Origin of the sequence: Amycolatopsis sp. 505, from assembly GCF_031625235.1 — a bacterium.
Taxonomy (GTDB): Bacteria; Actinomycetota; Actinomycetes; order Mycobacteriales; family Pseudonocardiaceae; genus Amycolatopsis.
This window is the reverse complement of record NZ_JACKQP010000003.1, coordinates 1-115,343: the sequence shown is the minus strand read 5'-3', so window position 1 is coordinate 115,343 and position 115,343 is coordinate 1. Positions and strand designations below refer to the sequence as shown.

92 protein-coding genes (1 of these 92 running past the window's edge) are annotated in these 115,343 nt (G+C 73.4%); 48 read left to right on the top strand and 44 right to left on the bottom strand.

What is annotated here, in order from left to right:
* From H5965_RS12345 to H5965_RS12315, 7 genes are all read left to right on the top strand, one after another.
* Positions 1-6,312 carry the 3' portion of an SDR family NAD(P)-dependent oxidoreductase gene (locus tag H5965_RS12345; protein WP_310969788.1) on the top strand. Its footprint begins 2,574 nt before the window's first position, so the window shows 6,312 of its 8,886 coding nt (coding positions 2,575-8,886); its start codon lies beyond the left edge, outside the window; the stop codon is at positions 6,310-6,312.
* A gap of 34 nt (positions 6,313-6,346) precedes the next feature.
* Positions 6,347-7,189 carry a 3-hydroxyacyl-CoA dehydrogenase NAD-binding domain-containing protein gene (locus H5965_RS12340; protein WP_310969787.1) on the top strand — a complete coding sequence of 281 codons (843 nt, stop codon included), beginning with the start codon at positions 6,347-6,349 and terminating at the stop codon, positions 7,187-7,189.
* A 29-nt stretch (positions 7,190-7,218) separates the two neighbouring features.
* Positions 7,219-7,470 carry an acyl carrier protein gene (locus H5965_RS12335; protein WP_003066161.1) on the top strand — a complete coding sequence of 84 codons (252 nt, stop codon included), beginning with the start codon at positions 7,219-7,221 and terminating at the stop codon, positions 7,468-7,470.
* Positions 7,471-7,473: 3 nt separating this feature from the next.
* Positions 7,474-8,613, top strand: a complete 1,140-nt coding sequence (locus H5965_RS12330) for an acyl-CoA dehydrogenase family protein (protein ID WP_310969786.1) — start codon at positions 7,474-7,476, stop codon at positions 8,611-8,613.
* Positions 8,610-9,674: an HAD-IIIC family phosphatase gene (locus tag H5965_RS12325; protein ID WP_310969785.1), complete on the top strand. Its 1,065-nt coding sequence runs from the start codon at positions 8,610-8,612 to the stop codon at positions 9,672-9,674. The genes H5965_RS12330 and H5965_RS12325 overlap by 4 nt, the downstream gene beginning before the upstream one ends.
* The gene (locus H5965_RS12320; RefSeq protein WP_310969784.1) at positions 9,671-10,417 is read left to right on the top strand and encodes an alpha/beta fold hydrolase; all 747 of its coding nucleotides are present in this window, start codon (positions 9,671-9,673) and stop codon (positions 10,415-10,417) included. Before H5965_RS12325 ends, H5965_RS12320 begins: the two co-directional genes overlap by 4 nt.
* Positions 10,418-10,565: 148 nt before the next feature.
* Positions 10,566-11,648, top strand: coding sequence for a hypothetical protein (locus H5965_RS12315; protein ID WP_310969783.1), 1,083 nt, complete (start codon positions 10,566-10,568; stop codon positions 11,646-11,648).
* Between the two features lie 14 nt (positions 11,649-11,662).
* Here the strand turns inward: H5965_RS12315 and H5965_RS12310 are convergent, their stop codons facing one another.
* From H5965_RS12310 to H5965_RS12290, 5 genes are all read right to left on the bottom strand, one after another.
* Positions 11,663-14,659 (bottom strand): beta-ketoacyl synthase N-terminal-like domain-containing protein, encoded by a 2,997-nt coding sequence (locus H5965_RS12310; RefSeq protein WP_310969782.1) that lies wholly within the window; start codon positions 14,657-14,659, stop codon positions 11,663-11,665.
* Between the two features lie 18 nt (positions 14,660-14,677).
* A complete protein-coding gene (locus tag H5965_RS12305; protein ID WP_310969781.1) occupies positions 14,678-15,439 on the bottom strand; it encodes an ABC transporter permease in 762 nt (253 codons plus the stop codon).
* Entirely contained in the window at positions 15,423-16,262 is an 840-nt protein-coding gene (locus H5965_RS12300) for an ABC transporter ATP-binding protein (protein ID WP_086848261.1), read from the bottom strand. The genes H5965_RS12305 and H5965_RS12300 overlap by 17 nt, the downstream gene beginning before the upstream one ends.
* Before the next feature lie 88 nt (positions 16,263-16,350).
* Positions 16,351-17,883, bottom strand: coding sequence for an acyl-CoA ligase (AMP-forming), exosortase A system-associated (locus H5965_RS12295; RefSeq protein ID WP_310969780.1), 1,533 nt, complete (start codon positions 17,881-17,883; stop codon positions 16,351-16,353).
* A complete protein-coding gene (locus H5965_RS12290; RefSeq protein ID WP_310969779.1) occupies positions 17,876-18,145 on the bottom strand; it encodes a phosphopantetheine-binding protein in 270 nt (89 codons plus the stop codon). Before H5965_RS12290 ends, H5965_RS12295 begins: the two co-directional genes overlap by 8 nt.
* A gap of 182 nt (positions 18,146-18,327) precedes the next feature.
* On the opposite strand from H5965_RS12290, the gene H5965_RS12285 reads away from it, so the two are divergent.
* On the top strand, positions 18,328-19,311 hold the full coding sequence (locus H5965_RS12285) for a LuxR C-terminal-related transcriptional regulator (protein WP_310969778.1): 984 nt from the start codon (positions 18,328-18,330) through the stop codon (positions 19,309-19,311).
* A gap of 305 nt (positions 19,312-19,616) precedes the next feature.
* Here the strand turns inward: H5965_RS12285 and acpS are convergent, their stop codons facing one another.
* The 11 genes from acpS to H5965_RS12230 form a co-directional block, all read right to left on the bottom strand.
* On the bottom strand, positions 19,617-20,279 hold the full coding sequence (acpS, locus tag H5965_RS12280; RefSeq protein ID WP_310969777.1) for a holo-ACP synthase: 663 nt from the start codon (positions 20,277-20,279) through the stop codon (positions 19,617-19,619).
* Entirely contained in the window at positions 20,276-21,040 is a 765-nt protein-coding gene (locus H5965_RS12275) for a hypothetical protein (protein ID WP_310969776.1), read from the bottom strand. The genes acpS and H5965_RS12275 overlap by 4 nt, the downstream gene beginning before the upstream one ends.
* Positions 21,033-22,172, bottom strand: a complete 1,140-nt coding sequence (locus tag H5965_RS12270) for an acyl-CoA dehydrogenase (protein WP_310969775.1) — start codon at positions 22,170-22,172, stop codon at positions 21,033-21,035. Before H5965_RS12270 ends, H5965_RS12275 begins: the two co-directional genes overlap by 8 nt.
* Complete coding sequence (locus H5965_RS12265; protein ID WP_310969774.1) at positions 22,169-22,777, bottom strand: acyl-CoA dehydrogenase family protein; 609 nt, start codon at positions 22,775-22,777, stop codon at positions 22,169-22,171. Before H5965_RS12265 ends, H5965_RS12270 begins: the two co-directional genes overlap by 4 nt.
* Complete coding sequence (locus H5965_RS12260; RefSeq protein WP_310969773.1) at positions 22,774-23,721, bottom strand: 3-oxoacyl-[acyl-carrier-protein] synthase III C-terminal domain-containing protein; 948 nt, start codon at positions 23,719-23,721, stop codon at positions 22,774-22,776. Before H5965_RS12260 ends, H5965_RS12265 begins: the two co-directional genes overlap by 4 nt.
* A gap of 205 nt (positions 23,722-23,926) precedes the next feature.
* Entirely contained in the window at positions 23,927-24,790 is an 864-nt protein-coding gene (locus H5965_RS12255; RefSeq protein WP_310969772.1) for a hypothetical protein, read from the bottom strand.
* A gap of 3 nt (positions 24,791-24,793) precedes the next feature.
* On the bottom strand, positions 24,794-25,060 hold the full coding sequence (locus H5965_RS12250; protein ID WP_310969771.1) for an acyl carrier protein: 267 nt from the start codon (positions 25,058-25,060) through the stop codon (positions 24,794-24,796).
* Positions 25,057-26,355: a type III PLP-dependent enzyme gene (locus tag H5965_RS12245; RefSeq protein WP_310969770.1), complete on the bottom strand. Its 1,299-nt coding sequence runs from the start codon at positions 26,353-26,355 to the stop codon at positions 25,057-25,059. The genes H5965_RS12250 and H5965_RS12245 overlap by 4 nt, the downstream gene beginning before the upstream one ends.
* Entirely contained in the window at positions 26,352-27,695 is a 1,344-nt protein-coding gene (locus H5965_RS12240) for an ATP-grasp domain-containing protein (protein WP_310969769.1), read from the bottom strand. The genes H5965_RS12245 and H5965_RS12240 overlap by 4 nt, the downstream gene beginning before the upstream one ends.
* The gene (locus H5965_RS12235) at positions 27,692-28,651 is read right to left on the bottom strand and encodes a ketoacyl-ACP synthase III family protein (protein WP_310969768.1); all 960 of its coding nucleotides are present in this window, start codon (positions 28,649-28,651) and stop codon (positions 27,692-27,694) included. Before H5965_RS12235 ends, H5965_RS12240 begins: the two co-directional genes overlap by 4 nt.
* A gap of 22 nt (positions 28,652-28,673) precedes the next feature.
* Positions 28,674-30,251 carry a condensation domain-containing protein gene (locus tag H5965_RS12230; protein ID WP_310969767.1) on the bottom strand — a complete coding sequence of 526 codons (1,578 nt, stop codon included), beginning with the start codon at positions 30,249-30,251 and terminating at the stop codon, positions 28,674-28,676.
* A gap of 228 nt (positions 30,252-30,479) precedes the next feature.
* Between H5965_RS12230 and H5965_RS12225 the strand changes: the two genes are divergently transcribed.
* The 11 genes from H5965_RS12225 (at position 30,480) to H5965_RS12175 (ending at position 43,128) form a co-directional block, all read left to right on the top strand.
* A complete protein-coding gene (locus tag H5965_RS12225) occupies positions 30,480-30,605 on the top strand; it encodes a hypothetical protein (protein WP_310969766.1) in 126 nt (41 codons plus the stop codon).
* 242 nt (positions 30,606-30,847) lie between these two features.
* Positions 30,848-31,366, top strand: a complete 519-nt coding sequence (locus H5965_RS12220) for a hypothetical protein (protein ID WP_310969765.1) — start codon at positions 30,848-30,850, stop codon at positions 31,364-31,366.
* Positions 31,366-31,821 (top strand): hypothetical protein, encoded by a 456-nt coding sequence (locus H5965_RS12215; RefSeq protein ID WP_310969764.1) that lies wholly within the window; start codon positions 31,366-31,368, stop codon positions 31,819-31,821. Before H5965_RS12220 ends, H5965_RS12215 begins: the two co-directional genes overlap by 1 nt.
* Positions 31,814-32,251 carry a hypothetical protein gene (locus H5965_RS12210; RefSeq protein WP_310969763.1) on the top strand — a complete coding sequence of 146 codons (438 nt, stop codon included), beginning with the start codon at positions 31,814-31,816 and terminating at the stop codon, positions 32,249-32,251. The genes H5965_RS12215 and H5965_RS12210 overlap by 8 nt, the downstream gene beginning before the upstream one ends.
* Positions 32,239-32,820: a GNAT family N-acetyltransferase gene (locus tag H5965_RS12205; protein WP_310969762.1), complete on the top strand. Its 582-nt coding sequence runs from the start codon at positions 32,239-32,241 to the stop codon at positions 32,818-32,820. Before H5965_RS12210 ends, H5965_RS12205 begins: the two co-directional genes overlap by 13 nt.
* Positions 32,817-35,984, top strand: coding sequence for a S41 family peptidase (locus H5965_RS12200; RefSeq protein WP_310969761.1), 3,168 nt, complete (start codon positions 32,817-32,819; stop codon positions 35,982-35,984). The genes H5965_RS12205 and H5965_RS12200 overlap by 4 nt, the downstream gene beginning before the upstream one ends.
* Complete coding sequence (locus H5965_RS12195) at positions 35,981-36,685, top strand: 4'-phosphopantetheinyl transferase superfamily protein (RefSeq protein ID WP_310969760.1); 705 nt, start codon at positions 35,981-35,983, stop codon at positions 36,683-36,685. The genes H5965_RS12200 and H5965_RS12195 overlap by 4 nt, the downstream gene beginning before the upstream one ends.
* Entirely contained in the window at positions 36,682-36,912 is a 231-nt protein-coding gene (locus H5965_RS12190; protein ID WP_310969759.1) for a hypothetical protein, read from the top strand. Before H5965_RS12195 ends, H5965_RS12190 begins: the two co-directional genes overlap by 4 nt.
* 96 nt (positions 36,913-37,008) lie before the next feature.
* Positions 37,009-39,843: a type 2 lanthipeptide synthetase LanM family protein gene (locus H5965_RS12185; RefSeq protein ID WP_310969758.1), complete on the top strand. Its 2,835-nt coding sequence runs from the start codon at positions 37,009-37,011 to the stop codon at positions 39,841-39,843.
* 30 nt (positions 39,844-39,873) lie between these two features.
* Positions 39,874-40,080 carry a hypothetical protein gene (locus tag H5965_RS12180; RefSeq protein ID WP_310969757.1) on the top strand — a complete coding sequence of 69 codons (207 nt, stop codon included), beginning with the start codon at positions 39,874-39,876 and terminating at the stop codon, positions 40,078-40,080.
* A gap of 111 nt (positions 40,081-40,191) precedes the next feature.
* Positions 40,192-43,128 carry an AAA family ATPase gene (locus tag H5965_RS12175; protein ID WP_310969756.1) on the top strand — a complete coding sequence of 979 codons (2,937 nt, stop codon included), beginning with the start codon at positions 40,192-40,194 and terminating at the stop codon, positions 43,126-43,128.
* A 368-nt stretch (positions 43,129-43,496) separates the two neighbouring features.
* On the opposite strand, the gene H5965_RS12170 is transcribed toward H5965_RS12175, so the two are convergent.
* The 12 genes from H5965_RS12170 to H5965_RS12115 all read right to left on the bottom strand — a co-directional run bounded on the left by H5965_RS12170 (position 43,497) and on the right by H5965_RS12115 (position 60,024).
* Complete coding sequence (locus tag H5965_RS12170; protein WP_310969755.1) at positions 43,497-43,856, bottom strand: hypothetical protein; 360 nt, start codon at positions 43,854-43,856, stop codon at positions 43,497-43,499.
* A gap of 15 nt (positions 43,857-43,871) precedes the next feature.
* Complete coding sequence (locus H5965_RS12165; protein WP_310969754.1) at positions 43,872-45,698, bottom strand: OmpL47-type beta-barrel domain-containing protein; 1,827 nt, start codon at positions 45,696-45,698, stop codon at positions 43,872-43,874.
* 85 nt (positions 45,699-45,783) lie between these two features.
* Positions 45,784-49,743: a ThuA domain-containing protein gene (locus H5965_RS12160; protein WP_310969753.1), complete on the bottom strand. Its 3,960-nt coding sequence runs from the start codon at positions 49,741-49,743 to the stop codon at positions 45,784-45,786.
* A complete protein-coding gene (locus H5965_RS12155) occupies positions 49,743-50,720 on the bottom strand; it encodes a multicopper oxidase domain-containing protein (RefSeq protein ID WP_310969752.1) in 978 nt (325 codons plus the stop codon). The genes H5965_RS12160 and H5965_RS12155 overlap by 1 nt, the downstream gene beginning before the upstream one ends.
* 20 nt (positions 50,721-50,740) lie before the next feature.
* The gene (locus H5965_RS12150) at positions 50,741-51,595 is read right to left on the bottom strand and encodes a sugar phosphate isomerase/epimerase (protein ID WP_310969751.1); all 855 of its coding nucleotides are present in this window, start codon (positions 51,593-51,595) and stop codon (positions 50,741-50,743) included.
* A gap of 9 nt (positions 51,596-51,604) precedes the next feature.
* Positions 51,605-52,609, bottom strand: a complete 1,005-nt coding sequence (locus H5965_RS12145; protein WP_310969750.1) for a sugar phosphate isomerase/epimerase family protein — start codon at positions 52,607-52,609, stop codon at positions 51,605-51,607.
* On the bottom strand, positions 52,606-53,751 hold the full coding sequence (locus tag H5965_RS12140) for a Gfo/Idh/MocA family oxidoreductase (RefSeq protein WP_310969749.1): 1,146 nt from the start codon (positions 53,749-53,751) through the stop codon (positions 52,606-52,608). The genes H5965_RS12145 and H5965_RS12140 overlap by 4 nt, the downstream gene beginning before the upstream one ends.
* A gap of 31 nt (positions 53,752-53,782) precedes the next feature.
* Positions 53,783-54,838 (bottom strand): substrate-binding domain-containing protein, encoded by a 1,056-nt coding sequence (locus tag H5965_RS12135; protein ID WP_310969748.1) that lies wholly within the window; start codon positions 54,836-54,838, stop codon positions 53,783-53,785.
* 21 nt (positions 54,839-54,859) lie between these two features.
* On the bottom strand, positions 54,860-55,858 hold the full coding sequence (locus tag H5965_RS12130) for an ABC transporter permease (RefSeq protein ID WP_310969747.1): 999 nt from the start codon (positions 55,856-55,858) through the stop codon (positions 54,860-54,862).
* A complete protein-coding gene (locus tag H5965_RS12125; protein ID WP_310969746.1) occupies positions 55,855-57,351 on the bottom strand; it encodes a sugar ABC transporter ATP-binding protein in 1,497 nt (498 codons plus the stop codon). The genes H5965_RS12130 and H5965_RS12125 overlap by 4 nt, the downstream gene beginning before the upstream one ends.
* Positions 57,348-58,535, bottom strand: coding sequence for an ROK family protein (locus H5965_RS12120; RefSeq protein ID WP_310969745.1), 1,188 nt, complete (start codon positions 58,533-58,535; stop codon positions 57,348-57,350). The genes H5965_RS12125 and H5965_RS12120 overlap by 4 nt, the downstream gene beginning before the upstream one ends.
* A gap of 316 nt (positions 58,536-58,851) precedes the next feature.
* Entirely contained in the window at positions 58,852-60,024 is a 1,173-nt protein-coding gene (locus tag H5965_RS12115; protein ID WP_396136904.1) for an ROK family protein, read from the bottom strand.
* Between the two features lie 201 nt (positions 60,025-60,225).
* On the opposite strand from H5965_RS12115, the gene H5965_RS12110 reads away from it, so the two are divergent.
* The gene (locus H5965_RS12110; RefSeq protein ID WP_310969743.1) at positions 60,226-60,465 is read left to right on the top strand and encodes a hypothetical protein; all 240 of its coding nucleotides are present in this window, start codon (positions 60,226-60,228) and stop codon (positions 60,463-60,465) included.
* A gap of 316 nt (positions 60,466-60,781) precedes the next feature.
* Here H5965_RS12110 and H5965_RS12105 read toward each other — a convergent pair whose 3' ends face one another.
* Positions 60,782-61,957 carry an FAD-dependent monooxygenase gene (locus H5965_RS12105; RefSeq protein WP_310969742.1) on the bottom strand — a complete coding sequence of 392 codons (1,176 nt, stop codon included), beginning with the start codon at positions 61,955-61,957 and terminating at the stop codon, positions 60,782-60,784.
* Between the two features lie 109 nt (positions 61,958-62,066).
* On the opposite strand from H5965_RS12105, the gene H5965_RS12100 reads away from it, so the two are divergent.
* Positions 62,067-62,546: a MarR family transcriptional regulator gene (locus tag H5965_RS12100; protein ID WP_310969741.1), complete on the top strand. Its 480-nt coding sequence runs from the start codon at positions 62,067-62,069 to the stop codon at positions 62,544-62,546.
* 4 nt (positions 62,547-62,550) lie between these two features.
* Here the strand turns inward: H5965_RS12100 and H5965_RS12095 are convergent, their stop codons facing one another.
* The 5 genes from H5965_RS12095 to H5965_RS12075 form a co-directional block, all read right to left on the bottom strand.
* Positions 62,551-63,417, bottom strand: a complete 867-nt coding sequence (locus tag H5965_RS12095; RefSeq protein WP_310969740.1) for an expansin EXLX1 family cellulose-binding protein — start codon at positions 63,415-63,417, stop codon at positions 62,551-62,553.
* 88 nt (positions 63,418-63,505) lie between these two features.
* Entirely contained in the window at positions 63,506-64,840 is a 1,335-nt protein-coding gene (locus H5965_RS12090) for an RICIN domain-containing protein (RefSeq protein ID WP_310969739.1), read from the bottom strand.
* Positions 64,841-64,973: 133 nt separating this feature from the next.
* The gene (locus tag H5965_RS12085; RefSeq protein WP_310969738.1) at positions 64,974-65,564 is read right to left on the bottom strand and encodes a tetratricopeptide repeat-containing protein; all 591 of its coding nucleotides are present in this window, start codon (positions 65,562-65,564) and stop codon (positions 64,974-64,976) included.
* A 22-nt stretch (positions 65,565-65,586) separates the two neighbouring features.
* Positions 65,587-66,393, bottom strand: coding sequence for a hypothetical protein (locus H5965_RS12080; RefSeq protein WP_310969737.1), 807 nt, complete (start codon positions 66,391-66,393; stop codon positions 65,587-65,589).
* Positions 66,390-66,752 (bottom strand): hypothetical protein, encoded by a 363-nt coding sequence (locus H5965_RS12075; RefSeq protein WP_310969736.1) that lies wholly within the window; start codon positions 66,750-66,752, stop codon positions 66,390-66,392. The genes H5965_RS12080 and H5965_RS12075 overlap by 4 nt, the downstream gene beginning before the upstream one ends.
* Positions 66,753-66,836: 84 nt before the next feature.
* Between H5965_RS12075 and H5965_RS12070 the strand changes: the two genes are divergently transcribed.
* The 14 genes from H5965_RS12070 to H5965_RS12005 all read left to right on the top strand — a co-directional run bounded on the left by H5965_RS12070 (position 66,837) and on the right by H5965_RS12005 (position 93,144).
* Positions 66,837-70,292, top strand: a complete 3,456-nt coding sequence (locus H5965_RS12070) for a CHAT domain-containing tetratricopeptide repeat protein (protein WP_310969735.1) — start codon at positions 66,837-66,839, stop codon at positions 70,290-70,292.
* Between the two features lie 256 nt (positions 70,293-70,548).
* Positions 70,549-71,865, top strand: coding sequence for an ATP-binding protein (locus tag H5965_RS12065; RefSeq protein ID WP_310969734.1), 1,317 nt, complete (start codon positions 70,549-70,551; stop codon positions 71,863-71,865).
* Complete coding sequence (locus tag H5965_RS12060) at positions 71,862-72,278, top strand: roadblock/LC7 domain-containing protein (protein ID WP_310969733.1); 417 nt, start codon at positions 71,862-71,864, stop codon at positions 72,276-72,278. The genes H5965_RS12065 and H5965_RS12060 overlap by 4 nt, the downstream gene beginning before the upstream one ends.
* A gap of 1 nt (position 72,279) precedes the next feature.
* Positions 72,280-72,639, top strand: coding sequence for a DUF742 domain-containing protein (locus H5965_RS12055; protein ID WP_310969732.1), 360 nt, complete (start codon positions 72,280-72,282; stop codon positions 72,637-72,639).
* A gap of 52 nt (positions 72,640-72,691) precedes the next feature.
* Positions 72,692-73,225, top strand: a complete 534-nt coding sequence (locus H5965_RS12050; RefSeq protein ID WP_310970577.1) for an ATP/GTP-binding protein — start codon at positions 72,692-72,694, stop codon at positions 73,223-73,225.
* Complete coding sequence (locus tag H5965_RS12045) at positions 73,222-74,430, top strand: cytochrome P450 (protein WP_310969731.1); 1,209 nt, start codon at positions 73,222-73,224, stop codon at positions 74,428-74,430. Before H5965_RS12050 ends, H5965_RS12045 begins: the two co-directional genes overlap by 4 nt.
* 662 nt (positions 74,431-75,092) lie before the next feature.
* Positions 75,093-78,836: an amino acid adenylation domain-containing protein gene (locus H5965_RS12040; RefSeq protein ID WP_310969730.1), complete on the top strand. Its 3,744-nt coding sequence runs from the start codon at positions 75,093-75,095 to the stop codon at positions 78,834-78,836.
* Positions 78,833-87,247, top strand: coding sequence for an AMP-binding protein (locus tag H5965_RS12035; protein ID WP_310969729.1), 8,415 nt, complete (start codon positions 78,833-78,835; stop codon positions 87,245-87,247). The genes H5965_RS12040 and H5965_RS12035 overlap by 4 nt, the downstream gene beginning before the upstream one ends.
* A gap of 23 nt (positions 87,248-87,270) precedes the next feature.
* A complete protein-coding gene (locus H5965_RS12030; RefSeq protein ID WP_310969728.1) occupies positions 87,271-88,143 on the top strand; it encodes a TauD/TfdA family dioxygenase in 873 nt (290 codons plus the stop codon).
* 13 nt (positions 88,144-88,156) lie between these two features.
* Positions 88,157-89,365, top strand: a complete 1,209-nt coding sequence (locus H5965_RS12025; RefSeq protein WP_310969727.1) for a cytochrome P450 — start codon at positions 88,157-88,159, stop codon at positions 89,363-89,365.
* The gene (locus H5965_RS12020) at positions 89,362-90,042 is read left to right on the top strand and encodes a hypothetical protein (RefSeq protein WP_310969726.1); all 681 of its coding nucleotides are present in this window, start codon (positions 89,362-89,364) and stop codon (positions 90,040-90,042) included. Before H5965_RS12025 ends, H5965_RS12020 begins: the two co-directional genes overlap by 4 nt.
* 2 nt (positions 90,043-90,044) lie before the next feature.
* Positions 90,045-91,502, top strand: coding sequence for a serine hydrolase domain-containing protein (locus H5965_RS12015; protein WP_310970575.1), 1,458 nt, complete (start codon positions 90,045-90,047; stop codon positions 91,500-91,502).
* On the top strand, positions 91,499-92,689 hold the full coding sequence (locus H5965_RS12010) for a glycosyltransferase (protein ID WP_310969725.1): 1,191 nt from the start codon (positions 91,499-91,501) through the stop codon (positions 92,687-92,689). The genes H5965_RS12015 and H5965_RS12010 overlap by 4 nt, the downstream gene beginning before the upstream one ends.
* Positions 92,690-92,766: 77 nt before the next feature.
* Complete coding sequence (locus tag H5965_RS12005) at positions 92,767-93,144, top strand: hypothetical protein (RefSeq protein ID WP_310969724.1); 378 nt, start codon at positions 92,767-92,769, stop codon at positions 93,142-93,144.
* A gap of 43 nt (positions 93,145-93,187) precedes the next feature.
* Here H5965_RS12005 and H5965_RS12000 read toward each other — a convergent pair whose 3' ends face one another.
* Positions 93,188-93,946, bottom strand: a complete 759-nt coding sequence (locus H5965_RS12000; protein ID WP_310969723.1) for a FadR/GntR family transcriptional regulator — start codon at positions 93,944-93,946, stop codon at positions 93,188-93,190.
* A gap of 151 nt (positions 93,947-94,097) precedes the next feature.
* Between H5965_RS12000 and H5965_RS11995 the strand changes: the two genes are divergently transcribed.
* The 5 genes from H5965_RS11995 to H5965_RS11975 all read left to right on the top strand — a co-directional run bounded on the left by H5965_RS11995 (position 94,098) and on the right by H5965_RS11975 (position 99,759).
* Positions 94,098-95,366 (top strand): extracellular solute-binding protein, encoded by a 1,269-nt coding sequence (locus H5965_RS11995; RefSeq protein WP_310969722.1) that lies wholly within the window; start codon positions 94,098-94,100, stop codon positions 95,364-95,366.
* Positions 95,367-95,431: 65 nt separating this feature from the next.
* Positions 95,432-96,319, top strand: a complete 888-nt coding sequence (locus H5965_RS11990) for a sugar ABC transporter permease (protein ID WP_310969721.1) — start codon at positions 95,432-95,434, stop codon at positions 96,317-96,319.
* Positions 96,319-97,146, top strand: a complete 828-nt coding sequence (locus H5965_RS11985) for a carbohydrate ABC transporter permease (protein ID WP_310969720.1) — start codon at positions 96,319-96,321, stop codon at positions 97,144-97,146. The genes H5965_RS11990 and H5965_RS11985 overlap by 1 nt, the downstream gene beginning before the upstream one ends.
* A 1-nt stretch (position 97,147) precedes the next feature.
* Positions 97,148-98,323, top strand: a complete 1,176-nt coding sequence (locus H5965_RS11980; RefSeq protein WP_310969719.1) for a mandelate racemase/muconate lactonizing enzyme family protein — start codon at positions 97,148-97,150, stop codon at positions 98,321-98,323.
* A 299-nt stretch (positions 98,324-98,622) separates the two neighbouring features.
* On the top strand, positions 98,623-99,759 hold the full coding sequence (locus H5965_RS11975; RefSeq protein ID WP_310969718.1) for a hypothetical protein: 1,137 nt from the start codon (positions 98,623-98,625) through the stop codon (positions 99,757-99,759).
* Positions 99,760-99,771: 12 nt separating this feature from the next.
* Here H5965_RS11975 and H5965_RS11970 read toward each other — a convergent pair whose 3' ends face one another.
* The gene (locus H5965_RS11970; protein ID WP_310969717.1) at positions 99,772-100,680 is read right to left on the bottom strand and encodes an SDR family NAD(P)-dependent oxidoreductase; all 909 of its coding nucleotides are present in this window, start codon (positions 100,678-100,680) and stop codon (positions 99,772-99,774) included.
* Positions 100,681-100,809: 129 nt separating this feature from the next.
* On the opposite strand from H5965_RS11970, the gene H5965_RS11965 reads away from it, so the two are divergent.
* The 3 genes from H5965_RS11965 to H5965_RS11955 all read left to right on the top strand — a co-directional run bounded on the left by H5965_RS11965 (position 100,810) and on the right by H5965_RS11955 (position 102,178).
* A complete protein-coding gene (locus H5965_RS11965; RefSeq protein WP_310969716.1) occupies positions 100,810-101,478 on the top strand; it encodes a TetR family transcriptional regulator in 669 nt (222 codons plus the stop codon).
* Between the two features lie 128 nt (positions 101,479-101,606).
* Positions 101,607-101,861, top strand: coding sequence for a hypothetical protein (locus H5965_RS11960; RefSeq protein ID WP_310969715.1), 255 nt, complete (start codon positions 101,607-101,609; stop codon positions 101,859-101,861).
* On the top strand, positions 101,834-102,178 hold the full coding sequence (locus H5965_RS11955) for a hypothetical protein (protein WP_310969714.1): 345 nt from the start codon (positions 101,834-101,836) through the stop codon (positions 102,176-102,178). The genes H5965_RS11960 and H5965_RS11955 overlap by 28 nt, the downstream gene beginning before the upstream one ends.
* 4 nt (positions 102,179-102,182) lie before the next feature.
* Here H5965_RS11955 and H5965_RS11950 read toward each other — a convergent pair whose 3' ends face one another.
* The gene (locus H5965_RS11950) at positions 102,183-103,076 is read right to left on the bottom strand and encodes a LysR family transcriptional regulator (RefSeq protein ID WP_310969713.1); all 894 of its coding nucleotides are present in this window, start codon (positions 103,074-103,076) and stop codon (positions 102,183-102,185) included.
* Between the two features lie 83 nt (positions 103,077-103,159).
* On the opposite strand from H5965_RS11950, the gene H5965_RS11945 reads away from it, so the two are divergent.
* Both H5965_RS11945 and H5965_RS11940 read left to right on the top strand, forming a co-directional pair.
* Positions 103,160-104,335 carry an MFS transporter gene (locus H5965_RS11945; protein ID WP_310969712.1) on the top strand — a complete coding sequence of 392 codons (1,176 nt, stop codon included), beginning with the start codon at positions 103,160-103,162 and terminating at the stop codon, positions 104,333-104,335.
* Positions 104,336-104,346: 11 nt separating this feature from the next.
* A complete protein-coding gene (locus H5965_RS11940; protein WP_310969711.1) occupies positions 104,347-105,057 on the top strand; it encodes an alpha/beta hydrolase in 711 nt (236 codons plus the stop codon).
* Here the strand turns inward: H5965_RS11940 and H5965_RS11935 are convergent.
* Positions 105,017-105,790: a maleylpyruvate isomerase family mycothiol-dependent enzyme gene (locus H5965_RS11935; protein WP_310969710.1), complete on the bottom strand. Its 774-nt coding sequence runs from the start codon at positions 105,788-105,790 to the stop codon at positions 105,017-105,019. The genes H5965_RS11940 and H5965_RS11935 overlap by 41 nt on opposite strands.
* 175 nt (positions 105,791-105,965) lie before the next feature.
* Between H5965_RS11935 and H5965_RS11930 the strand changes: the two genes are divergently transcribed.
* Positions 105,966-107,540 (top strand): long-chain-fatty-acid--CoA ligase, encoded by a 1,575-nt coding sequence (locus H5965_RS11930; protein WP_310969709.1) that lies wholly within the window; start codon positions 105,966-105,968, stop codon positions 107,538-107,540.
* Between the two features lie 12 nt (positions 107,541-107,552).
* Here the strand turns inward: H5965_RS11930 and H5965_RS11925 are convergent, their stop codons facing one another.
* From H5965_RS11925 to H5965_RS11910, 4 genes are all read right to left on the bottom strand, one after another.
* On the bottom strand, positions 107,553-108,797 hold the full coding sequence (locus H5965_RS11925) for a cellulose binding domain-containing protein (protein WP_310969708.1): 1,245 nt from the start codon (positions 108,795-108,797) through the stop codon (positions 107,553-107,555).
* Positions 108,798-108,919: 122 nt separating this feature from the next.
* Positions 108,920-110,455, bottom strand: a complete 1,536-nt coding sequence (locus tag H5965_RS11920; RefSeq protein ID WP_310969707.1) for a carboxyl transferase domain-containing protein — start codon at positions 110,453-110,455, stop codon at positions 108,920-108,922.
* A complete protein-coding gene (locus H5965_RS11915) occupies positions 110,452-111,222 on the bottom strand; it encodes an SDR family oxidoreductase (protein ID WP_310969706.1) in 771 nt (256 codons plus the stop codon). The genes H5965_RS11920 and H5965_RS11915 overlap by 4 nt, the downstream gene beginning before the upstream one ends.
* A complete protein-coding gene (locus H5965_RS11910; RefSeq protein WP_310969705.1) occupies positions 111,219-111,971 on the bottom strand; it encodes an SDR family oxidoreductase in 753 nt (250 codons plus the stop codon). The genes H5965_RS11915 and H5965_RS11910 overlap by 4 nt, the downstream gene beginning before the upstream one ends.
* Before the next feature lie 208 nt (positions 111,972-112,179).
* Between H5965_RS11910 and H5965_RS11905 the strand changes: the two genes are divergently transcribed.
* Entirely contained in the window at positions 112,180-112,440 is a 261-nt protein-coding gene (locus H5965_RS11905; protein WP_310969704.1) for a hypothetical protein, read from the top strand.
* Here H5965_RS11905 and H5965_RS11900 read toward each other — a convergent pair.
* Positions 112,421-113,395, bottom strand: a complete 975-nt coding sequence (locus H5965_RS11900; protein ID WP_310969703.1) for a zinc-binding dehydrogenase — start codon at positions 113,393-113,395, stop codon at positions 112,421-112,423. The two genes, H5965_RS11905 and H5965_RS11900, sit on opposite strands and share 20 nt — an antisense overlap.
* Before the next feature lie 69 nt (positions 113,396-113,464).
* Entirely contained in the window at positions 113,465-114,244 is a 780-nt protein-coding gene (locus H5965_RS11895) for an alpha/beta fold hydrolase (RefSeq protein ID WP_310969702.1), read from the bottom strand.
* A gap of 38 nt (positions 114,245-114,282) precedes the next feature.
* On the opposite strand from H5965_RS11895, the gene H5965_RS11890 reads away from it, so the two are divergent.
* A complete protein-coding gene (locus H5965_RS11890) occupies positions 114,283-114,891 on the top strand; it encodes an SGNH/GDSL hydrolase family protein (protein ID WP_310969701.1) in 609 nt (202 codons plus the stop codon).
* The last annotated feature ends 452 nt before the right edge of the window (positions 114,892-115,343 follow it).

The following is a 115,343-nucleotide window of genomic DNA, read 5'->3' as shown; positions in this document are numbered from 1 at the left end:
GGCCGCGAGGCCCGGCGGGTCGGGTTGCCGGGGTACCCGTTCCAGCGGTCGCGGTACTGGATCGACGCGCCGGGGACGGTCACGCCCACGGTGCCGCAGCTCACCGCGGAGCCGGACGAGCACGTGCAGCTGCTGACGCCGTCGTGGCGGCCGCAGCCCGCCGCCGACGCCGGGACCACCGGCCGGGTGGCGATCCGGCCGGACACCGGCGGGGTGGCCGCGGCGCTGAGCGCGCTGCTCGGGACCGTCGTCGAGCCCGCCGAGGCGGACACGATCGTCGACCTGTCGGTGCTCGACCTCGACGACGACGTGGCCGCGGTGCACGCGGTGTCCCGCACCCTCGCGGCAGTGGCGGGTGACGGGTCACGCGCGGTCCGGGTCCTCGTCGCCACCCGTGCGGGCCAGGCGACGGGATCCGGCCGGGTGCGGCCCGCCCAGGCGGCCGTGGCCGTCCTCCCGGTCGTCGCCAACCAGGAACACCTCAACCTCGACGCCGGGACCGTCGACCTCGACGCGGCCCACACCGCCGCCGAAGCCGCCGCCGTGCTCGCCGCCGAACTGCGGGCGCCCGGCGCACCCCTGGTCGCCTACCGGGGCGACCAGCGGCTCGTTCCCGGCTACCGGCCCGCCGAACCCGCCGCGGCGCCCGCCGTCCGGGACGGCGGCAGCTACCTCATCACCGGAGGCCTCGGCGGGGTCGGGCTCACCGTCGCCGAGCACCTCGCCACCCGTGGCGCGCGCCGGCTGGTCCTCGCCAGCCGCAGCGGGGGTACCGACGCCGCGGTGGCCCGGCTGCGGGCCCTCGGTGCCGACGTGCACACCCCTCGCGTGGACGTCAGCGACCCGGCCGCGCTCACGGCTCTGCTCACCGAGAAGTTCGACGGCATCGTCCACGCCGCCGCGGACTCCGATCCCGCCGGGTTCCGCCCTCTGTCCGAACTGGACGAACCGGTGATCGCCCTGCACTTCGCCGCCAAGGTCGGCGGGGCCCGGGTGCTCGCCGCGGCCCTCGACGCGCTGCCGGAGGCAGACCGTCCCGAGTGGACACTCCTCTTCTCCTCCACCTCGGCCCTGCTCGGCGGGGTCACCTTCGGCAGCTACGCCGCCGCCAACGCCGCGCTGCTCGCCGAAGCCCACGGCCGTACGGGCTGGGTCGCCGCCGCCTGGGACACCTGGCCCGGCACCCTGGAACGGCTCGACGCCCGGCTCGGCGCGTCCATGGCCAAGCACGCCATGACCCGCGCCCAGGCGCTGACCGCGTTCGACCGGCTCACCGCGCACGCCGGGCCGGCCGTGATCGTCGCCGCCGGCGGGCTCGACGAGCGGCTCCCCGGCGCGGTGAAGCCGGCCCGGGCCATCACCGCCGACCGGTTCCCGCGGCCCGACCTGCCCCAGCCCTACACCCCGCCGATGACCGCCACCGAACGCGCGCTCGCCGAAGTCTGGTCGGCCGTGCTCGGCGTCGAGCCGGTCGGCACCCGGGACAACTTCTTCGACCTCAACGGCAACTCCCTGCTCGCCCTGCAGATGCTCGCCCTGGTCAAGGACCGCTTCGGCGTCGCCATCCCCACCGTCACGCTCTTCGAACTGCCCACCGTCCAGGCCCTCGCCGCCACCCTCGACGACCAGGCACCGGCACCGGTCACCACCTCGCCGGTCCGGGAGGCCGATCCCGACGACGACGAGCTCGACCGGCACATCGCCATCGTCGGCATGGCCGGCCGGTTCCCCGGCGCGGGCACGATCGACGAGTTCTGGCGCAACCTCTGCGACGGCGTCGAGTCGATCACCTTCTTCACCCCCGACGAGCTCATCGCCGCCGGGGTCGACCCGGCGCAGGTCCGCGACCCGGCCTACGTGCCGGCGCGGCCGGTGCTCGACGACGTCACCGGGTTCGACGCCGCCTTCTTCGGCCTCAGCCCGCGCATGGCCGCCCTCACCGACCCCCAGCAGCGCCTCTTCCTCGAGGTCTGCTGGGAAGCCCTGGAGGGGGCCGGGTACGCGAAGCCCGGCGAACGCGGCCGGGTCGGCGTCTTCGGCGGCTGCAACCTCTCGACGTACCTGCTCGGCATCGCCGGCCAGTTCACCTCCGACGCCGACGCCAGCATCTACGAGCTGGTGATGGGCAACGACAAGGACGCGCTCACCACCACCGTGTCCTACCTGTTCGACCTGCGCGGCCCGAGCATGGCGGTCCAGACGTTCTGCTCGACGTCGCTGGTCGCGGTGCACACCGCGATGCGCAGCCTGCGGGCCGGCGACTGCGAGATGGCCCTCGCGGGCGGCGTCTCGGTCCGCGTGCCGGACCGGATCGGGCACCTGCACTCCCCCGGCGGCCAGGAGTCGCCGGACGGGCACGTCCGCACCTTCGACGCCCAGGCGCACGGGAGCATGTTCGGCGACGGCGCCACCGTCGTCGTCCTCAAGAAGCTCGGCGCGGCCCTGCGCGACGGCGACCACATCTGGTCGGTGATCCGCGGCTCGGCGATGAACAACGACGGCGCCCTCAAGGTCGGCTACACCGCTCCCAGCGTCGGCGGGCAGTCGCGGGTGATCGCCGACGCCATGGCCGACGCACGGGTCGCCGCCGAGGACGTCGGGTACGTCGAGGCGCACGGCACCGCGACCGAGCTGGGCGACCCGATCGAGGTCGCCGCGTTGACCCGGGCGTTCGGGGACACCGCCGAGAAGCAGTACTGCGCCCTCGGCTCGGTGAAGCCGAACGTCGGGCACCTCGACCGCGCCGCGGGCACGGCCGGGCTGATCAAGGCGTCGCTGGTGGTCCGCGAGGGCCTGATCCCGCCGACGCTGCACTACACCGCGCCGAACCCGGAGATCGACTTCGCGCACAGCCCGTTCCGGGTGGCGGCCGAGCTCGCGCCGTGGAACACCGGCGGCGGCCGTCCCCGGATCGCCGGGCTCAACTCGCTGGGCATGGGAGGCACCAACGTGCACGTCGTCGTCGAACAGCCGCCCGACCGGCCCGCGCTCCCGCCGGGTGACCCGGACACCGAGCGCCGCTACCAGGTGCTGCCGGTCTCGGCCCGCACCGCCGACGCGGCCGACACGGCGGCCCGCCGGCTCGGCGAGCACCTCGCCGGCACGCCGGACGCGCGGCTCGCCGACGTGGCCTTCACGCTCCAGGAGGGCCGCAAGACGTTCGAGCACCGGCGGGCCGCGGTCGCGTCCGATGTGGACAGTGCGGTCACCGCGCTGGGCACGCCCGCGACCCGCGTCGAGCCGGTCCAGGACCGGCCGGTGGCGTTCCTCTTCGCCGGCGTCGGCGAGCAGTACCCCGGCCTGGTGGGCGAGCTGTACCGCCGCGAGCCGGTGTTCCGCGCCCACCTCGACGAGTGCCTGGCCCACCTCGACGCCGACGGCGACCTCGTCACCGGCGCCCGCGGCGGCGGCCCGAGCCTGGCCGCGCTGCTGGGCCGTGGCGGCGACGAAGACCCGCGCGCCGACCGGCTCCAGCAGACCGAACTGGCCCAGCCCCTCATGTTCGCCGTCGACTACGCCCTGGCGCGGACGCTCATGGAGTGGGGCCTGAAGCCCGCCGCGATGCTCGGCTACAGCCTCGGCGAGTACGTCGCCGCCTGCCTGGCCGGAGTGCTCTCGCTCGAGGACGCCCTGGCGCTGGTCGCCAAGCGCGCGGAGCTGATCGCCACGCTCCCCGGCGGGTCGATGGCCGCCGTGCCGCTGTCGGTCACCGAGCTGGAAGCACGGTTCGACCTCACGGGCCTCGACCTCGCCGCGGTGAACGGCCCCGAACTGGTCGTGGTGGCCGGGGAGAGCGCGGCGGTCGAGCGGCTCGCGCAGGACCTGCGGGCCGCGGACGTCCCGTGCCGGCCGCTGCGCACCAGCCACGCGTTCCACTCGCGGATGCTGACGCCGGCCGCGGCCGAGCTGACCGCGTGGATCGCCGGGAACGTCACGCTCAACGCACCCGAGCTGCCCTACCTGTCCAACGTCACCGGGGAGCGCGCCACCGCCGAGCTGGTCACCGACCCCGGGTACTGGGCGCGGCACATGTGCGAGACCGTGCGGTTCGCCGCCGCGGCCACCGAGCTGCTGGCCGACGAGCACGTGGCCGTCGTCGAGATCGGCCCCGGGCCGTCCCTCGGTGCCCTGCTGCGCGGACTCAGCCCGGCGACGCGCTGGCCGCTGATCACCGCCACGCTGCCCGCCGCGGACGACCCGCGCCCGGCCGACGAGGTGCTCACCGACGGCCTGGCCCGGCTCTGGCTGCTCGGCGCGAACCTCGACTGGTCCGCCTACCACGGCCGGGGCACGGCGACACCGGTCTACCGCGGCACCGCCCCCGGTCGCGTGCCGCTGCCGACCTACCCCTTCCAGCGCCAGCGCTACTGGATCGAGGCGAAGCCGGCCACCGGGACGGCCCGGGTCGAGACGCCCGCGGAGGGCCCCCTGGAGGAGTTCGACCGGATCCCGCTGCTGCCGGAGGAGCAGTGGATCAACCTGCCCACCTGGCGCCAGACCTCGGCCGCGCCCGTCGCGCCGCAGCCCGCGTCCTGGCTGGTGTTCGCCCGTCCCGGCCTCGCCGAGGACGTCCTCGACGGGATCCGCCGCACCGGCGACCCGGTGACCGTGGTCCGGCCGGGCGCGGGGTACCGGCCGGGCCCGGACGCCACCGTCCGCCCCGGCGACGTCGACGACCTGCTGAGCCTGCTGCGCGACCTCAAGCGCGGCGGCACCCGCCTGGACCGGGTCGTCCACCTGTGGAACCTCGACGACGACTCCCTGCTGCTCGGCCTGCACACCCTCGTGGCGCTGGCCCGCGCGGCCGGCGAGCTGGGCCTCGGCGGCTGGACCCTGGACCTGGCCGCCACCGGCACCCAGCGCGTCCTGCACGACGGCGAGCTGCGGCCCGACGCGGCCACGCTCACCGGGCCGAACCTGGTGATCCCGATGGAGTACCCGGGTGTGCAGACGCGGCTGATCGACGTCGACGCGGCCGCCGGTGCCGCCGCCGTGGTCGCCGAGCTGCACCGCCCGGCGCCGGGCCGCACGGTCGCGCTGCGCGGCTCGCGGCGCTGGCTGCCCGGCTACGAGGTCCTGGCGCCGCAGCCGATCGAGCAGGCGGCGGACGTCCTGCGCGAGCACGGCGTCTACCTGATCACCGGCGGCCTCGGCGGGATCGGGCTGGCCATGGCCGAGCGGCTGGCCCGCGACAGCGACGCCAAACTCGTCCTGTTCGGCCGCCGGGGCCTGCCGCCGCGCGAACGCTGGGCCGGGATCGCCGACGGCACCGACGAGGTGCCCGGCACGATCCGCGACCGCGTCGACCGCGTCCGCGAAATCGAGGCGCTCGGCGGTGAAGTGGTGGTCGTCGAAGGCGACGTCGCCGAAGAGACCGACGTCCGGCGCGCGGTCGCCGTGGCCATCGAGCGGTTCGGGGCGCTGCACGGCATCCTGCACACCGCGGGCGTGCCCGGCACCGGCCTGATGCAGTTCAAGCAGCCGGGTGACGCCGACCAGGTCCTCGCCCCGAAGCTGCCCGGCTCCCGGGCCCTCAGCGCGGCCACCGACGGCCTGGACCTCGACTTCGTCGCGCTGTTCTCCTCCATCACCTCGGTCACCGGCGGTGGCCCCGGCCAGGTCGACTACTGCGCCGGCAACGCCTGGCTCGACGCCTACGCCGCCTCGCACGGCGGCCGCACGGTGTCGATCTCGTGGGGCGAGTGGACCTGGAACGCCTGGGACGAAGGGCTTTCCGGGTACGAGGAGGACATCCAGACCTACTTCCGCGAGCACCGCGCCAAGTTCGGCATCGACTTCGAACAGGGCTGGCGCACGCTGCTGCGGGCACTGGCCTCGGGCGAACCGCACGTCGTCGTGTCCACCCAGGACCTCGACGCGGTGACCGCCGTGGCGGCGCGGTTCAGCGTCGACGCCGTCACCTCGGCCGCCCACGGCGGCTCGACGGCCGACCGCCACCCGCGGCCGGAGCTGGTCACCCCGTTCCAGGAACCCGAGGGCGACGCCGAGCGCGCGGTGGCCGAGGCGTGGTGCGAGGCACTGCGCCTGGACCGGGTCGGCGCGGCCGACAACTTCTTCGAGCTCGGCGGCACGTCCCTGCTCGGCATCTCGCTGCTGGCGGGGCTGCGCACCGCGTTCCCGGACGCGGAACTGCCGCCGCACATCATCCACGAGGCCCCGACCGTCGCCGCACTCGCGAAGATCGCCGCCGGCGGCCCGGAGACCCCCGAACCCGCACCCGACACCCAGGCGCAGGGACAGCTGCGCCGCTCCGGCATCAAAGCCGCGGCCGCCCGACGGCGCCGGGCCTGAACGACAACCTCCGCACAGCAGAAAGGGAACAGTCATGGCAGTCACGGGAGTGGTGGGCGCCGGCGTCATGGGCATCGGCGTCGCCCAGGACTTCGCCGCCGCCGGCCACGAGGTCGTGCTGGTCGACAAGGACGAGCGGATCCTCGAGGAGGCCCGCGCCGCGATCACGCGCAACTGCCGGCTCAGCCGGCTCATGGGCGGACCCGCGCTCGACGCGGACGAGATCCTCGCCCGGATCACCACCGCGGTCGGCCTGGCCGCGCTGGACAAGACCGAAATCCTGGTCGAGAACGTCACCGAGGACTGGGACATCAAGGCCGCCGTGCACGCCGAGCTCGACGAGGTCTGCGGCCCGGGCACGGTGATCATCGCCAACACCTCGGCGGTCCCGATCACCCGGATCGCCTCGGTCGGCAAGAACCCGGGCCGCGTCATCGGCGTCCACTTCATGAACCCGGTGCCGCAGAAGCCGGTCGTCGAGCTGATCCCCGGCTTCCACACCTCGCCGGAGACCATCCTGCGCACCCGCGAGCTGCTCACCAGCATCGGCAAGCGCTGGGTCGACGTGAAGGACGCGTCGGGCTTCGTGTCCAACCGCGTGCTCATGCTCACCGTCAACGAGGCCGCCTACCTGGTGCACGAGGGCGTCGCCACCGCCGAGTCGGTCGACGAGGTGTTCCGCGGCTGCTTCGGCCACCCGATGGGCCCGCTGGAAACGGCCGACCTGATCGGCGTCGACACGATCCTCTACAGCGTCGAGGTGCTCTACGAGCACTACGCCGACTCGAAGTACCGCCCCTGCCCGCTGCTCAAGCAGATGACCGACGCCGGCCTGCACGGCCGCAAGTCCGGCCGCGGCTTCTACACCTACAGCTGAATCCCGTCACTCAGAAGGAGAACAGAGCCATGTCCGAGACCACCGGCGACATCCTCGCCTTCATCACCGGCCGCTTCCCCCAGGCCGAGATCACCGCGACCGAGGACATCTTCTCCCTCGGCTACATCAACTCCCTGTTCGCCATGGAGCTGGTGATGCACCTGGAGAAGACCTTCGCCGTCACCATCCCCAACGAGGAACTGCGGATCGACAACTTCCGCACCGCGGCGGCGATGACCGAGCTGGTCGGCCGCCTCCGCCCGGCCGCGACGGTGGGCTGACCCGTGCCGGAGGTACTCACCGCGGTCCGCGCGCCCGGCCGCGAGGCCGCGCGGGCCTTCGTGGACGAGCACGTCGTCCCCTTCGCCGACGTGTGGGACAAGGCCGGGCGGATCCCCGAGGACGTCCTGGACAAGATCGCCGAGGCCGGGTTGTGGGCGCCGTTCCTGCCGCCCGAGCTCGGCGGCTGCGGCCTCGACATGGTCACCCTCGGGGAGATCCACGAAGAGGTCGGCCGCGGCTGCTCGTCGGTCCGCAGCCTGCTGACCGTGCACACCATGCTCTCCTGGGCGTTGCTGCGCTTCGGCACCGAGGCGCAGCAGCACCGGTGGGGGCCGGAGCTGGCGAGCGGGCGCGTCCTCGGCGCGTTCTGCCTGTCCGAGCCCGGCGCGGGCAGCGACACGGCCGCGATCACCACGACCGCCACCCCCGACGGCGACGGCTGGCGGCTCGACGGCCTCAAGAAGTGGACCACCAACGGCCGGCGCGCGGACCTGTTCCTCGTCTTCGCGAAGGGCCCGGCCAGCACGATCGCGCTGCTCGTGCCGCGCGACGCGCCCGGTGTCACGGTCACCCCGATCGACGACATCCTCGGGACGCGCTCGTCGATGCTGGCGTCCATTTCCTTCGACGGCGTCCGGCTGGGTGCCGACGCGCTGCTCGGGCCGAGCGGGTTCGCCTCCGGCATGGTCCTCACCGGCACGCTCGACCTCGGCCGCTACAGCGTCGCGGCCGGGTCGGTGGGCATCATCCAGGCGTGCGCCGACGCGTGCGCGGACTACACGAGCAAGCGGACGGTCGGCGGCACGCCGTTGAAGGACCTGCCGCTGATCCAGGCGAAGCTGTCGGACATGGTCACCGACGTCCGCGCGGCCCGGCTGCTGCTGGCCGAGGCCGGCCGGCTCAAGGACCGCGGCGACTCGGCGACGATCATGGCCACCTGGGTGGCGAAGTACTTCGCGTCGGTCGCGGCCGCGAAACACGCGTCGGAGGCCGTGCAGGTGCACGGCGCCAACGGCTGCAGCACGGACTACCCCGTCGCCCGGTTCTACCGGGACTCGAAGGTCATGGAGATCATCGAGGGCAGCACCGAGATCCAGCGGATGACCATCGCCGCCGAGGCCTACCGGAAGCAGGTACCGTGACCAGTCTCCTCTCCCCGGCACCCGCCAAGCCGGTGCAGGGCAAGATCAAGTGCGTGGTGTGGGACCTCGACAACACCGTCTGGGACGGGGTTCTGCTCGAGGACGGCGACGTCCGGCTGCGCCCGTGGGTGGTCGAGCACGTCAAGCGCCTCGACGCGATGGGCGTGCTGCACTCGGTCGCCAGCAAGAACGACCACGAAGCCGCGATGGCGAAGCTGCGCGAGTTCGGCCTCGACGAGTACTTCCTGTTCCCGCGCATCTCGTGGAACGCGAAGTCGGTGTCGATCGGCCAGATCGCGCAGAAGCTCAACCTCGGCCTCGACGCGTTCGCGTTCGTCGACGACCAGGAGTTCGAGCGCGCCGAGGTCGCCTTCGCGCTGCCGCAGGTGACCACAGTGGACATCCTGGAGGCCGACGAGGTGTTGCGGCGGCCGGAGTTCGCGCCGCGGTTCGTCACCGACGAGTCGGCGCAGCGGCGCGGGATGTACTTCAGCCAGCTCGCCCGCGACGACGTCGAGGCCGACTTCGCCGGCACCGGCGAGGACTTCCTGGCGAGCCTGGACCTGCGGTTCACCATCGCGCCGGCCAAGCGGGAGGACCTGCAGCGGGCGGAGGAGCTGACCGTCCGCACCAACCAGCTCAACTCGACCGGGCGGACGTACTCCTACGACGAGCTGGACGCGCTGCGCTCGTCGGACGACCACGTGCTGCTCGTCGCGTCGCTGACCGACAAGTTCGGCTCCTACGGCAAGATCGGCCTGGCGCTGCTGGAGAAGGGATCGCCGGACTGGCGGCTCAACATGATGCTGATGTCGTGCCGCGTGATGTCGCGCGGCGTCGGCACGGTGCTGCTGGGCCACGTGATGGGCCTGGCCCGGGCGGCGGGTGCCGGGCTGCGCGCGGACTTCGTCGAGACCGGCCGCAACCGGATGATGCAGATCACCTACGCGTTCAGCGGGTTCCGCGAGGTCTCGCGGGAAGGCTCGCACGTGGTGCTGGCGGCGGATCTGGACGCGATCCAGGAGCCGCCCGGGTACGTGACGCTCGAGGTGGAGTCGTGACGACGGCGGTGGCGAGCCGCTGGCTGCCGTTCCCCGTGACCGCGGGGAACGTGCGGCTGTACTGCCTGCCGCACGCGGGCGGCTCGGCGTCGGCGTTCCGCGCGTGGATCGGCCGGCTGCCCGGGGTGACGGTGTGCCCGGTCCAGCCGCCGGGCCGTGAGACGCGCCAGCGGGACACACCGCACACGTCGATGTCCTCGTACGTCGCCGATCTGGCGGACTTCGTGCTCTCGGACGACTCCCCTTACGCGGTCTACGGCCACAGCCTGGGCGCGCTGGTCGGGTTCGAGCTGGTGCGGGAGATTTCCCGCCGCGGCGCGGCCCTCCCGGTGCACCTGGTGGTGTCGGGCTGCCCGGCCCCGCAGTGGCTGACCCCGGACGACCCGATCGTGGCGGGCATGGGCGACGCGGAGATCGTGTCGCTATTGCGCACGCTGGGCGGGACGCCGGAGGTGTTCCTGAACGACCCGCGCGTGCTGCGGCTCATCCTGCCGCCGATCCGCGCGGACCTGACGGTGAAGAACACGTACGGCTACGTGTCCGGACCGCCGCTGGAGGTCCCGGTGACGGCCCTGGCGAGCACGGCCGACGTCCGCGCGAGCGTGGAGTCGGTGCTGGCGTGGCGGGAGCAGACGGTCCGCCCGTTCCGCGGCCACGTCCTGGAGGGCGGCCACTTCGCGGTGCTGGAGCAGGAAGAGGTCACCTTGGCCCACCTGGCCGCCGCCCTGCGCCCCTACGCCTAACTGCCACATCATTGGTGCACTTGGACGTAGGGTCTCCGAACGTGGTGGGCCCGCCGCCAATACCCCTGGCGGCGGGCCCATCACCCATGCCCGAAACCGCACCTTCGCGAGGCTGGACCGTGACCTTTCGCTGGCAAGGTCCACGATCGTGAAGAAGGTCGGGGGAATTCTCGCGGTGTCCTTGGTCGCGCTGGTGGCTTGCGACCCAGCGCCCATGATGCCCGATGAGCCGCTCGACGCGCTCGGTTTCGTCGCGCGCACCGACGCCATCCAGCTCCCGGTAGTGGACCGCGCCGTCTACGACGGACCGATGACGCTGGTGCCGGACGGCGCCTGCGTGCTCGGCTTCACCGCCTATTCGTGGGCCAACAGCAGCCGCGTGGCGTCGACCTGGGTGGGCAAGGAGGACTGCACCCGGCTCGTGCTCGACCGGACGCCGGAACAGGCAGCCACCGGCTTCACCGCCACCGCCGCCGTAGCCGGGCCGGACGGCTCCGTGATCGGGCTCGGCCCGGCGTTCTCACGGCGGGACCGCTCCGGCGCCGTCGTTCCGCTTTTCCAGCCGGAGTCCGACCGGCGGGCGGTGGCGCTGGCCCGCGCGGGCCGGAACCTGGTCGGCGTCGGTACGGGGCAACCTTCCGGCAGGCCCCAACCGGTCGCGTGGGTGTCCGGTGACGAGGGCCGCACCGCGCACGAGATCACGCTGCCGACGGACCTGCCGGGCTACTGGGAGCCGAGGGCAATCGCGGCCGAGGGCGACCGGGTCCTCGTGGCCGGCTCCGCCGGTACGGCCGCACGGGTGTGGTCCTCCGGGGACGCGGGGGAAACGTGGACGGTGTCGGACGTCCCGGTGCGAGGGAGCGAACTCGTCGTCACCACGGTACTGCGTACCGGCGGGAAGTGGCTGCTGGCCGGGATTTCCGCGGCCGGCCCGCTGGTCGTGACCGGCGAACCCGGCGACTGGCAGCTCGAAGCTCCCACGGCGCTGGGTGACGGCCGGATCAGCGGCGGGACCGTCGACGCAGCAGGCAAGCCGGTGCTGATCGGAGAACGCTCCGAAAAGAGCTGGGCCGGGTCGAGCCGATCCTGCTCGATCGTCTGGACGCTCGATGCCGGTGGCTGGCAGCGGGGCGAACTCGGGTGCCCACCGGATCCGGTCAGCGCCGTCGCGCGCCTCGCGGACGGCCGGGTACTCCTGGCGGGCAGCCGCACCCTCTGGATCCGGCCCTGACACCCGTGCCCGGGTCAGCCACGGGTTTCGGCGATCCGGGCGGCGAGCAACCGGACCGTCGGCAGCTCGACGACCGCCGTCGCGGGGAGGCTCCAGTGGGCCGCGATGCGGACCGCCCCGGCCGAGCGGCCGCCCAGCTCGAAGAAATTGTCGTCCGCGCCGATCTCGGTGTACCCGAGGGCCTTCGCCCACCGGGCGGCCACCTCCTGCTCGAGGCCCGGCTCCGGCTCCACGAACGGCGTCCCCAGGTCCGGCCGCGGCCGGGCCGCACCCGGGAGGCGAACGGACTCGGCGGGGGCGACCGGGCGGGCGAGCGGCACCCCGGAGAGCACGACCTCGGTCAGGTGGTCGGCGGCCGCCACCGCCGCCAGGGCCGCCGAGCCGGGGTCCGAAGTGGACACCACCGTCGTCCACCGCCCGCGGCCGGCGAGCCGGGCCACCCGCGCTTCCGCGGCCAGGACGCGGCCGGCCGGATCCGGCCGGACCAGCAGGATTCCCCGCCGTCCGCCCAGGTCCGGCACGTCGTGGTGCACCTCGGCTTCGGCGTGCCCGGCCGGCTCCCACGGCTCGTGGTGCGGCCGCCACGATTGGTCACCGCGCACCGCCAGCGGGGAATCCGCGTGCAGCACCGCCGCCAGCACCTGGTCCAGGTCGGCGTCCGGCCCCACGTCGATGTGCCGCGGCGTCAACGCCGTGAGACCCGCCTGCGAAGGCGTGGTCAAGTCGGCCCCCAGGACACCCACGGCGCCGGAGGTGAGCGTCACCATCCCCGGCCACAACCCGGCCGCCACCTCGATCTCCCCCGGTGAGCCGCCCAGGGCGAAGCCGTGCACGACCGTCCGCGGGACGACGACCAGCGACCGCAGCAGCGCCGGCAGGTCGCCCGGGCCCACGACGAAGTCACCGGTGTCCAGGAACGCGAACCCGGAACCGGGCCGCACGGTGGTCACCTCGGACCCCGCCAGGGTGATGCGGGCGGCCAGGGCCTCGCCGACCGGATCACCGGCGAACACCAGCCACGGCCCCGCCGCCCGCACCCGGCTCTCCAAGCCGGCCAGGGGCTGCGGGTCGAGCCGCCACGACGGCACGTACGCCCCCGGACGCGGTCCCTCGGCCGCCTCGACCCAGAAACGCTTGCGCTGGAACGGGTACGGCGGCAGCTCCACCCGCCGCCCCTCGCCGCGGTGCAGGGCCGCCCAATCGACCGTGCAGCCCGCGAGCCACAGCCGGGCCACCACCGCGAGCAGCTCCGCGGCCGACCACCCGCTCTCGACGGCGACCGTCTCCGAGGCGCCCTCGTCCAGCCGGATGCCCAGCCGGGTCAGGCCGGCGGTCAACACCGACAGCGCGCCCTCGCGCGTGGCCGGCGGCGCGGGGACCTCGGCCCCGGCCAGCAGGCGGTGGGCCGCGTCGGCCGTCGGCGCCCAGCCGGAGCCGGTGCCCGCGACCAGCCGGAACCGCGGGTCACGGCGACGCGTCTCGCCGTCGATCCACCGTTCGGGATCGGCCAGCGCCGCCACCGCGTCCGGCAGGTCCTGGACCACCACCGCCCGCCGCAGCGCGAAGTGGCCGCGCGACACCTGCAGCGTGAAAGCGACGTCGGCGAGGTCCGAGTCCGGGTGCGCGGCCAGGTGGGCGCGCAGCCGCGAAGTCACCTCGTCGAGCGCACCGGCGTCCCCGGCGGAGAACGTGAGCAAGTGCGGCCCGCGAGAACGCCGGGGCTCCCGGACCGGCGGCTGTTCGAGGACGACGTGCGCGTTCGTTCCGCCGACACCGAACGAGCTGACGCCCGCCCGCCGCGGCGCGCCGTCCGCGGGCCAGGGGACGTCGGCGGGCAGCACGGTGAACCGGTCACCGAGCGCGGGGTTGGGCGTGCGGAACCCGGCCGTGCCCGGCAGGACGCCGTCACGCAGGTTCAGCGCCGCCCGGATCAACGACGTGACGCCGGACGCGCGATCGAGGTGCCCGATGCTGGGCTTGACCGAGCTGAGCACGCACGGTGCCGCGCGTCCCGGCCCGAAGACCCGGTTCAGCGCGGCCAGTTCGATCGAGTCGCCCAGCGGCGTGCCGACGGCGTGGCACTCGACGTACCCGACCGTCTCGGGCTTCACCCCGGCCACGGCCAGCGCGGTGTCGACCACCGCGGCCTGCCCGGCGACCCCGGGCGCGGGGTAGCCGGCGCGGTCACGGCCGTCGTTGTTGACCGCCGAGCCGAGGAGCACCGCGTGCACGACGTCGCCGTCGGCGAGGGCGTCCTCCAGGCGTTTCAGCGCGACGATCGCCGCGCCGGAGCCCATCACCGTGCCGTTCGCCTCCGCGTCGAGGGCGCGCACCCGGCCGTCGGGCGACAGGATGCTGCCCTCTTCGAAAACGTGGCCGCCGGTCTGCGGCAGCGGCAGCGCGGCGCCCCCGGCCAGGGCCAGGTCGCACTCGTAGGTCAGCAGGCTCTGGCACGCCAGGTGCACCGCGACCAGCGACGTCGAGCAGTACGTCTGCACGGTGATCGCCGGGCCGCGCAGGCCCAGCTTGTACGACACGAGCGACGTCAGCGAGTCGCGCTCCACCCCCGCGGACAGCAGGGGCTTGCCGCCCGGTTCCCCGGCCAGGTGGGCCAAGTTGCGGGTCAGGTAGTCGGGGAAGGCGCAGCCGGCGAACAGCCCGACGGGCACCCCGGGATCCGTCGGCCGGTAACCGGCCCGTTCCAGGGCTTCCCACGAGCACTCCAGCAGGAGCCGGTGGTGCGGTTCCAGGGTTTCCGCCTCGCGCGCGGACAGCCCGAAGGCGGCGGCGTCGAACGTCTCGACGCCGCCGGCGACGGGCCCGCCGACGCGGACGTGGCCCGGGGTGGCCGGGTCCACGCCCGCGGCGGCGAGTTCGGCGTCGGTCAGCTCGCGCAGGCCGGGGAGCCCGGCCGCGAGGTTGCGGCGCAGCTGCTCGACGTCGGCGGCGCCCGGGAAGCGCCCCGCCATCCCGACGAGCGCCACGGCCGATTCGTGTGCCGGTTCCGTCATGGCCGTCCTTCCAGGAGATCAGAGCAGGTGGCTGCGGCCCCAGCCGTGGGCGAGCCGGTAGGTGGCGAAGGCGCCGGTGGCCAGGCCGATCGCGAGCACGATCAACGCCGGGCGCAGCATCGCTTCGGCGTTGCCCGCCATGGCCGCGCGGATGAGCGACAGCCCCCAGTAACCCGGGGAGAACGGCGCGGCCGCCTGCGCCCACGGCGGCATCAGCGACACCGGCAGCAGCGAGCCGCCCAGCGAGCTGATGGTGATCGCGCCGAGGTCGACCGCGACGATCAGGTCGCCACGGCTGCGGACCACAGTGGACAGTGCGGCGCCCATCGCCAGCAGCATGAAGCCCCACAGGCACATCGCGCCGAACACCAGCCCGGGCGACACCGGGAACGGCATGCCGACGACGAGCCAGCCGTAGACGATGAGCACGCCCTGCTGGATCAGCAGCACGACGAACACCGGGACGGCCTTGCCGATCAGCAGCTCCGCGCGGGCCGCGCGGCTGGCGCGCAGCCGGTCCCAGGTGCGCCACTCGCGTTCGACGAAGATCGCGTTGCCCACGATCGCCATCGCGAACACCGAGAACATCACCAGCTGCCCGGTCACCGCCTCGACCGCGCCGGTGCCCAGCGCCTTCACGTACAGCGGCTGGAACAGCACCATGAAGATCATCGGCGTGATCAGGTAGCTGATCAGCTGCGACGGGTCGCGCAGGCGCAGGATCGCGTTGTAGCGGACGAGGGCGCCGGCCCGGGAGAGGGAGTCAGTGCGCGTCGACATCGGTCACCGCCAGGGAGTGGTAGAGGTCGTCCAGGCTGGGGTTGCGCAGCTCGACGGACTCGACCGGCCGCGTCACCGTGGGCAGCAGCTCCAGCAGCGTGCCGGTCGGGTCGGTGGTCGAGACGGTCAGCTGCTCGTCGGCGGTGCGCACGCGGACCTCGCCGGGCAGGCCCGACAGCAGCTCGTCGGCGCCGCCGCGCGCGATCACCCGGCCTTCGGCGGCCACCGCGATCGTGGCCTGCAGGTCGGTCAGTTCGGTCAGGTAGTGGGTGGTGTAGACCACTGCGGCTCCCTCGCCTGCTCGTTGCTTGACCACGTCGAGCAGCGCCTGACGGGTCTCGGGGTCGGCACCGGCGGTCGGCTCGTCGAGCAGCAGCAGCGCCGGCCGGTGCACCAGCGCCGTCGCGGCCTGCGCCCGCCGCTGCTGGCCACCCGAGAGCAGACCGCAGGTGCGGTTCAGGAAGCCCTCCAGCCGCAGCGCGGCGGTGAGGTCGTCGATGGCCGAGCGCAGCGCGGCCCGGCGCAGGCCGGCCAGGCGGCCGTACAGCTCCAGGTGCTCGCGCACGGTCAGGGGGCGGTAGAGCGCGATGTGCTGCGGGGAGATGCCGATGCGGTCGCGGGCGCGCGTCGGCGATTCGCCGTCGACGAGCACGGTTCCGCTGTCCGGGCGCAGCAGCCCGGACACCATTTCGACGAAGGTGGTCTTGCCGGCGCCGTTGTGGCCGACCAGCCCGACGATCTCACCCGCGGCGACCTCGAGGCTGAAGCCGTCGAGGGCCTGCACTTCGTCATAGCGTTTCCGGAGGTCGATTGCTTGCAACATAGGGATCGCTCCTTGCGATTCACGGCTCTTGGACTGTCGCACGAGGACGGCCGGGGCGGCGCTCCCCCGCGGTGGCAGGAAACTGCCGTCATTCGGTGCCGGCGGGCACCGCGTCGAGCGCCGCGCGCAACGCGACGCGGTCGAACTTGCCGTTGACCGACCGGGGCAGCTTCGACAGCACCTCGACCCGCCGCGGCAGCATGTACGCGGGCAGTTCCTTCGCCAGCGCCCGGGAAATCGCCTCCGGGTCGGCCTCGGGCGCGACCGCCAGCACGATCCGGTGGCCCAGCACCGGGTCCGGCACGCCGAACGCGGCCGCCTCCCCCACCAGGCCCGTCGCGTAGGCGGCCTCCTCGACCTCGGCGGGGCTGACGCGGTAGCCCGAGGTCTTGATCATCTCGTCGGTCCGGCCGACGAAGTAGAGGAACCCGTCCTCGTCGCGGTAGACGGTGTCGCCCGACCACACGGCGATCTCCGGGCGCACCAGACCGTCCGGCCCCGGCACCGGGCGGAAGCGCTCCGCCGTGCGCCCGGGGTCGTTCCAGTAGCCGAGCGCCACGAGCGCGCCGCGGTGCACCAGCTCGCCGTGCTCGCCGGGCAGGCAGGGCGTGCCGTCGGCGCGCAGCACGAGGACTTCGGCGTTGGGGATGGCCTTGCCGATCGAGCCGGGCCGGCGGTCGGCCTCGGCCGGGTCGAGGTAGGTGGAGCGGAAGGCCTCGGTGAGGCCGTACATCAGGAAGGGTTGCGCCGCCGGGAAAATCCGGCGCAGCTTGGCCAGCGTGGCGCGCGGCATGCGGCCGCCGGTGTTGGCGAAGTACCGCAGCCGCGCGGTCGCCTCGGCGGGCCACTCCTGCGTCACCAGCTGCAGCCACAGCGGCGGCACGCAGGTCAGCGCGGTGACGCCGTGGCGGGCGCAGAGCCGCACGATTTCCTTGGGCAGCAGGTAGTTCACGAGCACGACGTGCGCCCCGGCGGCGAACGCCGTGGTGAGCTGGCTGAACCCGGCGTCGAAGCTCAGCGGCAGGGCGGCGAGCACGACGTCGTCGCGGGTGTGGCCGAGGTACTCCGCCACGCTCGCGGCGCCGGCGAGCAGGTTGCGGTGGGACAGCACGACCCCCTTGGGGCCGCCGGTGCTGCCGGAGGTGTACATGATGGCGGCCGGGTCCTGGTCGATCACCGCGCCGGGCACCGTGTCCGGCTCGGCCGCGGTCAGCGCGTCCCACTCGGGCTGCCCGAACACCACGACCGGGGTGCTCCCGGGCACGGCCCCCCGGACCGTCGTCAGCCGCTCGGCGGTCGTGAGCACGACCTTCGGGGTGCAGTCGGTGGCGACGTGGGCGATGTGCCGGCCCTTGAACAGCGGGTTCAGCGGCACCAGCACCGCGCCGGCGGCCGACGCGGCGAACAGCGCGACGACGGTCTCCAGGCGCTTCTCCGCGTACACCGCCACCCGGTCGCCGCGCCGGACGCCGAGCCGGCGCAGCCCGTGGGCGACGCGCGCGACCTGGTCGGCGAGCTCGGCGTAGGTCAGCGTCCGGTCCTTGTAGGTCAGGGCCGGGTCGCCGGGCGCGCCGCGGGTGAGGAGCTGGTCGAGCCGCACCGGGGCGGCCGCCTCAGACATCGGCGGGCTCCGGGGCGACGAACTCCGCGACGGCGGCCCACAGGCTGCCCGCGGTGGCGAAGGTGTCCTCGGTGAGCAGTTCGTCGGGCAGCTCGAAGTCGAAGGTCTCCTCGAGGTCGGTGACGAGCTGCACCACGCCCATCGAGTCGAGCCCGAGCGCGGCGAGGTCGTCGTCCTCGGCGATCCGGTCCCCGAGCGCGTACGGCAGGTGCGCGATCAGGATCTCGAGGAACCCCGGCGGGATGGGGAGTGTGTCAGGCATTTCGTCACCCTGTTTCGCTTTCGGCGGTCAACCGTGTCCCCCCGAGGACACCACCGGCCGGAATCACCCGGCCATCACCGCGCTCTCATCGCGCCACCACCGGGCGAGAGCGGCGTGAGAGCACCCCGAGAAGACCGGCTGCGACGGTGGGAAGTGCCAGAAGCGAGACCTTTGGAGGCACGATGTCGACGGCCACCCTTCCGCCGCTCGGGGCGTTCTCCGTGCCCGAGCCCGACCCCGAAGCCGAGCTGTACCGCTACGCGGCGCGCTGCGGCCGGATCTCGTCCGTGGACACCGCCGCGGCGCACCTCGGCCTGCCCGCCGACACGGTCCACGCGGCCGCGGCCAGGCTCGTCGAGCTGCACCTGCTGCGCGCGGTCGCCGACGGCTTCGTCCCCCGGGAACCCTCGGCGGCCGCGGAGCTCGTCGTGACGCCGCTGGAGCGCGCGATGTACGAGCGCCGCGAAATGGCCGACCGCCTGCGCGAGCGCATCGACGGCATCACCCGCGCCCCGGCCGGCGCCGCGGGCACGCTCGACCGCCTGGAAGGCGTCGCCGAGATCCGCGGCCTGATCAAGCTGGCGGCCGAGGTCTGCCGCGACGAGCTGGTGGTCCTCCACCCCGGCGAGGCGGCCGACGACCTGGTCGACGAGCTGCTGGACGCGTGCTATTCGGTGCTGGGCGACGGCGTCGGCGTCCGGCTGGTCTGTCCGCACCGCAGCCGCGCCGGGTACGCGGCCCGCGCCCGGTTGACGCAGCTCGCGGGCCGCGGCGCGCAGATCCGCACGCTGAGCCGCGTCCCGGAGGCGGCGGTGGTCTTCGACCGGTCCCTGGCGGTGACCCTGGACGTCGCCGACCTGTCCGCCCGCCGCGTCCGCGACCAGGGCATGGTGCGCTTCCTGCTGGGCCTGTTCGACCAGCTGTGGGACGGCGCAACCCCGTTCGCGGCCGAGGACCAGGGCTACAGCGGCGAGATCGCCCACGACATGCAGCAGACGATCGCCCGGCTGATGGCCCAGGGCCTGACGGACGAGGTCGTGGCGCGGCGGCTGGGGATGTCGGTGCGGACCTGCCGGCGGCACATCGCCGCGATGCTGCAGAACCTCGACGCGGTGTCCCGGTTCCAGGCCGGGGTGCAGGCGGCTTCGCGCTTCACACTCGCCTGATGCGCCCACTCCGCCCGTTCCGGTTCCGCTCGCTCCGGCCGCTCCGGCCGCTCCGCCCGCTCCGGTTCCGCGGAGGTCGCGAATGACTCATTCGGGACCTCCCACGTCCCGAATGAGTCATTCGCGACCTTTCGCCGAGCCGAGCCGAGCCGGGCCGAGCCGAGCCGGGCCGAGCCGAGCCGGGTCGAGCCGAGCCGGGCCGGGCCGGGCCGGGCCGGGCCGCCTGAGTCCGGCACCGCCGCCCCGGCCGACGGCACACGAGAAGGGGCCTTCCGCTCACGGAAGGCCCCTTCTCCTTGCCCGCCCTACCATCCGGCCGCCTCGGCGACGACGCCGTAGGTGCGCCGCAGGTCGGTCATCCGGTAGATGCCGGCCTCCGGGATGCGGACGCCGTACCGGTGCTCGATCCGGGCGAGCAGCTCGATCACCACCACCGACGTGACCCCCAGATCGCCCGCGAACGATGCCGCGGCGGCCACTTCGGTCGGGGGGACCGAGAACAGGTCGGCGGCCAGCGCCGCCAGTTCGTCGAAGCGCGCCGGGACCGGAGCGGCCGGAGCGGGCGCCGCCGCGCGGCGGAACGGGCGGGGCGGGCGGGCACACCCCGCCGCCGCGACCGCGACCACCAGGTCGGCCTGGTGGCTCAGCGTCACCACGATCTCCTCCAGGCCGGCTTCTTCCGCGATCTCCGCCGCTCCGCCGCCCAGCGTCACCAACGGCGCTCCCCAGTCGTCGTTGGTGACCTCGATGTCACGCCAGCGCAAGCCCTGGCCGAAGCCACGGCCCAGCATCTTGCACGTGGCCTCCTTGACGGAAAACCGCCCGGCCAGCCGTTCCAGGGACCGTTCGGCACCCATCCGGGCGGCCTGCTCCAGCTCCACCGGGGTGAAGACCAGCGTCCGGTACCGCTGGTGCGCCGCGACCTCCGCGAACCGCGGGATCGACATCAGGTCCACGCCGATTCTCATCCACTCCGCCCCCCGAGCAGGCTCCCTCCGAGCAGATCCACAGTGGCCGCGGGCACCAGCCGCAACGCGGTGACGTCCACCGCGACCAGGGACAACCAGCCCTCGCGCAGCGGCCCGCGCGTGTGCAGCAGGACGCGCTCGCCGTCGGCGACCACCCCCTCGGCCACCGCTGCGCAGAACGCCAGCCACGCGTCGCACGGGCCGCGGCCGGTGAACCGGTGGTCACCGGTCAACGCCGGTTTTCCCTCGCCACAGCCGGAAACAGCCAGCGGGGAGACCCCGCGGCGCACCCGGACGCCGACCGCGGCGAACCGCGGCTGGCCGCAGTCCGCGTCGGCGAACAGCGGCTCGTCGCAGATGACCGCCGTCGCCTCGCTGCCGACCGCCCACTCCAGGAGCCCGAAGACGGCCGTGCCGCCGAGCTCGTCGAGGTGCGAGAGGCCGATGTCCTCGCCCTCCCAGCCGCTGCGGTGCACCAGCCCGGCCAGGGCGGCGACGTTCGGATCGCGCAGCGGCCCGGAACGCACGAAGAACAGCGGCTGCGGCACCGCGGGCGGCCCGAGGGCGGCCAGCACCTGCGCGGTGACGTCGACGTCGTCGTCCTCCGGGATCCGGACCATCAAGCGCGACACCGGAATCCCGGCCGCGGCCAGCCGTTCCGGCGGCACCAGGTCGGCGGCTCCGGGCAACGTCGACAGCGGCACGTACTCCTCGCGCCGGGCGGAGGCGAACGCGATCGTGTCGATCCCGAGGTCAGGCATCGGCGTCTCCCGCCTGGTACCCGCGCGCCACGTGGAGGCGGTGGATGTTGCTGGTGCCCTCCATGAACTCGAACGCGTGCACGTCCCGCGTCCACTTCTCCAGCAGCGGGTGCTCGATCAGGCCGGCCGGGCCCAGTGCGGCGGACGCCCAGTGCGCGGTGCCCACCGCCAGCCCGATCGCGCCGAGCTTCGCGGCGCTGGAGAGGTAGCCGCGCTCGGGGTCGCGGTCGATCCGCGCCGCCGCCTCGTACACCAGCTCGCGGCCCGCTTCGGCGCGGGCGAGGGCGAGCTGGCCGCCGGGGGCGTTCTTGCGGTGCTCCAGCACGTACTCGACCATGGCGAGGGCCGTTCCCACGGCGGACGCGGCGATCCGCACCCGCATGTGGTTGAACGTCGTGATGGCGGCGAAGATCCCCCGCCGCGTCGCCGGCAGGTGGTCGCCGAGCATGCGGCCGGCGGGGATGGCGACGTCCGAAAAGGACAGTCTGCTGATGTAGGCGCCGCGCAGGCCGATCATCTCGAGCTTCTCGCCGTGCCAACCCGGCGCCGGGAGCTCGACCAGCGCCGCGCGGATCGACAGCGCGCCGCGGCCGGTGCGGCCGAACACCACGCCGACGCTGCCGCGGGCGGCGTTGCCGACGTAGCACTTGCCGCCGTGAAGCCGCCAGCCGTCGCCGTCACGCTCGAAGCGGGTCTCCATCGCCGTCGCGTCGTTGCCGCGGCCCTCTTCGGTCATCGCGAAGAACGACCAGCGGCGGCCGCCGTGCATCCGGGTGAAGAACCACTCCTGCTGCTCGGGCGTGCCGAGCAGTTCGACGAACACCCCGGCCAGGCCGGGTGACGGGCAGGCGAGGATCGCGCCGACGTCGCCGCGGGCCAGTTCGATCAGCCCGGCCACGTTCTCCAGGCACGACCCGCGTTCCATCGCGCGCAGCAACGGCGTCGACGGCAGCGACTCGCGGTATTGCGGCGGCGTGTCGGCCTGCCGGACCATCTCGAACACGGGCGAGTTGTAGTGCTCGTCCATCGCGTCCGGGTCGACGTCGATGGCCAGGGCGCGGGACCGCAGGTCGGCGGCCGCCTCCCGGCTCAGGTCGCGGACCGCGCGGACGCGGTCGCTCAGCTCGATCATGCCGGTTCTCCTTCCGGTTCCCGGTCCACCCAGGTGCCGGCCACCAGGGCCGAGACGTAGAGCGACCGCGCGGGTGAGGTGGCGAGGAAGCCGGAGGCGCCGAGGTGCTGGGCCACCCGCCAGCCCAGTTCGTCCAGCTCGCGGTGGACGTCGGCGACGGCGACCGGGTGCCGCTGCGAGCGCACCTGCGCGCGCAGCCGTTCCACCGCGGCCATCACGTCCCCGATCGCGCCGACGATCAGCTGCTTGCGGATCAGCGGTTCGTCGCCGCTGGTGCGGTTCGACAGGTGCTCGACGACGTGGTCGAGCACCGAGCGCAGCACCCCCAGCCGGACCGCGGCCAGGTGCCGGCCGAAGTCGGCCAGCTCGTAGGCGTCGCGCTCTTCGCGGGGACGGCCGGGACAGGCGAGAAAGACGATGTCCTCGCGGTCGGCCAGGCTGTGCGTGCGCACTTCGGCGCCCTCGGGGACGGCGCCGGCGGGCACGGCCGCGTACCGGCCGGGGGCCAGCCGGTCGGCCGGGGTGGCGGGCAGGGCCCGCGCGAGGCCGGCGGCGAGGCCGTCGCTGCGTGCGGTTCGCTCGCATTCGAGCAGGCTGGTGGTCACTTCTCCTCCACGACCTCGACGATCACCGACTGGAAGTAGGCGCCCTGGCCCACGGAGACCAGGGCGCAGCGCTGCCCGGGACGCAGCCGTCCGGCCGCGTCGGCGTGCTGCAGGGCGAGCAGGGAGTCGACCCCGAAGTTGTGGCCGCGCTCGGCGACCAGGTCCAGGGGGATCTTCTCGAACGGGAACCCGGACAGCCCGCTGAACGTGCGCCAGAACATCCGGTTGGACAGGTCCGGCAGCACCCAGTCCACATCGGACAGGGCGAGGCCGGCGTCCCGCGCCGCGGCGCCCACCACGGCCACGGCCTGCTCGCAGCAGACCTTGCCGAAGAGCGTGAACTCCTCCTTGGTCATCCGCAGGCTGCGGTGGAACCGCGTGTCGCGGGTGCTCGCGCCGCCGAGGTAGCGGTAACGGGCGGGCCCGTTCGCCACCACGAGGGCCGCCGCGGTGTCGCCCGCGACGGTGGTGCCCGGGATGTAGCGGCCGCGGTCGCTGGCGCTGCCCTGGTCGCCGCCGAGCACGAGCACCCGGTCGTCCGGGGCCGCGCCGGGCCGGGCCAGGTAACGCCGGGCGAGTTCGACCGAGCGCAGCACCGACGTGCAGTTCACGTGCGACACCCCGAAGAACGGGACGCCGGGCAGGCCGAGCGCGTCGCGCAGCCGGTCCGGGAACTCGCCGCACAGGTCGAGCTCGGCGATGAGCAGGGTGTGGCCGTAGAGCACCAGGCTCGCCGGCCCGCCGCCGAGCGCGGCCCGCCCGGCCTCGGCCAGGTGGTCCGCCATCCGCTCGCCCGGCGCGAGCACCGGGCTGTCGCGCAGGCCGTAGATGCGGCCGAACATGCGCCGCTCCAGCGGTTTGGCGCCCGACCGCACGAGCACGTCGTCGACGGCCTCGACCCGGCCGGGCAGCCGCACGGCGACCCGGGACAGCCCCGTGTCCATCAGTGCCCCCTCCCCAGGTCGCGCGTGTCGACCGCCGAATCACGCGTGTCGACTTCCCAATCACGCGTGTCGGCGTTCTGATCACGCGTGTCGACTCTTCGCTCACGCGCGGAGAGCGGCGGGGAGGCCACGCGACAGCCGCGGAACGGGCCAACCACCGGCGCGAAGTCCGCCGGCCGCACCGGCTCGCGCAACCGCGGGCCCATCAGTGCTCCCTCCCCGGCACGAGCAGGCAGCTGCAGAACGTGCCGCTCGCCGGCTCGAAGTCGGCCAGCAGCACCGGCTCCTCCAGTGGCCACCGACGCGCGAGACCCGCCCACACGCCCGTGCACCACAGGTCCGGCACCGCCTCGACGCGCCCGGCGTACGGCGTGCCCGCGAGCCGCTTGGCGAGGCCCGCTCCGGCCAGCACCGCCACGCCCGGGTGCCGGTACAGCACGTCCGCCAGCGCCAGGGTGGCGCTGTGCGGCCCGGTCCCGCCGAGGCGGACCTCCTCCAGCTCCGTCACCGCGACGTCGCCGGTCGCGCCGGCCTGCAGCAGCACCGCCGCGTCCGGGCGGTGGGTGGCCGGGTGGCCGCTGTCCCACAGGACGGCGTTCTGGTCGTACACCAGCAGTGCCGCCGAGGTCGCCTCGCCGAGCCGGCACAGGCCGTCCAACAGGCGCAGGGCCGTGAACGCCGCACCTGGTCCCGGTCCCGCGACCGAGCACGGTTCCGGGTTCCCGGGCAGGCGTCCGGCGAGGTAGCAGCCGGCGACCTCGGAGTGGTACAGGTCGGGCGAGTGGTAGGCGAGCACCACCGCGTCCAGCGGCGGCAGCGGGCCGCCCGCGTCGGCCAGGAGGGCCTCGGTCATCTCGATGAACCCGTTGCCGGTGCGGGCCAGGAAGTCCTCCTGGTCCGCCGCGGCGCCGAAGGTCTCGACCATGAGCCGCGCCAGCTCGGGGCGCATCCCGAACACCGGCTTGGCGCGCTCGGTGAACACCCGGTGCGTCACGCCGCTCAGGTGCACCCCGGCCGGGCGCGGGGGGACCGCGGCCCGGCCCGGCGGCGCGAGCGTTTGGAGGGACATGGCTCAGACCGCCGCGGCGGCCCTGGCGAAGGCCGACTCGATGTAGTCGGTCAGGCTGCCGACCGTGCGGAAGACCTCCGGGCCGAGTTCGTCCGGGTCGATCTCGAGGCCGATCGTGTCCTCGAGGCTCATCAGCAGCTCGATGACGCTGGTGGAGTCGAGCGCCAGGTCCTCGAACAGGCGCAGCTCCGGGGTGACGCCGCCGATCTCCTTGTTGAGCACGGCGGACAGGGCGATCTCCAGGTGGCTGACGATCTCGGTGCGGTTCATCTCGGCTCACTTCCCATGCTGTCGGTAAGGGGCTGGTGCAGGTGCTGCTTGCGCAGCAGGTCCGCGGGCTCGTCGCGGTCGCGGACCAGGTAGGCCGCACCCCCGCGGACGAGCACCTCGGCGGGGAACCCGCGGCTGAGGAACAGCCCGGGCGAGGCCGACGGCCCGTAGGCGCCGGAGTTCAGGACGCCGACCAGGTCGCCGGCGCGCAGGTCGGGCAGCTTCACCTGCTTGAGCAGGGTGTCGTTGGGCGTGCACAGCGGGCCGGTGACGGTCCACGGGCCCGGCTCGACGGTGTCGTCGGTGTCGTCCCCGGCGTCGCGCGGGGTGAGCAGCACGGCCGGGAAGTTGCGCTTGACGAACGAGCCGATGCCGACGGCCGCCATGTGGTGGTGGGTGCCGCCGTCCGCGATCGCGAACCGCTCCCCCATCGACTCCTTGACGTACCGGACGCCGAGCACGTAGACCCCGGCGCGGCCGGCCAGGAACCGGCCGGACTCCATGATCAGCCGGGTCGCCGGGTGCGCCCGGTGGAACGCCTCCAGCATCGGGTTGATCTCGGCGGCCACGTCGGCGGCTTCGAGGTCGTCCTCGCCTTCGAAGTAGGCGACACCGAGGCCGCCGCCGATGTCGACGGCTTCCAGCCGGATCCCGGTCTCCGCGGCCACCCGCTCGGCCAGGTCGAGGGCGTAGCGCGTGTTCTTGCCGATGACCTCGGCGTCGAGGATGCGCGTGCCCATGTAGACCTGGATGCCGGCGACGTCGGCGTGCCGGTACCCGGCCAGCCGCGGCCCGGCGGCGAGGACCTGGGCCTCGTCGATGCCGAACTGGCGGGGCTTGCCGCCCATGGTGAGCCGGGACCCGCTGATCGCGCAGGTCGGGTTGATCCGCAGCAGCACCCGCTGCTGCCGGCCGAGTTCGGCGCCGAGCCGTTCGATGTCGTCCAGCTCGTCGAAGGACTCGCAAACGATTGCGTACACGCCGGTGTCCAGGCACGCGCGCAGTTCCTCCTGGCTCTTGCCGGGGCCGAGGAAGATGATGTCGTCCGGCCGCGCGCCGGCCTTCAGCACGGTCTGCAGTTCCACGATGGACGAAACCTCGGCCCGCGCGCCGCCGCCGTGCAGGGCGGCGAAGACGCTGATGTTCGGGTTCGCCTTCAGCGAGTAGAACACCTCGATCGCCGGGTGCAGCACCGCGCGCAGGCCGGTGATGGTCGCGTGCAGGACGTCGCCGTCGTAGACGTACAGCGGCGTGCCGAAGCGCGCGGCGAGGTCCGGGTAGTCGATGTCGGTCATGCGTTTTCCCCTGCCATGACGCCGAGACGGCGCTCGGCCTCGGTCCGGACGGCGAGGGCTTCCTCCGGCGAGTCCCCGACGCAGATCGCGTAGAGACGGCCGTGGAAGGAGCCCTCGCCGGTGGCCGCGGCGTTGAGCGTCGCGAAGTTGTTGACCAGCACGCCGGTGTCGCCGGCGCCGGTGAAGAACAGGTCGCCGAGCGCGGTCTCGACCTCGGCGAAAGTGTGCTCGCGCTGCAGCTTGAGCGAGAAGGTGGCCGCGATGGCGTGCCGGCCCTCGGGGATGAACTTCTCGGCGATCCGGCTCTGGTAGGTCGACATGTTGAACCGGGCGTTGATCTCCAGGCACGGGTAGAGCGTGCCGTCCGCGGAGAGCATCGCGTCGACGCCGACCATGCCGAAGAAGCCTTCGTCGTGCAGCGCCCGCCCGATCTTCTCGACGGCTTCGGCCAGTTCCCGGGCCGCGACCGGCGGCAGCTCCACCGGGAAGCGGTGGCCCTGGTGGACGCCGTTCTTCAGCACGGCGGCCTTGACCGTCTCGAACCGGACGCCGCCGGTGCGGGAGACGACGAACTGGTAGTTGAGGTCCTGGGCGTGCTCGATCCAGGACTCGACGACCAGGTTCGCGGGCGCGTCGGCCCCGCGGCGCTCGATCAGGCGCAGCAGGCGGTTCGCGCCCCGCTCGTCCTCGACGACGACCATGCCGCGGCCGGAGACGCCGAGTGACTCCTTGACCACGACCCGGCCGCCGAGCGCCAGCTGTGCGGTGAGGGCCTCGCGCAGCTCGCCGACCGTGTGCACCACCCGGCCGGGCACCTGGCGCAGGCCGAGGGAGTCGACCAGGCCGCGGCTGAACACCTTGCCGTTGACCGCCTTGCAGATCTGGGCGGTCGAGCCGGCCAGCGGCAAGCCACTTTCCTTGGCCAGGGCCTCTTCCGACGCCGAGATGCCCAGCGGCATCAGGTAGGTGTTGCCGTCGGCCAGCTCGCGCAGCCGGGACAGCAGCTCCGGCGAGTCGAGGGCGTCCTCGGTCACCATCGCGTCCGGGTCGTTGTGCTCGGCGATCAGCGTCGAGCCGTCGGCCGCGCCGATCCGGGCGAGGTAGCCCGCGAACGCGGCGTCCATGGGTGCCTTGAGCACCACCAGGTCGCCCTCGCCGGCGAGCAGCGCGCCCATCTCCTCCATGCGGTTGACCGTGGCCCCCGCGAACGAGATGCCGGCGCCGGGCAGTTTCGGCTCGCCCACCGCCCAGCTGCGCTCCACCTCGAAGTTGTTGACGAAGACGAACCGCGCACCGGCGTCGCCGGTGAGGTCCTTCTTCAGCCGTGCCACGAAATTCATCCCTGGTTCCCTTCTCCGATCTCGACGACGGCCGCCGCGAAGGTCGCCCCGAGGCCGGCCGAAGCCAGCAGCACGAGGTCCCCCGGATCGACCCGCCCGTCCGCGCGCGCCGCCGCCAGGTTGATGAACGGGTCGGAGCTGTAGCAGTGGGCGTACTTCCCGACGTTGTCGAGGAACACGCGGTCCCGCGGCACGCCGAGCGCGCCGGTGATCCGTTTCCACGACAGCTTGTTGACGTTGTGCGGCAGGATGGCGGCGATGTCCGCGGGGGCGACCCGGGCGTCGTCGAGGGCGTCCTGCATGACCTGGGCGAGCGCGTCCGGGTAGACGTGCTTGTACTGCAGCTGCAGGGCTTCGTCGCAGTCGATGCCCCGGTAGAACTCGCCGAGCACGGTGAGCGCGCGCCCGAGGACGCGGTCGCCGCGCGGGTCCGGGCCGAGCAGCACCGCGGCGGCGCCGTCGCCCTGGATCGTGGTGTCGCGGATGAGGCGGGCCTCGTGCATCAGCACCTTGTCGCCGGTCAGCACGAGCACGCGGTCGCCGGGGGCCGCGGTGGCCAGGAGCGAGCGGGCGACGTGCAGGGCGTGGATGCCGACCACGCAGTTGAGGTGCGACAGGCTGAACGCGGTCGCGCGGTGCAGCTCCAGCCGCGTCCGCACGTCCTCGAGGAGGCCGGGCGTGGCGACGGCGACGTGCTGCATGGTGTGCGCGTGGACCAGGAACCGGACCGAGTCGCGGTCGGTGCCGGCCAGCACGCGCTCCCCCGCGCCGGCCAGCAGGTCGGCCAGTTCGAGGCCGTCGGCGACGGCGACCCGGTCGAGGCCCAGGAAGCGGGTGAAGAAGCGCAGCTGGGTCGCGTCGAGGCCGAGCGGGCCGGCCAGGTCGGCGACCGGCAGGCTCGTCTCCGGCACGAACGACGCCACCCGCTCCAGGCGGGGTGCTTCGAGCAGGGACATGATTTCCTCCTCTTCGTCCGGCTCAGCCGCGGGCCGGCACGAGCTCGTGCGCGAGCGCGGACAGGGGGCGGGCGGTGGTGAACGGGACGAGCCCGGCCGACCAGCCGCGTTCGTGCAGGGCTTCCACCACGCGGGGCAGGCGCAGCACGCGCCCGCCCGCGCCGGTGTAGCTGCGGGCCGGGTCGACGTCGGCGAGGCCGTTGACCTCGGCGACGACGTCGACGAGCACGCGTTCGGCGGGCGCGGTTCCGGTTCGCCCGGCGTCGGCCGCGGGCCGGGTCCGCCGCGGCGGCGGCGGGGTGAAGCCGATGAGCGCGGCGGCTTCGCTGACGCGCAGGTCGGTGCCGGGGTCGCGGTGGGCCTCGACGAGCCGCGCGTAGCCGCGCAGGAAGTGTTCGACGGCCTCGGCGTCCATCACCGCGTCCAGGGCCTGCAGGGCGAGGGTGATGCCGTCGGCCCATTCGTAGACGCGCAGGTAGCTGTCGGAGCCGGCGAGCGCCCAGTCGGCGGGGGCGGCGTTGACCGCGTACCGGTCGCGTTTGGTGCGGCAGGACCGCGGGGCGTTGTCGAGGAAGTTCAGCTCGGCGACCACACGCCTCCCGTTCCGCGCGCTCTCCTCGTACACGCGGTCGTAAGGCACGTGCGCGTTCGCCATCGCCTCACTCACGCGGACGGCGGACTCCTTGACGACGACCGAGAACCGCGGGTCGCCGCCGAGGTCGGCGAGCACGGGGGTCGGGTAGGACAGGCAGGTGACGGTGCCACCGAAGCCGCTGGCGTCGCGCTGGCTGGTGTACATCCGGTGCGCGACCAGGGTTTCGCCGGTGTAGGCGGCGAGCGTGACGGCATAGGCGGCGAGGTGCACGGCCGAGGGCCACACGTGCTCGCGCGCCGCGATCGCCCGGGCGGCCGACAGCAGCGTCGGGACGGTGTAGGAGGCGCTGTGTGCGGCCTCGGATGCCTTGCGATGCTTGGCGAAGACGTCTTCGGGGAGCTTCCGGATGGTTTCGCGCCAGTGGCTCAGCGCGGGTTCGAGGTCGGCGTCGGTGCGGCTTTCCTCGAAGCGCGCGAGGTCCACCGGCTGGTGCTCCACCGGGTCCAGCACGGCGGGCCGGCCTTCGGTGCGCGCGGCGAGGAGCTCGTCGAGCTCGGCGGCCAGCCGGTCGAGGGCGACGTCGTCGAAGGCGAGGTGGTTGAAGACCAGGTGCAGCCGGACGAGCCGGCCGCCGCCGGTGACGACGCAGGCCCGCATCGGCCACTCGCGGGCCAGGTCGAACGGGGTGCGCGTGAGCCGCGCGATGACGTCCACGGCGTCCTCCGCGGTCGCCTCGACGACCGGCTGCGGCGCCGTCGGCTGCACGAGCTGGCGCGGCCAGGCGTACCCGTCGCCGGCGGTGCCGGTCAGGTCGTAGACGGTGCGCAGGATCTCGTGCCGGCGCACCAGGTGCGTCAGCGCGGCACGGACGGCCGCGACCGTGCAGCCCGCGGGCAGCGGGTAGCTGGTGCCGATGTGCGCCTCGTGCCGCGACCGCGCCGGCACCCGCAAGTACCGCAGCAGGTGGTGGTGCTGTCCCCAGCAGAGGTTCGCGCTCTTCGCCACGTGTCCTCCAACCGTGAATCGTCGTACGCCGATGGTGGGCGGTGCGGGCGGAAATGGTTAGCCCCTCGCGGTGGCACGTTCTCCGTGGCACGAAGATGACACCGGGTGGGTCGGAGTTTTCCTTGACCGGCAACGGTTCGTCGGTGAATCTGGGTGAGCCCCGCCGGAACGCAGGAATTGCGGACCGGATCTGCGGGGGAAATACCGTCAACGGAATGAGGAGAACTCATGTCGAAGGAAGCTTCGAAGGTCGCCAGCAAGGTCGCGTCGAAGGTCGCTTCGAAGGTCGCCAGCAAGGAGGCCTCCAAGGAGGCGTCCAAGGAAGCCTCGAAGGTCGCGTCCAAGGAGGCGTGACGACCCGGCGGGACGGCGACGCGGGTGCGCCGCCGTCCCGCCGATCACGCGGAGCCACCGCGGGCGCGGCACCGTCACCGGCACTGGCCGGACGGGCGGTGCCGTTCCCGCGGCTGCCTCGCCACCGAACACCCACCTCACCGTCGCGAATGACTCATTCGGGACGTCGGAGGTCCCGAATGAGTCATTCGCGACCATCGGGCCACCGCCACCACCGCCAGCCCATCAGCCCGGGAGGGGCCATGACCTCGATCGCGCCCGTCAAGACGCCGGCCGAGCGTGCGTTGCCGCGTTGGTCGGCCCGCTCCTGCGCGGACGCCGACCGGGCGGCCGTGCTCGCCCTCTTCACCGATCCCGGCTTCTTCTTCCGCACCGACCGGCCCGAGACGCGGCCCGAGTGGGAGATCCTCCGGCTCCTCGGCGACGACACCCGCGTGCTCTGCGCCGACGGCCGGCCCGCCGGCCTCTACGCCCTGGAGCACGAGGGCAGCGAGCACGGCTGTCACTACGTCCTGCACCTGCGCCTGCGCTCGGACACCCCCACCTCCTGGTGGTGCGACGCCTACCGCGAGATCGTGCGGGCGCTGCGGTGGCGCCACGAGCTGGTGCGGCTGTCGGTCCGGTTCCCCGAATTCGACCCGGCCGGCCTCGCCTTCGCGCGGGCGGCCGGGCTCACCGAAGAGGGCACGCTCGCCGGCGTGACCACGCGCGAGGGCCGTCGCCGCGGCACGGTCTTCTTCTCCCAGGTCGAGGCGGCGTGATGAAACTGCGCGGATACCGCGGCACCGACCGCGGGCTGCTGAGCGGGCCGTGGCTCGCCGGCGAGCTGCTCGGCCTGCCGATCGGCGACTGGCCCGCGCTCGCCGAACCCACCGCGGTCCCCCCGCCCACCGGCGACGACGAGGAGCTGTGCGTCACCGACGACGCCTTCGTCCGCTACACGGCCATCGACTGGGTGCACCGGCGGGCCCGCGTCGAGATCGGCGTCCACAGTCCACTGTCCGATGTGGACACACTACTGGCGCGGGCCGTCGAGCACGGGTTCACCGGCCTGAACCTGCGCCGGCTGCACGGCTGGGTCACCCCGGTCACCCGGCCGGACACCGAAGCGCTGACCGCGGCCGGGTTCCGGCGGGAAGCGGTCGTCCCGGCCGCCACCTGGTTCGACGGCGCACCCGCCGCACGGGAGATCTGGGGGACGATCCGCCATGACTGACCTGAGACCGCTTTCGCCCGCCGAAGCCGCGCAGGGCCTGCGCCGCGCGGGGGACGCCGCGCGCGGGTTCCTCGGCACCGACCCGGTCACCCAGAACGACGCCCTGCTCGCGCGGGAGCTCACCCGGCGCGAAGCCCAGGTGTACGCCGCGGGCGGCGCGCTGGTCGGCTGCGTGCCGAACCGGGCGCAGCCGCGCCAGGCGTACGTCTCGAGCACGTCCGCCGGCCCGGAGCCGGTGCGCGCGCTGCTCGGCCACCTCACCACCTACCAGCGGCGGACGTCGTTCGTCGCCCTGGTCCCCGAGGAGGGTGCCGCGGCCTTCCTCGGGGCCGGGTTCGCCCACAGCGGCGTGCTGCCCGGCCACCACTACGCCGGCCACGCCTTCCACGACCTGCTGGTCCTGGTGAAGGAGGAGCCATGCCGATCGTGACCGTCCGGCACTTCACCGAAGAGGACGTCCCGCTGCGCACGGAACTGCTGCGCGAGGCCCGGTTCGCGGCCAACCTCACCGATTTCGCCGTCGGGTCCGACGACGACGGCCTGCAGGCCCGGCAGCTGCGCACCATCACCGAGGAGCACCGGACCAAGCGGATCTTCACCGTCTGCGGCGCGCACGGCCGCGTGCTGGGCTTCGCCTGGATCACCTCGATCGACTGGCGCGCGCAGTGCTGCGAGCTGTCCTTCGGCGTGCTGCCGCGCGACCGCGGGCTCGGCGCGTTCGCCGTCTACGCGGTGCACAAGCACCTGCGCGACGAGCTCAACATGCGCGTGATCGTCAACCAGGTCTACACGCACAACACCATGTTCCTGTCCGCCGAGGCGCTCGAAGCCCAGCACCAGGTCCGTTGCGAACGGGATTCCCACACCGTCGGGCAGTGGCGGACGGCCTGTTACTGGACCCTGTCCGATGAGGACATCCGGCAGCACGAGGCGTCCGCGGAGGAACGACGGCGCGAGCTGGCCGAGCGGATCCGCGAGCGGATCGAGGCCCGGTCGTGACCGGGCGGGCCGGGTACCTGCGGACGCCCGCGGTCTCCGGCGGCACCCTGTACTTCGCGTGCGAGGACGACCTGTGGTCGGTGCCCGCCGAAGGCGGCCGGGCGCACCGCCTGACCGCGGGGCCCGGCGAGGCCCGGCGGCCGCGGATTTCCCCGGACGGCAAGGAAATCGCGTTCGTCGGCACCTACGACGGCCCGGCCGAGGTGTACGTCATGCCCGCCGAGGGCGGCCGGCCGCGGCGGCTGACCCACCAGGCCGGCCGGTGCGTCACCGTCGGCTGGCACCCGCACACCGGCGAGGTGCTCTACGCGACCGACGCCGAGCAGCCGTCCGGCTTCGGCGCGCGCCTGTTCTCGGTGTCCTCGGCCGGCGGTCCCGCGCGGCCGCTGCGGCTCGGGCCGGCCGACACGATCGCCTTCGGTGACGGCGGTGTCGTCGTCGGCCGCAACACCGCGGATCCCGCGCGGTGGAAGCGGTACCGCGGTGGCGGCACCGGCGAGCTGTGGTACGCCGAGGACGAAGCCGGACCGTTCACCCGGCTCGTCGCGCTGCCCGGGAACGTCGCCGACCCCTGCTGGGCCGGCGGGCGCGTCCACTTCATCAGCGACCACGAAGGCATCGGCAACGTCTACTCGTGCCTGCCCGACGGCACCGACCTGCGCTGCCACACCGACCACCACGACCACTACGCGCGCGGGCTCACCACCGACGGCACCCGCCTGGTCTACACCGCGGGCGCCCGGCTGCACCTGCTCGACGAGCGCGGCGCGCGGCCGGTCGAGGTGGACCTCGGCGGCGCGGCCCCGCAGCGCGGCCGCCGGTTCGCCCCCGCGGGCGAGTACCTCGACGGTGCGCGCCTGTCCCCCGACGGCACCCGGCTCGCGGTGACCGCCCGCGGCAAGGCGTTCACCTTCGAGCACTGGTCGGGGCCGGTCCGCGGCCACGGCAGCGCCGACGGCGTCCGCTACCGGCTGCTGCGCTGGCTGGCCGGCGGGCGGCAGCTCGTCGCCGTGGCCGCCGACGAGAGCCCGGACGAGCGGATCGTGCTGATGGACGCCGAGGGCGGCGAGGACGCCCCGGTGCTGGTCGCCGGCGGCGTCGGGCACATCACCGAGCTGACCGCCTCCCCCGCGTCCGGGCTCGTCGCCTTCGCGACCAGCCGCCAGCGCGTGTGGATCGTGGACACCGCCGACGTGCTCCCCCGGCCCCGGCTGCTCGACGCGAGCCGGCACGAGCGCATCGAGGACCTCGCGTGGTCGCCCGACGGCCGGTGGCTGGCCTACACATTCCCGGAGTCGCCGCGCACGTCGTCGATCAAGCTCGCCGACACCGCGTCCGGGCGCACCCACCGGGTCACCGAGCCGGTGGTGCGGGACGCGCGCCCGGCGTTCGACCCGTCCGGGCGCTACCTGTACTTCCTCGGCCAGCGCGATCTCACGCCGGAGCTGGACCAGGTGCAGTTCGACGTCGGGTTCCCGTTCGGCTCGCGCCCGTACCTGATCACGCTGCGGGCCGGCGACCCCTCGCCGTTCGAGACCCGGACCGCGGTGCCCGGGCAGGCGCTGCCCGTCCCGCGCGGCGACGGCCGGGTGACGATCGACCTCGACGGCATTTCCCGCCGGGTGGCGGCGTTCCCGGTGCCCGAAGGCCGCTACAGCGACATCGCGGCGCTGCCCGGCCGGGTCCTGCTGCTGTCGGTGCCCCTTTCCGCGCCCGACCCGGCGCACCCGGGATCCGGCGGCGAGGGCACGGTGTCGCTGGTGGACCTGGGCACCGGCCGCGTCACCGAGGGCTGCCTCGGCGCGGTCGACGAGCTCGACGTCCGGGGCGACGTGGTGCTGCACCGCACCGACAGCCGGTTGCGGGTGCTGCGCGCCGACGCCGCCGGCGACCCGCCCGACGGCGAGGACCCGGGCCCGGCGACCGGCTGGGTCGACCTCGGGCGCGTCAAGGTCCCGTTCGACCCGTCGGCGGAGTGGCGGCAGATGTTCCGCGAGGCGTGGCGGCTGCAGCGCGAAGGCTATTGGGACGCCCGGATGTCCGGGCTCGACTGGGACGCGGTGTACGACCGGTACGCGCCGCTCGCGGAACTCGTGTCGTGCCGCGCGGAGCTGTCGGACCTGATCTGGGAGCTGCACGGCGAGCTCGGCACGTCCCACGCGTTCGAGCGCGGCGGCGAGTACCGCGCCGGGCCGGACGAGGCGCAGGGCTTCCTCGGCGTCGACTGGGACACCCCGCCCGACGGCGCCACCTGGCGGATCGCCCGGATCCTGCGCGGCGACCCGTGGAACCCGAAGGCCGGTTCGCCGTGCGCCCGGCTCGGCGCGGACATCCGCGCGGGCGACGCCGTGGTCGCGGTCAACGGCCGCCGCGTCGGCCCGCCGGGCCCCGGCGAGCTGCTGGTCGGGCAGGCCGACCGGGAGGTGGAGCTGACCGTGCGGCGGGGCGGCGCCGAGCACCGCGTGGTCGTGCGGGCGTGCGCCGGGGAAGCGCGGGCGCGGTACCTGGACTGGACCGAGGGCAACCGCGCGTACGTGCGCACGGTGTCCGGCGGGCGGCTGGGCTACCTGCACGTGCCGGACATGACGCGCAGCGGGTACGCGGACTTCGTCCGCGGGTTCCTGACCGAGCTCGACCGCGACGGCCTGATCGTGGACGTCCGGTTCAACACCGGCGGGCACGTGTCGCCGCTGCTGCTCGACCGGCTGGCCCGCCGCCGCACCGGCACCGAGCACGGGCGGTGGAGCGGGATGGCGCCGTACCCGACGGAGTCCCCGCGCGGCCCGATGGCGACGCTGCTCAACGAGCACACGGGCTCCGACGGCGAGATCTTCGCGCACGTCTTCCGCGCGCTCGGGCTCGGCCCGCTGATCGGCAGGCGCAGCTGGGGCGGGGTGATCGCGACCTGGCCGCGGCACCGGCTGGTGGACGGCACGGTCACGACCCAGCCGGAGTTCCGCTACCGCTTCGGCGACGCGGGCGGGTCGCTGGAGAACCACGGCGTGGAGCCGGACCTGGCGGTGGTCCCCGCCCCGGACCGGCTGCTCCCGGGCGAGGACGACCAGCTCGCGGCGGCGGTCGCGCACCTGCTGGCGGAGCTGGGTTCGCCGTCGGACGAGCTGCCCGTGCCCCGGGCGGCCCTGCTGCTGCCGCAAGCGCCATGACCGGCCGGGTCGACGTCTGGGTGGTGCCGGTCCGTCCCCGGCCGGAGTGGGTGGCGCTGCTCGCCGGCGCCGAGCGCGCGCGCTGGGCCCGGCTGGCGGCGACGCCGGCGGGGGACGTGTTCGTGGCTTCCCGTGCGCTGCAACGCCTTTGGGGTGCTTCGGTGCTCGGTGTGCCGCCGTCGGAGGTGGTGATCGACCGCTCCTGCGAGCACTGCGGCGACCCCGCGCACGGCCGGCCGCGGGTGGCCGGCGCCCCGGCGTTCTCGGTGTCCCACACCGGGCGGTGGCTGCTGCTCGCGGTGGCTTCGGCGGGTCTGATCGGGGCGGACATCGAAGACCCGGCCGCGGCGGCCGACCCGGCGGGATTGGCCGGGGTGGTCTTGTCGGCTCCGGAGCACCGGGAGTTCTCGGCGGCACCCCCGGCGGAGCAGGCCGGGCGGCTGCTGAGGGCGTGGACCCGCAAGGAGGCGGCGATGAAGCTGGCCGGGCTGGGGCTGGCGGCCGCTCCCGCGCGGGTGGACGTGCGGGAACGGCTGGCGCGCGCGGAGGTGACGGGGTGGCCGCGCGAGCCGGTGCACCTGCGGTCGCTGACGGTGCCGGGCGACCACGTGGCGGCGCTGGCGACGACGGTGCCGGTGCGGACGGTGCGCCGTCGAGAGCCGGCGGAGCTCGGCGCGGCGATGGTTGCCGGGGTGCCGTGACCGCGAGCGAGGTGACGGCGATGAAGTCGGCCGGGCTGCGACTGGCCGCCGCTCCCGCGCGGGTGGATGTGCGCGGGTCCATCGCCCGTTCGGGGGTGCCCGGTCGGCCGCGCGAGCCGGTGCCCCCGCGGCCGCTGACGGCCCCCGGCGGCCTGGGCCATGACCGGCCCCGTGCGGGCCGTGACCTGGCCGAACTCACCGCGCCGCTCCTCGCCGGACGGCCGTGAACCCCCACGATCGGAGGCAGACCACGAAGACGGATACCCAATCTGGGTAGCGGCTACCCATGTGCCCGCATCTCCCGTAGTGCGAATCTTCTCGGCGTGAGCCAGACAGTAGAGCGCCCCGAGCAGGCCCCCCACGAGGCACCGGCCTGGTGGACCGCCGCTCGCCTTCCCGGCGAGGGCGGCAACCACCCGCCGGCCTGGGCGCTGCTCGCCGATCGCGTCCTGGCTTCGCTGCCCGCCGATGGTGACTGGCCCGCTCCTGTCGAGGCCGAGGGCGATCGCGTCTTCCGGCACGCCGTCCTCCCCTTCGCCGACGCCGCCCGGGACCTCCTGCTCGGCCGCGAGCCCGCCGCCGAGCGGGTGTGGTCCGGCGTGGAAACCTGGCTCTGCGGGCAGCTCACCGCGCTCGCGGCGCGGACCTTCGTCCTCGAGCTGCACTCCGCCCGGAAAGCCGGCCTGCTGCGCGGCGCGACCGGGCGGGACCGCTTCGTCGACTTCCTCCGCCTGCTCGGCAGCCGCGGCCACCTCACCGACGTGCTGGGCCGCCACCCGGTGCTGGCGCGGCTGCTCGCCCAGACCTGCCTGCGCACCGTCGACGCCGTCGCCGAGCTGCTCGCCCGGTTCACCGCCGATCGCGAGGCGCTGCGGGCCGGGTTGCTCGCCGGCAGTGCCGCCGAGCTGAGCGAGCTGACCCTCGGTGCCGGCGATGTGCACTCCGGCGGCCGCGCGGTGGCCGTGCTCGGGTTCGCCGACGGCCGGCAGGTCGTCTACAAGCCGCGGCCGCTCGGGCTGCTCGCCCGGTGGGGTGAGCTGCTGCGGTGGTTCGCCGAGGAACGGCCCGGGCTCGCGCCGCGGCCGGTGGGCGTCCTCGCCCGCGACGGCTACGGCTGGGCCGAGTACGTGCCCGCGCGGCCCTGCGCCGACCAGGCCGGCGTCGAGCTCTTCTACCGCCGCCAAGGCGCGCTGCTGGCCCTGCTCTACGCGCTCGACGCCACCGACATGCACTGCGAGAACCTCATCGCCTGCGGCGACCAGCCGATGCTGGTGGACGTCGAGACGCTGTTCCACCCCGCCTTCACCTCGCTCACCCGCAACGGCCCCGACCCGGCCGCCGCCGCGCTGCACCGCTCGGTGGCGCGCACCGCCCTGCTGCCCACGCTGATGCTCGGCGAGCACGGCGCGCTCGACGTCTCGGCCTTCGGCGGCGGCAACGGCGAACAGAGCCCGGGCGAAGTACCGCACTGGACCGGCGCCGGGACCGACGACATGCGCCTGGCGCGCGGGCCCCGCCCCTACGCCGGCGGTGCGAACCGCCCGGTGCTCGCCGGGGCCGAGGTCGACGCCGGGATGTACCGGCAGAGCCTGCTGAGCGGCTTCCGCGCCGCCTACGAATCGCTGGTGGACCGCCGCGGCGAGCTGCTCGGCGGCGCGCTGGACGGGTTCGCGGGCGAGGAGATCCGCCTGGTCATGCGGCCGACGCAGGTGTACGCGACGCTGCTGACCGACTCGACCCACCCGGCGCACCTCGCCGCGGGCGCCGCCCGGCCGGAGGCGTTCGCCTCGCTCGCCGAGGATCACGGGAAGGCCCACCTGCCCGCGCTCGTGCCGCACGAGATCACCGAACTGTGCGACGGCGACGTGCCGGTGTTCACCGCCGCCGCGGGGTCGGTCGACGTCACCACCGGCACCGGTGTGGTGCTGCCCCGCCTGCTGGCCGCGAGCGGCCTCGACCAGGCCCGCGCGAAGATCGCGCAGCTGTGCGCGGAAGACCTGCGCGAGCAGGAGTGGTTCGTCGAGGCCACGCTCGCGACCCGCCGCCCGGAGGTCCGCCACGGCGCGGGGGCACCGCTGCCCGGTGCGGTCGCCGCCGTCGTGCCCGACAGCCAGCACCTGCTCGCGCTGGCGTCGGCGATCGGCGACGACCTCGTCGCCCGCGCCGCGCACGACGACGTCCGGGCCAACTGGGTCGGCCTCGAACTCCTGGACGGCCGCCACTGGCTGGTGCTGCCGATGGGCGCCGGGCTCGCCGAGGGCTACTGCGGCACGGCGCTCTTCCTGGCCCAGCTGGGCGAGCTGACCGGCACCGCCCGGTACTCCGAGCTGGCCGCGAAGGCCGTGCGCACGCTGCCGGTGCTCGTCGAGGTCCTCGCCGAGCACCCCGACCTCGCGCGCGAAGTCGGCTCCGGCGGGTTCTTCGGCCTGGGCGGGATCTGCTACGCCCTGGCCCGCCTGGCCTCCCTGCTCGGCGACAGCACGCTCGCCGCCTGCCTGCCCGCCGCGATCGCCGCGACCGCCGCCGCCGACGCGGCCGCGCCCGTGGGCGTCGGCGAAGGCACCGCGGGCGCCCTCGCCGCCATGCACGCCGTGCACGCGGAAAGCGGGCTGCCCGAAGCGGCCGCGCTGGCCGCCACGCTCTCCCGGCGGCTCGCCGGTGCCGCGCGCCCCACCGCCCCCGGCTTCCTCTGGGGCGCGGCGGGGGTCGAGTGGGCCCTCGGCCGGGGCGGCCGGATCCCGGCGGACTCCGTGGCCGGCGACCTGGGCTGGTGCTCGGGCCTGGCCGGGCGGGTGCTCGCCGCGGCGGCCGGTCCGGGGTTCGCCGCACCGGCGGCGGACGCGTTCTCGGCCGCGGTGGCCGCCCGGCCGCCGTCGTCGGACCAATCCCTCTGCCACGGCGAACTCGGCACCCTCGAAGCACTCGTGGTGCTCGCCGGGCAGGGTCACGAACCGTCGGTCTCCGCCTTGCGGAGGGCGACTTCGCGCCTCGTCGGCGCCATCGAAGGACACGGGCTCCAGTGCGGTACTCCGCACGGCGTAGCGAGCCCAGGCCTGTTGACCGGAACCGGGGGTATCGGTTTCGGGTTGTTGCGGGCCGGTTTTGCCGAACAGGTTCCGTCGGTTCTCCTGCTCGAACCTTCGGGACACCGGAAATAACCGCGAAACACATACAACACGGGAGTGCAGATGCGCAACGACACCAATGCCGGCGAATTCGACGCGACCCCCGCCGGCCCGGCGGCGGACAACCCGCTCGGCGACGCCACGCCTGGTGCCAGAACGAAGATCGGTGTCCGGGCGGGGATTCTCGCCGGGCTGACCCTCGGCGTCGCCAGCGCGGCGGTCGTCACGATGGACATCAGCACCGTCGTCAGCAACCACACGCACGCGTGACGTGCTCGCGACGGCACAAAGCGTGACAACAACCCCAATCTTGCCGTCCGAACAGTGGAATCTCCACCGGAAGACCACCGAATTCGTGAGTCCGGTCTCTAAGGTTGGCGCATGCGCACCCGTGCCCCCGCTCTCGTCGGCCGAGGAACGGAGATCGAGGAGATCGGTCGGGTGTTGCACGACGCTCGCCGCTCTTCGGGATCGGCCGTGTTCGTCACGGGGGAACCCGGCATAGGCAAGACCCGGCTCGCCGCCGAAGCGGTCGGCCACGCTCTGGACGCGGGATTGGTGGTGCTGCGGGGCCGCGGCAGCACCACCGGGCCCGCCGTGCCGTTCCGGGCGCTCACCGAAGCACTGCTGTCGCTGGCCCGCACCGGCGGCCGCGAGCTGGTCGAACAGCTCGGGCCGTACCGGTCGGTGCTGGGCAGGCTGATCCCGGACTGGGCCGCCGGGGCCGACGCGGCCGGCGACTCCTCGCTGGTGGTGCTCGCCGAGGCGACGCTGCGGCTCACCGGGCTGGCCGGGGCGGGCCGCGGCTGCCTGTTCGTCGTCGACGACCTCCAGGACGCCGACGTGGAAACCCTGGCCGTGGTGGAGTACCTGGCCGCCAACATCCGCACGCAGCCGGTGGTCGTGCTGGCCACCCTGCGCGCCGAACCCTCGCCCGCGCTGGAGGCGGCCCACGCCGTCGCCCGGCGCGGTGAAGGTTTCCTCATGCCGCTCGACAGCCTCGGGCCCGCCGAGGTGCGGGACGTGGTGGCGTCGTCGCTCGGCGCCGAACCGGACCAGGTGTCCGCCGACGTGGCCGAGCGCCTGTTCGCCGACAGCGCGGGCAACCCGCTGGTCGTCGAGGAACTGCTGCACAGCATGGTGGCGGCGGGCGAGCTGGTGAACGGCGCCGCGGGCTGGCGGTTCACCGGCCACGGCCGCAGCGCCGTGCCCTCGACGCTCGTCACGATCATCACCCGCCGCGCCGACCGCCTCGGTGAACGCGGCAAGCAGCTGCTCGCCATCGCGGCGGTGCTCGGGCGCCGGTTCCCGCTGTCGGTGGTGCAGCGGGTGAGCGAACTGGACGACCACAGCCTGTTCGGCCACCTGCAGTCCGCCGTCGCCGCCCAGCTGCTCATCGCCGACGAGCGCGGCGAAGACTGGTACGCCTTCCGCCACCCGCTCACCGCCGAAGCGCTGCTGACCCTGCTCAACCCGGCCGAGCGCGTGGCGCTGTCGGCCAAGGCGGCCGACGCCGTCGTGGAGCTGCACCCCGACCTGCCCGGCGAGCTGTGCAGCCTGGCCGCGTCGCTGCGGCTGGGCGCCGGCGACCGCTGGGCCGCCGCCGACCTCTACCGCGAGGCCGCCCAGCGCGCCCTCGCCGAGGGCGCGCCGGGGTCGGCCATCGCCGTGCTGGAACACGCCGTGAACCTGCTCGGCGAGGACGCCGGCCGCGGCGGCGACCACTCCGGCCGCTACCGGGACCTGCTCGAACTGCTGCTGTTCGCGCTGGCGGAGGCGGGGCAGTTCGACCGGGCGGCGAAGGTGGCGCGTTCGCTGCGGCCCACCGACGGCCGCGATTCGGCACGCCAGATCCGCGTCCACGTCCGGCTGGCGTGGGCGGCCCAGGTCGCCGGCCGCTGGGCGGAGGGCTTCGAGCAGGTCGCCGCGGCCCGCGCGCTGCTGCCGGCGGAGGGACTGGACGAGGAAGCTGTCGCGGTCGACGCCGTGGACGCGTACCTGTCGATGTCCGGCCCGGCCCCCGACCGGGTGCGCCGCAGCGAGGAGCTGGGCCGCCGGGCGGTGGCCGGGGCCGAGCGGATCGGCTCGCCCTCGACGGCGTGCCAGGCGCTCTACGCGGTCGGGTTCGTGGTGCGCGAGCGGGACATGGCCGAGTCCGACGAGTGCTTCCGGCGGATGCTCGACAGCGCCGCCGAGCACCGGCTGACGAACTGGCGCAACTACGCGCTGGTCGGCCTGGGCGGCAACGCCTGGCTGGCCGAGGCCGACCCCTCGGGGCTGGAGACCGCGCGGGCCGAGGCGCTGCGCACCGGCGGGATCAGCCTGGCCTACAACGCGGACGCCGTGCTGGGCCTGCATTCGGTGCTGTGCGGCCGGTTCGCCGAGGCCGGGCGGCGGCTCGACGCGTGCTACGCGGAGTCGTCGCGGATCAAGCTGTACGCGGTCAGCCGGTACGTGCAGATGGCGCAGGCGGTGCTGGCGGGCCACCGCGGCGACCGCCGGGCGATGGAGACCGCTCTCGGCGACTTCCGGCGCGGCGGCGGTGACGCCGGCCCGGAGGCCCCCCTGGCCCGCGGCCTGGCCCAGGTCTTCTGCTCGCTGCTGGAGGAGGACCGCGAGACCGCGCGCGCCCAGCTGGACACCCTGGCCGCCGACCAGGCGCGGCAGCAGAGCACGTTCCACCTGGCCGGCACCCACGGCCTCAAGCTGCTGCTCGACGTCATCGCGGGCGACGCGACCTGGGACGACCACCGGCGCATCGCCGCCGGAGCCACCGGCGGGATGCGCTGGAACCGCCAGTTCGTGCTCCTGGCCGAGGCGGTGCTGCACGGCCGCGACCACGCGCACGAGGCCGCGGCCACGGCCATGCGGCGCGCGGCCCAGGCGGCGGCCCCGTTCGGCGTCGCCCGCCCGCTGGGCCTGCGCCTGACCGCCGAGCCCGCGGTCGACGACGGCTGGGGCGAGCCGGCGGAATGGCTCCGCGAAGCCGAAAGCCACTTCCACGGCGCGGACGTGATCCCGGTGGCCAGCGCCTGCCGCGCCCTGCTCCGGCGCGCCGGGGCGTCGGTGCAGCAGCGCCGCACGGGCACCGAGCGGGTCCCGGAGAGCTTGAGGGCGATCGGCGTCACGCTGCGCGAGTACGAGGTCTTCGAGCTGCTGGCGTTCCGGCTCAGCAACAAGGCACTGGCGGCCCGGCTGCACATTTCCCCGCGCACGGTGGAGAAACACGTGGCGGCCCTGCTGATGAAGACGTCGGTCCGCGACCGCGCCGAACTGGCCCGCTTCGCGGCGGAAAACTCGTCGGCCTCGGAGGTCTGACGGCGACGTTCCGGGGGCGCGGTCGTCCGGCACTCACGGCGGCGGGCCCCGCGGGCCCGCTCAGCACCGGGGTCCCCTTGAGCAGGACGCGGATTTCGCCGAGGGGCTGCGGCCGGCCGAGTGCCTGGTCGCCGGGTGGGAGCCGCACCGACGTTGTCCAGCAGCTGCTGCCGGTCGGCGTCCGGCAGCTGCCGACATCGGAACCCTCTCCCGGCTGAACCCGCCCTCCAGGCTCCGAGCCGAGGCGCGGCCGGTCCACGTCCGAACGGTCACCCGATCGGGCAAGCGCACCTGCTCGATCGGGCCGTCACCCGGCGTCGTGCGACCGGCAACCGATCACGTCCGCGGCGGCGCGAGCGCCCGCCAGGTCAGCGGACCACCGCCGACAACGCGCACAACGCCGCCCACCCGGCCGCGAAACCCGCCACCTTCGCCCGCGCCGAACGATCCGGCAAACCGGTCCCGAACACCACCGCGTCCGCCGCATCGGAAGCCACCCTCGCCGCCAACGCCACCTGAAGCGGCTTGCCCTCCGGTGCCAGCAACATCGCCAAACCGATCGCCGCGTCGCGGGCGCCGATTCCGGCGATCAAGGTGCGGACGCCCGCGGTGACGTCGCCGGCCGGGGTCGTCAAGCCGCATGGTTTGGCCAATACGCGCGGCGCGGCGATGATCGTGGCGCTGTACGCGGCCGTCACCGCTCCGAGGACGCGGGTCAACGCGGGCATCCGTCACTCTTTTCCCTAGGCGCGAGCTGAGGCTTTCCGCTTACCCCCGTCCGCCGGTGCCAAACCGCCGCCGACGCCGGAGTCGATCGCCGCCGTCACGATGCGGTTGCGGTCGCCGGACGACAGGACGCCGTCGGCCACGAGTTCCTGCGTCACCGCCTTCACGTGTTTCACGAACCGGTCATGCGATGCGTACTCCGCGTTCTCGTCGATGACGTCGTTGATCGTGCAGCCGTCGCCGATGTCGACGTTCGCCACCTGGCTGTCGATCCCGCCGATCACCACCGTCTCGCGGGTGTCCGACACCGGGCAGGCGTCCGGCGGCGGCGCGGCCGCGACCACCGTGAACGCTCCCGAGACCTCGGCCGAGACGTTCCCGGCGACGTCCGTGGCCCGGGCCCGCACGGTGTGCGCCCCCAGCGCCGACACGACCACCGGCGCCGCGTACCTGGTCCACGCCGCGGCGTCCACTTTGTACTCGACGAAGCCCACTCCGGACTCGGTGTCCGAAGCCGCCACCGTCACGGTCGCCGCACCCACGTAGTTCCAGCCGCCGTCCTGCTTGCCGGTGACCTGGAGCGCGACCGAAGGCGCCGTCGTGTCCCCGCCGGGGACCACGGTGAACGACACCGAACCCTCCGCGGACGCGTTGCCGGCGACGTCACGAGCGCGGTAGCCCACCGTGTGCGCCCCGGCCGCGGACACCGGAACCGGTGCCGCGTAGGCAGTCCACGCCCCACCGTCCACTTTGTATTCGACGGCGGCGACCCCGGAACCCGCGTCCGCAGCCGTCACCGTGACCGTCGCCTTGCCGACGTAGCTGCCGTCGGCGTCCTGCGTGCCGGCCACCGAGGCCGACACGGTCGGCGGTGTCGTGTCGCTGCGGACCACCGTGAAGTGGGCCATGCCCTCCGGCGACACGTTCCCGGCGACGTCGGTGGCCCGGTAGTGCAGCATGTGCGTGCCGGCAGCGGAAACCACCACCGGCGCCGAGTAAGCCGTCCAGGTGCCGCCGTCCAGCTGGTACTCCACCGAAGCCACGCCGGAATCCGCGTCCGTGGCCGTGATCCGCGCCGTCGCGACGTCGAGGTAGTTGCCCGCCGCGTCCTGGGTGCCGGTGATCGCCGCGCTCACCGCGGGCGCGGTCGTGTCCCCCGGCCGCGCGACGACCGTGAAGTGCGCCATCCCTTCTTCCGACGTGTTCCCGGCGACGTCGCGCGCGCGGTAGTGCAGCATGTGCGCGCCCGCGGCGGAAACCACCACCGGCGCCGAGTAAGCCGTCCAGGTGCCGCCGTCGAGCTGGTATTCGACCGCGGCGACGCCGGAGCCCGCGTCGGTCGCCGAAAGCGCCACCGTGGCGGACCCGACGTAGTTGCCCGACGGGTCACGATCCCCCGTCACGGCAGCGGTCACGGCCGGCGGGGTCGTGTCGCCGGTGCCGTCGGAGACGACGAACTCCCCCACCATCGCCGTGTGCCCGGGGATCGTGCAGTAGTACCGGTACTTGCCCGGCGTCAGCGTCACGACGGCTTCGTGCCGGCCGTCCTGCGGGTCGAACGGGTTGGCCAGGATGTTGAGCGAGACGTCGTGGTTGTAGCCCGGGGTCGTCGTGTCGAAGGTCAGGGTGTGCGACATCCCGGTCGTGTTGCCGGTGGCTTCGCTGTTCTCGAAGACGATGGTGGTCTCGCCGGGCAGGGCGCCGGTCGGCGCGGAGGCGTACTCGGTGGTGCTGTTGTTCCCGGTCCAGGTCAGCGTCTGGACCGGAGCCGCCGCCGCGGGCGTCGCCAGCCCGAGCAGCGCCAGGAACGCGGTCAGCAGCAGGGCGATCAGTCGTGGGGACATCGCGGGGAACCCTTCCTGAAGTGGGCCTCGTGAGTGGTAAGGCGGGTTGGAACCCGCCTTACCACTCACGACGGCCGCGGCAGACCTACAGCTGCCGCACCCGGATGTTGCGGAACTCGATCAGGTCGTTGTCGCTGTGGTTCTGCAGCCCGATGAACCCGCCGACGAACTGCCGCAGGTCGGTCGGCGGGTCACCCGCCCGCGACGACTGCAGGCCCGGCGTGTTGTCGAACTCGTTGATCACCACACCGTTGCGGGTCATCGTGTAGTGCTGCCCGACGACCTTGATCTCGTACTCGTTCCACGTCCCCTTCGGCCGCGCCCCCGCCTGGTCGAGCGGGCGCGGGTCGAAGTTGTAGACCGACCCAGTCTTCTGCGGTTCACCGGTGTCGCCGTCGTAGATCTGGATCTCGTGGCCGCAGTAGATCGCGACCCACGCCTGCGAGTCCCGCGCCGACCCGACCGTGCCGCAGCTGCCCGGCGGCCGCTGGGCCAGCGGGGTCCGCGGATCCGGGAACCGGACGAACACGCCGCTGTTGGCCCGGAAGCCGTCCGGCGCGATGTCCTTGAACTGCACCTTCACCGAGAAGTCGCCGAACTGCCGCTGGGCGTACCAGAGCATGCCCAGCCCCCCGCCGGCCCGGATGGACCCGTCGGGTTGCAGCGTGAACTGTCCCGAAGGTGCCTGTTCCCAGGCCCGCAGCGACGCGGCTGTGCCGTCGAAGAGCGCCTCGTAGCCGGTGGTCCCCGGTTTCCCGATGGGTGACGCCTCGGCGGCTGCGTTCAGCTCCGCCACCTCGGCGTCGTTCAGCACCCCGAGGTCCGACAGCGTCTCGGTGGCCTGCTCGACGTGGTTGACGAACGCCGCGTGCGTGCTCCACGTGCCTTCGTCGTCGAGGAAGTCGTCCACCGTGCAGCCGCCGCCCGCGTTGCGGTTGACCACCTTCGTGACGGTGTCGCCCAAGGTCACCACCGGACTCGGATCGGCCACCGCGCAGCCGACGTTCACCGACGCCCGGGTCGTCACCGTCTCGCCGTCCGCGTAGGTCACGGTGAGCTTGGCGGTGAAGATCCCGGTCCGCGGGTAGGTGTGCCGCGGGTCGGCCTGGGTGGACACCGAGCCGTCGCCGAACTCCCACCGGTAGGACACGCCCCCGGACTTCGACCCGGTGAACGCCGCCGTCAGCGCCTTGTTCTGCACCATGGTCGACGACGCCGCGGGTGCGGGCGTCGGCGCGCCGCCGGTGTAGCTGATCTTCAGCAGCTTCTGGTTGGCGTCCAGGGAGAAGAAGCCGTTGCCGTAGTCGAGCACGTACAGCGCGCCGTCCGGCCCGAACTTGGCGTCCATCCAGCTCTGCACCCGGGTGTCACCCGAGCCGCCCGGGATGATCTGCCGGAACGTCTCGGCGAACACCGGCGGCTGGTGCGTCGGCACGCCCGCCGGGTCGACCGCCACCGCGACGCGGTTCTGCGAGTTGGCCTCGTCGGCGATGAACCACTTGTTGTCCCAGTACTCCGGCCACGCGACGCCGCTGCCGGTGTTGACCAGCGAGCGGTGGTAGGTCGGCCCGGACATGACGGCCTGGCCGCCGCCCCGCAGGTACGGCTGGGTGTAGGTGGCGTCCGCCGCGTTGTACGTCGGGATCGACGAACCCGGCCGCTTCGGGAAGACCGGGCCGCCGCCGTCCGGCGAGTACCAGATCATGTTGTCCTTGATCGGCGGCAGCGTCACCAGGCCGGTGTTGCGCGGCGAGGTGTTCACCGGGTGGTCGCAGTCGTACCAGCCGGTGAGTTCCGCGGCGTTGGTGCTGCTGCGGTCGCGGTAGGGCTGCCGGTTGCCCATGCAGTACGGCCAGCCGTGGTTGCCCGCTTCGGTGATGATCGTGGCCGTCTCGTACTTCGCCGGCCCGAGCTCGGGGCTCGGCGACGGCGCGTCCGGGCCGACCCAGCCCGCGGTCAGCCAGTTGTGCACCGGGTCGATCTGCAGCCGCGAGATGTTGCGGACGCCCATCACGTAGATCTCCGGGCGGGTCTTGTCCGCCGGCCCGCTCGGGAACAGGTTGCCCTGCGGGATGGTGTACGTCCCGTTCGGCTCCGGGTGGATCCGCAGGATCTTGCCGCCGAGGTCGTTCGTGTTGCCCGCCGTGCGGCGCGCGTCCTGGAACGACAGGCCCTTGTAGTCGAGGGTCCAGTTGTTGCCCGAGTACCCGTTCGACCCGCCCGAGGAGTTGTTGTCCCCGGACCCGACGTAGAGGTTGCCGTCCTTGTCGAAGGCCATGCCGCCGCCGGCGTGGCAGCAGCTGTGGATCTGGACGTCCCAGGACAGCAGGTCCTTGCGGGTGGCCTGGTCGATCGTCTGCGCGGCCGCGTCGTAGGTGAACCGCGAGATCGTGCGCTTGCCGATCCGCTTGTCGCGGTCGATCGACTCGTGCGGCATCCAGTAGGCGTAGAACCAGCCGTTCTCGGTGAACTTCGGGTCCAGCACCATCCCGAGCAGGCCTTCTTCGTTCTTGACCAGCTCGTCGCCGCTGCCGCGGTTGCCCATCACCCGCAACGTCGTGAGCAGTTTGACCTTCTTGGTAGCCGGGTCCCACTGGTGGATCGTGCCGCAGCCGAGGCCGACGTTCGGGTCGTCCCAGCTGACCACCGGCCCGGTCGGGCAGGCCGCCTTGCCGATGTAGAACACCTTGCCGTCCGGGGCGATGGTCAGCCCGTGCGGCTCGCCGATCTGGTCGAGCTGCCCGGCCGCGTTCTTGCCGGTCAGCTTCTCCACCTTGTAGTTCGCCGCGATCCCGGCCTGGCAGTCGCCGCGGACCATGCCGGTGGTCCAGCGCAGGGCGCCGAGCAGGTGGTCACGGAACGGCCCTTCGCCGTAGGAGCCCTCGGTGCGGCCCATGCCGGTGTAGAAGGAGCGGCCGCCGTCGTAGTCGCGGCACCAGGAGATCGGGTGGAACGGGCCGTTCGCGCCGATGCCCGGCTGGTAGCCCTTCTCCTCGACCTGCGCGACGGTGTGGACGGTGCCGACCGGGTTGGTTTCCCAGTTGAGCCAGCGGTCGGTGCGCGTCCAGTTCTGCGGCAGCCCGGCGGTGGCCGGGTGCTTCGCGTCGAGGACGTCGACGACGGCCTGCTGCGGTGCCGGCTCCGGCGGCGGCGGGGTGGTCGAGGTGTCCTTGAACAGCTTGAGGTCCGCCAGCTGGATGATGGGCTCACCGGCGTTCGCGGTGATGTTCAGCCGGTAGTTCGGGTAGACCGTGGTGTTGGCGAAGGTGAACGTCCGGGTCTGGAACGGCTCGGTGAACGTCTCGTTCGCCCGCGTGTCCAGGTCGGTCCAGGTGCTGCCGTCCGCGGAACCCTGCAGCGTCCAGTTCTTCGGGTTCCGGCCCGGGAAGTCGTTCGCCGACGTCAGCGAGTAGCTGCTGATCGCGACCGGGGTGGCCATCTTGAAGGCGGCCCAGCCGGTCGTCGCGAACGTCAGCCACTTCGTGTTCTCGTTGTTGTCGGCCAGTTTCTCCTTGGTTTCGTTGGGCGGGTTCTCCCCGCTCGCCGTCACCGACGCGACCGCTTCGGGGGTGAGCCGCGCCCCGACCGGGCGCGCCCCGATCAGGCCGGTGAACCACTGCGACGAGTCCTGCGCGCGGGCGGCGTCGGAGATGCCGAGGAAGCCGCCACCCGCCTTCATGTACGCCTGCAGCGCGCCTTCCTGGTCCCGGCTGAGCGTGACGCCCTGCGCGGACAGGAACACGACACCGCGGTAGCGGGCCAGGTTGGCGGTGCTGAAGACGGCGGGATCCTGCGACGCCGTCACCGTGATGCCGTTGTCCCCGCCCAGCCGCGCGAGCGCGTCCGCCGCGCGGAGCACCGGGTCCTTCTGACCGGCCGCGGCGCCGTGGAAGACCAGCACGTTCACCGGCACGTTCACCGCGGGGGCCGCCGCGGCCACGGGCATCGCCAGCAGCGGTGCCCCGGCCGCGAGGACCGAGCCGATGGCGAGCACGACCGCGCCGCGCCTGCCGAACCATCGTCGTTTCATGACTCCCCTCCTCATCACGAGTGCGTCCCGGCGTCCGGGCTCAGGCCGTGCCCGGTGTGGCCGTGCTCCTTGAACCGGTCGATCGCGTCCTGCGCGCCGTCGGGCAGGCTGCCGTCGGGGTTGCGGACCAGGAAGAGCCCCACCATGCCGCCGTCGGAATGGGTCTGGACGTGGCAGTGGTACATCCACGCCCCGGGCCCGGAACCTTCGCCGGCGATCACCTGGAACCCGAACGAGCTGCCCGGGTCGAGGTTCTTGTTGTCGACGATGGCAACGTTGTCAGCGGCACTGCTGAGCATCCCGGTCCGGGTATCGGCCCAGCGGTGCCCGTGCAGGTGGAACGTGTGCGGCAGGCTGCCGTACCCGATGCAGACCCACTCGACGCGTTCGCCGAGGCGAGCCTCGAACATCGGCGTGTCGGGCGCCATCGCGTGGTTGATCAGCATTTCGTTGAACACGACCGTGTACTGCTTGCTGGGCAGCAAGTCGCCGCGCTTGCGGACGATCAGCCCGCCGTACAGCCCGCGGGCGAGGCCGGCGGTGCCGTGGTCGGTGCCCATGGCGTGGTCGTGGTAGTGCCAGTAGCCGGCGCTGCCGGGCATCCAGAACCCGCCGCCGGCGTCGTACCGGGCTCGCGTGCGCCAGGTGTACTTGCGGGTCTCGCCGGGGTTGTTGAACGACGCGTTGAGCGGGGCGCCGTCCGACGCGGTGTCGTAGATGACGCCGTGCGGGTGGATCGACAGCCGTTTGTCGGTCCGGTTGACCAGCTCGATCTCGAGGGTGTCGCCCTCGTAGACCTCCAGCAGCGGCCCCGGGATGGTGGCCTTGCCCGGCTCGAGGCCGTAGCCGTAGAGGCCGCCGGGCAGGGCTTCGGCGTAGATGGTGATCTGGCGGGTCAGCCCCGCGGCGAAGGCCGCATCGGCCGCCCCGACCGCGGGCGCGAGCACACCCGCGGCGGTTCCGGCCAGCATCGACCGACGTGATACTCGCATGTCGAGTCCCCCCGGGGCTCTCAGAACCGGACGGTGCGGAGGTATTCGAACCCGACCTTCGCCGTGTTGAGCGGATCGGTCGGCTGGTCGTGCTCGACGATGAACTCGCGGATGTGGTGACAGGACGCGGCGAAGATGCGCCGGAAGTCGATGACGCCGGTGCCGGGGTCGGTCATCTGCCCGTCCGCGGTCCGATCCTTGACGTGGTACTGCGTCACGCGCGGGTAGTGCTGCCGGAACAGCTGGACCGGGTCGGCGCCGCCGGTCACCGCCCAGAACAGGTCGATCTCGAGGTGGACGGTCCGCTTGTCGGTCTTCGCGGTCAGGGCGTCGTAGGGCCGGACGCCGCCGATCGGGGCGAACTCGTGGTTGTGATTGTGGTAGCCGAGCGCGATCCCGGCCTTCTTGAACGCCGTCGCGGCGGTGTTCAGGCGGCCCGCGAAGGCCTCCCACTCGGCGATGGTGGCGAAGTTCGCGTACGGCACGTTGGCGAGGGTGTTGCCGAGGATCTTCGCGTCGGCGATGGTCTGGTTCAGGTCGCCGTCGATGCCGACGTGCGTCGAGGACGCCTTGAGGTGGCAGCGGTCGAGGATGGCGCGGAACTCGGCGGCGCTGCGGCCGTAGGTCCCGGCCAGCTCGACCTTCCGGTAGCCGATGTCGGCCAGCGCGGAGAGCGTGCCTTCCGGGTCGTCCTGCAGCAGCGACCGCAGGGAGTAGAGCTGGATGCTGATCTTGTCGAGCGGCACGCGGCGGCGAGCCGGGGAAGCGTCCGCGGTACCGGGCAAGGCGATGGTCGCCGCACCCACCGTGAGAGCCGCTGTCGCCACGTTCAGGAATGATCGTCGGGAGTAGTGATCTGGCTGGTCACCGCACATGGAACTCCCTCATTTCTGGTTGCTGAAAGCCGCGTCGAAGGCCGCCGACGGCTTGTCGAACAGGTGCGCGCGCACGTACTTCACCGCCTCCGCCGCGCCGCGGAGCCGGTCCATCCCGGCGTCTTCCCACTCCACCGAAATCGGGCCGGTGTAGCCGATCGAGTTCAGCGCCCGGAAGCAGTCCTCCCACGGGACGTCGCCGTGGCCGACGGACACGAAGTCCCAGCCCCGCCGCGCGTCCGCCCAGGCCAGGTGCGACCCGAGCCGTCCGTTGCGGCCGTCGAAGCGCTTGCGGGTGTCCTTGCAGTCGACGTGGTAGATCCGGTCGGCGAAGTCGAGGATGAACCCGACCGGGTCGAGGTCCTGCCAGACGAAGTGCGACGGGTCCCAGTTCAGCCCGAACGCCGGCCGGTGGTCGACGGCTTCCAGCGCCCGCTTCGTCGTCCAGTAGTCGTAGGCGATCTCCGAGGGGTGGACCTCGTGCGCGAACCGGACGCCGACCTCGTCGAAGACGTCGAGGATCGGGTTCCACCGGCGGGCGAAGTCCGCGTAGCCGTCATCGATGTCATCGCGCGAGACCGGCGGGAACATCGCGACGTACTTCCAGATCTTGGAGCCGGTGAAGCCGATGACGGTGTCCACGCCGAGCTTCGCCGCCGCCCGCGCGGTGTCGGCCATTTCGGCCGCCGCCCGCTGCCGGACACCCTCGGCTTCGCCGTCGCCCCAGATGCGGGACGGCAGGATCGCCTGGTGCCGCTGGTCGATCGGGTCGTCGCAGACGGCCTGCCCGACGAGGTGGTTCGAGATCGCCCACACCTTGAGGCCGTGCTCGGCGAGCAGGCGCAGCCGCCCCGGCACGTAGTCCTCTTCGGACAGTGCCCGGTCGACCTCGAAGTGGTCGCCCGAGCAGGCGATCTCCAGCCCGTCGTAGCCCCATTCCGAGGCGAGCTTGCAGACCTCGGTGAACGGCAGGTCGGCCCACTGGCCGGTGAACAACGTGACGGGACGGCTCATTTCTCCTCCACCGGTGTCCAAGTCGCTTCCGCGGCCGCGCTTTTCTCGACAGCGTCCAGCACCCGCTGGACGCGCAGGCCGTCGTCGAAGCCCGGCGCGGGGTCGGTGCCCGCGCCGATGGCGTCCAGGAGGTCGGCGACCTCGTGGGTGAACGTGTGCTCGTAGCCGAGGAGGTGCCCCGGCGGCCACCACGCGCCGACGTACGGGTGCTGCGGCTCGGTGACGAGGATGCGCCGGAACCCGGCTTCGGTTCCGGTGCCCTCGTACCACTGGAGTTCGTTCATCGACTCGAAGTCGAACGCCAGGCTCGCCTTCGAGCCGTTGATCTCCAGCCGCATCGCGTTCTTGCGGCCCAGCGCGAACCGGGTCGCCTCGAAGGTCGCCACCGCGCCCCCGGACAGCCGGGCCAGGAACACCGCGGTGTCGTCGACCGTGACGTCGTCGGTGCCGCCGGTCTCGGCCGGCCGCTGCTTGACGAAGGTGTTCGTCAGCGCCGAGACGCCGGTGATCACCTCCCCGGTGACGAACTGGGCGGCGTCGACAATGTGCGCCCCCAGGTCGCCCAGCGCCCCCGAACCCGCACTCTCGCGCCGCAGCCGCCAGGTCATCGGGGCCTGCGGATCGGACAGCCAGTCCTGCAGGTACACCGACCGCACGTGCCGGATCTCGCCGAGTGCCCCGCTCACGACCAGGTTCCGGGCGTGGGCGAGTGCGGGCACCCGGCGGTAGTTGAACGCGACCATGGCCCGTACCCCGCGTTCACGGGCCCGCCGCGCCGCCTCGGCCATCGCCTCGGCTTCGGCGACCGAGTTGGCCAGGGGTTTCTCGCACAGCACGTGCTTCCCGGCCTCCAGCGCGGCGATGGCGATCTCCGCGTGGCTGTCCCCCGGGGTGCAGACGTCGACCAGGCCGACGTCGTCCCGGGCGACGAGCTTCCGCCAGTCGGTCTCGACGTCGTCCCAGCCGAACTTCTCCGCGGCGGCCTTGGTCCGGGCCTCGTCCCGGCCGCCGAGGACGGCGAGTCGCGGCACCAGCGGCGGATCGAAGAACCGGTGGACGCTGCGCCACGCGTGCGAATGCACCGCACCCATGAACGCGTGGCCCACCATCCCGATCCCGATCGTTTCCCGTGCCGGGCTCATACCCCTCCTTTGTGTACTGTGGACAGACGGGTCAGGAGTCGAAGCCGACGTCGAGGTACTGGTCGACGTTCTCCTTGGTCACGACCGCCGAGTACGTGGTGATCTCGGCCGGGATGTCGTGCTCGGCCAGGTCGCCGATCCCCTTGCCCTGCCCGAGCAGCCGCGCCAGCGCAACCGCGGTCGAGGCCATCGACGGGCTGTAGAGCACGGTCGCCTTGATCGGCGAGGAATCGGCCTTGATCAGGTTCATCATGTTCTTCGAGCCGGCGCCGCCGACCATGATGAACTCCTTGCGGCCCGCGGTGTCGATCGCCGCGTTGACGCCGATGCCCTGGTCGTCGTCGTGGTTCCACAGGGCGTCCAGCTTGGGCGCGCCCTGCAGCAGGTTCGCCGTCTGCTGCTCGCCCGACTCCGACGTGAACTGCGCCGACACGCGCGGGCCGACACTGAACCCGGCGCGCCCCAGCGCGTCCTTGAAACCCTTGCTGCGTTCCTGGGTCAGCGGCAGCGAGTCGATCCCGGCGACCTCGCCGATGACCGGGTTCGCGACGTTCTTCTTCTTGAGCTCCGCGGCGATGTAGTTGCCCGCGTTGACGCCCATCCGGTAGTTGTCGCCGCCGATCCAGGTTCTATAGGCCAGCGGGGTGTCGAAGACGCGGTCGAGGTTGATCACCGGGATGCCGGCGTCCATCGCCTGCTGGCCGACGGCGGTGAGTGCCTTGCCGTCGAAGGGCAGGATGACCAGGACGTCGACCTTCGCGTTGATCAGCGTCTCCACCTGGGAGATCTGCTGGTTGACGTCGTTGGTGCCCTCGGTCGCGTTGAACTTCACCTCGCTGAACTTCTGCGCCTGGGCCTTGGCGTTCTTGGTGATCGCCGCGATCCAGCCGTGGTCGGCGGCCGGTGCGGAGAAGCCGATGGTGATCGGCTTGCCCGGCTGGGCGTTGTTGCCCGCGTTGGCGACCGGCGCGTTCGACTCCGAGTTCGCGGGCGTGTTCGACGTGCAGCCGGCCAGCAGCGCGCCGGCGCCGACGGCGGCCCCGCCCAGCAGGAATCCCCGGCGGCCGAGGAAGGGTTGTTCGGCCATGTTGACCTCCATCGGTGATTTCTACGGACCGGTCCTGGCTTTCCTGGCCCGGAACTGCAAGAGCACGGCGAGCACGATGATCACGCCCTTGGCGATGTTCTGGATGTCGGTGTCCAGGTTGTTCAGCGTGAAGATGTTCGACAGCACCGTGAAGATCAGCACGCCGACGAGGGTGCCGATGAGCGAGCCGCGGCCGCCGGTCAGGAGCGTGCCGCCGATGACCACCGCCGCGATCGCGTCGAGCTCGTAGAACATGCCGTTGGTCGACGCGCCCGCGGTCGTCCGCGCGACGACCATCAGCGCGGCGATCCCGCAGCACAGCCCCGCCACGCCGTAGACGAGCGCGAGGTGGCGCTTGACGTTGATCCCGGCCAGCCGGGACGCCTCGGCGTTGCCGCCGACCGCGTACGTCCGGCGGCCGAAGGTGGTGCGGTTGAGCACCACCCAGCCGACCGCGAAGACCAGCGCGAACAGCCAGATCAGCGTCGGGATGCCGAGGAAGCCGCCGCGGAAGAAGGCCAGGAAGTCCTGGTCGGTGACGACCTGGGTGCGGCGGCCGCTGATCCGCTCGGCGAGCCCGCGGGCGGAGACGTACATCGCCAGGGTGGCGATGAACGGCACGACCTTGCCGTAGGCGACGAGGACGCCGTTGATCAGCCCGCAGCCGAGCCCGACCGCGAGTCCGCAGAGGACCATCACGAACGGCCCGTACGACTGCGTGGCCAGCGTGGTCAGCCAGACGCCGGCCAGGCCGACCATCGAGCCGACCGACAGGTCGATGCCGCCGCTGATGATCACGAACGTCATCCCGACGCTGACCACGCCGATCGCCGCGGCCAGCCGCAGGATCGTCGAGATGTTGCTTTCGGTGAAGAACAGCTCGGGCCGGGTGAGCTGGCCGACCAGGCACAGGATGACGAGCACCCCGGCCAGGCCGAGCAGCCGCGGGTCGGCGGAGAAGGTGAACCGCTTCCGTTCGGCGGGCAGCGCTTCCTGGGGCGGTGCCTGGGTTTCGGTCATGCCGCGCTCCCCTCGAGAATCACGTCGAGCACCTCGGCCTCGGTCAGCCCGGCCGAGCGCCGGTCGGCGAGGACCCGGCCCTCGCGCAGCACCAGCACCCGGTCGGACAGCCCGAGCACCTCGGGGATTTCACTGGACACCAGCACGATCGCCACGCCGGTCGCGGCCAGCTCGTCGATCAGCCGGTACAGCTCGGCGCGGGCGCCGACGTCGACGCCGCGCGTCGGCTCGTCGAGCAGCAGCACCCGGCACCCGCGGACCAGCCACCGCGCGAGCACGGCCTTCTGCTGGTTGCCGCCCGACAGCGTGCGGACGATCCGCCGCGGGTCGGCGGGCCGCAGGTCGAGCCGGCGCAGGCTGGCGCCGGCGTCGTCCAGTTCCTTGGCGCGCTCGGTGAAACCGAGCTTCGCGTACCGGCCGAGGCTGGCCAGGGTCACGTTGTGCACCACCGGCAGGTCGAGCAGCAGGCCCTGGCTCTTGCGCTCCTCGGGCGCCAGGCCGATGCCCGCCCTGACCGCCGCCCGGACGCCGGGGCCGAGCGGTTTGCCTTGGACCGAAACGGTTCCGCGGTCGGCCTTGCGGGCACCGAAGATCGTTTCCAGCAGCTCGCTGCGTCCGGAGCCGACCAGGCCGGCGATGCCGACGACCTCGCCGGCGTGGACGGTGAAGCTCACGTCCTCGAACTCGCCGTGCCGGGTCAGGTTCTCGACGGCGAGCGCGGTCTCCGGCTTCGCGTGCCCGTCGTGGCGTGGCCCGAAGACCGTCTCGACCTTGCGGCCGGCCATCAGCGCGACCAGGTCGGCGGTCGGCGTCGCGCGGGCGTCGAGGCTGGTGCCGACGGTCCGGCCGTCCTTGAGCACGGTGACCCGGTGGCCGATCCGGCGCAGCTCCTCCAGGCGGTGGGAGATGTAGACGACCGCGACGCCGTCGGCGGTCAGCTCGCCGACGATCCGGAAGAGGTTGTCGACCTCCTCGCCGGCCAGCGCGGCGGTGGGTTCGTCCATCACGAGCAGCCGGGCGTCGTGGGCCAGCGCGCGGGCCATCGAGACCAGCTGCTGGCCGGCGGCCGAAAGCTTGCCGACCTCGGTCGACGGCCGGATGTCCGGGTGGCCGAGCCGGGCCATCAGGCGGGCGGCTTCGTCGCGGGCCTGGGAGATGCGCGTGAAGCCGAAGCGGGCGCGTTCGTGGCCGAGGAAGATGTTGTCCGCCACCGAAAGCCCGGGCACGAGATCGAGTTCCTGGTACATGGTGGCGATGCCCAGGCGCAGGGCGTCGACCGGCGAGCCGAGCGTCACCGCTTCGCCCTGCCAGGTGAGCTCGCCGGTGTCGGGCTGGTGCGCGCCGGAGAGGACCTTGATCAGCGTCGACTTCCCGGCGCCGTTCTGGCCGAGCAGGCAGTGCACCTCGCCGGCTTCGACGTCGAGGTCGACGCCGTCGAGGGCGCGGACGCCGGGGAAGGTCTTCACGATCCCGCGGACGGACAGCAGGGTCATACCGTGGCCTCCTCGGCGAGCGTCGGGTTCGCGAACAGCCGCTCGGCCGCCACGTGCGCGGCACCCCGCAGCGGCGCCTGCAGGCCGAGCCCGGACGCCACGACCCGCGCCTGGCCGAGCGGCCGGGCGGCGAGCTCGACGCGGACCGGCTCGACCAGCCACTCCCCGAGTTCCGCGAAGTAGCCGCCGAGCACGACGACGTCCGGGTCGAGCACGTCGACCACCGTGGACAGGGCGATGCCGAGCGCGACGCCGAGTTCGTGGACCGCCGTCACCGCCCGCTGGTCACCCAGCCGGATGCGGTCGGTGAGCCGGGCGACGCGGCCTTCGACGCCGGGGGCGGGATCGTGCAGCGGGTCGCCGGGGGCCGCGGCCGCGCGCAGGACCGCGGCGAGGCTCGCTTTGGTTTCCAGGCAGCCGGTCCGGCCGCAGGAGCAGCGTTCGCCGGAGGGGTCGACGGCGATGTGCCCGACCTCGCCCGCGAAGCCGCGCGCGCCGCGCAGGATCGTGCCGCCGGAGACGAACCCGCCGCCGACGGCCGTGCCACCGCCGAGGTAGAAGACCTCGGTGCCGGTGCCCGCGACCGATTCGGCGAGGGCACCGAGGTTGGCGTCGTTGTCCACGGCGATGGCGGCGGCCGGGACGCCCAGCCGGGCCGCCATGAGGCCGGCGATTTCGGCGTCCCGCCAGCGCAGCGCGGGCGCGAACCGCAGCACGGCGGCGGCCGAATCGACCAGGCCGGGCACCGAGATCGCGACGCCGACCGGTGGCCCGGGCAGGACCGCGTGAGCCAGCCGGCCGAGCTCGTCCATGGTTCTCTGGAGCCCGAGCGCGGCGACGTCGACGGCCTCGGCGCGTTCGGCCAGCACCCGGCCGGACAGGTCGGTGACCCGCGCCGAGAGCCGGTCGGCCTCGATGCCCATCGCCAGCGCGTACGCGTCTTCGCCGTGCAGTTCGACCAGCCGGCTCGGCCGCCCGTTGCCGGGGCGGACCCCGGCGGGCCGGACCAGGCCGCGCTCGGCGAGTTCGATGAGCAGGCCGGGCACCGCGGACTTGGGGAGGCCGCAGCGGGCCGCCAGCTGCGTGCGCGAGAGCGGGCCGGTGCGCAGCGCCCGCAGGACCGCGGCCAGGTTCGCCGTACGCGGGCTCGCCGAGCCGGCTTGCCTCGTTCCGGTGACGGCCACGGTGCCCCCATCTTGCGCTGGCTACTGAACGCACTTTGTCGCTCAGGCAGCGAAAGTAGGGTGACTGGCATCACTCGTCAAGGTGATGTGGGTGCGTTTAGTCGGGTTTTCACCCGGATAGACGTGCGAAACCAGACAGACTTTCGCTCGATGCGTACGAAAGTCTGTCCGATCTTGACGTTACACTTTGGACGCGTTCAGCAACGCTCTGTCACCCAGGCCCGGCCCGCCACGAGCGTCGCGAATGACTCATTCGGGACGTCGGAGGTCGCGAATGAGTCATTCGCGACCTTGGGAGGCGTCCCGCCCGGGCCGCTCAGCTGCTGAGCGTGAACGCCCGGTCGGTGGCCGACCAGGCGGCCCCGATCACGCCCGCCGTCTCGCCCAGCTCGGACAGCACGATCGGCAGGTTTCCGGTGGCCAGCGGCAGCGAACGCCGGTACACCGCGCTGCGGACCTCGGCGAGCAGCTGGTGCCCGAGCTGGGCCACCCCGCCGCCGATCACCACCATGCCCGGGTTGATGAAGCAGACCAGCGAGGCGATGACCTGGCCGAGCCGCCGGCCGCCGTCGCGGATGAGGTTGACCGCGCCGGAGTCGCCGGCCGCGGCGGCGCGGCCGACGTCACGCGCCGTCACCGCCCCGCGCTCGGCGGCCGCCTCGGCCAGGTGCGCCGACCGGCCGCTGCGGGCCAGGGCCAGCCCGTCGCGGGCGAGCGCGGCCCCGCCGAAGTAGGCCTCCAGGCAGCCGACCTCGCCGCACGCGCAGGTCGGGCCGAAGTCGTCGAGCCGGATGTGCCCGATGTCGCCCGCCGTGCCCGCGACCCCGCGGTAGACCTTGCCGCCGAGCACGATCCCGCAGCCGATCCCGGTGCCGATCTTGACGAACATCAGGTCGTCGGTCGAGCGCGCGACCCCGGCGTGCCGCTCGCCGAGCGCCATCGCGTTGACGTCGTTGTCCACCGCGACCGGGCAGCCCCACAGCCCGCCGAGGTGGTCGCGGACGTTGAACCGGTCCCAGCCGGGCATGATCGGTGGCGCGACGGCCATGCCTTCGGCGAAGCTGACCGGCCCCGGCAACCCGATGCCGGCCGCGATCAGCCGGCCGGGCGCCTCGTCCCGGACCTTCGCGGCGAGCTCGGCGACCCGCCGCAGCACCGGGTGCGGGCCTTGCCGCACATCGCAGTCCTCGACGGCGTGCGCGAGCACCTCGCACGAAGCATCGGTGACGGCCACGCCGACCGACGTCGCCCCGACGTCGACCGCGAGCACCCGCAGTTCCCCCGCGAGCCGGACGAGCGTGGACCGCCGCCCGCCCCGGCTGGCCGACGGCCCGGCGGCTTCGACGAGCCCGACCTCGGCCAGGCGGGCGACCTCGGCGCCCACCCGGGCGCGCGGCAGTTCCAGGCGCTCGCCGAGTTCGACCCGCGACATCGGGCCGTCGTCGCGGAGCAGGGTGAGCAGCCGGGTCTGGTGCCGGGTTTCGACCATCGACTGCTCCGGGGTGGATACCGTGCTCATTCGCTTCAGCGTACTGGTGCGCGGCGGCCCGCCGATCCGCCCGGCCGTGGCTGGTGGGGTGCGGGTGGGGGTCACCCGGACCGGTGCGATCGGCGGCGATCCCGTTCATCGGCCGGGCTTCGGGGGCAGCCTCCCGCCATCGCAAACCGGCTCTACGACAGGAGGATCACCATGCGACGGATCACGGCCGCGCTGGGTGCGTTGGCGTTGACGACCGGAGTCCTCATCGGCGCTTCGGCGGCCGCATCGGTATCGGCATCGGCAACGACATCGGCATCGGCATCGGCATCGGCTCAGGCGGAAAGCGTCCCGGCGGAGAGGTGCATCGGCAGCTCGCTCGCGATGTTCGCCACGACCGCGTTGTGCGTGGTCCCCCGGACCTACCCGATCCTGCTCATCCCGGCGACCTGAGGCGGCCGGCGGGCGGGTGCTGAGCAAAGTGGACCCGGCACCCGGCCCGCCTCCGCGGGTCGGCGAGTGCCGGTCGAAAGCGCCAGGCCCAGCCCCCGCTCGGCGCGGGCGCTGGCCGCCGGTCGCAGCGGGCCGGCCACTCGATACGCGGCAGGCCAGCCGGGGCCCCTCGCCGCGAACCGGCCACCCGAGCGCAACAGGGCAACCAGCACCGGCCAATCACCCGAGGCACCGCAGGCCACCGGCGCCACCCACCGCGAACCAGCCACCCCGTGCGCGGCGAGCCGGCCAGGCCGATCCAGTACCGGCAGCCGCCTCATCGCACCGGCAGCGGGAAGTCCGGCAGCACCAGCGCCGAGTGCTCCGGCCGAGCCGTGGCCGGCGGTGCCGTGGTCAGCCCCCGGAGCGCGGCGTTGCGGGCCTCCAACGCTTCCGCCGTCGCCGGGAACAACGTCGCCTGGCCCGCACTCACCAGCGCCTGGTTGGCTTCCACGAAGCCGCGCAACCGGTTCTCGTACGCAGCGAACGCCGCCATGTGGTCCGGGAACACCGCCAGCGCGTGCGCGAGGACGTACGCACCCACCAGAGCGAGGCTCGTGCCCTGGCCCGTCAGGAACGATGGTGCGTGGGCCGCGTCGCCGGCCAGGACGACCCGGCCCGATGACCAGCGGGGCATGTGGATCTGGCTGATCACGTCGAAGAACAGGTCGTCGGCCTCGCGCATCGCCGCCACCATGCGCGGGATCTCCCAGCCGTCGCCGGCGAAGGTGCGGGCGATCAGTTCTCGCTGGGCCTCCGGGTTGCGGAACGCCTCGAGCGGCGGCTCCGGCCGGGCCGAGACCAGGAACCCGTGCACCTCTTCACTGTCGAGGACCGCGTACAGCGCCGCGCCCTTCCCCGGCTTGCTCCACGCGAGCCCCTCCCGGAACAGCCCGAAGTCGTTGGGCATGGTGAAGCCCGCGAAGCAGTAGCCGAGGTAGTGGTGGAACGGTGCCTCGTCGCCGAAGACGAGCTCGCGGGTGCGGGAATGCAGGCCGTCGGCGCCGACCACCACGTCGTAGGTGTCCCGGTGGCCGCTGCGGAACGTCACCTCGCCGTTGTCGGTGAGGGTCTCGATCGTGTCGCCGAAGCGGACCTCGACGTCGTCGCGCACCAGGTCGAACAGCGTGCGGATGAGGTCGCCGCGGCGGATCTCGAGGTCTTCGCCGTCCGCACCTCCGATGATCGCGTCCGGGGCCAGCGACACGATTTCCGCACCGTCGGCGTCGAGGAACGTCAGCCGCCGCGTGGAGATGTGCAGGTCCTGCAGGCGCGGGAGGATCCCCATCCGCTCGACGACGTCCAGCGCCGTGCCGCGGACGTCGATGGGATAGCCGCCGGTCCGGAGTCCGGCCGCCTTTTCCACGATGGTGACGGCGAACCCGGCCCGCCGCAGCCAGAAGGCCAGCGCCGGACCGGCGATGCTGGCACCCGAAATCAACACTCGCTTCATGACGCCTCCGATAGCTAAGTTAGGTATCCAAATCCGGGGTGCGACAATGCTCGTGATCAACCCCCGACCAGACCGACTATATACCTAAGTTAGCTATCTAAGAGGTGTGATGGCCGACACAGAAGCCGGCGACCTGCGTGCCGTGCTGCCCCGGCTCATGCAGCTGGGCAACCTGATGAACCGCAGCGGCCTCGGCGAACGCGCGATGCGGCGGATCGGGGCCGACCTCGACCGGCCCGGGTTGTCGATCATCCTCGCCCTGCACATGACCGGGAAAGCGCTGCGCGTCGGCGAGATCGCGGACCGGATGCAGGTCGCCGGGCCGCACGTCACCCGGCACCTGCACGTGCTCGAACGGCGGCAGCTCGTGCGCGGCCTGGCCGATCCCGACGACCGGCGGGCCCGGCTGGTCGAGCTCACCCCCGACGGCGCCGAGATCGCCGACCGCTACATCTCCACCCTGCTCGGCTGGTTCGACGACGCCCTGTCCGGCTGGGCACCGGAGGACCGCCGCACCTTCTACGACCTGCTCCTGCGGTTCACCGACGACCTCGCGGCCTTCCTGTCGGCGACCGCCGAAGAGGAGTGAGCGATCAGTGCCGGGCGAACTGCCGTGACGTCGGCTGGCCGACCCCGGGCTTGACCGGCAGGGGGTCGAGGACCAGCCGTTCACCGTAGACGTCGGTGATCGCGACCGGCCCGCCGCACCCGGCGCCGTTCTCCGACAGGAAGTAGTTGTAGTCGGTGCGCTGCAGGCGTTTCCAGCTGCCGCCGACGCCGACTTCCAGCCGGGCCACCGGATTGCGGTGGTCGAGCACCTGGATCCCGCACCAGTACCGGGACGAGCCGTCCTTGTAGCGCAGGGAAATCTGCTTCGGCGACGGCGAGCTCACCAGCTTCCAGGTGACCGGGATTTCGCCGAGGTTGCGCGCCCCGAGGCGGTCGAACGCCTCCGGGTTCAGGTCCACCTGCCCCACCCGGCACGGCGCCGGGCACAGGTTGGTGATCCGCACCGTCACGCTCGCGCCACCCGCCGCCTGGACCTGGACGTAGGCCCCGCACGCCTGGGCGCCCTCGAAGTCGGCGACGTTCATCGCCGCGTTCAACGGATCCGGGCTCGCGTCGAACCCGCACGCGCCGGTGCCGTCGGTGTCGTAGAAGGTGGCCACGCCGGAGTGGGACACGCCCGGCTTGATCCGCCCGGCGAGCGGCGCGGCCGCCGACGTCGGAGCCGCGGCACCGGACGACGTCGAAGTCGTCGCGGGCGGGGTCGTGGTGGTGGCCGGGGTCGAAGCCCGCGGCGTGGTGGTGACGGCCGTGCTCATCGCGGGGGCGGCGTCCGCCCGGTTCGCCGCTTCGGCCGGTGCGCTGCCGCCGGTCCGGGTCGCGACCAGGACGACGACCGTCGCGGCCACCACGAGCAACGCCACGATCGCCCCGAGCACCGCGCGTCCGCGCACCGCACCTCCCGCACCGCCGGACAGTCCACAACAGACCGCACCCGAGGGTCAGCCGGGCGGTGTGCACGCTAACACAACCGCGGCCGGTTCAGGAGACCGTCCACACCTGGCTCGCGGCGCCCGTCCCGCCGAGCTGGGCGACCGGCGCCCCGTTCGCCGTGGAAGACCCGGACACCCCGATCGTCAGGCCGCTGCCGGCGTTCACCAGGACGTACTGGCTGCCGGTGAGGCTGCCCACCAGATCCGCGGCCCACTGCTGGCCGGCGCCGCCGGTGCAGGTCCACTGCTGCAGCTGGACTCCGCTCGCGCTGGACCCGTCCGGCACGTCGAGGCACAGCCCGCTGTTGACGTTGACCAGCGTGAAGACGTTGTCGGCGACCTTCGTCAACCGCCACTGCTGGTTGGTGCCGCCGTGCGCGGGCCACTGGATGACCTTGCCGCCGGTCGCGGTCGACGCGCCCGAGGCGTCCAGCACCTGCGAGCTGCCGGCGTTCTTCAGCACGTGCGTCCCGTCGCCGGGCAGCCCCGCGTTCGCCGACCACGTTCCCGCGTCGGCGTCGAGGTTCCAGCTCGGGTACTGGCCGAGGTTGACCGTCGTGCCGCGGATCGTGAGCGGCAGCCAGATCAGCGGCGAGTTGCCCATGGCGTTGCCCGTCCAGCGGTCGCCCGCGTAGAGGTACGTGGTCGCCGCGCTGCCCTGGACGGTGATGATGTTCGCGGTCTGGCTGTTGTAGGTGTTCGTGCCGGTCACGGCCGGGGATTCGTGGTTCGGCAGCGTCGCCACCGCGCTCGCCACCGACGTGTAGTCCGCGGACAGCCGGTAGATGCGGAGGCTGCGGCCGGCGTTCTCGCTCAGCAGGTAGCCGGTTCCGTCGGTGTCCTGGAACATGCCGATGTCGCGGCTCTGGTTGCCCAGCGGCTGGAAGCTCCCGCGGTAGCTGTAGGGGCCGCAGGGCGCCGGGCTGGTGGCCACCCCGACCCGCTGGTCGGAGTAGCTCGTGCTGTCGATGTGCAGGTACATCACGTACGTCCGGGTCGCGGCGTTGTAGAGGACCTTGGGCCGCTCGACGATCCGGTTCGGGCCGAGGTCGCCACTGCTCTGCTTCGCCAGCGCGATCCCCTGGTGGGTCCAGTTCGCCAGATCGGTCGAGGTGTAGCAGGGGATGTCCTGGAAGGCGGTGTTCGCCGTGGTCTGGCCGGTCTTGTCCTCGCCGAAGCCGTACCAGGTGTTCCCGGCCTTGACGATGCCGAGGCCGTGCAGCTGCAGCGGGCGGCCGGCGGTGTCGGTGCGCGTGACGCCGAGGGTGAACGTGTTCGCCGCCGCGTGCGCCCGGTCCGCGGGCACCAGCACGCCGGCCAGGACGGCGAGCAGGACGACGAACAGAGCGAACGGCTTCGGGACCTGGTGCGCTGAGCCGGACATCGGTGTCCTCTCCACGGGTGGTCGAACCGGTTCGCCGGATCGACTCGCCCAGAATGGTAGCCGGGCCAAGGCAGGAGAGGGGAAAATTACACCGGCACCGCAGCCGCCGTCGAATCGGTTCGAGGGCGCGTGGTCACCGGTTGCGCAGCACGATCTGCAGGTTGTGCGCCACTTCCTGCGTCAGCGGGTCATCGGCTCCGAACGCCTTCAGCGCCGCGTGGTACGCCGCCTGGAGGGTGACCGCGGCGGCCTGCTTGTCACCGGTCATGTAGAGCGCGGCCCCCAGCGTCTTGGCGGTGTCGATCGTGTCGGGGTGCCGCTCCCCCAGTTTCCGGGTCCGGCGGCTCACCACGTCCCGCAGGACCGGCAGGCCCTCGTCCCACGCCCGCAGCACGGACAGGGTGCAGCCGAGGTTGTGGCCGTACTTCAGGGTTTCCGGGTGGTCGGGCCCCAGCGCCGACACCGCCCGGCGGCGCGCCTCCCGGTGGCTGACGGCGGACTCGGGCAGCCGCTCCCGCCGGAACTGGGTGGAGCCGAGCAGGTCGAGCACGGCCAGGGTGCCCGGGTGCTCCGGACCGGCCGCGGTCTCGCAGTCGGCGAAGAGGGAAGTCAGGCTGAGCTCCGCCGCGGCGAACTGGCCGGCGTCGAACATCGCGCCCGCGGCCCGGGCCCGGCGTTCGAGGTCGGCGGGCAAGGCCCGGGGGCGCTTGGAGAACAGTCCCATCCGTATGTCCTTTGCAGACGTCTCAGCCGGCTTTGCCGAGGAGGTCGTCGAGGGACCGGCCCTCCGCCGGCCCCAGTTCGGCACCCAGCGGGACACCGAGCTTCTCGGCCAGGTCCCGCAGCCGCAGATCGATCGCCGCCTCGGCCAGGTCGGCGAACTCCGCCATGGTTTCCCGCAGCCGGCTCCACGCCGTGAGCAGCACCCCCGCGGCGACCACCAGCGCCGGCCACCACAGGACACCCGGAACGAGGTACAGCAGTCCCCAGCCGGCCAGCGTCGCGGCCTCGGCGTAGCGGGTGCGGACGTCGGTGATCGGGCGTCTCGCGTCTTCGTCCAGCAGGAGCCACAGCCTGGGCCACACCAGGGCCGCGCTGACGTAGTACTGCGCCCGGACCCGGACTTCGAGCAGCCGGGCCCGGTCGCCCAGCCAGGTCGGCCGCTGCGGCAGGTAGGCCGGTACGACCGGGGTGCCGGCCCGGTCCGCGGCGGCCAGCGCCCGGCTCCGCCGCGACCACCGGGTCCGCTGGAGCAGCCCGCCGGTCAGGAACCGTTCGCGCAGGCACCAGCGTTGGACCAGCCTGCCCAGGCCACCGGCGGCGGTGCCGGCCAGTCCGGCGGCGGCGAGCACCACGGCCGCGAGAACGACCAGCCGCGCGGGCCGGGCGGAGAACTCGGCCCGGGCGGACAGCCGGGAGAAGGCGAACGGATGCCCGTGCCCCAGTGTGGACGCGGCGACGACCACGGCGACGAGGAGCAGGCCGGGCAGCAGGATCGCGGTGACCCAGCGGTTGCCGAGCCGCTTGCCCACCTCGGTCAGGAAGCCGGTCACTTCGGCCGCATCGAGGCGTTGAAGGCCGCGCAGCGCGGCGGGTGGCCGTTCTCGTCCCGGGTGGCCACCCGGGCGCACCGGTCGAGCGGGCAGCCGTACTCCCCCGCGCCGACGCCGGGCGCCCGGCCCCCGCCCGGCAGCGCCGCGATCCCGAGCGCCGGCCGGTCCGCCCAGCTGCGCGGCGCGCCGTCGGGCCCGACCGGGCCCCACTTCTTGAGCGCGGTCTTCGCCGGACCGCCCTGTTTCACCCGATCGGCGTCGCGGTCGAGCCGGTCGAGCACCCCGCTCCGGCGCGCCGCCGTCCGCAGCTCGGGCAGCAGCAGGCACCACAAGGCCAGGTGATCGGCTTCGGAGTCCACCGCGCCCCCTTCCGACGTCGGACGATCACGGAGTCTAGCCATCCGCACTACCATCGGTGGCCAACCGGTCGCGAGGGGGCGCCAGTGTTCGGGCGGCGGAAAGGGCAGGCGGACGACGATTTCGTCGGCGGTGCCCTGTGGGAGGGCAAGGGGTGGCTCGCCACCTTCGAGGAGTCCGGCGACCTCGCCGCCCTCGAGCAGGCGATCGCCGCGGGCACGGCCGCCTTCGAGCGGTGCGCCCCCGACGCGCCCGAGCGGCCCGCGACCCTGATGTTCCTCGGTGACGCGCGGATGCGGCGGCACCAGGCCACCGGTTCGGTGCCGGACCTCGGCCGGGCCCTGGAGCACTACCGCGAACTGCTGCCGCTCGTGCGGGCGGACCAGCCCGATCTGGTCCCGTTCTCGCTGGCCGCGATCGCCGAAAGCGCGTTGCGGCTGGGCGTGCTCACCGGTGACCGCTCCCGCGCCGAGGAGTCGGTGCTCGCCACCCGGGAACTGCACCTGCTGGCCGGGTCGACCGGCGCCGTCCACCTCTTCGGCCTGGTGAGCGAGCTGCTGGAGCGGGCGCTGGTGGCGCTTCCGGCCGATCATCCGGACCGCGCGGCGATCGGGGCGCTGCGCTGCACGGCCCTGATCCACCACATCGAGGCCACCGGCGACGTCGCCCTCCTCGGTGCCGCCGAGGAGGAGATCGACCGGGCGCTGCGGCGGTGCCCGCCGGACGACGGCAACCGCCGTCCCTTCCTCACCGTGGCGGCCGACGTCCGCCGCCTCCGGCACGACCACGAGCGGACCCGCGCCTCCCTCGACGCCTTCCTCGAGGCCGAACGCCAGGTCCTCGACGTCTACCCGCCGGGGCACCAGGTCTGGACGATCACCGTGCACAACATCGGCCGGCTGTACCGCGAGCGCCACGAGTCGACCGGCGACGTCGCCGACCTCGACACGGCGGCGCACTACCTGCGGCAGGCCGTCGAGCACGCGCCGGACGCGGAACTCCGCGCCGCGGCCGAGCGCGGGCTGGCGAGCGTGCTGGAGGCCCGCGGCCCGGTGCGGCAGTACGAGCCGCCGCCCGGCGTCACCCTGGAGTACGTCGCCGGCCCCGAAGAACCGCAGAGCACGCCCGCCGAGGTGGCCGGCGACCCGGCCGAGCTGGTGCGCCACGGAAACCGGCTCTCCCGCCTGCTCGGGGAGTACCAGCAGACCCGCGACCGCGCCCTGCTGGACCGCATCTGCGCCGACGGCGAGGCCCTGCTGGCCGCGGTGCCGGCCGGGCACCCGCGCCGGTGGCTGATCGAGACCCGGCTGGGTCCCGCGCTCATGCTCCGCTACGAGCTCACCGGCGATCGCGCCGAGCTGGACGCCGCGATCGACCTGCAGCGCGCCGCGATCGGCCGTCCCGTCGACGGCCCGGCCGACGTGCTCGAGGAGTTGGGCAACCTCGCCGCCGCGCTGGTCAACCGGTTCCTGCGGGATCGCGACAGCGCCGATCTCGACGAGGCGGTCACGCTCACCCGCCGGGGCGTCGAGCTCGACGACGCCCACGGCACCACCAGCCTGCACATCCTGGGCAGCGCGCTGTTCTACCGCTACAGCCACCTCGGGCGGCGGCACGACCTCGACGAGGCGATCGCCGTCGGCGAGCGGGCGGTCGCGACGGCCGGGCCCCTCCGGATCGCCAACGCCCGGGCCAATCTCGGCAACCGGCTGCGGCAGCGCTTCCTCGCCACCGGCGAGCCGGCGGACCTCGACGCCGCGATCGACCACCTCGACGCCGCACTGCGCCAGGAGTACGACGTCCACGCCCTGCTCAACGCCGGCCTCGCGCTGAGCGACCGCGGGCAGCTGCGCACCGGCCGGCCGGACCTCCTCGACGCCGTCACCGCCTTCACGGAAGTCCGCGCGGCGACGAGCGAAGAGGCGCCGCTGCACACGATCGCGCTCCAGGGCCTCGCCGAGGCCTACACCGCGCTCGGCCGTCCGGACGACGCCATCGCGGTCCTCTCGGCCCTGCCAGAAGGCCGGTCGTTCGACCGGATGCGGGCCCTGGTGACGCTCGCGGACCTGCGCGCCGGCCGCGGTGACGACGCGGGCGAAGTCGCCGGCCTCTACGAGCAGGCCGTGGAACTCCTGCCGCAGCTGGTGTGGCGGGGGCTGTCCGCGACCGACCGCGGGAAGCTCGTCGCGCAGTGGCCCGGGCTCGCCGGTGACGCGGCCGCGGCGGCACTGGCCGCGGGCCGGCCGGAGCGCGCGGTCGAACTGCTGGAGCACGGCCGTTCCCTGTGGTGGAGCCAGGTCCTGGACCGCCGCGCCGACCTGACCGGGCTGCGGGCGGCCCACCCCGAGCTGGCCGACCGGCTGAGCGCCGTGGACCCGGACGCCCCGGACCGGCGGGCCGCGGCGGCCGAGTGGGACGCGGTCGTCGCCGATATCCGGACCCGGCCCGGGTTCGCCGGCTTCCTGCGTCCGACGCCGTTCGCGGAACTCGCGAAGTCCTCGGCGGCCGGTCCGATCGTGCTGGTGAACGTCAGCCGGATCCGCTGTGACGCCATCGTGCTGACCCCGGACGGCAGCCACGTCATCCCGCTCGACGGCTTGACCCACGCCGAAGCGCACGACCGCACCCAGGCCTACCTCGCCGCGACCGCGCAGAAAGGCACCGGCGGGCTTTCCTCCGGGCCGCGGGAGCAGCTGCTGCTGGGTTACCTGGAATGGCTGTGGGACACCGTGGCCGAGCCGGTGCTCGACGAGATCCGGGTCCCGCCCGGGTCGCGCTTGTGGTGGTGCCCCACCGGTCCCCTCGCGCTGAGCCCGCTGCACGCCGCCGGGTACCACGACCCGGACGACGAGCCCGGCCGGACCGTCCTCGACCGCGTGGTCTCCTCCAGCACCCCGACGATCCGGGCGCTGCGGCACGCCCGCCGCCCGGCGCGGCCGGTCCCGCACCGGCCGCTCGCCGTCGCCTGCGAGCGACGTCCCGCCTACGTCACCGGCCTGCCCGATCTGCCCGGCGCCGTCCACGAAGCCGAGATGGTCAGCGTGTTCGCCGCCGGCAGCGCGATCCTGGCCGGCGCGCAGGCGACCGTCCGGAATGTGACGGAGCGGCTGACGGAGTACTCGTGCGCGCATTTCGCCTGCCACGGTGGCACGACCCCGGACGGCGAAGCCGCGCTGTTCCTCGCCGACGGCCCGCTCACCACCACCGGCATCAGCCGGCTCGATCTCGAAGACGCCCAGCTGGCGGTGTTGTCGGCGTGCCACACCGCGATGCCCGACGCGGCCGCGCCGGACGAAGCCGGCCACCTGGCCGCGGCCCTCCAGATCGCCGGGTTCCGCCAAGTGGTCTCGACGTTGTGGGCCATCGGCGAAGAAACGGCGGCCACCGTCACGGCCGGCGTCTACGGATCCCTCGCCCGGCCGGACGGCACCCTCGACCCGGCGGGCACGGCCGCCGCCCTGCACGCCGTGGTGAAGCGGCTGCGGGACGAGTCGCCCTACGAGCCGGGCAAGTGGGCCCAGTTCGTCCACTTCGGACAGTGAACCGGCGGTACCCCGTTTCCCGGGCGTTTCCCGGCGCGTCGGTAATTGACTTTCAAGAAACGACGGCGATCGGCGAAATATGTGCCGGAGAAGATTGACTCTTACGGACGGGAAAGATCGGCGCTAGGGTCGTCCTCGCCCTGGCGACGCTCCCGCTTGCCCATTCCGTGAAATCCGTTCCACACCCCGGCGCAGCCCGAAATCCGGGTGCCGCGCGCCGTTGTCCTGTCTCCGACCGCCCCCGAGGACCTGATCGATGTCAGTGCAGTTACCCGCCCGCTACGTCCTGCCGGTCGCCGTCGTCGTCGCCGGTGCGGGGTGGTGGTGGCTGACGACCGAGGCGTCGGGGGCGGACCGGACGCTGGTGGCCTGGTACGGCGGGGTGACCGCGGCGGTGGTGTGCGCCGCGGTGACGCTCGCCGCGCACTTCGCGCAGGTTGCGCGCCGGTACCGGGGCCGGATCGAGGCACTGGACGCCCAAGCCGTCCGGCTCGCCGACGACACGGTGCCCGCCCTGGTCCAGCGGGTGCGCGACGGCGCGTCGGCGGACACCGCGCTCGCCGAAGTGCCGGGCTCGGTCGCCGGGGCCCACCGGCGGTTGCTGGACACGGTCGCGCAGGAGATCAGCCGGGGCGAGCGGATGCGCGCGGCCACGATGGCGGCCTGCGCCAACGCCGCCGGCCGCGTCCAGGCGCTGGCCACCAGCATGCTGGCCGACCTGCGCGAGATGGAAGGCCGCCACGACGAAACCGTGCTCGGCGATCTGCTCGAATTGGACCACAGCACCGCGCAGGCGGGCCGGCTGGCGGACAGCATCGCCGTGCTGACCGGAGCGCGGTCCGGCCGGCGCTGGACCAAGCCGATCGTCATGGAGAGCATCCTGCGCGGCGCGATGGGGCGCATCAGCGCCTACCAGCGGGTGCGGACGCACTCGACCAGCACCGTCGCGGTCGCCGGGTACGCCGCCGAAGGCGTCATGCACGCCCTGGCCGAACTGATGGACAACGCCACGAGCTTCTCCCCTCCCTCGGAGGACGTGCACGTGTACGTCGAGGAGGTGCAGGCGGGGGTGGTGGTCACCATCGAGGACAGCGGCCTGGTCATGGGGCCCGCCGCACTGGAGCGGGCGGTGCGGGCGGTGTCCGCCGAGCCGCTGGACCTGACCACGCTGTCCGGGACCCGGCTGGGCCTGGCCGTGGTGGGGTGCCTGGCCCGCAAGCACGGCCTGACCGTGCACTTCCGGCCGTCCGCGCGAGGCGGCACCGGCGTGGTGGTGCTGATCCCGCGGCTCCTGATCACCCAGGCCGAACCGGACACCCCGCCGGTCGTGCCTCCGGTCGAGAAGCCCGAACCGGTGGCCGTGGCCGCCGCGCCTGTGTCCACAGTGGAGAGTTCATCGTCCGGGCTGCCGCAGCGGCGCCGCGGGCAGACGCTGGCCGCCGCGCCCAAGCCGCCGCCACCACCGGCGCCGAGTCCCGCCCCCGCCCGGGCCGACGCCGGCGCGAAGTTCAGCGCGTTCCACGCGGCCGGCCGGGGAACCCGCCCTTCTGCTTCCTCGGAGGACAGCCGATGAACACCACGGACCACGACCTGGACTGGCTGCTGGAGAACCTCCGGAGCAAGACGCCGGGCACCCGGCACGCCCTGGTGCTGTCCAAGGACGGCCTCAAGCTCTGCCACACCCGCGGGCTCACCGTCGACCAGGCCGACCAGCTGGCCGCCATCGCCTCGGGCATCCAGAGCCTGGCGTACGGCACGTCCATCGAGTTCGGCGACGGGACCGGCGGGGTGCGCCAGTCGATGACCGAGTTCCACGGCGGGATGCTGTTCATCGTGGAAGCCGGCGAAGGCGCCCACCTCGCCGTGATCGCCGACGACGACGCGGACGTGGGCCTCATCGGCCACAACATGAACGAGCTCGTCGAGCAGCTCGGCGAGTACCTGACCGCGCCGGCCCGCCCCCAGCAGCCGACGGCGGCCGGGTGACATGAGCCGGCAAGACCTCCACCGCGAGGACCCGGACCGGTTGTACACCGTCACCGGCGGGCGCAGCCGCGCGAACGAGAGCGCGCTGGACCTGGTGACGCTGATCGTGAGCGAAGGCGATCCGGTGCCGGGCATGCAGTCCGAGCACGTCCGGATCCTGCACCTGTGCCGGCACCCGACGGCGATGGTGGAGGTCGCCTCGGAGCTGGGCCTGCCGGTGAGCGTCGTGAAGATCCTGCTGTGCGACCTGCTCGACACCGGCCGGGTCACCGCCCGCCACCCGTCCTCGGCTCCCGCCGCCGCCGATCTGCCCGATCTCGAAACCCTGAAGCAGGTACTCGTTGGACTGCAGAAGCTCTGACCAGGACGTCCGCACCCCGCTGCCGAGCACCGCCCGGGACGGGCTGAAGATCGTGATCGTCGGCGGGTTCGGGGTCGGCAAGACGACCATGGTCCGGTCGGTCAGCGAGATCCGCCCGCTCAGCACCGAGGAAACCATGACGCAGGCGGGCATCGGGATCGACGACGGCGCCTCGCCCGGCAAGACCACCACCACGGTCGCGTTCGACTTCGGCCGGATCAGCCTGAACGAGCAGATGGTGCTGTACCTGTTCGGCGCGCCGGGCCAGGAGCGGTTCTGGTTCCTCTGGGACCGTTTGTTCGCCGGGACGCTGGGCGCCGTCGTGCTGGTGGACACCCACCGGCTGGCCGATTCCTGGTACTCCATCGACCGCCTCGAACACCACGGGACACCGTTCATCGTGGCGCGCAACAACTTCGGCGAGCCGCAACACTCCCTCGACCAGGTGCGCCAGGCCCTCGACCTGTCCGCCGACGTGCCGCTGATCGACTGCGACGCCCGCCGGCGCGACTCCAGCAAGACCGTCCTGCTCTCCCTCGTCCACCACCTCTTCGCCCTGTCCGCCGCCCGGGAGACCACTTCATGAACACCCCTCAGCCCGCCCTCGCCACCCGGTTGTCCGGGCCGGGTTTCCAGCAGACGTCGGCGGATCTCTACGCGGAGATGCGGCGGGTGCACGGGCCGGTGGCCCCGGTGCTGCTCGACGGGGACGTGCCGGCGTGGCTGGTCCTGGGCTACCGCGAGGTGCAGTACGTCGTCAGCAATCCGGAGGTCTTCGGGCGCGATTCGCGGCGCTGGAACGCCTGGGACCGCGTCCCGCCCGACTGGCCGTTGCTCCCGCTGCTGGCCCACCAGCCCACGATGATGTTCGCCGAGGGCGCCGAGCACCGGCGGCGGGCCCAGGCGCTCGACGAGGCCCTCGGCGCCGTCGACCAGTTCGAGCTGGGCGCCCGGGCCCAGCAGGTGGCCGATCAGCTCGTCGACGCCTTCGCCGGCAGCGGCGAGGCCGACCTGATCACCCAGTACGCCGACGGGATCCCGCTGCCCGTCGTGGCCCGCATGATCGGCGTGCCGGACGCGGAAACCGCCGACCTGGTCCAGGACGTCTACCGGACGCACGCCGCCGGCGAGGGCGCGAACGAGGCGTACGCGCGCGTCCGGGACAAGGTGCGGCGGATGGTCGAAGCCAAGCGGCGCGCCCCCGGCCCGGACGTCACCTCGCGGCTGCTGGCCCACCCGGCCGGGCTCGCCGACGAGGAGATCACCGAAGATCTGCTGCACCTGATGAACGCGGGCCAGCTGCCCACCGCGTACTGGATCGGCAACACCCTGCGGCTGATGCTCACCGACGACCGCTTCGCGATGACGCTGTCCGGCGGGCGCCGCAGCGTCGGCCAGGCGCTGAACGAGGTGCTCTGGGAGGACACGCCGACGCAGAACTTCCCGGGCCGGTTCGCCGTCCACGACCTCGGGCTGGGCGGCCGGCAGATCCGCAAGGGCGACCTGCTCATCCTCGGGCTCGCCGCGGCCAACCAGGACCCGCTCGTCCGGCCGGTCCCGCAGGCCTCGACCGGCAACCAGGCGTACCTGTCGTTCAGCCACGGCGAACACCGGTGCCCGTACGCCGCCCAGGAGATCGCCAAGGTCATCGCCGAGGCGGCGATCGAGGTCCTGCTCGACCGGCTGCCGGACGTCGGGCTGGCGGTGCCGGCCGGCGAACTGGCCTGGCGGCCGTCACCGCTGTTCCGCGGGCTGGCGGCGCTGCCGGTGAAGTTCACGCCGGCCTGGTGATTCCCCCGGCTCGCGGATAGCCCGCGCACCGGGGACCGTGGGATTCTGGCGGCTCACCACGCGGGGAGCCGGACCCCGCCGAAGTGCGGCACGACGTGGATGCAGATGCTGTGCGCGCTGCTGGTCTTCGACACCGCCGAGCTTGCCCCGGCCGCTCACGAAGATTTCCCCGTGGCTGGACGCGACGACGTATGGGTGGACGCGGAACCCACGCCGTCGTCGGTCTCGTTCGGGGTGAGCCTGGCGAACCTGGTCCACCACGTGCGGACGTTCTGGGACCACCGCGACGAGCCGCGGGTGGCGTGGTTCCACTACGCGGACCTGCGGGCCGACCTGCCGGGCCGGCTGCGGCGGCTGGCGGACGCCCTGTCGATCTCGTCGCGGCGGATCGAGCAGCTCGCCGCGGTCTCGGCGACCTCACCGCGAGCAGAAGCCACGCCGGACGAGCCTTGGACAGCTACACGGCGCTCAAGAGCCGCGAGGCGACGGCCGTCGACGAGCTGCTCCGGGGCTGACGCTTTACCCACTCGCGCAGGGACTTCCGGGCAGACTTTTGGCACCACCCGATGGTGTGGTGTTAACTGGCGCGGAAGACAGAGAGCGTTTCCCCAACGCGGCTGCGACGGCGCAGGCTCGCCCGCCCCCCACCGGAAAGGCCCTCCATGCGCGTGTCCGCCCCGCTGTCGTCCGGCCAGCAGCGCCTTTGGACCGTTTCCCAGCTGGACGGGGCCGGAGCGGCCTACAACGAGACGATGGCGTTCGCGTTGCGCGGGCCGGTGGATCGAGAAGCGCTGCAGCGGGCGTTCGATGCTCTCGCCGAGCGGCACGAGGCGTTGCGGACCCGGTTCGTCGTCGAGGACGGGCGGCCGGTGCAGGTGGTCGAGGATGTCGGGTTCGCGTGCCTTGTCAACGATGTCTCCGGACGGCCGGAGGAAGCGGCTGAGCTGCGCCGGGCCGAGGCGCTGGACGCGTTCGACCTGACGCGGGCGCCGCTGGCCCGGGCCCGGCTGCTGGTGGGGTCCGATGGCGACCACGTTCTCCTGATCACCGTCCACCACGCCGTCTTCGACGGCTGGTCGCGGACCCTCCTCCTGCGCGAACTCGGCCTCCTCTACGCCGCCGGACTCAGCGGTACCGAAGCCGCCCTGCCGCCCGCACGGCCCTACCGCGACCACGCGCGGGCGCAACAAGACTGGCTGGCCGGTGACGGCCCGTCGCGGCACGAGGACTACTGGCGGGACCGGCTCGACGGCGTCCCCCCGGTGCTGGAACTGCCCGCCGACCGGCCGCGGCCCGCCCGGCAGGACTTCCGGGGCGCACGGGTGCCGGTGAAGCTCGGGCCGGAGCTCACCGCGCGGCTGAAGACCCTGGCGCGCGAGCACGGCGTCACCCTCTACTCCACCATCCTGACCTGCTGGTACCTGCTGCTATCCCGACTTTCCGCGCAAACTGACATCGTTGTCGGCGTCCCCACCGCCAACCGGGACGACGCCGGCGAGCACACGCTCGGCTTCTTCGTCAACACCCTGGCCGTGCGCGCCGACCTGTCCGGCTCACGGACCGGCACCACCCTGCTCACGGAGGTCCGCGCGGCCCTGCGGGGCGCCATCGACCACGCCGAGCTGCCCTTCGAACGGGTCGTCGAGCTGGTCAACCCGCCACGCAGCCCGGCGCACACCCCGCTGTTCCAGACGATGTTCGCCTGGGTGCCCACCCAGCACGACCTCCTCGAACTGCCCGGCGTGGCCGTCGCGCCCCTCGACGTCGAGCACGCTCCCGCGAAGTTCGACCTGGCCCTCGGCCTGGCGCACGAAGCCGGTGACGTCGAGGGCCACCTCGACTACGCCGTCGCCCTCTTCGACCACGCCACCGCCGAGCGGTACGCCCGCTACCTCGTGCGGCTGCTGGACCAGCTGGCCACGCGGCCGGACGCGGAAATCACCACCTACGAACTCCTCGACGACGCCGAACGCCGCGAGATCCTCACCTCCTGGAGCACCGGTCCGCGGCCGAACCGGCGGCCCGGCGGGCTCGTCGAGCGGTTCACCGCGCACGCCGACACCACCCCGGACGCCCCCGCGCTCGTCTGCGACGGCCGGACCTGCACCTACGGCGAGCTGGACCGCCGCAGCACGAAACTGGCGAACGCGCTGCGGGCCCGCGGGGCCGGCCGTGGACGGGTGGTCGGTGTCCTCAGTGGACGGTCGAGGGACCTGGTCACCGCCGTGCTGGGCGTGCTGAAGACCGGGGCCGCCTACCTCCCGCTCGACCCCGCCCAGCCGGCCGCCCGGCGCGCGGCGATGATCGAGGACGCGTGCCCGGTGCTGGTCCTCGACGAGGACCTCCCCCTGGACGGCGACGAAACCCGCAGACCGGCGGGAACCGAGCCCGGCGACACCGCGTACGTGATCTACACGTCGGGGTCCACCGGGCGTCCCAAGGGGGTCGAGGTCACCCACCACAGCGTCCTCGCCCTGTTCGACCAATGGCTGGACCGCTTCGGCGCGACACCCGGCGAAGCGACGTCGGCGTGGTCGAGCATCGGCTTCGACGCCTCGGTGCACGAACTACTGCTGCCCCTGACCACCGGTGCCGTGCTGCACGTCGTGCCCGAGGACGTCCGGCCCGACCCGGCCGCCCTGATGGCCTGGCTGCGGGAGCACCGGGTGGTCCAGGCCTTCCTGCCGCCCGCCTACGTCCGGTGGGCCGACGAAGACCCCGCGCGCCTGCAGGGGCTCGCGCTGCGGCAGCTGCTGACCGGCGTCGAACCGCTGCCGGAGGCCGCCCTCGCCCGGTTCGCGGCCGCCCGGCCCGGCCTGCGGATCTGTTTCGGCTACGGACCGACCGAAGCCACGCTCTACGCCACCGCGCACGTCGACCCGCAGCCGCGCGACCGCCCGGCCCCGATCGGACGGCCGCTGCCCGGCTCGCGGCTGTACCTCCTGGACGAGCGGCTGCGCCCGGTGCCGCCCGGCGTCGTCGGCGAGGTCTTCCTGGCCGGCGACTGCCTGGCCCGCGGCTACCTGCACCGGCCCGACCTGACCGCCGAACGGTTCGTCGCGGACCCGTTCATGCCCGGCGAGCGGATGTACCGGACCGGGGACCTGGCGAGGTGGCTCCCGAGCGGTGAAGCCGAATACGCCGGCCGCCGCGACGACCAGATCAAGCTGCGCGGCTTCCGCATCGAGCCCGGCGAGGTGACGGCCGCGCTGCTCGCCGTGCCCGGGGTGCAGGAAGCCGCCGTGCTGGTGGACCGCGAAGGCGAGCCGCGGCTCGTCGCCGGTGTCGCGGGCGCCGGCCGGACACCGCACGAATGGCGGGCCGCGCTGGCCGGGCGGTTGCCGGACTACATGATCCCGTCGGTGTTCGCCGAGTTCGACCGGCTGCCGCTGAGCCGCAGCGGCAAGCTCGACCGCGACGCCGTCCTGGCGCGTGCCCGCACGAGCGCCCCCGCCGCGGTGAACACCACCGCTCCGCGCGACCACGCCGAACTCGCGCTGCTGCGGATCTGGCGGGACCTGCTGGTGCACCCGGCGATCGGCGTCTCGGACGATTTCTTCGACGTCGGCGGCACGTCGATCTCGGCGATCAAGCTGGCCCACGCGATCGGCGCGGAGTTCGGCCGGGAGCTGCCGATCCGGGACGTCATCCTGCACCCGACCATCGAGGCGCAAGCCGCGCTGCTGCGCGCGGACCGCCCACCGGAGACCGGCAGCCTGATCGAGTTCCGCCGCGGCACGGGCCCGGCCCGGGTCGTCTGCGTGCACCCGGCGGGCGGCACGGCGTTCTGCTACCTGCCGCTGAGCGGGCTGCTGCCCGATGACGCCGGTGTCGTCGGCATCCAGTCCCCCGGGCTCAACGCCGGGGAGGAGCCGCTGCCGAGCGTCGAAGCGATGGCCGAAGAGTACCTGCGGCTCGTCGACCCGCGGCCGGAGGAAAAATTGGTCCTTTGTGGACTCTCCTACGGCGGGCTGATCGCCTACGAGATGGGCCGCCGGCTCGGCGAGCGCGCCAGCGTCGTCCTGCTCGACACGACCGCCACCGACGACCCGGCCGCGAAGGCGGCGATCGAACCGGTGCCCGCGGCCGAGTTCCGCGAGAAACTGGTCCGCTTCAACGGGATGTACCCCGGGATCGAGGACGCGCAGATCGAGCGCTACCACCGCACGTACAACCACAACCGGCTGACCGCGCGCGAACACGACCCCGGCGAAACCGCCGCGCGCGTGCTCTTCGTGCAGGCCGTCGGCGAGGACCCGGTCCCCGGCAGCGCCGAGTTCTGGCGCCGCCGCGCCCGCGGCGCATTCGAGGTGGTCCCCGCGGACTGCGGCCACTGGGACATGCTGGAGAGCGACGCGTTACCGCTGGTCGCGAAGCTGATCACGGCCGAGCTGGCGGCCCGATGACCTCGATCGCCCGCCGCGTCCACGACCGGGCCCTGCGGCACCCGGACGCCCTCGCCGTGTCCGACGGCGACCGCCGTCTCACCTACGCCGAGCTGAACGCGGGGGCCGCCGCCGTCGCGGAGTCGCTGTCCCGCCGGGGAATCCGCCCGGGCGACGCGGTCGCCGTCAGCCTGCCGCGCTCGGCGGAGCTGGTCCAGGTCATGCTGGGCGTGCTGCGCCTCGGCGGCCAGGTGGTCCCGCTCGACCGGCTGAGCCCGCCCGCGCGCCGGGAGGTCATCCTCGCCGACGCGGGCGCTGCGATCGTGGTCGGCGACGAACCGCCCGGCATCCCCCCGGCCGAGTTGCTGGCCGAAGCCGCAGAAGTGGGTGTGCCCGCCGAACCGGCGCCGGCGTCGTTCCTCTTCGCCACCTCCGGTACGACCGGGCGGCCCAAGGGCGTCGAGGTCCGCGACGCCGGGATCCTGCGGCTGGCCGAGCCCGGCTGGCTCGAGATCGGCACGCGGTTCGCCTGCCTGGCCAACCCCGCGTTCGACGCGCTCAGCTTCGAGGTGTGGGTGCCCCTGTTGACCGGCGGCACGTGCGTGATCCTCGACGACGAAACCGTGCGCGACCCGCAGGCGTTCGCCGACGCGCTCGTCCGGGAGCGCATCGACACGATGTTCGTCACCGCGACCCTGTTCAACGCGGTCGCCGAAACCGTGCCGGGCAGCTTCGCGACCGTGCGCCGGGTCGTCATCGGCGGCGAGCAGCTCAACGCCCCGCTGATCCGCCGCTGGTACCGGGCCAACCCGGACTCGCCGACGCGGCTGCAGAACGGCTACGGCCCGACCGAGACGACGACGTTCGCGCTCAGCTACCCGATCCCGCGCGGCTTCGACGGCGACGTGGTGCCGATCGGCCGCCCGCTGCCGGGCACCGGCGCGGTGGCAGTCGTCAAAACGGACGAGCCGCCGGACGAGCGAGTGGCCACCGAAGGCGAAGTCGCCGAGCTGTACCTCTCCGGCGCCGGTGTCGCCCTCGGCTACCGCGGGCTGCCCGCGGAGACCGGGCAGCGGTTCGTCCGGCTGCCGTGGCTGGACGAGGGCCGCGCGCGGTTCTACCGCACCGGCGACCTCGTCCGCGTGCTCCCGGGCGGGCGCTACGCCTACGTCGGGCGCACCGACCGCCAGGTCAAGGTCCGCGGGTTCCGGATCGAGCCGGGCGAGCTGGAGCAGCGCCTCCTCTCGCACCCGCGGATCCGGCAGGCCCACGTGGCCGTGCGCCGCGCGGCCACCGCCGAACTGCTCGCCTTCGTCGTGGCCGGCGACCTGTCCTTCGACGCGTTCGAAGCGCACCTGGCCGAGACGGTCCCGGCTTACATGCGGCCGCACCACGTCTTCCGCGTCGACGAGCTGCCGCGGAACGCGAACGGCAAGGTCGACGAGACCGCGCTCCTGGCCGGTGGCTTCCCCGCGTGGCGGCCGGACACCGGCGGCGACGCGACGGCGTGGGAACGCGAAGTCCTCGACGTCGTGTCGGCCGTCCTCGGTGTCCCGGAGCTGCTTCCCGGCGACACGTGGCTGCGGTCCGGAGGCGACTCGCTCAAGGCGTTGCGGCTGCGGTTCGCCATCCGGGAACGCTGGGGCACGGACCTGCCGCCGTCGGTCGTCCAACGCGGCACCTTCGCCGATCTCGCCGCGGCGATCTCGGGGGCGGGTCGCGCGGCCTACCCGGATCCGGGGGCCCCGACCACCGCCACCGTCGCCCCCGCCACCAGCGAACAGCAGCGGCTTTGGCTGGTGCAGCACCGCAATCCCGCGTCCACGGCGTACCACGTGCCGCTCGCCTTCCGGATCACCGGTGAGCCGGACCTCGAGGCGTTGCGCCGGGACGTGCGCGGGCTGGTCGAGCGGCACCCGGCGCTGCGCACCGCGTTCGAGGCCACCTCCGCCGGCCTGCGGCAGGTGACGAAACCGGCGTACGACCCGTGGACCGAGCCTTCCGACGACTTCTTCACCGCGCCCTTCGACCTCGCTTCGGGCCGGCTGCTGCGCGCGGCCTGGCGTCCCGACGGCACGTTCCTGCTGTGCCTGCACCACATCGCGGTCGACGGCTGGTCGCTCAACATCCTGTTCCGGGAGCTGTCCGGCGCCCCGCCGCGAGACGCGCACACGCCCCTCGACTTCGCCGCCTGGCAGTCCCGCTGGTTCGCCTCCCCCGGCTATCGCGACCGGCTGATCGAGCGGTCCGACGACGCCGAACCCCTCGGCGCGGCGTCCCTGGCCGGACGGCTGCACACGACCCGCATCGACCGCGAGCGCGTCGACGCCTGGGCCGCCGAGCTGGGCCTGACGCGGTTCCAGCTGCTGCTGGGCGTGTTCGCGTGGAGCCTCTACGCGGTGACCGGGCGGACCCGGCCGCGGATCGCCGCGCCGGTGGCGAACCGGCCGGTGCGGGCCTTCGAAGACAGCGTCGGGATGTTCGCCAACACCGTCCGGGTGCCCCTGGCCGTGGTCCCGGACGAGGACCCGGACACCCAGCTCCGCCGGCTCGGCGCCGCGGCGGCCGCGGCCCTGGACCACCAGGACGTCGCGTTCGCCGACCTCGATCCCGGCTACGCGGCCTTCGACTATCTGTTCGTCCTGGAGAACACGGACTTCGAAGCGCTGCGCCTCCCCGGCTGCGCGATCAGTCCACAGTGGATCGAGGCGGCCGAGGCGAAGTGCGCGCTCACGCTGTCGGTCGTGGAACGGCCGGACGGGTTCGACTGCCTGTGGGAGTACGGGGAAGGCCACTTCACCGAGGCCGAGGTGACGGCCCTCGGCGACGTCTTCGATCGCGCCCTGCACGGTGACGCGCGGACGCCGGACCGTCCTGACCACGGCCGCGGCGCCGACACCGGCCTGACGTGGGAAACCATCGCCGAAGGCTTCGCACGCCAGGTCGCGCGGACGCCCGACGCCCCGGCGCTGACCGGCGACACGACCTTGACCTACGCCGAACTGGACGCGCACGCGGCCCGGCTCGCCGCCACCCTGCCCGCGGACGCCACCGACATCGCGCTGTACTTCCGGCCGTCGGCCGAGCACGTCGTCGCGCTGCTGGCGCTCGCCCGGCTGAACATCACCGCGGTGCCGCTGGATCCGGCGTACCCGCCGGAGCTGCTGCGCGCCATGCTCGACCGCGTCCGGCCGCGGTGTGTCCTGCTCGCGCCGGGGGAAACCTTCGACACGGACGTCGAGCGGCGGTTCGTCACGCTCACCGGCGGCCCGGTGCCGGACGTCCCGGCCCGGCACGCCGGACGGCCGCTCTACACGCTGTTCACCTCGGGCTCGACCGGCGTGCCGAAGGGCGTGCGCGTGCCGGACCGCACGCTGGCCAACCTGCTGCAGTGGCAGGACGCGCCCCCCGCGACGACCCAGCAGTTCTCGATGCTGTCGTTCGACGTGTCGTTCCAGGAGATCTTCACGACGCTCTGCGGCGGCGGCCGGCTGCACCTGATCCGCCCGGAGTGGCGGCACGACGTCCCGGCGCTGCTGGCGCAGCTCGACACCGCGGGGATCGAGCGGATCTTCCTGCCGTACGTCGCTCTGCAGCTGCTCGCCGAGCACGGCGTCCGGCTCGGGCGGTACCCCGCGCGGCTGCGGGACGTGCTCACCGCCGGCGAGCAGCTGGTGTGCACGCCGGCGATCCGCCGGTGGTTCGCCGGGCTGCCCGGCGCACGCCTGCACAACCACTACGGGCCGACCGAGACCCACGTCGTCAGCGCGCTGACCCTCGACGGCGATCCGGCTTCGTGGCCCGAGCGGCCCGCCATCGGCCGCCCGGTCGCGAACGCGGTCCTGCGCGTCGCCGACGCCGCGGGCGCCCCGCTGCCGCCGGGACAGGTCGGCGAGCTGCTCATCGGCGGGCTCGCGGCGAACCGCTGCTACCTCGGCGACGCGGCGCCGGAGAAGTTCGCCGAGCTGCCGGAGCTGTACTACCGCAGCGGCGACCTCGCGCACTTCGACCGCGCCGGGCTGCTGCACTTCGACGGCCGGGCCGACCGGCAGGTCAAGGTCAGCGGCCACCGCCTCGAACTCGGGCAGGTCGAAGCCGCGCTGCTGCGGCACCCGGACGTCGTCAACGCGGTCGTCACGGTCCAGGGTGACCGGCTGACCGCGTTCCTGGAGTGCCGCCGGACGCCGTCGGCCGCGGAACTGGCGGACTTCCTGGTGCCGCTGCTGCCGCCGCACGCGCGGGTGGACCGCTTCCGGGTCGTCGACGTCCTGCCGCGCACGCCGAGCGGGAAGCTCGACCGGGACGCCGCTTCTTCGGCGCCCGGAACGGACCTGCACCGGACGGCGGACCGGCCGTCGAGCGAGCTGGCGGCGCTGTTCGAAGAGGTGACCGGGACGCCGATCGGCCCGGACGAGACCTTCTTCGCCGCCGGCGCCGGTTCGCTGGCGCTGATGCGGTTCCACCTGCGCTGCGCGGAAGCCGGGTACCGGTTCACCGTGGCGGACCTCTTCGAGCACGTCACGCTGCGGGACCTCACGCGGCACCTGGCGAGCGGCCCGGCCGCGGCCACTGCGTCGTCCCGGCCCGCGGCCGACGAGCCGGTGGCCGTGATCGGCATGGCGGTCCGGCTGCCGGGTGCCCGGAACCTGGCGGAGTTCTGGGACCTGGTCGTGTCGGGCCGCCGCGGGATCGAGGAGTTCCCGGCGGCGGACGGCCTGGTCGGAGCACGCAGCCTTCTGGCCGACCCGCTGGCGTTCGACCCCGGTTACTTCGGCGTCAGCCACCGTGACGCGGCCCTGATGGACCCGCAGCAGCGGCAGCTGCTGATGACGTGCGTGGAGGCGTTGGCGCACGCCGGAATCACCGCGGGAGCCGGCGTCGGCCTGATCGCGGGCTGCGGCGAGAGCACGTACTTCCAGCAGATGCTGCGCGAAGCCGACCCGGCGGCCCTGCCGGACGGCTTCCAGTTGGCCCTGCACCACGAGAAGGACTTCCTGGCGACGAAGGTCGCGTACCACCTGGACCTGACGGGTCCCGCGCTGACGACCCAGACGGCGTGCTCGAGTTCGCTGGTGGCGGTCCACCAGGCGGCCGCGATGCTGCGCGGCGGCGAGGCGGAGGTGATGCTGGCGGGCGGCGTGCTCGTCGACCTCACCCTGGCCGAGGGCTACCGGTACCGGCCGCAGCACATCTTCTCGCCGGACGGGCACTGCCGCCCGTTCAGCGACGACGCGGCCGGAACGGTGGGGGGCAGCGGCGTCGGCGTCGTGGTCCTGAAGCCGCTGTCGGCGGCCCGCCGCGACGGCGACCCGGTGTATGCGGTGGTCACCGGCTCGGCCGTGACCAACGACGGCGCGGTCAAGCAGGGCTACAGCGCACCGTCCCCGGCCGGGCAGCGCGCGGCGATCCGCGCGGCCCTGGAGCGAGCCGGGCGCACGGGGGCGGACGTCGGGTACGTGGAGACGCACGGAACGGGCACCCGCCTGGGCGACCCGATCGAGGTGGCGGCGCTGCGCGAGGCGATGCCCGAGGCTTCGGCGTGCGCGATTTCGTCGGTGAAGAGCCAGATCGGCCACCTCGGCGCGGCGGCCGGGGTGGTGGGGCTGGTCCGCGCGGTGCTGTCGCTGCACCACGGCGTCCTGCCGCCGACGGTGGACTTCCGGGCCCCCAACCCGGCGCTGGAGCTGGGGCCGTTCCGGGTGCCGACGTCGGCGGAGCCGTGGCCCGCGGGTCCGCGGGTGGCCGGGGTGAGCAGCTTCGGCATCGGCGGGACGAACGCGCACGTCGTCCTGGAGCCGGTCCGGCCCGGGTCGCCGGCGCGGCGGGACCCGGTGCGGTGCCTGGTGCTTTCGGCCCGCAGCGCCCCGGCCCTGAAGCTGGAGGCCGCCCGGGTGGCGGAGTACCTGGCGGCGCACCCGGAGTCCTATGTGGACGTGTTGCGGCACCTGCAGTCCGGTCGCCCGGCGGGTCGCTGGCGGATGGCGGCGGCCTGCGAGAACGCGGCCGCGGCGGTCGAGTGGCTGCGCACGGCCGAGCCGCGGGAGGTGACCGAGCCGGCGGGCACCACGCCCGCCGCCGGGCCGGCCGCCGCGTGGCTGGCCGGCACCCCCGTCGGCTGGGGTCACTCCCCCGCCCCCGCGCCGTGGGACTTCCCACCACCCGCGTTCGACACCGCACCCTTCGACTTCCCGCGGCGCACCGCCACCCGGCTGCCCGAAGCCGGTTGGCTGCACCAGCCCACCTGGATCCGCCTGCGCCGGGCGACCGCCGCCACCACGACCGGCCGCGTTCTCGTCATCTCCGGCGAAGGCCCCCTCACCGCGCCCGCCCTCGACGCCGCCTACCCCCGCGTCATGCGCGTCCACGCGGCCGGCCACTTCGCCCGCCTCGGCCCCGACGCCTTCGAAGCCGACCCGGCCGACACCGCGCAGCTCCGGCAAGTCCTCGACGCCCTGCCGGACCGGGAAATCGACTGGCTCCACACCCTCCCGCTCGGCATCACCGGCCCGGTCGGGGAAAAGTCCCTCGACCACGCCCGATGGGCTTGCCTCGACACCCCCGCCGCCCTCCTCCGCGCCGCCCACGACCGTCTATTGAGGACGTGGTGGGTCTCGCACGGCGGCCCGGCAACGCGCCCCGAAGCCGGGCTGCTCGCCGGCATCACCGCCGTCGGGCCGCAGGAGACCGGCGTCCCCGGCCACTGGGTCGATCTGGAAGGCCCCGACCTGGACCGGATCGCCGACCTCCTCACCGGGCCGACCCCGCCCGAGCGCGTGATCCTCCGGAACGGGTTCTGGTGGCGGCAAGGAACCGCTCCCGTCGAGGCCCCCGAATTGTCCACAATAGACGGCAGATTCCTCGTTCTCGGCGGCACGGGCGGCATCGGCACCGCGGTCGCCGAAGAGCTGCTGACCCGCTCGACCGGCCGGGTCGTCCTGCTCGCCCGCCACCCGTACCTGCCCGAGGCCCTCGCACCGTGGGCCGACCGCGTCGACCTGCTCGCCGCCGATCTCACGAAGATCACCGCCGACGCGATCGACGGCCCGCTGGCCGGGATCGTGCACGCCGCCGGGACGCCGGCCGGCCGCCTGATCGCCACCCGCGGCGAAGGCACCCAGGACGTCAAGCTCGCCGGCGCCCTCCTCGTGGAAGCGCTCATCGAACGCGACCAGCCGGCCTTCGCCGTCTACTGCTCTTCGCTGTCCGCCCAGTTCGGCGGCACCGGCCAGCTCGACTACGCCGCCGCCAACGGCTTCCTCGACGCGCTCGCCCACCGGGAGGGCCCGACCGCCCGGCTCGCCATCGGCTGGGACGTCTGGCGCGACAGCGGCATGGCCGTCACCGCCCTGGAAACCGACGCCCGGCACCAGGCCCACCTGGCTGTCGGCCTGAGCGACGACGAAGGCCGGCGCACCTTTGCCCGCGCGCTGGCGACCGGCCTCCCGCAGGTCCTGGTGGCCACGACCGGCCTCGAGACCGCCAAAACGTTCCACGAGCGCGAAGCCCCGCCGGCGGCGGCGAACCCGGCCGGGGCGGACCTGACCGAGGAAGTCCGCGCCCTTCTGGGCGTCGCCGAGCTCGATCCGGACGTCCCGCTCTACGACCTCGGCGCCGACTCCCTCACCCTGCTGGACGTGGTCGAGTCGGTGAAACGCCTCTACGGCGTCGACCTCGATCTCGCCTGGCTCGGCCCGGAGGTCACCATGGCGGGGTTGCTGGCCGAGCTGGGCCGGGCCGCCGACACCGGCGAAGTCGTCGTCCAGGTGTGGCGCGAAGGGACGACGGCCGAGGTCGTCTGCCTCGTGCACCCGATCGGCGGGGACGTCCACGCGTACCGCCCGCTCGTCGAGGCGCTGCCGCCCGGACTCGGCGTCTGCGTGATCGCCGACCCCGCGCTGAGCCGGCCCGAACCGCCGGGGTGGTCCATCCCGGACCGGGCCCGCCGCTACCACGAGGCCCTCGAACGGCGCTTCCCCGGCCGGAGCAAACAGCTGGCCGGGTGGTCGTTCGGCGGCTGGGTCGCGGCCGGCATGGCCGCCGAAGCCGAAGCGGCCGGGCAGCCGGTGCGGGCCCTGCACCTCATCGACCCGCCGCCGCCCGGCGCGAGCGCCGCCGACTACGACGACACCCAGCTGGAGACGGTGTTCGAGCGCGAACTCGGCGGCGCCGCGGGCGAACACGCGCGCAAGCTCGCCCGCGCCACCCGGGCCAACCTGCGCAGCATGACCGGGCACGCCCTGCCCCGCCTGGCCGCCACGCCCAGCCACGTCTGGCTCGCCACCGAACCCGAGCCCGGCCTGCCGGTGGCGAGCCGGGACGGCTGGCGGGACCTGCTGCCCGAACCGAGCCACTGGCACGAACTGCCCGCCACCCACTACGGCATCGTGCGCGCCCCGCACGTCACCGCGGTGGCCGCCGCCATCGAACGGTGAGACCCACCGGAGGAAAGGAAACCATGGAGCAGTACGAACTCGACGCCGTCAAGCGGATCACCACGCGGCCGGCGCGTGCCTACCGGACCCTGGCGGTGCGGGGCCTGACCCCGGTCATCGGCGCCGAGGTCACCGGCCTCGACCTGACCCGTGAACTCACCGACGAGCAGCTCACCGAGCTGAAGACGGCCTTCCTGGACCACCACGTCCTGGTGTTCCGCGACCAGGACATCTCGGTCGAGGACCACAAGCGCCTCGCCGCGGCCTTCGGCGAGCTGCGCCCGGTCAACCCGCCGCCCGAGCACGGTGACCCGTACATCCTCGAGGTCGCGACCGCGCCGGAGTCGGCCACCGTCTTCGGCAACGGCTGGCACGCCGACGGCACGGCCGACGAAGAGCCGTCCCTGGGCTCGATGCTCCACATCACGCGGATGCCCGAGCCGGGCAGCGGCGGCGACACGCTGTTCGCGAACATGCACCTGGCCTACGACATGCTGTCGCCGAAGCTCAAGGAACTCCTGACCAGGCTGACCGCGATCCACGACGGCGCGCACGCCTTCCGCGGCCACAAGATCCCGGACGGCTACGAGCCGCCGGTGAGCGAGCACCCGGTCGTCGTGCGGCACCCGGAAACCGACCGGCCGCTGCTGTACGTCAACCCGGCCTACACCTCGCGCATCCCGCAGCTGTCGGCCGACGAGAGCCAGGCCGTGCTCGACCTGCTGTTCTCGGTCGTGCCGAACCGGCCGATGCTCGCCTGCCGGGTGCGGTGGGAGCCGGACACGCTGGTGTTCTGGGACAACCGCTGCGTCCAGCACCACGCGACCTACGACTACTACCCGCACACCCGCTTCGGCCACCGCGTCGCCATCAACGGCGGCCCGCTCAAAGGCTGAGAGGGAGCTCTCGATGTCGTCCGAACCCGTGGTGGACGTGCGCGATCCGGCCGTCCTCGACGACCCGATGCGCGGTTACGACCGCATCCTCGCCGCGGCACCGGTCTGCCGGGCCCGCCTGCCGAACGGCGAAGAGGGCTGGCTGGTGACCGGTAGCGCCGAAGTCCGGGCCGTGCTGGCGGATCCGGCCGTGCGCAACGACCCGGCGGGTCTGCCGGGTCAGGGTGCGCAGACGCAGGAGGAGACGTTCCTCGCGCTGGGCACGCCGCGGGAACACCTGCCGTACCTGCGCGCGAGCCTGCTGAGCCTCGACGGCGCCGAACACACGCGGCTGCGGCGCAGCATCAGCCACGCGTTCGGCGCGGCGCGGGTCGCCACGCTGCGCCCGCGGGTGCAGCAGATCGCCGGCGAACTGCTCGACGGGCTCGGCGAGACGGCGAACCTGCTCGACGAGTACGCCTACCCGCTGGCCATGGCGGTGGTGTGCGAACTGGTCGGGGTGCCCGAGAGGGACTGGGCGGACTGGTGGCGCTGGGGCAAGGTCCTCGTCGACGGCGACCCGGCGTCGATCACGCCGACGCTGACCGCGATGTTCGCCTACTGCCACGACCTGGTGGACCGCCGCCGCGCCGAGCCGCGGGACGACCTGCTCAGCGAGATCGTCGCCCAGGACGACCTGACCGACGTCGACGCGGTGGCCCTGGTCGTGTTCCTGGTGCTGGCCGGTCACGAGACGATGGCGAACATGCTGGCCAACGCGGCGCTCGCGCTGATGCGCGACCCCGCCCAGCGGGAGCTGCTGCGCGGCGAGCCGGAGCTGTGGCCGGCGGCGGTGCGCGAGCTGGTCCGCACGGACGGCCCGGTCCAGCTGGCCCGCTTGCGGTACGCGGCGACCGATCTGGAGGTCGGTGGCGTGCGGATCAAGGCGGGGGACGCGGTGCAGGCGGTGCTCGGCGCCGCCAACCGGGACCCGGCCCAGTTCGCGTACCCGCACGCCGCGGACGTGCGGTGGCAGGCCGAGCACGGGGGCCGGGAAGGGAACGTCGGATTCGGCTGGGGGCCGCACTTCTGCCTCGGCGTGGCGCTGGCGAAGCTGGAGGCGGAGGTCGCGTTGCGGAGCTTGTTCGAGCGCTTCCCGGACGTCGAGCCGATCGGGGAAGAGGCGTGGGTGCCGCTGCCGCGGGCCCGGCACCGGGTCGCCGTGGAGGTGCGGCTGCGGTGAACGCCCCGGACGTTTCGGTCATCCTGCCGTGCGCCGGGCTGGGAACGCGGTTCGGCGCGCCGTACGCGAAGGAACTGCACTGCCTGGCGCCCGGGGTCACCGTGCTCGACCGCAGCCTGGAGGCCGTGGTGGAGCTGGTGAAGAGCGGGCTCGGCGTGCGCGTGGTCGTCGTGATCGGCCCGCACAAGCTGGACACCGTGAAGTACCTGGCGCGCTACGCCGGGACCTTCCAGCTGGTCTTCGTCTACCAGGACGACGTGGCCGCGCCGGGGCTCGACGGGGCGATCCGGTGCGCCCTGCCGCTGACGTGCGGGCCGGTGGCGCTGGTGCTGCCCGACATCGTCGTCAGCAGCGTGGACAGCCTGCTCGGCGCGCTGCGGCAGACGGACGTCGCGGGCTGGAGCGTGGTGGCCGCCGAAGAGCGGGATCCCGTGGTGCTGCGGCAGATGGGCGCGCTGGCGGTGGCCGGCGGGGACGGCGTCGTGACCGTCGAGGCCGCCGCGGAGAAGCCGGCCGACCCGTCGGGCTTCAACGCGCTCTGGGGCATGGTGGCGGTCACCGCGGACCAGGCCCACCGGCTGCCGGACGTCGCGCGGCGGGACGCGGACAGCCCCCTGGCCGGGGCGCGCGCCCTGATGGTGGCGCGGATCGTCAACTACAACACCACCGAGGGATGAGCATGCTCGACGACGTGATGGCGGCGCTGGACACCGTCCTGCCCCGGCTGGCCGCGGTCACCGGCACGCCCGGCGTCGCCGTCGCGGTGGCGACCAGCGACGACCTGCGGACGGCCGCGACCGGGTTCGCGGACCTGGCCGCACGCACGCCGATGACCGCCGGGACGGTCGCGCCGGCGGGCTCGCTCACCAAACCCGTCACCGGCCTGGCGTTCCTGCAGCTCGTCGAGGCGGGGCTGGCCGGGCTGGACACGCCGGTCGACCAGGTGCTGCCCGCGGGACTGCGCGGTCCCGGCGCGGCGCCCGTCACCACCGCCATGCTGGCCGCCCACCAGGGCGGCTACACCAGCGACATCGTCACCGCGGTCGCGCCGACCGCGCCGGCCGAGCCGATCCTCGACTACGTCCGGCGCCGGCACGAGACCGGCCGCGCCGTCGAGTACGGGGGGACGCGGCCGCTGGTGACGGCGCCGGGGTCCTATTCGTACTCCAGCTTCGGCGTCGGCGTGCTCGGCGGGGTCGTCGAGCACCTGGCCGGTGAGCCGTACGCCGCCCGCGTCGCCCGGGAAGTGTTCGCGCCGGCCGGGATGGCCGACACGAGCGTCGGCGAGGGGAACCCCGGCGGCGCCACCGGGTACGCGGCGTTCGGCGACTGGTGCGTGCCGAGCCCGCCGCTGCGCACCGCGGCCTCCCCCGGCGTCGGGATGCACACCAGTGCCGCCGATTTCGCGCGGCTGCTGCAATCCCTGCTGCGCACCGCCCGGGGCGACCGCGGGCTGGTCGGACCGGACTCGCTCGCGGCCATGGTGGCGCCGCGGGTCGAGCGCCCGAGCCCGCACGGCGTCCGCTCGTTCTCCGGCCTGACCCTCGAACTCGCCGATCCGGCGCTGGGCGAGGACTGGTGGTGGGGGCACACCGCGGCGTTCCCGTGGGGCTTCTGGTGGGAAGCGCGGGTCTGGCCGCACCGCGACCTCGCCGCGGTCGCGGTGGGCAACCGGTGGGACATGGCCCGGTTCCACAACCCCGCGACGCGCAGCGCGCCCGGGCTGGCCGTCGAGTGGGCGGGCCGCTGGGCGGTGTCCGGCGCGCCGGCGAAGCTCCCGGACATGGACGGGCGGCCGCGCTGGACCGGTCCCCGGCCCACGCCGGAGAGCTCGCACTGGATGGGCGTCCTGGTCGGCGAACGCACCCACGGCCTGCTCGGCGTGCCCGGCCCGCTGCCGGTGGCGGCGCTGACCGCCGGCGCGCGTTCCCTGGGCGAGGGAGACACCGAGGGCTGGGACGCCGACGCGTTCGGGCGCGGCGTGGAGCAGGCCCGCGCGGTGGCGCCGGACCCGGCCGCGCTCGGGGCGCTGGGCCGGGAGCTGGGCCCGGCGGCGGCGCTGTGGATGCTGGAGTGCGGGGCGGCGAGTGCCGACGTCACGATGCCGGTCGGCTTCTACGCCGGGACACCGCGGTGACGCGGGTCCTGCTGTCGACGTACGGCACGCGCGGCGACGTCGAACCGCTGGTGGCCCTCGCGGTCGAGCTCCGGGCGCTCGGCGCGGACGTGCGGATGGGCACCCCGCCGGACGAGGAGTTCGCGGACCGGCTGGCCGGTCTCGGGATCGAGCAGGTGCCGATCGGGCCGCCGGTGCGGGCGTTGATGGGCGCAACTCCCGCGGAACTGACCCGGTACCGCGCCGAGCTGCTCGAGACGCAGTTCGCCGTTCTGCCCGAGGCGGCCGAGGACTGCGACGCGGTGGTGGCGGCCGGCTTGGCGCAGGTCGCCGCGCGGTCGGTGGCCGAAGCCGCGGGCCGCCGCTACGTCTACGTGACGTATTCGGCGGTCAACCTGCCGTCGCCGCACCACGCGCCGCCGCCGCGGCCGGGCTGGCCGGAGCCGCCGGGGCTGGACAACCCGGCGCGGTGGGCGTTGGACGCCCAGCGGGTCGACGCGCAATTCCGCGAGCCGCTCGACACCCACCGGGCCGCGCTGGGCCTGCCGCCGGTGGCCGGCGTCCGCGACCACGTCTACTCGGACCGGCCGTGGCTGGCGGCGGACCCGGTGCTCGGGGCGGCCACCCCGGACCTCGAAGTGGTCCAGACCGGCGCGTGGACGTTGCCGGACGAGCGGCCGCTGCCGGCCGGGCTGGAGGAGTTCCTGGCGGCCGGGCCGCCGCCGGTCTACGTGGGCTTCGGCAGCATCACCCCGGCACCGGAGGTCGCCCGCTGGTCGGTGGCGGCCAGCCGGGCCCGCGGATACCGGGTGCTCGTCTCGCGCGGCTGGGCCGACCTGGCCGTGGACGGCTGTTTCGCCGTCGGCGACGTCAGCCACCAGCGCCTGTTCGGCCGGCTGGCGGCGGTGGTCCACCACGGCGGCGCGGGCACGACGCAGACGGCGGCCCGGGCGGGGGTGCCGCAGGTGGTGGTCCCGATCCGGCTGGCGGACAACCCGTACTGGGCGAGCCGGGTGGCGGCACACGGGGTCGGCACGGCCCTCGAGAACCCGACGGCCGAGTCCCTCGCCGCGGCGTTCGACACGGCGCTGGCCCCGGAGACCCGCGCCCGAGCGGCGGCCTTGGGAGCTCGGATCCGCACCGACGGGGCCAAGGCGGCAGCCCGGTTGCTCCTCGACGAGCTCGGCGCGGTGCGGCCGAACGGGTGATTCCCGGGTTCCGGCCTCAACCGGCCGGGAACGTCCGGAGTGGACGGTACGCACTGTTGCCGACAGCAGGAGGAAGCGTGCCGAAACTACTGACCCTTGCCGGAGCGGCGTTGCTCGCCGCCGTCGGGACCGTCGCCGTGGCCCCGGCCGCGTCGGCGCACGACGCGTACGCCGACATCGTCAACTGCAGCTACCAGGGCGCGATCCGCTGCGGCTACGGAGGCGTGACGAACGGCCACACCCGCGTGTACGCCTGCGACACGTTCGGCGACGGCTACGGCTTCCGCACGGAGTGGCGCACCCGCAGCGGCGGCGGGAGCGGCGTGGACGACGCCAACGGCAGCAGCTCGGGCTGCAGCGCCAAGGTCCCGGGCACCTCGGCCAACCCGGTGACCATCTTCCGCGTCTGCCAGAAGACACCCAATTGGCAGTGCTCGAACTGGCTGAACGCCTGAGCCCCAGCGGAAGTTGACCGTCCACAAGGGAATCCTCCGGCGGTCAGCGCTCCAAGCGGCCGGGATCCCCGGATTCGGGACGGCGCGCCAGCCAGGCCTCGGTGATGTGGTCGAACATCGCCTGCGCCGCGCCGTCCCCATCCCCGGCCGCGATCCGTTCGTAGACGCGCCGGTGCCCCTTGTTCGACGCCACGCACAGAGCCCGCTCGCTCGGCCCCACGTACCGGGCCGTGTTCACGACCTGGCTCTCCAGCGCCCGCACCACACCCCGGGCCAGCCGGTTGCCCGAGACCTGCATGATCGTGTCGTGGAAGGCGAGGTCCTGCTCGCGGTAGGCGGCGGGGTCGTCGACGAGCTCGTCCATGAGGTCCACCAGCTCGCCCAGCCGGGCGACCACCTCCGGGCCGGCGGTCCGGGCGGCGACCTGCGCCATGTCCGATTCGAGCAGGCGGCGCGTCACCACCAGGTCGTCGAGGACGGCCGAAGTCTCGTCCTCGGCGATCACCGCGGCCAGCACGAGTTCGTCGAGCATGTTCCACATCGACGCCGGGTTCACCACCGTGCCCGCGCCCTGACGGACTTGGACCAGGCCCTTCGCCTGCAGCAGCTTCACCGCCTCGCGGACGACGGTCCGGCTCACCGAGAAGCTCTCGCACAGCACCGGTTCGGCCGGCAGCGACGTGCCGGGCGGGTGGATCCCGCGCACCACGCGGCCCACGAGTTCGGCGGTGACCGCGCTCGCCAGGTTCGCGGGGCGGCGCACCCACTCGGGGGCGGCGGGTTGCCGGTCTGATGCCGTCATCGTTCCTCCGGTCGCACTGCGCCGACCTCCGCCGTACGCAGGTGAAGCTTACACAGCGCGCCCGTTGACGTCATACGTCATACGAGTTACGTTTTGCCGCACCGTGCCGGGCCACTCCCCGTCCGGCCACCGTCTGGAGAAGTGAGCAGCGATGAAGCAGCGCACACTATTCTCGGCCGCCCTGGCCGCGGCGTTGACGTTGACCGCCGGGTGCGGAAGTGCCGCCGGCCCGGCCGCCCCGTCCGGCGACGCGAGCGGCAAGCTCGTGGTCTGGGACTGGAAATCCGGCGACGCCAAGGCCGCGGGGTACGTCGCGAAGGCCAAGGCCGACTTCGCCAAGCAGCACCCCGGCGTCACCGTCGAGTTCGTGGCCCAGCCCTACGACCAGTACTACACCCTGCTCGGCGCGGCGATCCAGGCCAAGCGCGGGCCGGACGTCATGCTCTTCAACGGCGGCGGCCAGATCCGCGACCGGGTCGGCGACCTCGTCCCGCTGGACTCCTACGTCACCGACGACCGGTCGCGCCTGAGCGGCTGGGACGCCTTCGCCAAGGACGGCAAGGTCTACGCCGAGCCGGTCACCCTGCAGGGCCACCCGGTGTACTACGACAAGGACCTGTACCAAAAGGCCGGGCTGAACCCCGACGCCCCGCCCCGGACCTGGGAGCAGTTCGTCGGCGACTGCGGCACGATCTCGGCCAAGACCGGCGCGAAGTGCCTGGCGCTGGGCAACAAGGAGGGCGCCGGGATCCAGTTCTTCCTGTCGGCGCTGGGTTCGGCGAGCCTGACGCCGCAGGAGTACACCGACTGGATCGCCGGCAAGCGCGACTGGACCGCACCGGACGTCAAGCGGATCTTCGAGCTCTGGAAGCAGGCCGGCGACACCGGCCTGAACACCGACGGCGCCAACTCCACCGCGATGTTCAACGACGCCTTCGCGCTCTTCCAGTCCGGCAAGGCCGCGAACGTCATCGGCCTGATGTCCGACGTCGGGCACTGGAAGGACTTCGCCGAGTTCCTCGGGGCGGACAAGGTCGGCGTGATGACCGCGCCGCAGGTCAACCCGGCCGCCACGCCGAGCCTCCCGTACGACGGCGGCATCGGCTACGCGGTCGCGAAGGGGACCAAGGACCCCAAGCTGGCCGCGGACCTGGTCCGGTCGCTGAGCTCGACCGAAGCCCTGAAGTCCTTCTACGCCGACAGCGGCGCGATCGCCGCGGACACCTCGATCGACGTCTCGGCGGCCGGACCGGCCGTGGCGAAGATCGTCGCGGAGGTCAAGAACGGCAAGCCCGCCCTGCACGTCGCCCTCTCCTCGAAGACGCTCGACCTGATGGGCCGGCTCTCGCAGCAACTGCTGAGCGGGTCGGTCGGGGTCGACGACGTGCTGACGCAGCTGGCCGCGTCGGACAAGGGCTGAGGAGCGTGACCGGGTACTCCCCCGCTCCGGTGGTCCGGGCTCCGGCCCGGACCACCGGAGGACCCGTGCCGGCCCGGCGCGCCCCGCGCGGGACGAGGCTCGAGCGGTTCGCCCCGCTCGTGCTCGTCGCCCCGGCCGTGCTGGTCGTCCTCCTGCTCCGGCTGTGGCCGCTGCTGCTCGGCGTCAACTTCTCCTTCACCGGGGACGGCGACCGCAACGGCACGGCGGTCGGCTTCGACAACTACGCGGCGCTGTTCGCCGACCCGCTGTTCCGCACCGCGCTGCGCAACGTCGGGCTGCTCGTGCTGCTGCTGCCGGTCGCCGTCGCCATCCCCGGCCTGCTCGCCACCTTCATCCACCTGAAGGTGCCGGGCCACCGCGTCTACCGCGGCGTGTACTTCTTCCCGGCCGTGCTGTCCCCGGTGATCGTCGGGGCGATCTTCAACCTGCTGCTGGCCTTCGACGGGCCGGTCAACGCCCTGCTCGGCCTGATCGGTCTCGGCCCGGTGGACTGGCTCGGCAACCCGGATGTGGCGATCTTCGCCGTCGTCGGGGTGCACGTCTGGGCGACGTTCGGCATGGCGCTGGTCGTCTTCCTGGCCGGATTCTCCACTTTGGACGCTTCCCTGCTGGACGCGGCCAAAGTGGACGGTGCGTCGCTGCTGCAGACCATCCGGCACGTGATCGTCCCCGGCCTGTCCCGGACCATCCAGTTCGTCTTCGTCACCACCATGATCGGGATGCTGACCTCGATGTTCGGGCTGCTGTACGTGATGACCAGCGGCGGCCCGGCGGGCTCCACCTACCTGCCCGAGTACTACGTCTGGATCCAGCAGGGACAGCTGAACCAGCCCGCGCTCGCCTCCGCGGCGTCCACGGTGCTGTTCCTGATCATGCTGGTGGTCGGCCTGGCCCAGATCGGCATCCTGCGCCGCGCCGGAAGGGAGGACTGATGTCCGGTTCCCGGCTCACCAGGTGGCTCGCCGCCGTCCCGATGGCCGCGCTGGCCCTGGCGACGATCTACCCGCTGGTGTTCACCGCGAACGTCGCCATGAAGGACCGCCGCGAGTACACCCTCGACCGGTTCGCCCCCGCCGGGTCGCTGCGCTGGGACAACATCGCCCGGGCGTGGACGAGCGTGGGGATGTCGCGGTACTTCCTCAACTCGGTCGTGGTCGTGGCGTGCTCGGTCGTGGTGCTCCTGCTGCTCGGGTCGATGGCCGGCTTCGCACTGGGGCGCCTGCGCTTCCGCGGGTCGTCCGTGGTGTTCCTGGGCATCCTCGCCGCATTGTTCGTGCCGTTCCAAGTGATCATGGTGCCGCTGGCCCGGATCATGGCGGGCACCGGGCTCATCGACACCTACCCGGGGCTGGTGCTGGCGTACGTGGCGCAGTTCCTGCCGTTCACGGTCTTCCTGATGACCAGCTTCTACTCGGCCGTGCCGGCGGAGATCGTCGACGCCGCCCGCGTCGACGGCACCACCCTCTACGGCGTCTACTGGCGGATCATGCTCCCGCTGGGGGCCCCGGCGCTGCTGTCGGTCGGGGTGCTCAACGCGCTCTTCTGCTGGAACGACGTCCTGATCTCCCTGCTGCTGATGCCGTCCGCGGAGCACCGGACGCTCATGGTCGGGGTGACCGCGCTGCGCGGGCAGTACTCGGCCGACATCCCGACGTTCGCCGCCGGTGTGCTGATCGCCGCGGTGCCGGTGCTGCTCGTCTACCTGTTCCTGCAACGCCAGATCGCCGACGGGGTCACCGCCGGGTCCACGAAGGGATGAAATGCGCATCACTGCTTTCCGGGCCCTCACGACCGTTCAGGACTGGGGCCGCCCGATCGGCGACGCCAACGGCGTCCACGCGGGCGGTCTCGTCCGGATGCCGCTCGTGGTCGTCGAAACGGACGAGGGTGTCACCGGTGTCGGGCTCGGTTCACACGTGCAGGCGGAAACCGTCTTCGCCGCGATCGAGGGCGAAGACCCGCGCGGCGTGACGGCGCTCTACGACCGGATGCTGCGGCGGACGTTCAAGGCGGGGCACGCCGGCGCGGTGTTCGGCACCATCGGCGCGTTCGACACGGCGTTGTGGGACATCAAGGCGCAGCTGGCGGGCGAGCCGCTCTGGCGGCTGCTCGGCGGGCGGGACCGGCGCGTGCCCGCGTACGCCTCGGGCCTCGACATCGCCTTGGACGACGACGAGCTGGCCGCGCTGTACCGGACGTACGCCGGCCACGGCCTGCGCGCGGCGAAGCTCAAGGGCGGCTTGGACATCGACCGCGACCGGCGCCGTCTGGGTCTGGTCCGCGACGTCCTCGCCGAGGCCGGCGGCGGCCGTCCGGGCCTGATGCTGGACGTCAACGAGAACTGGACGCGCAAGCAGGCGGTCCGGCACGTCGCCGAGCTGGAACGGACCCTCGACCTGACCTGGATCGAGGAGCCGGTGCGGCGCTGGGACGTCGACGGCCACGCGGCGGTCGGCCGCGGCATCCGCGCCTCGGTGGCGACCGGGGAGAACCTCACCGGGCTCGAACAGCACCGGCCCCTGATCGCGGCGGGAGCGGTGGACGTCGTCCAGACGGCGGCGGGCTGGGGCGTCACCCACTTCCTGCGGGTGGCGGCCCTGGCCCACGCCCACGACCTCCCGGTCAGCCCGATCGGGACGACCCCGATCGGCCTGGTCCACGCGGCGACGGCGGTGCCCAACCACCTGGTGACCGAGCTGCAGGACCTCCGCCCCCCGGTGGGCATCACCCTGGACGTGGAGGTCGGCGACGGGGCATTCCTCCTCGGCGACGGCCCCGGCCTGGGCATCCACCTCGACGAGGCGGCGATCGCGGCCGCCGGGCACCGGCTACCGGACCCGTCATCCGGCGGCTCCCACATCCGCCCGGACCGCGCGGGCTACCACCTGCTCCCGGCCTCCGGCAACGGCCACCGAACATCGGTCGAGCTCCCGTGATCGAAAGGCCGACACGGGTGTCGGCCCTTCGATCACGGCAGTGTCGGGTGGCGGTGGGACCAGCCCACCACCGGCTCCAGGGCCGACGACCTCGGCCTGGCCACGATCGCCGCGGCCCGTGGCCGCGAAGCCGCGCTCGGCACTGACGCGTACGCCGCTCAGCACCGCAACGGTCGCCGCTGAATCGAACACTGCCCGATACTGCCCTTCCGGTTGCCTGAAGGTGCGGAGCATCCTGCCCGTCTTCCGGTTGTGCCCCCGAGCTGCCGGCGGGAGCCTCGGTGGCAGAGGTGGTTCCCATGCACTGCAGGGAAGAGGATCACGGCACGCCACCGCGCACCCGGGCCGTCCGCGGAGGTGCCGGGCAGGAGCTCGCGGGCATCGCGCTTCTGCGCGCCGCGGGCAACGCCGCCATCGCCGGTGTGCTCGCACCGCGTGCCCTGCAACGCTTCGCCACGACCGACGTCGCCGACGTCCGGAGCCTGCAGATGGAGGAGTTCTCGCAGAATCTGGACCACACCTGGGCCGGTGTGGGCAAGAAGCTCGCCCGGCGGGACAGCATCCTCGCGGCGCGGGCGAAGCTCGTGAAGCCGGCCAGCCCCACCGCGGCGGCCCTCGGGCGGCTCCAGGCACGCTGGTCCGGGCTGCGCAAACTCCTCGCCGGGTCGTCGACGCCCGCAACGTCCGCGCTCCCCGGCACCATCGATGCCGACATCGCCGACGAAAAGTCGGATCTGAAAGGCTTGACGGCCAAGGCCGACAAGCCGGCCGCGGGCGAAGCGGCCGAGTTCCTCAAGACGCTGAGCAGGTTCCTCGCCGACCGGAAGAAACTCGATGACGAGGACACCGAGTTCCACCGGTTCGACGCGGATTTCACGGCCGCGGACGTCGACACCCTGGTCAAGGCGATCGCCGGCGGTTCGTTCCACGCCGCCGAGGTGAAGGCCATCACCGGCCAGGAGACCGGCGATCTGACCAACACCACCGTCGCCGGGATCACCCGCAAGAAGGCCGGCATCACCACGAAGGTGCCGAATCCCGGGACCTTCACCGGCCTCGGGCAGCACTCCACCGGATCCGCTGCGGAGGCGATCACCTGGGCCGCGGGGCAGGGGGTGACCATCCCGCCGAAGCCCGATCCCCGGACGGTGCCCGCCGAGTCGATCAAACTGACCGCGGCCTACCTCGGACGCGAAGCCGACTTGCTCGTCGGCGCCCTGCCGGCCCCGCACCCGTCCGGCGACGAGTTCAAGAAACTCGTGTTCGCCGCCTACAACGGCGGGCACTCGAACGTGGTCAAAGCGGCCAAGGAGTTCCAAGCGGCCCACCACGGCGCCGGGGCCACTCCCTACACGTGGAACGACATCAAGAAGAGCAAGCGTATCTCCGGACAGATGCGCGGCTACGTCGAAGGCGTCTCCGAACGACTGTCGTGACGCGCAGGCCGCTCAGCCGACCGGGAACTTGACGCCGGTCAGCTCCTCCGAAACCGTCCACAGCCGCTGCTGGGTGCGGACGTCGTAGGACTGCGGGCTCGAAGCGACCACCTCCGGGCGCCCGCGGTAGCCGCCGAGGCCGGCCGGGCCGTAGTACTGGCCGCCCAGGGCTGCGGGGTCCGTGGCCGCGCGCAACGTCGGGAGGGCGCCGCGCTCGGAGCTCTGGGTGAACAGCGGGGCCACCAACGGGAAGAGCGCGCGCAGCACCGCCGGGGAGTTGCGCATCAGCTCCGTGCGGGCCACGCCCGGGTGCGCCGCGATCGACGTCGTCGTCCCGTGCGGGGCGAGGCGGCGCTGCAGCTCGTAGGCGAACATCAGGTTGGCCAGCTTGGCCTGCCCGTACGCCGCGACGCGGTCGTAGGAGTTCTCCCACTGCAGGTCGTCGAAGTGGATTCCGGCGCGGATGCGGTGGGCGATGCTGGCGACCGTCACCACCCGGGAGCCCTCGACCGGCAGCAGCAGGTCCAGCAGCAGGCCGGTCAGCGCGAAGTGCCCGAGGTGGTTCGTGCCGAACTGCAGCTCGAAGCCCTCCCGGGTGGTCTGGCGCGGCGGGTACATCACCCCGGCGTTGTTGATCAGCAGGTCGATCTTCGGCAGCGTGGCGTGCAGATCGGCCGCGGCGGCCCGGATCGACTCCTGCGACGCCAGGTCCAGTGCCTGCACGGTGACGTCGGCATCCGCGCCGAGCCGGGCGGCCGCCTGCTTGCCCTTTTCGACGTCGCGGACGGCGAGCACCACCGTCGCGCCGCGCTCGGCCAGCACCTTCGCCGTGTCGAAGCCGAGGCCGGTGTTGGCGCCGGTGATCACGGCCACGCGGCCGCGCTGGCTGGGGACGTCGCGCTCGGTCCAGGTGTCGCTCATGGCAGTCCTCCTGCGTCGCGGCCCTTGCGGACCGTCGGTCTGTTATGACCCCGACGCTAAGGAACCGTCGGTCTATTGTCAAGAGACTGCCGGTCTCCAATCCGGCCGCGGGCGCGTTACGCTGATCTCATGACGTTCCAGCGGGCGCGCAGCGCGGAGCAGCGGGAGGAGCGGCGCCGCACCATCCTCGACACGGCGCTGAAGATGCTCGACGAGATGCCGGTGGCCGAGGTCAGCCTCAACGAGCTCAGCCGCCGGGTCGGCCTGGCCAAGTCGAACGTGCTGCGCTACTTCGAATCCCGCGAGGCCGTGCTGCTCGAACTGCTCGACCGCGCCCTGCGGGACTGGCTGGCCGAGGTGGCCGGCGAAGTGGCCGAAGGCGTCGACCCGGACCGCCCGGCGCAGGAGCGCGCCGAAGCGTTCGCGGCGGTGGTCGCCGGTTCACTGGCCCGCCGCACGGTGCTGTGCGACCTGATCGGCGCGCAGGCGGGGGTGCTGGAGCACAACGTGTCCACCGACGTCGTGGTGCGGTTCAAGAGGTCCGCCCTCGGCGGACTGGAGGAAATGGCCGAGCTGCTCGGCCGGTCCGTCCCCGAGGTCGGTACCGAGGCGGGACCGGTGTGCCTCCTGGCCATGATCCTGACCGGCGGGCTGTGGACGCACTGCCGCCCGTCACCCAGCGCCCGCGCGGCCTACGAAGCGGACCCGGCACTGGCCGCGCTGCACCTGGACCTGGCGCCGGCGCTGGAGCACGGGCTGGCGTTGCTGATCGCCGGCGCCATGGCCCGCAACGGCTGAGCCGCCGGACCCGCCTGGTCCGGACCTGTCGTCACAAATGCCGTGAAGCCTCCGCACGTCCGGGTGGTAGACCACGAAACGCCCGCGCCGCACCACGGCGGTGCCCGGCCCGGCAAAGGGGTTCCGCCATGTTCGTGCGTCGCTGCCTCGGAGCGCTCGGCACCCTCGCCGTCGCCGTCGGTTCGGCCGTCGCCGCCCCCACCGTCGCCGACGCGGCCGATTCCTGCTCCGCCTACACCAACCGCGCCGTCCTCGGGGGCTACGAACAGACGCTGACCTGTACCGGCAGCTCCTTCCGCGTGGTGGCCGGTCTCGGCACCACGCTGAGCGACGCAGCCGCCGAAGCCACTTCCTGGTGCAGGATCCCGCCATCGCCGCCCTGAAGTGCAGCTCCGCCAACGGCAGCAGCTCCGTGCTGGGCGGCTTCGGCGTGACCCTGCAGTGCACCGCCCCTTCCGGCCTCACCTTCCGGCAGGGCCTGGGCACCAAGCTCACCGACGCCGCCCACGAAGCGCACACCCTCGCGCAGATCTACGCGGGGACCGGCCAGCTGTGCTCCGACTACAGCTCGAGCCCGATCACCGGCGGGTTCAGCGTGACCCTCCAGTGCAACGCCCCGTCCGGCCTCTACTTCGTCACCGGCACCGGCACGAAGCTCACCGACGCCGCCGCGGCGGCCCGCGCGCTGATCCACCTCTGAGGGGTCACATCCGCCCGGCCAGCTCCGCCGCCACCTCGATCGCGATCTCGCGCGTCCGGATCGCCAGCGGGGACTCCGTGCGCCCGGCCGGCCAGTACAGGGACAGCTCGCGCTCCGGCGACGGCGTCAGCCGGTGGAGGCTCAGCTGGTCGTCGGACCAGGCGTCCTGGCTGTGCAGCGCCAGCCACGGCAGCACCGCCCAGCCGATGCCCGCCCGGACCATCGACAGGATCGTTTCGTGGCCCGTCGTGCGGAACACGAACCGGGGCTGCGCGCCGGCGCGGGCGAACGTGCGCTCCAGCCAGCGCTGGTGGTGGGTGGGCGGCCAGGCGACCATCGGCACGTCGTCGAGCCGCTTCACCCGGACCGGGCCGTCCGGCAGCGCGCCCGGGCCCGTCACCAGCAGGTAGGGCTCGTCGAACAGCTTGACGTGCTCGACGTCGCCGGACACCGGGCCGTCGTGGAACAGCAGGTCGAGCTCGCCGATCCGCGGGTCGTCCGGCGTCACGTCGGACAGCCGGATGTCGCAGCCGGGGTGCTCGTCCAGCAGCCGGCGGATGACGGACGGCAGGATCAGGTTCGACACGCTCTGGAAGGTGCCGATGTCGATGCGGCCGTGGCCGGCCCGGAACCGGTCGACGGCGTCGGTCAGCGCCTCGCCCTTCGCCAGCAGCTCGCGGCCGTGCGCCAGGACCACCTCACCGAGCCGCGTGATCCGGACCGGCCTCGGCCCGCCCGGCCGGTCGAACACCGGGCCGCCGACGGCCTTCTCCAGCGCGGCGATCTGCTGGCTCACCGAGGACTGCGTGTAGCCGAGCCGGGCGGCCGCCTGCCCGAACGTGCCTTCCTCGGCGATCGCGGCCATGGTCCGCAGGTGACGCAGCTCGAAGTCGGCCATAACTCCTAACATAGCCAATGGCGATCGATTCGATCGGAATTCATCGCTTTTCGTGATGTCTCCGCGGATCTAGCGTGATTCCCATGACGACCACAGACACCCGGCACGGACTCCCGAAACTCGTCTGGGCCCTGGCGGCCACGCACTTCGTCGGCCGCGCCGGGGGTGTCGTGCGGTCGTTCCTGGTGCTGTACCTGACGCAGGCGCAGCACCTCTCCGCCGCGAGCGCCGGGACGGTGGTCGCGGCGGTCGGCCTCGGCGACATCGGCTCCCAGCTGCTCGGCGGCTGGCTCGGCGACCGGATCGGCCGGCGCAACACCATGCTGGCCGGCTTCCTGGGCGCCGCCGCGGCCCTCACCGCGCTCGGCTCGGCGGACTCGCTGCCCGCGATCTGGGCGGCCGCCGTCGCCGTCGGGCTGACGCTCGAGCTGTTCCGCCCGGCCGGGTCGGCCGCGGTCGCCGATCTCCCCGCGTCCCAGCGGATCCGCGCGTTCGGGATGCTCTACTGGGCGGCCAACCTCGGCTTCTCGGTCGCCACGGTCACCGCGGGGATCCTCGCCCGGTACGGCTACGGGCTGCTGTTCTGGATCAACGTCCTGACCGCGCTGGCCGCGGCCCTGATCGTCTGGCGCCAGGTGCCGGAAACCCGTCCGCCGGGCTCGGTGCGGACGCGCCGGGCGCTGCTGCCCGTCGTGCTGCGCGACCGGTTGATGCTCGCGATGCTGGCGCTGCACGTCGGCTACTTCACGCTGTTCCTGCAGACGTTCACGACGTTGCCGCTGCTGATGGCGGCCGGCGGGCTCGGCCCCGCGGCCTACGGCGGCGTGCTGGCGCTGAACGGGATCGCCGTCGTCGCCCTCCAGCCGCCGGCGGTCCGGCTGCTCGCCGGCCGCAACGCCCACGCGGTGTCGGCCGTCTCGATGCTCCTGGCCGGGCTCGGAGCCGGGTTCGGCGCCGTCGGCCACAGCACCGCCGCCTTCGCCGGCTCGGTGGTGCTCTGGACGCTCGGCCAGATCGGGATCGCCGTCCGGTTCGGCGACACCTTCGCGAGCCTCGCGCCGGCCGAACTCCGCGGCGGCTACCTGGGTCTCGCCTCGACGACCTGGAGCGTCGGCGCGGTGCTCGGCCCGCTGGCCGGGACCGCACTGCTCGACCTGGCCGGCGCGACCGTCCTCGGCGCGGCCTGCGCGATCGGCGGGATCGCGCTGTTCACCGTCCAAATGGCGCTCGGGCCCGCCCTGCGCCGTCGAAACCGCTGAAAGGCAGTCCCATGAGCACGTACGTCCTGATCCACGGCGGCGGCGACGTCGGCTGGTCCTGGCACCTGGTCGCCGCCGAGCTGCGGGCCCGCGGCCACGAGGTGATCGCCCCGGACCTGCCCGGCGACGACGACACGGCGACGCTCACCGACTACGCCGACGCGGTCGTCGAGGGCATCGGCGACCGGACCGACGTGGTCGTCGTCGGCCACTCGTTCGGCGGCTTCACCGCCCCGCTGGTCGCCGACCGGCTCGCGGCCGGCCTGCTGGTCCTGGTGGCCGGCATGATCCCCGCACCCGGCGAACCGCCCGAAGAGTGGAGCCGGAACACCGGCTGCGGCGAGGCCGTGCAGGCCCAGGCGGCCCGCGACGAGGGCCGCACCGGCCACGCCGACCCGTACGTCAGCTTCTACCACGACGTCCCGCGCGCCCTCGCCGACGAAGCGCTGAGCAAGGAGCGCGCCCACCCCTCCCCCACGGCGATGCGGGAACCGTGGCCCCTGGCCGCGTGGCCGGACGTGCCCACCCGCTTCGTGCTGTGCCGCGAGGACCGCTGCTTCCCACCGGACTTCGTCCGCCGGCTGGCGGCCGAGCGGCTCGGCCTCGTGCCCGACGAGATCACCGCCGGTCACTGCGCCGCGCTCAGCCGCCCGGCCGAACTGGCCGCCCTCCTCGAGAGCTTCAGAAGCCGGGGAACACCCGGCGCAGCTCGTCGAGCGTGACCCGGCCCTCGACGGTGACGCCCTTGTCGTACGGCGCCTTGAGCCGGCCGTTCACCAGCCGGACGAACGCTTCCGCCGGTCCGCCGAACGTCGCCGTCGGGCCTTCGAGGTGGTCCACCACGGTGACCGCGTCGTCGATCACCAGGCCGGCGCCGGGCACCGCGACGGACACCGGCTCGGCGAGCTCGGCCGGCTTCGCGAGGAAGTTCAGCATGAACCCGACGGGACCGGCCAGCAGCTCGACGACGACGTCGGCCGAGCCGGCGGCCACCCCGGCGGTTTCGTCGAACGCGACACGCACGTCCCACGAGTGGTTCGCCACCTCGTTGAGCCGCAGGCCCAGCGCGGTCACCAGCGGGACGGGCTCGGGCAGGAAACCGAGGTCGACGGTCAGCGAGGACCGCTGCTCGAGCGTGAGCGCCTCGACCGTCTCGAGCCAGCGGGCGTTGTGCTCCAGGAACCCTTCGGCCTGCGCGCGCGGGGCGGAGGCGTCCCAGCGGGCCCAGATCGCCTGATTCTCTTCGGCGGCCACGGTCTCGCCGGCGGCCCGCGCGAGGGGCGCGCGGCCGATCTCCGCCCCGCTGCCGAGGTGGGAGAGGACTTGGGCGACGGTCCATTCGGCGGCCCCGCTGGGGGCGGCCAGCTGTTCATCGGTGAGGCCGCGGACGAGGTCGGCGAGCGTGTCGTGCTCGGAACGGAGGGCGGCGATCGTGCGGTCCACGAGTTGGGTCATGCCACGCACAACTCACGACGGGCCGCAGGTGTTCCGCCGAGCACAACAGCTCCGGTGACCGGAGTCGCGGCAACCACCACCGAGGCAGGTCACCGGCGTGGTGGACCCCGCGGCAGGCCCGTGGTAGAAGTAGAACGTGTTTCACTTCTGACCGTACTGGCCTGGAGGTGCGCGGATGAGCGTCCCGACGGTGACCGAGCTGCTGCTGGCCCGCGCCGGCGACGAGCGGCCGGGCCTGCGGTTCGAGGACGAAACCTGGTCGTGGGCGGAGCACGTCCGGACGTCCGCGCGCTGGGCGGGCCGCCTTCGTGAGGCCTTGCGCCCCGGCGAACCGCCCCACGTCGGGATCCTGGCCGACAACGTCCCGCAGTTCTCCTTCCTCCTGGGCGCCTGCGCCTTCGCCGGGGCGGTGCTGGTCGGGCTCAACCCCACCCGGCGCGGTGCCGCGCTCGCGCGGGACGTCCGGCTCGCCGACTGCCAGTTCGTGCTCGCCGAAGCGAAGTACCGGCCCCTGCTGGCGGGACTCGACCTCGACATGCGCGACCTGGCGGCCTGGACACCGGCGGACGACCCGATCGAGCCGGTCCCCGCGACCGCGGACGACCTGCTGATGCTGATCTTCACCTCCGGCACCAGCGGCGATCCGAAGGCCGTGCGCTGCACCCACGGCAAGATCGCCTTCCCCGGCGCCATGCTCGCCGAACGCTTCCGGTTGTCCACATCGGACACCGTCTACGTCACGATGCCGATGTTCCACTCCAACGCCGTCATGGCCGGGTGGGCCGTCGGGCTCGCGGCCGGCGCGGGCATCGCCCTGCGCCGGCGGTTCTCCGCCTCCGGCTTCCTGCCCGACGTGCGGAAGTTCGGCGCGACCTACGCCAACTACGTCGGCAAGCCACTGTCCTATGTGGTCGCCACCCCACCACGTCCGGACGACGCCGACAACCCGCTGCGGCTCGTCTACGGCAACGAAGGGGCGAGCGCCGACCTGGCCGCGTTCGAGAACCGCTTCGGCTGCAAGGTCGTCGACGCCTTCGGCTCCACCGAGGGCGGTGTGGGGTTCGCCCGCACCGACGACACGCCGCCCGGCTCGCTCGGCAGACCGGCCGGCGACGTCGCCATCCTGCACCCGGACACCGGCCGCCCGTGTCCGCCCGCCGAGTTCGACGCCGACGGTCACCTGGTCAACGCCGCCGACGCCGTCGGCGAGCTGGTCAACACCGCGGGCGCCGGCTGGTTCGCCGGCTACTACCGCGATCCCGCGGCCGACGCCGAACGGTTGCGCGACGGCCGGTTCCACACCGGCGACCTCGCCTACGCCGACGCCGAGGGCTTCTGCTACTTCGCCGGCCGCCTCGGCGACTGGCTGCGCGTCGACGGCGAAAACCTCGGCACGGCACCGATCGAGCGGATCCTGCTGCGCCACCCGGCGATCACCGACGCCGCCGTCTACGCGGTCCCCGACCCGGTGACCGGCGACCAGGTGATGGCCGCGATCGTCACCGACGGGCGGCCCTTGGACCCGGCGGAGTTCGGCCGGTTCCTCGCCGGCCAGGACGATCTCGGGCCCAAGCAGGTGCCCCGGTACGTGCGCACGGCCCGGGAACTCCCACGGACCTCGACGTTCAAGGTCCTCAAGCGGCAGCTGTCCGCCGAGGGCGTGGAGTGCGCCGACGTGATCTGGGAACGCGACGGAAAGGCCATCGCCTACACCGAAGCGGGGTCACGCCTCCGCGCCACGAAGGCGTGACCCCGGCGCCGGTCAGCCGGCCGTGCAGGCCGCGCCGTTGAGGGTGAACGCGGTGGCCGGAGCCGGGTTGCCGGTGTGGTTGGCCTGGAAGCCGATGGTGATCGACGCTCCGGCGGCGAGGTCGGCGTTGTAGGCGACGTTGGTGGCGCTGACCTGCCCGCTCGACGGCGAGTAGGTGGCGCTCCAGCCGGAGGTGATGGTCTGGCCGGCGGGCAGGGTGAACCCGAGCGACCAGCCGCTGATCGCGGCCGAGCCGGTGTTCGTGATGGTGATGTTCTCGGTCAGGCCGGTGTTCCACGCGTTGACCGTGGTGCCGACCCGGCAGGCGCCGGTGCCCGGCGGCGGGTCGTCGGGCGGCGGCGTGGTGGAACCGAACTGCGAGAAGAACTGCCACACCAACGCCGGCACCCAGGTCCGCGAGCCGCTGTCGCCGGTCGCGCCGTCCTGCGGGGCGGCGATGTGCCCCTCGTCGAAGGCCGCCCACTGCACCGGGTACCCGGCCCGGCAGCCCGCGTAGCTCGTCACCCGGTGCGTCAGGCTGCCCTGGGCCGGCTCGGGCGGGTTCTGGGCGGTGCAGCCGTTGTTGGCCACGAACCGGTCCCGCAGCGACCGGCCGCCCGCGATGCCGAGCACGTTGTCCCGCAGCCCGTGCACGCCGAGGTAGGCGATGGGCTGCGTGCCGCCGCTGCACCCGCTGAGCACGCCACCGGACTGCACGGCCACCGCGCGGAACACCGTCGCCCGGGAACAGGCGAGCGAGTAGCTCATGGCGGCGCCGTAGCTGAAGCCCACGGAGAACAGCTGGGTCGTGTCGACGCAGAGGTCACCCTCGACCTGCCGGATGATGTCGTCGGTGAACGTGACGTCCTCGCCGCCGGAGTTCGCCCACCCGTTGTTGAACCCTTGCGGCGCCACGAAGATCGCGCTGTTGTTCGCGAGCCGCTGCAGGCCGTAGTAGGCCCAGGCCCCGGTCTGCACGGTCCGGCCCGTGTCGACGTCGGTGGCGGTGCCGCCCAGCCAATGGAAGCCGAAGATCAGCCGGTAGGGGTGGGTGCGGTCGTAGCCGTCGGGGATCCGCAGGATGTAGTTGCGGTTCTTCCCGCTGGTCTGGATCGTCCGGGTGCCGCTGGTCAGCGTCGGCGCCTTCCCGCAGCCGGCGGTGGCGGCGGCCGGCTGCAGGGGCGCACTCGCGGCCACCCCGCCGGTTCCCAGCGCGAGCGCCGCGGCGGCCACGGCCACCAGGACCTTCTTGATCATCACGCGACTCCTTCCGGCGGTCAGCAGGCCGATGCTGGAACCGGCGCGGCGAACCTGTCAACCGGCCGCGAAATCGTGCGGGTCAGCGGGCTCCGGCCCGGTGTAACTTTCAGCGGGAGCCCTCAAGGCCGCATCCCGAACGACGGCCGGCCCACCAGTTTCGGCAGCACCGCGTAGGCGTCCACCACCCAGTCGCACAGCCGGGCGCGCGTCTCCCGCGGGTCGATCACGTCCTCCACCGAAAACCGCTCCGCCGTGCGGAACGGGGAGCGCACCTCGTCCAGCCGGGCCCGGATCTCCGCGATCCGCGCCTCGCGGTCCGGGGCCGCGTCGAGTTCCGCGCGGTAGGCCGCCTCGATGCCGCCCTCCACCGGCAGCGAGCCCCAGTCCCCCGAGGGCCAGGCCCAGCGGCGGACCAGGCGGTGCCGGTTCACCTGGCCCGCTCCGCCCACGCCGAACACCCGGCGGACGATCACCTCCGCCATCGGCACGCGGGCCTGGTACACCGCCGTCACCGCGCGGGCGCCGTGGCGGATCGCGCCCGCCCGCTCCGCCGCCGCGCCGATCACCATGCCCGCCTGGTCGGTCAAGGACACCAGCGGCAGGTGGAACGTCTCGCACAGGTCCACCAGCCGCGTCAGCACGTCGGCGCCCTCGGGCGTCAGCGTCGCGCCGCGGTAGGCGTCGGTGGCCAGCACGCCCACCGGGTGTCCCGCCAAGCGGGCCAGACCCGCATACGCCGAGCCGCCCGAAACGGCGTAGTCGAACACCGATCCCTCGTCGAACACGCCGTCCAGCAGGGGCCGCAGGCGGTACGGGTGACGGCGGTTGCGCGGCACCAGCGACAGCAGCGCCTCGTCACGTCGATCGACAGGGTCCACAGTGGACACCACTGGCGGCAGAGAGTCCACCGAGGACGGCAGATACGACAGGAACTGCTTGGCCACCTCGAAGGCAGCCGCCTCGGACGGCACGATCCGGTCCACCGCGCCGCTGCGCCGGTGCACCTCGGCGCCGCCGAGCTCCTCCTTGGTCAGGTCCTCGCCCGTGGCGTGCTTCACCACCGGCGGGCCGGCGACGAACAGCTGACCCGTTCCCTCGACCAGCACGCACAGGTGCGACATCACCGCCCGCGCCGCGCCCAGCCCGGCCACCGGGCCCAGGCACAGCGACACGACCGGGACCGCGGACAGGTTGTCCACCACCACGTCCCAGCCCGGGTTGACCGGGACGTAGCTGAACCCGTGCTGCTCCAGCATCTTGACGCTGCCGCCGCCCCCGGTGCCCTCGATCAGCCGGACCAGCGGCAGCCCCAGTTCGTTCGCCAGCCGCTCGGCGTAGACCTGCTTCTCCATGATCGCCGCGTCCGCCGCGCCGCCCCGGATCGTGAAGTCGTCCGCGCCGAGGGCCACCCGGCGGCCGTCGAGGCGGGCGGTCCCGAGCACGAAGTTGGCCGGGGTGAATCCGTCCACTTCGGACCGGGTACCGGCCAGCGCCCCGATCTCGTCGAAGCTGCCCGGGTCGGCCAGTGCCGCGATGCGCTCGCGGACCGTCGAACGCCCGGCGGCGTGCTGGCGGGCCACTTTCTCCGGCCCGCCCATGCGCTCGGCCAGCTCGCGCCGCCGGGCGATCTCGTCGACCTCGGGCTGCCAGTTCACAGCTCTCCGACGGCCTCTTCGACCTTGCGCTGCAGCTTGTTCATCCCGCCGAGCCACCGGTCGGTCTCGGTGGCGCGCGCCGCGTAGTAGCCCGCGACCTCCGGGTGCGGCAGCACCAGGAACCGCTGGTCGGCCATCGCGTCGAACAGCGCGTCCGCCACCTGCTCCGGCTCGATCGCCGAGGCGCCCATCAGCAGCTGCCCCGCCGTGCCGGTGCTCTCCAGCATCGCCGTGCGGACACCCTGCGGGCAGATCGCCTGCACGGTGATGCCGCGGTGGCGGTAGGTCGCCGACAGCCATTCCGCGAACGCCAGCGCGCCGTGCTTGGTCACCGAGTACGGCGCCGAACCGAGGCTGGTCAGCAGGCCAGCCGCGGACACCGTCGCGATGAAGTGCCCCCGACCGCGTTCGAGCCACGCCGGCAGCAGCAGGTTCGCCGCGCGGACGTGCGACATGACGTTGACGTCCCAGGTGCGCGCCCACACGTCCTCACCGCTTTCCGCGCCGCCGAAGGGCGCGATGCCCGCGTTCGCGCAGAAGACGTCGATCTCGCCGAGCGCCGAGCGCGCGCTGTCGATCAGTTTCGTGACGCCGTCGAGGCTCGCGACGTCGCCCGCGAACGCCGTCCCGCCGACTTCGGCGGCCACCTCCGCGGCCTTGTCCCCGTCGAGGTCGACCACCACGACCCGGGCCCCGTCGGCGGCGAAGCGGCGGGCCAGCGCGGCGCCGATACCGCCGCCGCCCCCGGTGACGACGACGCCGGTCACAGGCCACCGCCGAGGGTCACGCCGCCGTCGAGGACCACGGTCTGCCCGGTGATCCAGCCCGCGTCGTCGGACAGCAGGAACGCCACCGCGCCCGCGATGTCCGACGGCACGCCGAGCCGCTTCATCGGGTACGCGGCGGCGACCTCCTCCTCGCGGCCTTCGTAGAGCGCGGTCGCGAACTTCGTCTTGACCACGGCCGGCGCGACGGCGTTGACCCGGATCTTCGGCCCCAGCTCGGCGCCGAGCTCGACGGTCAGCCGGATCAGCGCGGCCTTGCTGACGCCGTACAGGCCGATGCCCGGCGAAGCGCCGAGGCCGGCGACGGAGGCGACGTTGACGACGGCGCCGCCGTGCTCGCCCATCCACGCGTCGCGGGCGCGCTTGGTCCAGGCCAGCGGCGCGAGCACGTTGACGCCGAGGATCTTCGCCGCGGCGGCCGGGTCGATGTCCAGGGTGGGGCCGTAGACGGGGTTGATGCCGGTGTTGTTGACCAGGTAGTCGAGCCGGCCGAAGGTCTCGATCGTCTTGGCGACCGTCTCGTCCTGGTGGTCGGTGTCGTCGGACTTGCCGGCCACGAACATGGCGACGTCCGGGCCGCCGAGCGAGCTGACGGCCTCTTCGAGGGCGTCGGTCTTGCGCGCGGTGAGGCAGACCTTGGCGCCGCGCTCGACGAGCGTCTTCGCGATCCCGAGGCCGATGCCCCGGCTGGCCCCGGTGACGATCGCGACGCGATCCTTGAACGAGTTCACGGGTCTCCTTCGGCTGTGGTGCCCGGCACATACCAAGCAGTCGGTCAGGGGCCATTATGCGCGATGCGGCCGAGGTCTCAAGGCGGACACACGTCACACTGGCCGCCTGCGACCCCGGTCCGGCGGCAGCACCCCGCCGACGGCTCCGGTACCACGAACACCCCCCGGCGCGCTGAGCATCGACGGCAGCACGTGCAACCTCACGATGGTGACCGGCGGCAGTGAGATCCGCGTGCTCGGCAGGCGAACCTTCATCCACGCCCCGGCGGGGATACCCGGCAAGGAGTGGGTCGGCACCGATCCCGGCAGCGAAGACCTGGTGTCCCAGGCGGCCGCCGGGTCCGCAAAGCTGCGTCCGGTCACCGGCGCGACCGGCTACCGCGGCTGGGGCACACCGGTGGACATCCGGCCGCCGCCCGCCGGCCAGGCCGTCGACATCGGCGAGCTGATCAAGCAGATGGGCCGCTGACGCGGAGCACGAGCTTGCCGGTCGTCGCCCCGGATTCGATGCGGCGGTGGGCCGTGACCGCGTCCGCCAGCGGCAGGGCCTCGACGTCGACGCGCAGGGCGCCGTCCGCGACGGCCGCCACGGCCCGGCGCAGCGCCCGGCCCGCGGTTTCCGGTGCCACGGCGGTGAACGCGGCGAGGTTGAAGCCCGACACGGTCTTGTTGGTGAACCACAGTTCGTTGGCCGGGATGCCGACGTCCGCGGCGCCCGAGGCGTTGCCCATCACCACCAGGCGGCCCATCGGGGCCAGCCGGTCCAGGCTCGCGCGGCGCGCCGGGCCGCCGACCACGTCCACCACGACGTCGAACTCGCCGAGGCCCGCGACCTCGTCGCGCAGGACGACCTCGTCGTAGCCGAACGCCTTCGCGGCGGCGATCTTCGCGGCGCTCCCGACGGTGCCGGCCACCCGGCCGGCCCCGAGCAGGCGGGCCACCTGGCCCAGCTGGCTGCCGACCCCGCCGGCGGCGGCGTGCACGAGCACGCGCTCGCCGGGCGCGAGCCGGGCCACACGCTCCAGCACGAGGAACGCGGTGGTGCTGTTGGACGGCACCGCGGCCGCCGTCGCCAGGTCGATCCCGGGCAGGGGCGCGACGAGGTCCGCGGAGGTCGTGACGACTTCGGCGTAGCCCCCGCTCGCCACGATCGTCAACGCGGCGACCGGCTCCCCCACCGACCGGCCCGTGACGCCTTCGCCGAGCGCGCGGATCCGGCCGGCGACCTCGATGCCGGGGACGAAGGGCAGCGGGACGTCCACGACGCCCTGCCGGTAGAGGACCTCGGCGAAGTTCGCGCCGGCGTAGGCGACGTCGATCGAGACCTCGCCCGGGCCGGGCTCCGGGACCGCCACGGCGTCGAGCCGCAGGACGTCGGCCGGGCCGAACTCGGGGATGGTGACCGCCTGCATGGTGTTCGTCATGCGGCCATCGTGCGGCGGCCGGGCGCACCCGGCCAGGCCCGGTCCAGCCTGGGTCCGCCAGGACCAGGTTCAGCGCGGAACCAGGGAGAGGACGGCCGCGACCAGCTCGGGGCCGTCGAGCAGCGCCGGGTCGTTGTGGTCGGCGCCGGGGACCTCGACCAGCCGGGCCGACGCCGCGGCCGCCACCGCGCGGCTCTGGGCCGGCGGGACGAGCGAGTCGCGGCCGCCCACGACCACCACCGCCGGGACGCGCAGCCGCGCGGCCTGCTCCTCGACCGGGAAGCGGTCGCGCAGCAGCAGCCGCACCGGCAGGTAGGGGTAGACCTCCGCGCCGACGGCCGCCAGGTCGGTGAACGGCGACCGCAGCAGCAGCCCGGCCGGCGGGTGGTCGAGGGCCAGCTCCGTCACGACGGCGGAGCCGAGGCTCTCGCCGAAGTAGATCAGGCGCCCGGGCGGCACCTGCCGGTCCTCGGTCAGGAACCGGTGGGCGGCGCGGACGTCGAGGGCGAGGCCGTCCTCGCTCGGGTCGCCGGGATTGCCGCCGTAGCCGCGGTAGTCGAGGAGCAGGACGGCCAGCCCGGCCTGGGCGAGCTTCGCGGCCAGCGGCGCGCGCCCCGCTCGGTTGCCGCCGTTGCCGCCCGCGACCAGCACGGTCGCCGCCGGGTCCCGGCCGGCCGGGCGCAGGTACCAGGCGCCCAGGTCGAGGCCGTCGGCGGTGCGGAGGAGGATGTCTTCGGCACCGGGCAGGAGGTTTGCGGCGGCGGGTACCGGTGCCGGGTCCGGGACGTAGATCAGGCGCCGCTGGAACGCCCAGAGAGCGGTGAGCAGCAGCACGAGGACCACGGCCACGGGGAAGCAACCGCGGCGTGCCCACGTTGTATCCGTCGATGCCTTCACCACTCCGATTCTGCGTCCTCGGCGACTCCCTGGCGGCGGGCGTCGGCAGCAGCCGCGAGGACGACACCCTCGGCCGGCGGCTGACCCGCCGCCTGCGCGACGCGGGCCACGCGGTGCGCCTGCGGAACTTCGGCGTACCCGGAGCGCGCTCGGCCGACCTCGAACGCCAGGTCGGCGTCGCCCTCGGCGAGGGCGTGGACCTGGCTTTGATCGTGATCGGCGCGAACGACCTCGCCGGGTTCGTCGCCCCGGCGGTCGGCGCCCGCCAGCTGCACGACGCGGTGGCCCGCCTGGTGCGAACCGGCGCGCGGGTCATCGTGGTGCCGGCGCCGGACCTGGGGATCGTGGCGCGCGTGCCGGGTCCCTATCGGCAGCTGGTCTCGGCGGCCAGCGGCCACTACGCGCAGGCGCAGGCGGAGGCCGCCATCCGGGCCGGGGGCGCGGTGGCAACGGCCGGTCCGGAACTCGCGGCTCGCTTCGCGGCGGAGCCGGGGCTGTTTTCCGCCGACCGGTTCCACCCATCGTCGGCCGGCTACGCGGTGATAGCCGACGGCCTGGCCCCCCACGTCCTGGCGGCGGCGCGGGACCTGGCCGCCTGACCGGGTGGGTGGCGCCCGGGCGCTCCCAGATCACCACCGGCCTAGCCCGAACCGGCTGAGTCGTCCGCGCCGGTTCGCCGCGCGCGCCCGAGGCCGGGATGGCGCTCGCCGCCGGCCGCACCCGCACGCGCCCGAGGCCCGACCGCCCGAACCGGTTCCCGGCCCGCGCCCGCGCCGCGGCGGTCCTCGCCGGCGGCCCCGCCGCACGCGCCCGGCAGCCGCCCGGAACCTGGCCGCCGAACCGCTCGCGGCCGCCGCACGCCCCAACTCACCAGCGGCCCCGCCCGCAACCTGGCCACCTGAACCGGATCGCGGCCCGTCCGAGCCGCGGCGGTGCTCGCCGGCCCCCGCCACACGCGCCGATCGCCGCCCGCGACCCAGCCGCCCGAACCGGATCGCGGCCCGTCCGAGCCGCGGCGGTGCTCGCCGGCCCCCGCCACACGCGCCGATCG

Excerpts from the sequence above, each read along its gene's own strand:
- H5965_RS12300 (WP_086848261.1), bottom strand. The coding sequence starts at position 16,262 with ATGTTGCAAGCAATCGACCTCCGGAAACGCTATGACGAAGTGCAGGCC.
- H5965_RS12260 (WP_310969773.1), bottom strand. The coding sequence starts at position 23,721 with ATGGACACGGGGCTGTCCCGGGTCGCCGTGCGGCTGCCCGGCCGGGTC.
- H5965_RS11960 (WP_310969715.1), top strand. The coding sequence starts at position 101,607 with ATGTTCGTGCGTCGCTGCCTCGGAGCGCTCGGCACCCTCGCCGTCGCC.
- H5965_RS11985 (WP_310969720.1), top strand. The coding sequence starts at position 96,319 with ATGTCCGGTTCCCGGCTCACCAGGTGGCTCGCCGCCGTCCCGATGGCC.
- H5965_RS12335 (WP_003066161.1), top strand. The coding sequence starts at position 7,219 with ATGTCCGAGACCACCGGCGACATCCTCGCCTTCATCACCGGCCGCTTC.
- H5965_RS12275 (WP_310969776.1), bottom strand. The coding sequence starts at position 21,040 with ATGCCTGACCTCGGGATCGACACGATCGCGTTCGCCTCCGCCCGGCGC.
- H5965_RS12115 (WP_396136904.1), bottom strand. The coding sequence starts at position 60,024 with ATGGTCGAAACCCGGCACCAGACCCGGCTGCTCACCCTGCTCCGCGAC.
- H5965_RS11980 (WP_310969719.1), top strand. The coding sequence starts at position 97,148 with ATGCGCATCACTGCTTTCCGGGCCCTCACGACCGTTCAGGACTGGGGC.
- H5965_RS12155 (WP_310969752.1), bottom strand. The coding sequence starts at position 50,720 with ATGCGAGTATCACGTCGGTCGATGCTGGCCGGAACCGCCGCGGGTGTG.
- H5965_RS12035 (WP_310969729.1), top strand. The coding sequence starts at position 78,833 with ATGACCTCGATCGCCCGCCGCGTCCACGACCGGGCCCTGCGGCACCCG.
- H5965_RS12105 (WP_310969742.1), bottom strand. The coding sequence starts at position 61,957 with ATGAAGCGAGTGTTGATTTCGGGTGCCAGCATCGCCGGTCCGGCGCTG.
- H5965_RS12125 (WP_310969746.1), bottom strand. The coding sequence starts at position 57,351 with ATGACCCTGCTGTCCGTCCGCGGGATCGTGAAGACCTTCCCCGGCGTC.
- H5965_RS12040 (WP_310969730.1), top strand. The coding sequence starts at position 75,093 with ATGCGCGTGTCCGCCCCGCTGTCGTCCGGCCAGCAGCGCCTTTGGACC.
- H5965_RS12065 (WP_310969734.1), top strand. The coding sequence starts at position 70,549 with ATGTCAGTGCAGTTACCCGCCCGCTACGTCCTGCCGGTCGCCGTCGTC.
- H5965_RS12000 (WP_310969723.1), bottom strand. The coding sequence starts at position 93,946 with ATGACGGCATCAGACCGGCAACCCGCCGCCCCCGAGTGGGTGCGCCGC.
- H5965_RS12135 (WP_310969748.1), bottom strand. The coding sequence starts at position 54,838 with ATGGCCGAACAACCCTTCCTCGGCCGCCGGGGATTCCTGCTGGGCGGG.
- H5965_RS11970 (WP_310969717.1), bottom strand. The coding sequence starts at position 100,680 with ATGAGCGACACCTGGACCGAGCGCGACGTCCCCAGCCAGCGCGGCCGC.
- H5965_RS12210 (WP_310969763.1), top strand. The coding sequence starts at position 31,814 with ATGACTGACCTGAGACCGCTTTCGCCCGCCGAAGCCGCGCAGGGCCTG.
- H5965_RS12055 (WP_310969732.1), top strand. The coding sequence starts at position 72,280 with ATGAGCCGGCAAGACCTCCACCGCGAGGACCCGGACCGGTTGTACACC.
- H5965_RS12025 (WP_310969727.1), top strand. The coding sequence starts at position 88,157 with ATGTCGTCCGAACCCGTGGTGGACGTGCGCGATCCGGCCGTCCTCGAC.
- H5965_RS12240 (WP_310969769.1), bottom strand. The coding sequence starts at position 27,695 with ATGAATTTCGTGGCACGGCTGAAGAAGGACCTCACCGGCGACGCCGGT.
- H5965_RS11900 (WP_310969703.1), bottom strand. The coding sequence starts at position 113,395 with ATGACGAACACCATGCAGGCGGTCACCATCCCCGAGTTCGGCCCGGCC.
- H5965_RS12045 (WP_310969731.1), top strand. The coding sequence starts at position 73,222 with ATGAACACCCCTCAGCCCGCCCTCGCCACCCGGTTGTCCGGGCCGGGT.
- H5965_RS12235 (WP_310969768.1), bottom strand. The coding sequence starts at position 28,651 with ATGTCCCTGCTCGAAGCACCCCGCCTGGAGCGGGTGGCGTCGTTCGTG.
- H5965_RS12220 (WP_310969765.1), top strand. The coding sequence starts at position 30,848 with ATGACCTCGATCGCGCCCGTCAAGACGCCGGCCGAGCGTGCGTTGCCG.
- H5965_RS12180 (WP_310969757.1), top strand. The coding sequence starts at position 39,874 with ATGCGCAACGACACCAATGCCGGCGAATTCGACGCGACCCCCGCCGGC.
- H5965_RS11890 (WP_310969701.1), top strand. The coding sequence starts at position 114,283 with ATGCCTTCACCACTCCGATTCTGCGTCCTCGGCGACTCCCTGGCGGCG.
- H5965_RS11940 (WP_310969711.1), top strand. The coding sequence starts at position 104,347 with ATGAGCACGTACGTCCTGATCCACGGCGGCGGCGACGTCGGCTGGTCC.
- H5965_RS12090 (WP_310969739.1), bottom strand. The coding sequence starts at position 64,840 with ATGTCCGGCTCAGCGCACCAGGTCCCGAAGCCGTTCGCTCTGTTCGTC.
- H5965_RS12270 (WP_310969775.1), bottom strand. The coding sequence starts at position 22,172 with ATGATCGAGCTGAGCGACCGCGTCCGCGCGGTCCGCGACCTGAGCCGG.
- H5965_RS11930 (WP_310969709.1), top strand. The coding sequence starts at position 105,966 with ATGAGCGTCCCGACGGTGACCGAGCTGCTGCTGGCCCGCGCCGGCGAC.
- H5965_RS12165 (WP_310969754.1), bottom strand. The coding sequence starts at position 45,698 with ATGTCCCCACGACTGATCGCCCTGCTGCTGACCGCGTTCCTGGCGCTG.
- acpS (WP_310969777.1), bottom strand. The coding sequence starts at position 20,279 with ATGAGAATCGGCGTGGACCTGATGTCGATCCCGCGGTTCGCGGAGGTC.
- H5965_RS11995 (WP_310969722.1), top strand. The coding sequence starts at position 94,098 with ATGAAGCAGCGCACACTATTCTCGGCCGCCCTGGCCGCGGCGTTGACG.
- H5965_RS12285 (WP_310969778.1), top strand. The coding sequence starts at position 18,328 with ATGTCGACGGCCACCCTTCCGCCGCTCGGGGCGTTCTCCGTGCCCGAG.
- H5965_RS11975 (WP_310969718.1), top strand. The coding sequence starts at position 98,623 with ATGCACTGCAGGGAAGAGGATCACGGCACGCCACCGCGCACCCGGGCC.
- H5965_RS12060 (WP_310969733.1), top strand. The coding sequence starts at position 71,862 with ATGAACACCACGGACCACGACCTGGACTGGCTGCTGGAGAACCTCCGG.
- H5965_RS12310 (WP_310969782.1), bottom strand. The coding sequence starts at position 14,659 with ATGACGGAACCGGCACACGAATCGGCCGTGGCGCTCGTCGGGATGGCG.
- H5965_RS12215 (WP_310969764.1), top strand. The coding sequence starts at position 31,366 with ATGAAACTGCGCGGATACCGCGGCACCGACCGCGGGCTGCTGAGCGGG.
- H5965_RS12110 (WP_310969743.1), top strand. The coding sequence starts at position 60,226 with ATGCGACGGATCACGGCCGCGCTGGGTGCGTTGGCGTTGACGACCGGA.
- H5965_RS12085 (WP_310969738.1), bottom strand. The coding sequence starts at position 65,564 with ATGGGACTGTTCTCCAAGCGCCCCCGGGCCTTGCCCGCCGACCTCGAA.
- H5965_RS12205 (WP_310969762.1), top strand. The coding sequence starts at position 32,239 with ATGCCGATCGTGACCGTCCGGCACTTCACCGAAGAGGACGTCCCGCTG.
- H5965_RS12100 (WP_310969741.1), top strand. The coding sequence starts at position 62,067 with ATGGCCGACACAGAAGCCGGCGACCTGCGTGCCGTGCTGCCCCGGCTC.
- H5965_RS12160 (WP_310969753.1), bottom strand. The coding sequence starts at position 49,743 with ATGAGGAGGGGAGTCATGAAACGACGATGGTTCGGCAGGCGCGGCGCG.
- H5965_RS11925 (WP_310969708.1), bottom strand. The coding sequence starts at position 108,797 with ATGATCAAGAAGGTCCTGGTGGCCGTGGCCGCCGCGGCGCTCGCGCTG.
- H5965_RS12295 (WP_310969780.1), bottom strand. The coding sequence starts at position 17,883 with ATGTCTGAGGCGGCCGCCCCGGTGCGGCTCGACCAGCTCCTCACCCGC.
- H5965_RS12305 (WP_310969781.1), bottom strand. The coding sequence starts at position 15,439 with ATGTCGACGCGCACTGACTCCCTCTCCCGGGCCGGCGCCCTCGTCCGC.
- H5965_RS12030 (WP_310969728.1), top strand. The coding sequence starts at position 87,271 with ATGGAGCAGTACGAACTCGACGCCGTCAAGCGGATCACCACGCGGCCG.
- H5965_RS12245 (WP_310969770.1), bottom strand. The coding sequence starts at position 26,355 with ATGACCGACATCGACTACCCGGACCTCGCCGCGCGCTTCGGCACGCCG.
- H5965_RS11965 (WP_310969716.1), top strand. The coding sequence starts at position 100,810 with ATGACGTTCCAGCGGGCGCGCAGCGCGGAGCAGCGGGAGGAGCGGCGC.
- H5965_RS12175 (WP_310969756.1), top strand. The coding sequence starts at position 40,192 with ATGCGCACCCGTGCCCCCGCTCTCGTCGGCCGAGGAACGGAGATCGAG.
- H5965_RS12195 (WP_310969760.1), top strand. The coding sequence starts at position 35,981 with ATGACCGGCCGGGTCGACGTCTGGGTGGTGCCGGTCCGTCCCCGGCCG.
- H5965_RS12250 (WP_310969771.1), bottom strand. The coding sequence starts at position 25,060 with ATGAACCGCACCGAGATCGTCAGCCACCTGGAGATCGCCCTGTCCGCC.
- H5965_RS12145 (WP_310969750.1), bottom strand. The coding sequence starts at position 52,609 with ATGAGCCGTCCCGTCACGTTGTTCACCGGCCAGTGGGCCGACCTGCCG.
- H5965_RS12015 (WP_310970575.1), top strand. The coding sequence starts at position 90,045 with ATGCTCGACGACGTGATGGCGGCGCTGGACACCGTCCTGCCCCGGCTG.
- H5965_RS12290 (WP_310969779.1), bottom strand. The coding sequence starts at position 18,145 with ATGCCTGACACACTCCCCATCCCGCCGGGGTTCCTCGAGATCCTGATC.
- H5965_RS12340 (WP_310969787.1), top strand. The coding sequence starts at position 6,347 with ATGGCAGTCACGGGAGTGGTGGGCGCCGGCGTCATGGGCATCGGCGTC.
- H5965_RS11950 (WP_310969713.1), bottom strand. The coding sequence starts at position 103,076 with ATGGCCGACTTCGAGCTGCGTCACCTGCGGACCATGGCCGCGATCGCC.
- H5965_RS11945 (WP_310969712.1), top strand. The coding sequence starts at position 103,160 with ATGACGACCACAGACACCCGGCACGGACTCCCGAAACTCGTCTGGGCC.
- H5965_RS12225 (WP_310969766.1), top strand. The coding sequence starts at position 30,480 with ATGTCGAAGGAAGCTTCGAAGGTCGCCAGCAAGGTCGCGTCGAAGGTC.
- H5965_RS11935 (WP_310969710.1), bottom strand. The coding sequence starts at position 105,790 with ATGACCCAACTCGTGGACCGCACGATCGCCGCCCTCCGTTCCGAGCAC.
- H5965_RS12255 (WP_310969772.1), bottom strand. The coding sequence starts at position 24,790 with ATGTCCCTCCAAACGCTCGCGCCGCCGGGCCGGGCCGCGGTCCCCCCG.
- H5965_RS12150 (WP_310969751.1), bottom strand. The coding sequence starts at position 51,595 with ATGTGCGGTGACCAGCCAGATCACTACTCCCGACGATCATTCCTGAAC.
- H5965_RS12140 (WP_310969749.1), bottom strand. The coding sequence starts at position 53,751 with ATGAGCCCGGCACGGGAAACGATCGGGATCGGGATGGTGGGCCACGCG.
- H5965_RS12170 (WP_310969755.1), bottom strand. The coding sequence starts at position 43,856 with ATGCCCGCGTTGACCCGCGTCCTCGGAGCGGTGACGGCCGCGTACAGC.
- H5965_RS12130 (WP_310969747.1), bottom strand. The coding sequence starts at position 55,858 with ATGACCGAAACCCAGGCACCGCCCCAGGAAGCGCTGCCCGCCGAACGG.